Origin of the sequence: Streptomyces sp. NPDC059224, from assembly GCF_042754285.1 — a bacterium.
Lineage (GTDB): Bacteria > Actinomycetota > Actinomycetes > Streptomycetales > Streptomycetaceae > Streptomyces.
Genome location: NZ_JBHZAN010000013.1, coordinates 127,732 through 230,645 on the forward strand (window position 1 = coordinate 127,732; position 102,914 = coordinate 230,645).

The following is a 102,914-nucleotide window of genomic DNA, read 5'->3' on the forward strand; positions in this document are numbered from 1 at the left end:
TGCGTGCCCTGGGCACCCTGCGGACCCTGCGTACCGACGCCCGTATCGCCCTGCGAACCCTGCGGGCCCTGCACACCCTGCGTGCCCTGCGGACCCTGCGTACCGACACCCGCATCGCCCTGCGAACCCTGCGCACCCTGCGGACCCTGCGCGCCGACACCCGTATCGCCCTGCGCACCCTGCGCACCCTGCGGACCCTGCGCGCCGACACCCGTATCGCCCTGCGCACCCTGCGGGCCCTGCGCACCCTGGGCACCCTGCGGGCCCTGCGCACCCCACGGACCCTGCGGACCCTGCGGACCCCACGGACCCTGCGGACCCCTCTCTCCTCGCTCTCCCTTCGGCCCGCGGTGCTTGTCATTGTCCCGGTCACGGTCAGCGGAAACGGGCCCGTTGGGGCCAGGCGGTCGGACGCTGCGCTCGGTTCCAGTCTTGTAGATCGTGTCGGCGAGGGCCGCAGCGCTCGGGGCGACGTTGAGCACTACGGCAAGTGTGCTCGCCGACACCAAGGTGGAGGTTTTCAGCCAAGAAATGCGGATATTTTTGCGACCCACCAGGGGACCTTCCTCATCGAACTTGAAGTGCGCAAACCGCAATTACACGCAATCTCGTGGGTGTACTCAATTCGCACGCATCTCACATGACCCATTGGCGCGGGTAAAGCTATTCTTCTGCGTCGCCGAACCGGTGATCGCGACCCGTCCGTGTCGTAATCGAAGATCACCCAAACGGCAGTAGAGTCGCCTGCGTATCTGTCGTGATCCACCTGGTCAGATCAGATAGCAGTACGACTGCGACTGGACCCACTGCTTTGCCGCGGTTTCCTGACCACAGAAGCCGGGGACTGCGCATTACGAGTTGGCCGATCTTGGTCCGCGGCCGTCCATCAGTGTCAGCTGCGCGGCGTGGATGCGCCGGACAGAGCGCCTGCGAGGCCTCAACGAACGCGGACGAACCGCCCTGGACTGAGCGGCGATTGAGACCGCGACTCATTCGCCCCAAACGCGATCAGCTCCCGTGGCATTGGTGTCGGAGCGCAGGCCTGTCGATTTACATCCGTCGCCGCCCCCTGCAGTCGGGGCTGCCTCGTTGGGAACGCTACATTTGGCCTCTCCGGGGCCGGGTTCTGGCTGCCCTACCGCCCGTGGGGCTCTGAGGAGGAAAGGTCGGCGACGAGCACCATCACCCCGATGATGAGCAGGTACTGCGTACCCTTGGCGAGCGCACCGATGACGCCGAGTACCACCGCCACGATGAAGGCAGTGCCGCTCGTCGGGGTGGATACCCAGTGGTGGACAACGTCGAAGGGCCCCACCGTGAGGTGGGGCCCTTCGACGTATTGCCCGGTGAGAGCTATGACGGAGGATACGAGATTCGAACTCGTGAGGGGTTGCCCCCCAACACGCTTTCCAACTGTCCGCGTCCCCGTTCTATGGCGTTCGGAGGCGTTCGCGCGGCAACTCAGACGGGGTACGCGTACAACGGTGAACGCCAATGGCCATAGGCGCATCGGACAAAGACCAGGACAAAAGAAGGCCAACGCCTGGGGGCAGGCACTGAACCGCTGGCGGAGGCCGGATGGGTCACCGCCCCGGACAACCTCTCCCACATGACCCCGGACCTGTCCGACGCGATGTACTGCACTGTCACCGGCATCGAGAACGTCAAGCGCGCCCTGTTCACCGGCGGGGACGTCTACCGCGTCGGCTGCCCCGCCCCTGCTCCTCACCGGCATCGACGTCGGCGTCATCCGCCCCGACCTCGCCGAACGCCTCCTGCCACTGCGATTGGAGCGGCCCAAGGTCCGGCGCACCGAAGCGGAACTGTGGGCGGAGTACGCAGAGGCTCTGCCCGTCGTCCTCGGCTCGCTCCTGGACCTCGCGGTCAAGGTCCGCGCGGTCGCGGCGGAGACCCCCACAGACCTGCGATTGGCGGACTTCGCCCGCCTGTGCGCGCAACTCGACGCAGCGACCGGGCTCGGAACTCTCACGGCGTACCGGGCCAGTCTGGACGACCTGAACGACGACGTGATCGAGGGCGACCTCCTCGCCCAGACCGTCCTCAAGCACGCCGACACCATCGAACCCGGCAGCGCGCAGCGGATGACAGGTCCGGGGTCAGCGTCGCTGTTCTCCAGCGACGGGGAAGAGGCGAGGATGAACGCGCTGATCGAACAGGGGCTGCCAGAGCACGAGAGCGGCGCCGAGGGGCCGTGAATCCTGACCGCAGGTTGGCCGCAGGCGCTGGTCAGAGAGGGGAAACCAACGAATCAGGGTGAGACAGGGGCATGCGGAAGGGGTGCCGCTCCGGAGAGTGGCACCCCTTCTGACCTGCAAGCTTCTGACCTGCAACGCGGTGGGTGTGGGATTTGAACCCACGGTGGCTCGCGCCACGACGGTTTTCAAGACCGTTCCCTTAGGCCGCTCGGGCAACCCACCCCGCACCGACCGAGATCGGCGCGGGGAACAGAGTAACCGGTCAGCACGCGCGCGTGCGGGTCAGTTGTCGCCCACGCGGGAGCCCAGGGTCATTTCGACCGTGTGTTCCGAGCCGCCCCGCTTGTAGGTGACCTGGACCTTGTCGCCGGGCTTGTGGGTCCAGATCTCGCCGATCAGGGTGGGGCCGCTGTCGATCACCGAGTCGTCGAGCTTGGTGATGACGTCACCGGGCTTGAGGCCGGCCTTGTCGGCGGGGCCGCCCGACTCGACCGCGGCCGCGCCGCCCGAGCCGGAGTCGGTGATCTGCGCGCCGGCGCTGCTGTCCTCCAGGGACACCGACGCGCCGATCTTCGCGTAGACCGGCTTGCCGGTCCGGATCAGCTGCTGGGCCACGTACTTGGCCTGATTGATCGGGATGGCGAAGCCGAGGCCGATCGAGCCCGACTGCCCGGTGCTGCCCAGGCCGCCGCTGGAGGAGGACTGGATCGCGGAGTTGATGCCGATCACCGCGCCGGAGGCGTTCAGCAGCGGGCCGCCGGAGTTGCCCGGGTTGATGGAGGCGTCGGTCTGCAGGGCGCTCATGTAGGACGCCTTGCTGGTGGAACTGCCGTCGCTGGAGGCGACCGGACGGTTCTTGGCGCTGATGATGCCCGTGGTGACCGTGTTGGACAGGCCGAAGGGAGCGCCGATCGCGATCGTCTCGTCGCCGACCGCCACGTTGTCCGAGTTGCCGAGGGCGAGCGGCTTGAGGTCCGACGGCGGGTTCTTGAGCTTGATGACCGCGACGTCGTAGCCCTGTGCGTGGCCGACGACCTCGGCGTCGTACTTCTTGCCGTCCGGGAAGGTCGCGGTCAGCTTGCCGCCGTCCAGGGCGTCCGCGACCACGTGGTTGTTGGTGACGATGTGGCCCTGGGTGTCGAAGACGAACCCGGTGCCGGTGCCGCCCTCGCCGCTCGTGGACTCGGCCTCGATGGTGACCGTGCTGGGCAGCGCCTTGTTGGCGACCGCCGCGATGGTGCCGGCGGCCCGCTTGACCTGGGTGGCGCCGCCGTCCGTGGAGGCGGAGACGGTCGTGGAGCCCACGTCGTCGTTGTTCTTGGCCAGGGTGTAGCCGAGGCCGCCGCCGATGCCGCCCGCGACCAGCGCGGCCACCAGGACGGCGGCGATCAGGCCGCCGCGCCCGCCGCCCTTCTTCGGCGCGGCCTGCGGCTGCTGGAACGGCTGGTGCGGGTACTGCTGGTGCTGCTGGTCGTACGACGAGCCCCAGCCCGCGCCGACGCCGGCGGCCGCCCCGGTGCCCGCACCCGCGCCCGGGTCCGCGTAGGAAGGCGTCGCGGGGGGCGGGGGCGGCCAGGAACCCTCGGGGGCCCGCGGTGCGGCGTAGGGGTCACCCGCGGGCGCGCTCTGGGGCGCCGACGGGATCGGAGCGGTCGGCGCTTCCCCGCCGTCGGACGCGGCTGCGTGCGGCGAAGCAGCGGGAGACGTCGGCGGCACGGGAGGTGCGGACGGGGCCGGAGGTACCGGGTTTCCCTCGTTCTCGGTGCTCACAGCTTCTCTCCTCGGTCCACGGCTTTTCGTCTCGGTCGCACTCGGTCATGCTCTTTCACGCTTGCTGTCGGCCCGGCGCGATTCGGCTGAGCATGTGCTTTTGTATGCCGTCAGCTTTTCCCACCGGCCGTCAGGGCACCATAAGCGGTTGCTGTGGGTACACCGACAACCTTTATATAGGGCCTGTCCGACAAAAGTTCCCTTTGTCTGCATCCGGGATGCCCCCACGTACGCCCGCGCGGTGGCACCATGTCGCGGTGACCCACGCACCACAGCATCGCATTCAGGTCGTCGCCCACCGCGGGGCCTCCGAGGACGCCCCCGAGCACACCCTCGCCGCCTACAAGAAGGCCATCGAGGACGGCGCCGACGCTCTGGAGTGCGACGTACGGCTGACCGCGGACGGCCACCTGGTCTGCGTCCACGACCGCCGGGTCAACCGTACGTCCAACGGGCGCGGAGCGGTGTCGGCGCTGGAGCTCGCGGAGCTGGCCGCCCTGGACTTCGGCGCCTGGCGGAAGGGACCGGCCTGGCGGGGGCGGGACGAGGAGCCCGAATGGGAGATCCGGCCCGAGGACCGCGGGGACACCTCCGTACTCACGCTGGAGCGGTTGCTGGAGCTGGTCGCGGATGCCGGGCGGCGGGTGGAGCTGGCGATCGAGACCAAGCACCCCACGCGGTGGGCGGGACAGGTCGAGGAGCGGCTGATGGTCCTGCTGAAGCGGTTCGGCCTCGACGCTCCGGCCACGACGGCCGAGTCGCAGGTGCGGGTCATGAGCTTCTCCGCACGGTCGCTGCAACGGGTGCGGGCGGCCTCACCGACGCTGCCGACGGTCTACCTGCTGCAGTTCCTCTCGCCGCGGCTGCGCGACGGCCGGCTGCCGGCCGGGGTGCGGATCGCGGGCCCCTCGATCCGGATCGTGCGCAACCACCCCTCCTACATCGAGCGGCTGAAGCGGAACGGCCACCAGGTGCACGTCTGGACGGTGAACGAGCCGGAGGACGTGGATCTGTGCATGGAGCTCGGTATCGACGCGATCATCACCAACCGGCCAGGGGCGGTGCTGCGGCGGCAGGGCCGGTGAGCCGGGGGCGGGCTTTCTGACCGAGACTCAGATAAATAGTCACGTAAGGAATCCCGTTACCCCTTGACCCCACAGCCCACTCACACCATCCTCACGTATCGGCCACACCATCGAAATCAAGCCACACGTAGCCATACCTGGGGGACATGGCGACGAACCCGTCACAGGGAGTGCTCCGGCGCGTTCTGTCCGTATTCGCTCTTCGCGAGTGCGTCACCGGGCATTCATTGGCCGGTTTCCGGTTCAGGCCGATGGGGCATCCACACCGTGGCGTGGGGCAAAGGAGGTCTCGGGGGTGGCGTTGGTGGTGGCACAGGAAGTGCCCACGTCGTCGAGCATGGCCGTTCCCCATGGCCCTGCGGGCGTGGGGAAGGCGAGGCACCGTATGCGCGATCAGCTGCGCACCGGTGGCGTATCGGAATCGGTCATCGATGATGCCGTACTCATCCTTTCCGAACTTCTGAGCAATGCGTGCAAGCACGGGCGTCCGCTGGGTGACGCGCTGGCCGGGGACGGCGACGTCCGGGCCGCCTGGCAGGTGGACACGCTCGGCAGGCTGATCGTCGAGGTGACGGACGGCGGCGGACCGACCCGTCCCTCTCCCATGACCCCCTCGGTCACGGCGCACGGCGGCCGCGGGCTGAACATCATCACGGCCCTGGCGGACGACTGGGGGGTCCGGGACGACGCCCGCGGCGAGGTGACGGTCTGGGTCGTGGTCCACAAGGACGTGAGCGATCCGGACGTCGGGGTCCACCGCGACGCCTTCGCCGCGCGCGTCATGACGCCCGCGGCCCCGGAGCGGGCGGGCCTGGGCTTCGCCGAGGCGTTCGAGGACCTGGACTGACCGCACCGCACCGCACCGCACCGCACCGGCCCGGACGGGCGGACACGGGCGGACACGGACCTTCACGAACCCCGGCCTGGACCGGCCTGGACCGGCCCGTGCGTACGGGCCCGGAACCGGCCGTGCCGACCCGTCCGACGGCGCCCGCCCCGCGGCTCCGTCCACAGGTACCCGTGGCCCGGGGCGTGAACGGCTAGGCTCCCGCCAGTACGAGACGAGCCGTAACCGGGAGACACCCAGATGGCCAAGAAGCGACCCCAGACACAGCTCAGCGATGCAGCCCGGGCCGGAGGCGCTGATGGAGACTTTCCGGTGGTCGGTGCCCGCGAACCCTGCCCCTGCGGCAGTGGCCGGCGCTACAAGGCCTGCCACGGCCGCGCGGCCGCACACGCGGCGACCGAGCTGGTGCACCGCCCGTTCGAGGGGCTGGCCGGCGAGGGCGACTGGGTGGCACTGCGTGAGCTGGTCCCCGCCGCCACGGTCGAGCTGACCCTCAAGGAGGGCCTGCCCGAGGGCGTTCCCTCGGTCACGCTCGCGACGGTGCTGCCGATGGCGTGGCCCGCGCTGCGGCGCGAGGACGGCACCGTCCTCCTCGGCCTGCAGAACGACACGTCGTCCGGTGACATCAGCCGCGACCTCGCCGACACCCTCCAGCGCGCCCTCGCCGCCGAGCCGGGCACCCCGGTGCAGGGCCGCCGCGCCCCCGCCGACAGCCCCCGGCTGCAGGACCTGCTCGACCCCGAGGGCTCGTTCGTGCCGGTCGTGCACGAGGGCTTCGAGTTCTGGGTGCAGGACGCGGCGAACGCCACCCCCGAGGTGACCGCCTCCCTGGAGCGGGCCAACGCGGCCGCCATCCCGACGGTGAAGCTGACCGGCGTGGACTCCGCCTACTGGTGCGAGACGCCCGAGAAGAACCATCTGCGGTGGGTCATGCCGTATCCCGAGGAGCAGCTTCTGGACGCTCTCGCGCGGCTGCACGCGGCGGGCAGGTCCAACCTCGGCGAGGGGACCCGGCTGGTCGGTTCCTTCCGCGCCCACGGTCTCACCGTGCCGGTCTGGGACCTGCCGAGCGGGGTCGGCGCCGAGGACGTGGAGAAGCCGGCCGCCGAGTTCGCCGAGCGGCTCGCGACCGCTCTGGCCTCGGAGGCACCGCTCACGGCGGACGAGCGCCGGGCCCGTGGCGGACTGACCAACCGGCAGGTCACGCTCAGCTGACGATCAAGACCGGCGGAGGGACGCGGCTGACCGACCGGTCAGCCGCTCCGGGCCCGCCGACCCGGGTGACTCCCGTCACAACTTCCCTACATGGCAAGCAAATACGTGTCCGAATGACCGAGACCGAATTTGCGAACCGCCGATCTCTTGTTACCGTCTCAGTAGCCCGGTTGCTGGTGCATCCCCCGTCGCCAGCAACCGGGCCTTTTCATGCCCGAGCCCGGTGTACGGACCGTAGCGATACGTCAACTACCGTTTGAATCACCGAAGTTGCTCCCGCCCGAGCCGGCGTCCTCGTGTCCGGCGCCGCCCTCGGAGCCGGTCCCGGAGTCAGCCACGGAGCCGCTCACCGAGCCGTCCGCGGAGTCGTTCGCGGAGTTGCTGGCGCTGCGCAACAGCAGCGGTCCGTCGCCGTCGCGCGCCGCGAACTCCGCGACGGCCGTGTAGGCGTCCAGCGTGCCCCGCGTGCGCTCCCGGGGCGTCTCACAGGTGGCGGGCTCGTCGGCGGCGTCCGCGGCGCAGTGCGTCTGCACGGTGCGGCCGCGCGGGCCCATGAGGCTCAGCACGGACTCCAGGTCCGCCCCGGTGGCGTTGCGGTAGTAGGTGCGCGCCCAGGTGTCCGCGCCCTGGGCCATCACGCAGGTCTGCGCCTCCACTCCGCCGGGGGAGGTGAGTTCGGGACCGCAACGGGCGGCCGTGGCCAGGCCCAGGCCGAGCACCAGGGGGGAGCGGACGGGCGCCGGCAGCTTCTCGTCGTCGTTCCGGGCGGGGTGTCCGGTGGCGGCGTCGCCCACCTGTCCCGCGGACGCCACGGCCAGCGGGAGCGCGACCGCGCACACCATGATGCCCGCGAGGGCGACCAGACGTAGTCGGGGGTCTGGGGGTCGCCCCCCAGAATTACGCAGCATGTGCGGAAGATAACCAGCGAGGCGCGAGAAGCCGTGATCTCGCGCCCGACACCCTTACAACTCGGGTGCGTTCACACCCGTACGGGTGAGGGCGTCGATCACGGCGTCCACCACGGCCTCCACATCGGGCACCCAGGGCTTGGCCGAGCCGGGCAGCGGGGCCCGCTCCCAGCGGATGGCGCCCTGGCCGGTCTCCGAGGGCGGCAGGGCGAGATAGCCGCCCTCGCCGTGGAAGCGCAGCGAGCCGGGGACGAAGTCCTTGGCGTACAGCAACTCGCCCAGCTGCTCCATGGAGTACGGCTTGACGAGCAGCGCCCAGCGCGTGGGCGCCGCGACCACCGGGCCGAGACGCATGCCGCGACGGTCGAGAAGAGTGAGGGCGTGGGAGGCCGCGAGCGCGGGCAGACTGACCGCGCAGGGCGCCTTGCCGCCGGCGGCTCCGGTGGCGAGGACGATCGGGGCGGCCGGCCGGTTGCCCCACCACCAGCGCACCATGCGCTCGTCGGTGGTGGCCGCGAGCAGGCCGGGGTCGAAGGGGTGCGCACCGGGCACCGTGCACTCCGGGTCGGGGCAGGCACAGCGGGCCCGGCCCTGCGGGTCCGGAGCCACACCGGGGAGTACGGGCCACTGCCATTCCGTAGCGAAGGTCAGGGCCGCGCCGAGAAACTCAGACCCCTTGTCTTTCCGCCTGGACAGGAGCCTGCGTCGCCTTCCGAGGATCTCGCGCATGAGCGCTCGTTCCTTTCCGTTGCACCGCTGGCAACACCGTGGACCACATCACATCATGTGTCGATCACTTCACTGTGCGTACCTGTTGGCGCATCACACCCCTGCGCTGGCAAGGGGAACCCCGAGGGGCCGAGCCGGGGGCCGCGCCCGCATCCAATACTGCGTCTATCAAAAGCACGGCCACGGCGTGGGGGTGGCGAAGTCTGGCGTTTTGCCGTTCAGAGTGTTTCTCTCCGCCGCCGCCACGGGAGGATGGGGCACGGTCGTCGGTGGTTAAGACGCCCGGGTCCGTCGCCAGGTTCCGGGTGATCCCCAACCACCCCTGGCCTTCTCCGAGTACGTACCCATCACGACCGCTGTGACGCTCCGTGGAGCAAGGCCAGTCGACCGCAATGAACCGTTGCCCGAGTCAGTTTTAAGCCAACTTTGCTTTTGTGCAAGCCATCCGGGAGAAGTCACCGGAAGGCTCACGGACACCAGGAATCCCGGCAGGACAATGCTGGACATCTCCTTACGAGTGCGTGTACATGTGGAGACACTGCTAGCGGCGCAGGAAGACATGGGGGTTTGCGATGCTTTTGAGCAATACGCACGGGTCTGAAAGCCGGACACGATGAACGCCCCCCACCCTCCGAAAGTGGCTGGAATCGATTCAACGGTCCCCACGCCCGCACAGACTGTCGCCCCCGTTCCCCCCGCCCCGGGCGCACCTCCCGTCCCGAAGGCCCCCGCCGTACCGGCGCCCGGCACCCTCCTCCAGGACCGGCTGGCCGGGTGGGTCTCCGACCTCACCACGCTGCACGAACTGACCGAACGGCTCGCCCGCACCGACGGACTGGAGTCCGCTCTCCAGGAACTGCTGCGCGCCGGTGCCGGACTCGTGGGTGCCCGGCGCGGACTCGTGGCGCTGGAGCCCGCCGCCGGCCTCGGCCGGCACACCACGCTCGGCCTCGGGCTCGGCCGCGCGGACCTCGGGCACCTGGAGACCGTGCCGGCCGGCGCACTGCCGTACGACGCCGGCACCGCCGCCGAGATCGTCCACCCCGACCTGTTCGCCGAGGACGGCCTCGACCCCCGGCACCGCGAGGTCGCCGCCCGCCTCGGCTACGCCGCCAGCTACGCGCTCCCCCTGACCACCGACGCGGCCGCCCGTCTGGGCGCGGTCCTGTGGCTGTACGACGAGCCGGCCGAACCGAACGAGCGTCAGCGCCACCTCATCGGCCTCTACGTCCGCTTCGCCGCCGAACACCTGGCCCGGCTGCTGGAAGTCGAGCGCACGCGCGCGTGCATGGCGACCATCGCCGAGGAGCTGCTCCCCTCCCGGCTGCCCCGGGTGGCCGGCGTCCAGCTCGCCGCCCGGCACCGCACCGGCCCGCGCGGCGGCGGCGACTGGTACGACGCGCTGCCGCTGCCCGACGCCGCCCTCGGCCTCGCGGTCGGCTCGGTCACCGGGTCCGGGCCCAGCGCGGTGGCCGCCATGGGCCGGCTGCGGGCCTCCCTGCGGGCGTACGCGGTGATGGAGGGCGAGGACCCGGTCGCGGTCCTCTCCGACCTCGAACTGCTGCTGCGGCTGACCGAGCCGGCCCGCTCCGCCACCGCCCTGTTCGCCTACTGCGAGCCCGCCCTGCGCAAGGTGACCCTGGCCGGGGCCGGACACAGCCCGCCGCTACTGATCGGGGAGCACCGCACCGAGTTCGCCGAGACGTCGGTCTCGGCGCCGCTCGGGATGCTGGCCTGCTGGGAGGCGCCCAGCGTGGAGATCGAGGCCGAGGCCGGGGAGACCGTGCTCTTCTACACGGACGGGCTGCTGCACCGCACCGGCGACCCCATGGACCGCGCCTTCGCCCGGCTGCACACGGCGGCCGCGAGCATCCCGCGCGCGCTGCGCCACGACCCGGGCGTGATCGCCGACCACGTGCTGCGCACGGTGCTGCCGGGCGGGCTGGACTCGGCGGACAGCACTGAGGACGTGGTGCTGCTCGCGGCTCGTTTTGACTGACCGGTCAGCCGAAAGGCCAGGTCAAACGGGAGAGAACCGTCCGGCCCTGGGTCACCGTTCAGTACGACCGTACGATGGACGGGATTCAGTGCAGTGTCGAGGAGGATGACCGTGGCCGACGAGCTCAACCCGGCAGTACCAGATGTGGCCGCTGACGCGGCGGGCTCGGAAGCGGAGCCGGAAGAGCCGGTGAAGCAGCGCAAGAACGGCTTGTACCCGGGTGTCTCCGACGAACTCGCCGAGAGCATGAGGTCCGGCTGGGCCGACACGGAGCTGCGCGACCTCAAGCCCGTCGAACAGGCCGAGCACACCGCCCGCCGCCGCGCGGAGCTGTCCGCCCGCTTCCCGGGCGAGCGCCTGGTGATCCCGGCCGGCAACCTGAAGACCCGCTCCAACGACACGGACTACCCGTTCCGCGCGTCGGTCGAGTACGTCTACCTCACCGGCAACCAGACGGAGGACGGCGTACTCGTCCTGGAGCCGAAGGACGACGGCCACGTGGCCACCGTCTACCTGCTGCCCCGCTCCGACCGCGACAACGGTGAGTTCTGGCTCTCCGGGCAGGGTGAGCTGTGGGTGGGCCGCCGCCACTCCCTGACCGAGTCCGAGGCTCTCTACGGCATCCCCGCCGCCGACGTCCGTGAACTCGCCGACACCCTGCGCGAGGCCACCGGCCCGGTCCGGGTCGTGCGCGGGTACGACACCGGCATCGAGGCCGCACTGACCGACAAGGTCACCGCCGAGCGCGACGAGGAACTGCGCGTCTTCCTGTCCGAGGCCCGGCTGGTCAAGGACGACTGGGAGGTCGGCGAGCTGCAGAAGGCCGTCGACTCCACGGTCCGCGGCTTCGAGGACGTGGTGAAGGTCCTCGACAAGGCCGAGGCCACGTCCGAGCGCTACATCGAGGGCACGTTCTTCCTCCGCGCGCGCGTGGAGGGCAACGACATCGGCTACGGCTCCATCTGCGCCGCCGGCCCGCACGCCTGCACGCTGCACTGGGTCCGCAACGACGGTCCGGTGCGCTCGGGCGACCTGCTCCTGCTGGACGCCGGCGTGGAGACGCACAGCCTCTACACCGCCGACGTCACACGCACGCTGCCGATCAACGGCACGTACAGCGAGCTGCAGAAGAAGGTCTACGACGCGGTGTACGACGCCCAGGAGGCCGGCATCGCGGCGGTGAAGCCGGGCGCCAAGTACCGCGACTTCCACGACGCCGCACAGCGGGTGCTGGCCGAGCGGCTGGTCGAGTGGGGGCTCGTGGAGGGGCCGGTCGAGCGGGTGCTGGAGCTCGGGCTGCAGCGCCGGTGGACGCTGCACGGGACAGGCCACATGCTCGGCCTCGACGTCCACGACTGCGCCGCCGCGCGGACCGAGACGTACGTGGAGGGCGTCCTCGAAGCGGGCATGGTGCTGACCGTCGAGCCGGGGCTGTACTTCCAGGCCGACGACCTGACCGTGCCGGAGGAGTACCGCGGGGTCGGCGTCCGGATCGAGGACGACATCCTCGTGACGGCCGACGGGAACCGGAACCTGTCCGCGGGGCTACCTCGGCGGTCGGACGAGGTCGAGAGCTGGATGGCTTCGCTGAAGAGCTGACGGTGTGAGGTGACTGGCCGGGTACCGAAGCGTGTGCCCGGCCATCGTTGCGTTCCGTGGGTGAGCGGGGGTGGTCGCGCGGTTACCCGCGCCCCTGTCGGGGCGATGCAGACAGCGCGTCCAAGAAGAGCGCGCCCGCCGTCAGGCCCGCGCTGCCCCTCGGCCTCCAGCCGCGCTCGCGCAGGTCGGTGTCGAGGGCTGTGAGTGCCGTCGAGCCCGCCTCCGTCGCCGTGCCGCCCGCCTCCAGTCCCCTCCGGGGCGCCCGCCTGTACGCGGCGCAGGCCGAACGGGCCCGCGGCATGGAGGAGTTCCGTGTCCTGCAGGGTGGACATCACCGTCAGCAGGGCGTCGAGACGGGCCTGGTTCTCGGTGGCGCCCGCCGTACGTGGCGGAGACCGACGAACCCCGGGAGGGGCGCCTGGGAGCGCCCCTGTCGTCGAAGGCGGCGATCCTGCGGGCCGTGGCGGCGGTCTCGCGGACTTTGGCCCGGCGGTCCAGGGCGGCCGCGGCGCCCAGGAGGTCCAGGGCCCACAGGGCGCCCCGGTGACCGCCACCGGCCAGTGCGACCGAGTGCTCGGTGGACCGGCCGATCGCGCCCGGCTCCGCCCGCAGCACCGGTGAGGCTTCCGCGTCGGTGCCGGCCTCGGTCACATCGGCGAAGGCCGACTGGAGGCCGGCGACCGCGAGGCCGCCGGCCGCCACCGTGCCGCCGGAGACCACGAGGGCGCGGCGGCGGGTGATCGACGTGTCTTTGTGGTTTCCCGTCATGGCCGACGAAGCCAGGAAGGCGGTTTGTCAGGGGCGTGGGCAGGGGCCGGCAACCGGCTGTGAACGCCCAGGGAACTGAAGTCGGCGGAAAAGCACTGGTCCCAGAGGTCCGACACCGCTGTCGCAGAGGTCCGGCGACGTGGTCACAGGGCCGGATCGCGGTCGTGCAGGACCCGCTGGAACAGCCGGCTGTCCCGCCATTTTCCGTTGATGTGGAGATACTGCGGCGCATCGCCGATCGTCTCGAATCCGCATTTCTTCAGCACGCGTTGCGAGGTCGTGTTGTCGATCAGGGTGGACGCCTCGATACGGTGAAGTCCCAAGTCGTCCCGGGCGATCTCGCAGACCCGCTCCAGGGCCGCACTGGCCAGCCCGCGGCCCTGCTGGTCGCCTGCCACCCAATAGCCGACGTACGAACTGCAGAAAGGGCCCAGGGAAATTCCCGAAAGGGTGATCGCGCCGACGATCCCGCGGTCCCGCGCGGCCTCCATGACCCAGGGGACCATGATCCCGTCGGCAGCCTGTCTCAGCAGGCCGTCGATGCGTTCGGCCTGCCCCTCGACGGTGAAGAAGGACTCGGGTCTGACCGGCTCCCAGGGTTCGAGATGCTTTCGGTTGCGGACGTACGCGGCGGACAGCGGTTCCGCATCGCCGACGGCAATGGGACGCAATATCACGCCGGACAGGATTGCCTTTTCTTTGATCTTTTCGAGAATCATGCGCGCACCCTAGCGCGCAGGTTATGCAGGGGGGAGAGTCATGCCGAAAGCAGAGAAGGATCTTTGGTCCACTTGAGGATCTTGTCGAAGCTGACCACCGTGCCGTCGCGGCCCGGCTTGTTGCCGATGTGGACGTGATCGGCCAGTTCTCTGATCAGACAGAGCCCTCTGCCGTGCTCGGCGTCGGGTCGGGCGGGCCTGATCTCCTGGGTGCGGGTGAATCCGGGGCCGAGCCCCGGGCCCGAGTCGGCCACTTCGATACGGCACTTCTCGCCGTCCAGATAGGCGGTGACCCGGTACGCCTCCGAGGGGCGGCCCGCCCCGCCGTGCTCCACCGCGTTCGCACAGGCCTCGCTGAGGGCCACGGAGAGGTCGTAGGAGATCTCGGGGTCGACGCCCGCCGTCTCCATCGTGCCGATCAGCAGCCGCCGGGCGAGCGGAACGCTCGCGGCCTCACGCCGCAGATGGAGTGACCACCAGATGCTCATGCTCCAGCCTCCTGGCCGCGGCTCGACATACCGATACCTATTGCCATCCGTGCGCGGGTGTAAGCACTCCGTTCATGTGAGAACGCCCATCCGGTGGATGCGCCCCGGGAGGTTTCGGTGTATGAGCGGGTGGTTCACGACAAGAGTGATCTTCCGGTTCTTTCTCCCCTTTCACATGTAAACGAATCTTGTGGACCTGCCGTATGGGGGGCACCGGCCCAGTGCGATGATGAGCGCGCCATGAACGCCCCCCACCCGCGCGCGGCGCGCACCGGAAGCGGACTGCGGCTCCTGCGGGCCGCGGTGTTCGCCGCGCTCTGTGTCGTGCTGGCCGCGGCGGGGCACACACTGGCGTCCTGCGCGACCGTCCCGCTGTGGACGCTCGGCGCCGGCTTCCTGGGCACCTTGGCACTCGTCGCCCCGCTCACCGGGCGGGCCCGCACGCTGCCGGGGATCGTGGCGCTCCTCGCGGTCGTTCAGACCACGCTGCACACGCTGTTCGGGCTCGGCCAGCACGGCGGCGCGGCGATGCCGGGCGGCTCGATGTCGATGTCGATGTCGTCGATGAACGCGATGAACTCGATGTCGTCGATGCCGGCCATGTCGGCGAGTGACGCCTCGCTGGTCGAGCGGGCCGCACGACTGGTGTGCGGGGCCGGCGCGGCGCAGCTCAGCCCCGCACACGCCTACAAGATCCTCTCCGACGCGCACCTCAGCACCGCCGTCCCGGCTCCGACCGCGGGCCTGAACGGCGCGGCCCGTGCGGCGGACGCCACCGGGGCCGCCGGCTCGTTGCTGCCCTCCGTGCCCATGCTGCTCGGACACCTCCTCGCCGCCGTCGTCGCCGGATGGCTGCTGCGCCGGGGCGACCTGGCGCTGCTGCGGCTGATCGACCTGTCGGCGCACGGAGTCGCCGAGGGGGCGCTCGTGCGTTCCCTGCGCGGGGCGCTCGCGCTGACGCGGGCTCTGCGCGCCGGGCTCGTGGCCGCACCCGAGGCGCCCGCCCGCAGCCGTCGCAGCACCCGGGACGAGCCGCCCGCGCCGCACACCGTCGCACTCCAGCACTCCGTGATCCGGCGCGGGCCGCCCCGGCCCGCCGCCGTACTCGTTCTCGCCGCCTGACGCGACGCGACCGGAGCACTCCCGGGATCTGTCCGGATCCGGAGGGGCCCGCCGCCGTCGCGCGGCACGCGCGCGTGCGCATCGGCTGCCCGCGCGCCCCCCTAGACGACAGAACTCACTCGGAGTGGAGTGCTCCCTGCCATGAAGGCTTTCCGTGTCATGAAGGCTTCTCGTTCCGCCGCGGCCGTCGCCGCCGTAGCGGGCACGGCCGTCCTGGCCGTCTCCTCGCCCGCGTTCGCCCACGTCAGCGTGCAGCCCGAGGGCACAGCCGCCAAGGGCGGTTACGCGGTCATCGACTTCAAGGTCCCCAACGAGCGCGACAACGCCTCGACGACCAAGGTCGAGGTCAACTTCCCCGCCGACCACCCGCTCGCCTCCGTCATGCCGCAGCCGATGGCCGGCTGGAAGATCGAGGTCACCAAGTCCAAGCTGGCCAAGCCGTTGGAGATGCACGGCGAGAAGATCTCCGAGGCGGTCACCAAGGTCACCTGGACCGCCGCGGACAAGGGCATCGAGCCCGGCTACTTCCAGAAGTTCCCGCTCTCCGTGGGCGCCCTGCCCGAGGACACCGACGAACTGGTCTTCAAGGCGATCCAGACGTACTCCAACAACGAGGTCGTCCGCTGGATCGAGGTCCAGCAGAAGGGCCAGGAGGAACCGGAGAACCCGGCCCCGGCCCTCGCGCTGTCCGCCGCCACCGACGACCACCACGGGACCACCACCGCCGAGGACACCGCGGCCAAGACCGAGACCACGGCCTCCGGCGACTCCGGCTCCTCCGGCGGCAGTGACACCACCGCCCGCGTCCTGGGCGTCGTCGGCATCGTGGTCGGCGCGGCCGGGGTCGCCTACGGCGTCCTCGCCGGCCGCCGCCGGTCCACCGGCTCCGAGGCCTGAGCTCCACGTCCGTCACGCGCACAGGGGGCCGTGCGAGGCTGTCGAGGCTCCGACAGCTCTCGTACGCCCCGGTAGCTCTCGTACGCCCCCGGTGCGCGCCGGATCTCTCACATCTGGGACATTTTCCTATGCGCAAGAAGACGTTCGCCGCGGCCGCCCTGCTCGCCGCCGCCACTCTGGCCCTCTCCGCCTGCGGCAGCGGCGACGACGCCAAGTCACCCGTCACCGTCGTCGCCGGGGACACCTCGAACAAGGCCGCGACCGTCCTGGACCAGCCGTTCGCGAAGCCCGATCTGGTGCTCACCGACACCCAGGGCAAGAAGTACGACCTGCGTGCCGAGACCAAGGGCCGGCCGACGCTCATCTACTTCGGCTACACGCACTGCCCCGACGTCTGCCCCCTGACCATGAACAACCTCGCGGTCGCCAAGAAGGCGCTGTCCAAGGCCGACCAGGCCGGACTGCGGGTCGTGTTCGTCACCACCGACCCCGGCCGCGACACCCCGGCCGAACTCGGCAAGTGGCTCAGGGGTATCGACCCTCAGTTCATCGGCCTGACCGGCGACTTCTCCACCATTCAGGCCGGCGCCCGCGCCATCGGCATCTCCATCGAGCCGACCCACAAGGACAAGAAGACCGGCAAGACCGTCTCGGTGCACGGCACTCAGGTCATGGCGTTCTCACCGAAGACCGACGGCGGATACGTCCTCTACGACGAGGACGCCACGGTCGACGACTACACCAAGGACCTCCCCAAGCTGATCAAGGGGGAGAACCCGTGAGGCGCCCGGCCCTGAAGCTCCCGGCGCCGACCGGGCGGCGGCTCGCCCTGACCGGCGTCGCCTCGGCCGGCATAGCCCTGACGGGCGCGCTGGTCCTCGCGGGCTGCGGCGGCTCGGACACCGCGGGCTCCTCGGGAACCGAACTCTCCGTCGGCGCCTCCTACATGCCCCAGCCGGTCTCCGCCGACATGGCCGCCGGATTCCTGACGATCACCAACAAGAGCGCCACCGACGACGAGCTGACGTCCGTCACCAGCGACTCCGCCGGTGAGGTCACCATGCACGAGACCAACGGCGGTGCGATGGAGGAGGTCGGCTCCTTCGAGGTGCCCGCCCACGGTCAACTCGTGTTCAAAAGCGGTGGCAACCACCTGATGTTCGAAAAGCTGAAGCGGCGGCCGAAACAGGGCGACACGATCACCCTGAGACTGAAGTTCGCCGAATCCGGTCCGCTCACCGTCGAGATGCCGGTGAAGTCCGCCACGTACAACCCGTCGACCGGACACTGAGGGAGGGACCGACCTTGACGCGGACCATCACCCCCCGCCTGCGCACGCTGGTACTGCTGTTCCTCGCCGTCACCGGCGCGCTGCTGGCCGGCGCCGGGCCGGCCTCCGCGCATGCCGCGCTGACCGGCAGCGACCCCGCCCAGGGGGTGGTGGTTCCGAAGGCACCCGACCAGGTCTCGCTCACGTTCTCCGAGAACGTGTCGCTGAACGACGACTCGATCCGGGTCCTCGACCCCAGGGGCAAGCGGGTCGACCTGGCCAAGCCGGACAGCCTGACCGGGACGACCTACGGCGTCCGGCTCAGGAGCGGACTGGGCAGGGGCACGTACACCGTCGCCTGGCAGGTCGTCTCGGCGGACAGCCATCCCGTCGCCGGCGCCTACACCTTCTCCGTCGGCGCACCCTCCGCGACCGTCGCCTCGGTCGGGGACCAGGGCGCGGGCGGCGGGGTCGTCGGCTGGCTCTACGGCTTCGGGCGGTACATGTCGTACGCCGGGTACATCGTGCTCGTCGGCGGCGCCGCCTTCGTCCTCGCCTGCTGGCAGCGCGGCGCCGGCGTACAGGCCATGCAACGGCTGGTCGTCGGCGGCTGGCTGACGCTCACCGCGGCCACCCTCTGGCTGCTGCTCCTGCGCGGCTCCTACACCACCTCCGGCAGCCTCGGCGACGTCGTCGACCTCAACCTGCTCGGCCAGGTCCTCCAGACCAAGCCCGGCGCGGCCCTGGTCTCCCGGCTGCTGCTGCTCGCGGCCGCCGCGCTGTTCATCGCCGTCCTCTTCGGGGCCTACGACAAGCGCGAGGAGGGCGCGGAGAAGCGCGACCTGACCTTCGGGCTCGCCATCGGCGGAACCGTCGTGGCCGCCGGGCTCGCGGCGAGCTGGGCGATGGCGGAACACGCCTCCACCGGGCTCCAGCCGGGCATCGCGATGCCGGTCGACGTCGTCCACCTGCTCGCCGTCGCCACCTGGCTGGGCGGTCTGACCGCCCTGCTGGTCGCCCTCTACCGGGCCCCGGCCGACAGCCCCGTCGGCTCCACCGCCGTACGGCGCTTCTCCGGCGTCGCCTTCGGCAGCGTGGTGACGCTGGTCGGCACCGGCGTCTACCAGTCCTGGCGCCAGCTCGGCTCCTGGTCGGCGTTCACCGACACGGCCTACGGACAGCTGCTGCTGGTCAAGATCGCCCTGGTGGCCCTCCTGGTCGGCATCGCGTCCATCTCCCGGCGGTGGACGGGACGGCTCGCGCACACGGCCGTGACGGACACCGAGACGGACACCGCGGCAGACACGGAGACGGAGACGGAGACGCCGGCGGAATCGGCCGAGGCGGAGGGGAAGCGGGAGACCGTCAAGGCGTCGTCAGCCACGAAGGAGGCTTCGGTCACGTCGGGCCCGACCGGTGTATCCGGCGCATCCGGCGTCAAGGCTTCCGTCAAGGACGCCTCCGCCGACGACACCTCCGCCGACGACACCTCCGCGGACCCCGACCGCGTCGCTCAGCTGGCCAGGCAGCACGCCGCCAGGGACGCCGCCCGGCGGAAGCGCGCCCGGGACGCCGATCCCAACCGGTTCGGACTGCGCCGCTCGGTGCTCGCCGAGGCCGGGGTCGCCGTCGCCCTGCTCGCCGTCACGACCGTGCTGACCCAGACCGAACCGGGCCGCACCGAGCAGGACGCCAAGGACGCCGCGGCGGCGTCCTCCTCCTCGTCCTCGGCGTCCACCTCGTCCTCGGGAGCGCTGACCCTCGACATGTCCTTCGACACGGGCGGCAAGGACGGCAAGGGTGTCGTCCGCGTCGACCTCGACCCGGCGACCGTGGGGCTCAACGAGATGCACGTCTACGTCCAGCGTCCCAACGGCCGGGCCTTCGACATCCCCGAGGTGAAGGTCGCCTTCACACTCGCCGCCAAGAAGATCGGGCCGCTCCCCGTGGCCCCCGACCACGTCACCACCGGTCACTGGGCCGCCGACGGCGTGCAGATCCCCATGGCCGGCGACTGGCAGGTCTCCGTGACCGTACGGACCTCCGACATCGACCAGGTGACCGTCTCCAAGAACGCGCAGATCGGCTGAACCGCACCATGGCTGAACCGTCCCAGTCCCTCCGTCCCCAGGTCACCGCGGAGAGCCCGTCGTCTCCCCCGGCCGCGGGCCTCAGCCGGCGCGCGCTGCTCGGCACCGCCGGGGCCACCGGACTCGTGCTCGGCGCGGCGGCGGGCGCGGGCGTCGGCTACGCGGCCGCCCCCGCCCAGGCCACCCCGCTCAGCTCGGTGGGCTCCGACCGGGCGATGTTTCACGGGAAACATCAGCCCGGCATCACCGAGGGTCTCCAGGCGCGCGGCCATCTCGTCGCCTTCGACCTGGCGGCCGGCGCGGGTCGGAAGGAGGCCGCCGCGCTGCTGCGCCGCTGGTCGACGACGGCCCAGCGGCTGATGGCGGGGGAGCCGATGACGCAGGACGACACGGATGTGGCCCGTGACGCCGGTCCCTCGTCGCTGACCGTCACCTTCGGCTTCGGCAACAGCTTCTTCGCCCGTACCGGCCTGGAGAAGCAGCGCCCGGCCGCCCTGGATCCGCTGCCCGACTTCTCCTCCGACCACCTCGACTCCTCGCGCAGCAACGGGGATCTGTGGGTGCAGATCGGCGCCGACGACGCCCTGGTCGCCTTCCACGCGCTGCGTGCCGTCCAGAAGGACGCGGGCAGCGCGGCCAGGGTCCGCTGGCAGATGAACGGCTTCAACCGCACTCCGGGCGCCACCGCCCACCCCATGACGGCCCGCAACCTCATGGGCCAGCTGGACGGCACGCGCAATCCGAAGCCGGCGGAGTCCGACTTCGACAGAAGGATCTTCGTGCCGGCCTCCGGTTCGAACGACCCGGCCTGGATGGCGAACGGCTCCTACGCCGTCGTACGCCGGATCCGCATGCTCCTCGACGACTGGGAGAAGCTGTCGCTCGCGGCCCAGGAGGACGTCATCGGGCGCAGGAAGTCGAACGGGGCACCGCTGTCCGGGGGCACCGAGACGACGGCGATGGACCTGGAGAAGGCCAGGGCCGACGGCGAGTACGTCGTCCCGATCAACGCCCACGCCCGGATCACCCGGCCCGACCAGAACGGGGGCGCGGCCATCCTGCGGCGCCCGTTCTCCTACCACGACGGCATCGACGCCGACGGAACGCCGGACGCGGGGCTCCTCTTCGTCTGCTGGCAGGCGGATCCGCTGCGCGGGTTCGTCCCGGTGCAGCGGAAACTGGACCGCGGGGACGCGCTCTCCCAGTACATCCGGCACGAGGCGAGCGGACTGTTCGCGGTGCCGGGCGGGGCGGCCGACGGGGAGTACGTGGGGCAGCGGCTGCTGGAGGGCTGAGCGACCGGACAGGTGCGTGTCCGGGTTTCAAACCACCCGGTCGAGTGGATCCGACGGGACGGGCGAGCCCCGCTCCCCTGCGCCCATTAGGGTGAGGGACATGCCAGCGAGCTATGCGTATCTCGGCCCCGAAGGCACCTTCACCGAGGTCGCCCTGCGCACGCTTCCGGAGTCGGCCACCCGGGAGCTGATCCCCTACGTCTCCGTGCAGTCCGCGCTGGACGCGGTGCGGGGCGGCGAGGCCGAGGCCGCGTTCGTCCCGATCGAGAACTCCGTCGAGGGCGGGGTCACCACCACCCTCGACGAGCTGGTCGCGGGCGAGCCGCTGACGATCTACCGCGAGGTGCTGCTGTCGATCACCTTCGCGCTGCTGGTCCGCCCGGGCACCAAGCTCTCCGACATCAAGACGGTGACCGCGCACCCGGTCGCCCAGCCGCAGGTCCGCAACTGGCTGCGGGCCCACCTGCCCAACGCCGTCTGGGAGTCCGCCGCCTCGAACGCGGACGGCGCCCGGCTGGTGCAGGAAGGCCGGTTCGACGCCGCGTTCGCCGGTGAGTTCGCCGCCGAGCGGTACGGCCTGGAGGCTCTGCAGACCGAGATCCACGACGCGGAGAACGCGCAGACCCGGTTCGTCCTGGTCGGCCGTCCGGCCCGGCCCGCCGCCCCGACCGGGGCGGACAAGACCTCGGTCGTGCTCTGGCAGAACGACGACCACCCCGGAGGGCTGCGCGACCTGCTCGGCGAGTTCGCCACCCGGGGCATCAACCTGATGCTGCTGCAGTCCCGGCCCACCGGAGCCGGCATCGGCAACTACTGCTTCTGCATCGACGCCGAGGGGCACATCTCCGACCGCCGGGTGGCGGAGGCCCTGATGGGGCTGAAGCGGATCTGCCGCCAGGTGCGGTTCCTCGGCTCGTACCCGCGTGCCGACGTCAGGCCGGGCGAGGCAGTGGGCCCGGCGCGACCGGGGACGTCCGACGAGGAGTTCATGGCGGCCTCGGACTGGGTGGCGCGCTGCCAGGACGGCCGTTTCTAACCGGCCACACGTTCATATCTTCGTTATCCACAGGAGTTATCCACAGGCGCTCAGCTCGACCTGGGGACAAGTCGACAGCAGCACCTGACCCTGTCGACAAATCGGCCCGGAGTGCACCGACGAGCCGGCGATCACTCGCATCACCCTTCGTCCACTCGTTTCCCATGGTTCATCTTTTGGAGCGATGCCTTTCCACTCGAAAGTGGGTGTTGTCCAGGTTTGGACGGGGAATCCCTCTCTTCACGCGCGAGTTACGGAGTGATCAATTCCGGAGTCCACACCTCGTCCACACACCCTGTGGATAACTCTCCGGAAGGCTTCGGCCCCTGTGGACAACCAGGCCCCCAAATCCCGTTCCCCACAAGGGAATCAAGTCAACCGCAGGCCGCCCGCGTGCTCCGTCTCGGGGAGTGAGACACTTTTTATTGACACGCTTGGCAATTCCCCCATAACGGAACGTAAGCCGCGATTCGGAACACGGGTCAATAGTGATTAGTGGGGGGCAACCCCACACCGGTAGCCTTGGCTCCGTGATTGACCTACGTCTGCTCCGTGAGGACCCCGACCGTGTGCGCGCGTCCCAGCGCGCCCGTGGAGAGGACGTCGCGCTCGTCGACGCCCTCCTCTCCGCCGACGAGCGGCGCAGGTCCTCCGGCGTCCGCTTCGACGAGCTGCGCAACGAGCAGAAGTCGCTCGGCAAGCTCATCCCCAAGGCCTCCGCCGACGAGAAGGCCGAGCTGCTGAAGCAGGCCGAGCAGCTGAAGGCCGACGTCAAGGCCGCCGACGCCGAGCGCGACGCCGCCGACGCCGAGACCCACGAGCTGCTGCTCAGGCTCGGCAACCTCGTCCACCCCGACGTGCCCGTCGGCGGCGAGGAGGACTTCGTCACCCTCGAGGAACACGGCACGATCCGCGACTTCGGTGCCGAGGGGTTCGAGCCCAAGGACCACCTGGAGCTGGGCCAGCTGCTGGGCGCGATCGACGTCGAGCGCGGCGCCAAGGTCTCCGGCTCCCGCTTCTACTTCCTGACCGGTGTCGGCGCCCTCCTGGAGCTGGCCCTGGTCAACGCGGCGATCGCGCAGGCCACCGAGGCCGGCTTCACTCCGATGCTGACCCCGGCGCTGGTCCGGCCGCAGTCCATGGCGGGCACCGGCTTCCTCGGCCAGGCGGCCCAGGACGTCTACCACCTCGACAAGGACGACCTTTACCTGGTCGGCACTTCCGAGGTGCCCCTCGCCGCATACCACATGGACGAGATCATCGACGCGGAGCGCCTCCCGCTGCGCTACGCCGGGTTCTCGCCCTGCTTCCGCCGCGAGGCGGGTTCGCACGGCAAGGACACCAAGGGCATCTTCCGCGTCCACCAGTTCGACAAGGTCGAGATGTTCTCCTACGTCGCCCCCGGCGACTCTGAGGCGGAGCACCAGCGCCTGCTGGCCTGGGAGAAGCAGTGGCTGAGCTCGCTGGAACTGCCGTTCCGCGTGATCGACGTGGCCACCGGTGACCTCGGCTCCTCCGCCGCCCGCAAGTTCGACTGCGAGGCGTGGATCCCGACGCAGGGCAAGTACCGCGAGCTGACGTCGACCTCGGACTGCACCGAGTTCCAGTCCCGCCGGCTGTCGATCCGGGTCCGTGACGGCAAGCAGGTCAAGCCGCTGGCCACGCTGAACGGCACGCTGTGCGCCGTACCGCGCACGATCGTGGCCATCCTGGAGAACCACCAGCTGGCCGACGGTTCGGTCCGGGTCCCCGAGGTACTGCGCCCCTACCTGGGCGGCCGGGAGGTCCTGGAGCCGGTGTCCCGGTGAGCTTCCCTTACGGGCTCATCGCCACCGACCTGGACGGAACGCTCCTCGGCGCCGACGAGTCGATCTCGCGGCGCACCCGTGACGCGCTCGCCGCGGCCACCGCGGCGGGCGCCGCGCACATCGTCGTCACCGGCCGCGCGGTCCCCTGGACCCGGCACATCCTCGACGACCTCGGCTACCACGGCCTCGCCGTGTGCGGTCAGGGCGCGCAGTTGTACGACGCCGGGTCGCACCGTCTGCTGACGTCCGTGACGCTGGACCGCCGGCTGGCCGGGGTCGCCCTGGCGAAGATCGAGGCGGAGGTCGGGCCGCTGTACCTCGCCGCGAGCCGCGACGGCCTCGAGGGCGAGGTGCTGGTGGGGCCGGGGTACGCGGTGACGGGTCACCTCCCGTCGACCCCCTTCATGGACGTGGCCGACCTCTGGGCGGCCCCGCTGAACAAGATCTACATACAGCACCCGACGCTGTCCGACGACGAGCTGGCGGAGGCCGCACGGCAGGGGGCCGGGGGCTTCGTCACGGTGGCGATGGCCGGCGAGGGGATCGTCGAGCTGCTGCCGCTGGGTCTGTCGAAGGCGACCGGCCTCTCCCTGGCCGCACGCCGGCTGGGCCTCAAGTCCGCCGACACGATCGCCTTCGGCGACATGCCGAACGACATCCCGATGTTCGCGTGGGCCTCGTACGGGGTGGCCATGGCCAATGCGCACGAGGAACTCAAGTCCGTGGCCCACGAGGTGACGTCCTCCAACGAGGAGGACGGAATCGCGGTGGTCGTGGAGCGTCTGCTGGGCTGAGGCGCGGAGGATGCACGAATCGAACGTGCGCGGGCTTTCCAGACCCGACCTTGACTTGCCCTGAATGAAGCACAGCGCAAGCCAGTGCCTTACCACTCGGCCAATCCTCCGGGTGGGCGGCCCACGCGAGAGCGACGTCGCGTGCTCGAAGCGGCCGCCCCGGGCAGCTACACGGCGATCCGCCGACGGCTGCCCTGACGGGAGCGGGACGTACTGTCGTGCATGGACATCGTCCGGCTCCTCTCCCGGCTCATGGGCTGACACAACAACTGTGCCCTTGGGCCGAGTTGGCCGCCACTGATTTAAAGGGCCCGCCGCAGCGCCCGTCAGGGGCGCGGGGCTGTGCCGATATACCGCCCCGCCGGGTGGGCACGACGGCCCACCGCCGGCTCGCGGCCGAGGAACTGCTTACCGGCGCCACCACTTGCGCCGGGCCTTGCTGAAGAACCACCCCGCCGGCGGCTCGTCCGACCGCCACGGCTGGGGTTCGGGCGACTCGGCACGCCACTTGGCCGCCAGCATCCGCGCCCGCGCGGACGGCTCCGACGACTCCGCGGAGCGTATGAAGTCCTCGTTCAGCACGACACCGTCCCAGTCGGCGTCCCCGGAACCGTCCGTCATCCCCGTTCCTCTCCGCCCGCCGTCCCCCTTGCCCAGTGTGCCAGGCAAGGGGTGAAGCCCTCGTCAATAAAGGGGGCGTCTACTCCTCGCCCGCCAGCGTCAGCGAGCGCAGCTTCTGGCCGGCGTACCAGGTGGCCAGGACCGTCACCGCGACCAGCAGCACGGTGGCCGTCGTCAGGGACACGTCGGACGTGACCAGTTCGCCGCCCGTCACCTTGTGGGCGACCGCCAGCGACCACTGCTGAACGCTCAGCGTGCGCGCGCCGGGGACGAGGGAGCCGAACAGCGCCTCCCAGACCAGCGCGTAGACGAGACCGAAGACCACCGCGTGCCGGGACACCGTGCCCAGCAGCAGGAAGAGCGCCGCGTAGGCGATCGACGCGACCAGCGCGGCGACCGTGTAGGCGACGGCGATCTGCTGGCCGTTGCCGTTGAGGACGAAGCCCGCGACCAGCGTCGGCAGGGCCGAGAACACCATCGTCACGGCGATCGCCACGATCAGCTTCGTCAGGATGATCGTCGGCCGTTTGATCGGCTTGGACAGCAGATACACCACCGAGCCGTCGTCGATCTCCGGGCCGATCGCCCCGGTGCCCGCGATGACGCCGATGATCGGCACCATGGTCGCGAGAGCGAGGCCGCCGAGCAGGTCGGAGGCCGTCTGGTCGTCGGCGCCGGCGAGGCCGCGGACGACGACGGAGATCACGATGAGCAGCAGGGGCAGCGCCCCCAGGATGAGGGCCCGGCGGCGGCCGAGCAGGGCTCGATAGGTGAGCCGGGCGACTGTGGGGTCATACATCTTCGGCCTCCTACGCCGCGACCAGATACGAGAACACGGATTCGAGGGACTCGTCGGACGGCGAGACCGTGAGCAGCCGGATGCCCTGGTCACGGGCGACCTTCGGCAGCAGGGCGGTGAAGCGGCCGAAGTCGACGGCCTGGATACGCAACGCGCCCTCGGTGAGGTCGACTTCGATGCCCGAGGTCGACGGGTCGGCGATCAGCGCGGCCGCGAGGGCGCGGTCGTCGCTGGAGCGGACCAGGTAGCGGTGCGGGCGGTCGGTCATCAGCCGGCGGATCTTGCGGAAGTCGCCGCTGGCCGCGTGCCGGCCGGCGACCACCACCTCGATGTGCCAGGCGAGCTGTTCGACCTCTTCGAGGATGTGCGAGGAGAACAGCACGGTGCGGCCTTCGTCGCCCATCCTCCGCAGCAGGTCCATCAACTGCATGCGCTGGCGCGGGTCCATGCCGTTGAAGGGCTCGTCGAGCAGCAGCAGCGAGGGGTCGTGGACGAGGGCGGACGCCATCTTCACGCGCTGGCGCATGCCCTTGGAGTACGTCGAGATCTTGCGGTCCTGCGCGTACTCCATCTCGACCGTGGCCAGCGCCTGCTGGGCGGCCTTGGCACCGAGGCCGTGCAACTCGGCGTTGGCGACGACGAACTCGCGGCCGGTGAGGAAGTCGTACATCGCCTCGCGCTCGGGGACGATGCCGATGTGCCGGTAGATCGCCTCGTTGCGCCAGACCGGCTGTCCGTCGAGGGTGACCGTACCGGTGGAGGGGGCGAGGAAACCGCCCATCATGTTGATGAGGGTGGACTTTCCGGCGCCGTTGGGGCCGAGCAGACCGGTGACGCCGGGGCCGATGGTCATGGTGATGTCGTTGACGGCGACCACGTTGCCGAACCAGCGGGAGACATGGTCGATGGAGAGCGTGGTCACAGTCCCACCTTCTTGTAGCGGCGCAGCAGCAGGCCGTAGCAGGCGGCGATGAGGCCGACGATGACGAGCAGGTACACCACGCCCTGGGCGTGGGAGGGCCCGTCGCCGCCCGGGAAGGTGTTGGTGCCGCCGAGCAGGGCGGTGCTCAGCCCGCCGACCAGGGTGACCGGCGAGAACAGGCCGATCCACGGGATGGCGCCGGTGCTGCCCTGGGAGTCGGCGATCGCCTGGAGGGTGGAGACCGCGCCGTAGGAGATGGTCAGAACGGCGATCACGGCGGCGATGCCGAAGCCGCGGCGCGGCGTGACCGACGCGATGACCAGGCCGATTCCTGCGAACAGGAGGGACAGCAGGGCCACCGAGAGCAGTCCCTGGCCGAACCCCTTGCTCTGGTGGGCGAAGTCCATCTTGGAGAGCAGGGCACCCGCGTACAGCACGACCAGCGGGGCGCCGGTGAGGACGAACAGCGCCGAGGCCAGGGCCGCGAACTTGGCCTGGACGTAGTCGGCGGTCTCGATGGGCCGCGAGAAGTACAGCGGGATGGTCTTGAAACGCAGGTCCCGGGAGACCGCCTGCGGTGCCTGCGAGGCGACGTACAGGCTGATGACGGCCTGCATGATGATCGCGTACCGTGTGTAGGACACCGGCAGGTCGTGCGCCTTGGTGGCGACGGCGACGGCGACCATGATGGCCGCCGGCACGCACATCACCGCGAACAGCAGCATCGGCAGCACCTTGGACTTCACCGAGCGGCCGAGGCCGTAGGAGCCGCGCAGGGTCTGCGAGTAGAGGGACAGGCGGGCGTAGGCACGGCCCAGGCGCGGGCCGTCGTAGCCGCGGTAGCCGATGTCGTGGATTCGGGACTGGTCACCCGCGGGGGTGGCCAGAGGCTGCTCAACCGCCATGGACGGCCGCCTCCTTCGGCTGCTCGTCGCTGCTGGTGAAGACCTCGGAGATGTGGTGCCGGCGCTGTTCCATGCGCACCAGGCCGAGGCCGAGGTCGGCGACGACGTCGCGGACCAGGTCGTACGTCTCCTCGCCCAGGGCGGTGAGCAGCAGGATGTGGCCGGCGCCGGGGAGGCCGCCGCCCTCGGCGTTCGTCTCCACCCCGCGCGCGTGCAGCGCGTCGCGCACCGCGCGGGTGCCGTCGGGGTGCTCGTCGCTGTCGGTGACCTCGATCGCGAGGGTGGTCGTGCTCTGCGTGAAGTCGGTGGTGGAACTGGAGCGCAGCAGCTTGCCGCCGTCGACGACGACCACGTGGTCGCAGGTGCGTTCCAGTTCGCCGAGCAGGTGCGAGGTGACCAGGACCGAGATACCGAAGTCGGTGTGGATACGGCGGATCAGGCCGAGCATCTCGTCGCGGCCCACCGGGTCGAGACCGTTGGTCGGCTCGTCCAGGAAGACCAGCTGCGGGTCGTGCACCAGCGCCTGGGCGAGCTTCACGCGCTGCTTCATGCCGGTCGAGTAGCCGCCGATGGGGCGGTACCGCTCCTCGTAGAGCCCGACATGGCGCAGGGTGTCGGCGGTGCGCTCGCGCGCGGCGGCGGGCGGCAGGCCGGACATGCGGGCCATGTGCACGACGAACTCGGTGGCCGAGACGTCGGGCGGCAGGCAGTCGTGCTCCGGCATGTAGCCCACCCGCTCGCGGATGGCGGCACCCTTGGTCGCCACGTCCAGGCCGAGCACCTCGGCTCGGCCCTCGCTGGCGGGGGACAGACCCAGCAGGATCTTGATCAGGGTGGACTTGCCGGCGCCGTTGGCTCCGACGAGTCCGGTCACACCGGGTCCGATGTCCACGGACAGCCGGTCGAGCGCGGTCACCCGGGGGAACCGCTTGCTCAGGCTTTCGGTCGCGATCACAGTCACGCCAACGAAGGTAGTGACCTCGACCACGGGCGGTCGTCAGACCCGAGAGCCGTCTTCACGTCCCTCTGGAGTAGTACGGGACCCTAGGGGATCCCCTGCCTGAGGGCTACGCGCACGTGTCCACAGGCCGTGCACCCCCTATTGACGTCGTCTCTAACAACTGTCACATTCACCAGTGTCAAGTTACGGACACGTACCGCAGTCGACGGGGACGGGGCGGATGACGACGACAGTGCAGGACGTACTCTCCGAACGTGCCACGGAGCTCCAGGGTTTCCGGCGGGTGCAGCGACTCGCCTACGAATGCGCGGAGGCGGTCGCGGCCCGGCTCGAACCCGGCGTCACCGAGCGCGAGGCGGCGCGGATGCTGCGCGAGTGGCTGCGCGCCCGTGGTGTCCGGGACTGGTTCCACCTCCCCTTCGCCTGGTTCGGGGATGCCACCGCGTTCACCGGCTTCCGCGTACCGCTGCAGTTCTTCCCGACCGACCGCCGGCTGGAGCCCGGGATGCCGTTCATCCTGGACCTGGCCCCGGTGCACGAGGGCTGCACGGCCGACATCGGCTGCTCCGGGTCGCTCGGCCCCAACCCCGTCCAGGACCGCCTGATGGCCGACCTGGAGGCACACCGGGACCTGATCCTGCGCGAGGTCCGCGAGCGGCGCCCGCTGCGCGAGATCTACGCGGACGTGGACCGCCTCATGGTCCGCCAGGGCTACGCCAACCGGCACCGCGCGTACCCGTTCGGCGTGATCGCCCACAAGGTGGACCGCGTGAAGCAGCGCCGCTGGTCGCCCCGTCTCTTCGGGTTCGGCACCCAGTCCCTGAAGGGCCTCGCCGCCGACGCCCTGCACGGCCACCGCGAGGGCTGGTCACCGCCGTGGTCGCCGTACCGCTTCTCCGACCACCCACCGCAGCCGGGCCTGTGGGCGGTCGAACCACACCTCGGCTTCCGGGGCACCGGCGCCAAGTTCGAGGAGATCCTCGTGGTCACCGACTCCCCGGACCCCGAGCGGAGCGCCTTCTGGCTGGACGACGATCTGCCATGGGGGTCCCCCCGCGCGAGGTCGTTCGAGCGTGGGGGAGTGCGGCGCTGGGCGGAGGACAAGTGACGGCACTGAAGGGCGCACGCGAGCGCATGGTGCACACCGGCGGCATCGGCCTGTGCGTGGCGGAACTGGGCGACCCCACGCAACCGACGGTCGTCCTCGTGCACGGCTACCCGGACAGCAAGGAGGTCTGGTCCGAGGTCGCACCCCGCCTGGCCGAGCGCTTCCACGTGGTGCTGTACGACGTCCGGGGACACGGCCGCTCGACCGCACCGCGGCCACTGCGCGGCGGCTTCACGCTGGCCAAGCTGACCGACGACTTCCTGGCGGTGATCGACACCGTCAGCCCGGACCGCCCGGTGCACCTGGTCGGCCACGACTGGGGCTCCGTGCAGTCCTGGGAGTTCGCCACCGTGGGACGCACCGAGGGCCGCATCGCCTCCTTCACGTCGATGTCCGGGCCATCCCTCGACCACTTCGGACACTGGATCAACGCGCGCCTCAAGCGCCCGACCCCCCGCCGGGTGGGACAGCTCCTCGGCCAGGGCGCCAAGTCCTGGTACGTGTACCTGCTGCACACCCCCGTCGTCCCCGAACTGGCCTGGCGCGGCCCGCTCGGCAGGGCCTGGCCGGGAATCCTGCGGCGGGCCGAGAATCTCCCCGCCGGGGACTACCCCACCGGCTCCCTCCGCTCCGACGCGGCACACGGAGCCTGGCTGTACCGCGACAACGTACGGCCCCGGCTGCGCCGCCCTCGCCAGGACGCCTACGCGCACGCGCCCGTGCAGCTCATCACGCCCCTGGGCGACGCGTTCCTCTCCGAGCGGCTGTACGACGACCTGGAGCGCTGGGCACCCCGGCTGACCCGCCGCACCCTGCCCGACAAGCACTGGATCCCGCGCACCCGGCCGGACCAGGTGGCGGCCTGGATCGAGGAGTTCGTCATCTCCGTCGAGGACGGCCGGGACACCGAACCGAAGCGTGCCGACCGCCACTCCCAGCGGTTCGGCGGCCAGCTGGTCCTGGTCACCGGCGCGGGCAGCGGCATCGGCCGGGCCACGGCGTTCGCGTTCGCAAAGGCAGGCGCCCGGGTGGTGGCCGTGGACCGGGACGCGGAGGCCGCCGCCCGCACCGCCGAGCTGTCCCGGCTGATCGGCGCGGCCGGCGCGTGGGCAGAGACGGCCGACGTCTCCGACGAACAGGCCATGGAGAAGCTCGCCGAGCGCGTCCACCGTTCGTACGGGGTCCTGGACGTACTGGTCAACAACGCGGGCATCGGCCTCTCCGGCTCGTTCCTCACGACGACCACGGAGGACTGGCGCAAGGCCCTGGACGTCAACCTCTGGGGAGTGATCCACGGCTGCCGCCTGTTCGGCGCGCGGATGGCGGACCGCGGCCAGGGCGGCCACATCGTGAACGTCGCCTCGGCGGCCGCCTACCTGCCGTCGCGGGCGTTGCCGGCCTACAGCACCTCCAAAGCGGCGGTCCTGATGCTGTCCGAGTGCCTGCGCGCCGAACTCGCCGGCCGCATCGGCGTGACCGCGATCTGCCCCGGCATCGTCAACACGAACATCACGTCGACCGCCCGTTTCACCGGGGTCGACGAGGAGGAACAACGGCGCAGGCGGCAGCGCTCGGCCCGCCTTTACGGGATGCGCAACTACCCGCCGGAGAAGGTCGCTTCGGCGATCCTGGAGGCCGTGGAGCACAACAGGGCGGTGGTCCCGGTGACCCCGGAGGCACGGGGAGCGCGGTTGCTGTCGCGGGTGGCGCCGGGGGTGCTGCGGAGGATCGCGCGGATGGAGCCCAGGCTGTGACGGCCGGTCCGCCGGCCGAAACGGCGTACCGCATCGAGGACTTGGCCCATCGGTCCGGGACCACCGTCCGTACGGTCCGCGCCTACCAGGACAAGGGTCTGCTCCCCCGCCCCGAGCGCCGGGGCCGGGCCAACGTGTACTCAGACGTCCACCTCACCCGCCTCCACCAGATCGCCGACCTGCTCGCCCGCGGCTACACCCTCGCGTCCATCAAGGAACTCCTCGACGCCTGGGACACCGGCCGCGGCCTGGCCGGTGTGCTGGGTCTCGTCACCGAGGCCGAGGGCCCCTGGACCGACGAGCAACCGGTCCGTCTCTCCCGGGCCGACCTTGACGCCCGCTTCGGCGGCAGCCCCGACGACACGGCCGTGGCAGAGGCGGTGGCACTCGGCGTCCTGGAACCGGTGGCGGGCGAACCCGACTCCTTCCTCGTGCCGAGCCCCCAGGAGCTGGCCGTGGCGGCCGAGTTGTACGCGGCCGGGGTCCCGCTCACCGCTGTCTCCGACCACCTGCGGGAGTTGAGGGTCCAGGTCGAGCACATAGCCGCCCGTTTCATGGAGTTCACCACCGAGCACGTCTTCGCCCGCTACCTCGACGACCCGCGCCACCGCACCGACGCGAAGGCGGCCGAGGCGGCCTCGCTGGTGCGGCGTCTGCGCCCGCTCGCCCAGCAGACCGTGGACGCCGAACTGGCGCGGGCCATGCGCCTGTTCGCGACCCGCGAGGTGCGCCGGCGGCTCGGCGCGGGGGAGCACCCGGAGAACCTGGAACAGACCCGGTCGGTGTCCCTTCCCGCCGACACGATCCGGGCCGTACAAAGGCTCGTTGGTCCGGAGCGGGTGGCCGAGTTCATCACGCTTGCCGCCGAACGGGAGTCACGGGCACGCCACTTGGACGCTCTGACCGCAGATCACCATCCCCCCGACGATCTTGACGAAACGCCGTGAATCGCCCGGCGGTTGTCCACAGCGTGGCCAACTCCCCCTGTGGATAACCTGACTTGCTTGTGGATCAAACCTGGGGCGAAAAATATCTGCGTGATCCGCGTCTCCCCCGGCACCCTGGAGGCGTGAATGACAAGAAGACCCACAGACCGAATGACGGAAAGAACGACAAGCCGAACATCGGACAGAACGACAGGACGTGGGACGAGCGGCGCACCGTGAAGGTGTCGAAGTACCTGTCGAAGCACCTGCGCCACCAGCCTGAGCGCATCGGCCTCACGCTCGACGAGGCGGGCTGGGTGGAGATCGACACGCTGCTCGCGGCGGCAGCGGCGCACGGCTTCCCGGTCACCCGTGAGGAACTCGACCACGTCGTCGCCGCCAACGACAAGCAGCGTTTCGCGATCGAAGGCGCCCGGATCCGCGCCAGCCAGGGCCACAGCGTCGACGTCGAACTCGGGCTGCCCCCGGCGGTCCCGCCGCCGTACCTCTACCACGGGACCGTGGCCCGATATCTGGACGCGATCCGGACCGCGGGCCTGCGCCCGATGAGCAGGCACGACGTACACCTGTCGGCCGACCGCGAAACCGCGACCCGGGTCGGCGCGCGGCGCGGGCGCCCGGTCGTGCTCTCCGTGGACGCGGGCGCGATGCACCGGGCCGGCCATGTCTTCCACATCAGCGCGAACGGCGTGTGGCTGACGAGGGCCGTACCGCCGCAGTACCTGCGTTTTCCCGACCCGCACTGACCCTGCATGATGACTGGTATGGACCAGGGCGACCGCAAGGACCACCTCCCCACGACCGAGGCGGCCGTGACCGCCCTTCGCGCGATCGCCGCGGAGAGCGGCCGGGAGATCGAGGTGACCCACGACATCGGCGCGGACCAGACCTCCCGGCGCAGCGCGGCGGGCTTCGGCGTCACCGCGGATCCGGACGGTTCACTGCCGCACGAGGCGTACGCAGAGTTCGGCGGGCTGCCCCGGGTGAGCGTGCGGCTCTACCCCGACGACGACGCGCTGATCACGGTGGAGGGCATCGCGTTCCACGACGTCCCGCGCGACGACGTGCCCGCGTTCCTGCGCTCCGTCCTCGGCGGGCTGGCCCATGTCCGCTCCCGCCGCTTCCCGCCGGCGGCCTGGCTGGTCGTACCGCTGCCCGGGGACCGCACGTACAAGGAGTACCTCACCGTCGCCTCCCTCACGCCGTGGCTGAGCGGCCGCACACGGTGACCGTTTCGTCCGCCGTCGGTGGCGCCCCTTAGTCTCGAACGCATGAGTCTGCGTCTGAGCACCGTGATCCTGCCGTACCGCCGCTGGAACGAGGGCGGCCGTACCGCCTGGACACGGGCCGAGGAACTGGGCTTCCACACCGCCTACACCTACGACCACCTGTCCTGGCGCAGCTTCCGGGACGGCCCGTGGTTCGGCGCGATTCCGACGCTCACCGCGGCAGCGTCCGTCACCGACCGGCTCCGTCTGGGCACGCTCGTCACCTCGCCCAACTTCCGGCACCCGGTGACGCTGGCCAAGGAGCTGATCTCCCTCGACGACATCTCCGGCGGCCGGGTGACGCTCGGCATCGGCGCCGGCGGCACCGGCTTCGACGCCACCGCGCTGGGCCAGGAGCCGTGGACCGCGCGGGAGCGCGCCGACCGGTTCGCCGAGTTCGTCCCGCTGCTCGACCGGCTGCTCACCGAGGACTCCGTGACGCACGAGGGCGAGTTCTACTCGGCCCACGAGGCGCGCGACATCCCGGGCTGCGTGCAGCGGCCCCGGCTGCCCTTCGCGGTCGCCGCCACCGGCCCGCGCGGGCTGAAGCTCGCCGCGTGGCACGGACAGGCCTGGGTGACCACCGGTGACCCGAAGCTGTACGAGAGCGGCACACCCGAGCAGTCCGTCGAGGCACTGCGCGGTCAGACGGCGAAACTCGGCGACGCCTGCGCCGCGATCGGGCGGGACGCGTCGACGCTGGAGAAGGTCCTGCTCACCGGCTTCACCCCGGACCGGGCCCGTCCGCTGGCGTCCCTGGACGCCTTCGTGGACTTCGCCGGCCGCCACCAGGAGCTGGGCTTCACCGAACTGGTGATCCACTGGCCCATCGCGGACTCGGACTTCGCGGCCGACGAGAAGGTCTTCGAGCAGATCGCCATGGAGGCCCCGGCCCAGCTGGCCTGACACCCCGGGAGTCGTCTGTGTCTCATCTGCGCGCAGCACCGCACTGGCGTGCGGGCATATGCGCGAGAATGACCCGGTGACCTCAGCGACCCGACAGCCCGAGACCCCCGACTTCGCCACCCCGCCCCGGCTGATCGCCACCGATCTCGACGGCACCCTGCTGCGCGACGACAAGTCGGTCTCCCCGAGGACCGTCGCCGCGCTGGCCGCAGCCGAGGAGGCGGGTGTCGAGGTCTTCTTCGTCACCGGCCGCCCGGCCCGCTGGATGGACGTCGTCAGCGAACACGTCCACGGCCATGGCCTGGCGATCTGCGGGAACGGCGCGGCCGTGGTCGACCTGCACGGCGGCCCCGGCGCCCACCGCTTCGTGAAGGTACGCGAACTGGCCAGGGAGAACGCGCTGGACGCGGTGCGCCTGCTGCGCGACGCCGCGCGCGGCACGGTGTACGCGGTCGAGCAGACGTACGGCTTCCACCAGGAACCCGCCTATCCCAAGCTGCACCTGGAGACACCGGACCAGCTGCTGCCCGCCGAGGAGATCCTCGCGGCCGACGGTCCGGGCGCCGGCGAGCCCGTGCTCAAGATCCTCGCCTACCACCCCGACCTCGACCCCGACGCCTTCCTGACCCTCGCCCGCCTGGCCGTCGGCGACCGTGCCAACGTCACCCGGTCCAGCCCCAGTGCCCTGCTGGAGATCAGCGGTCCGGGGGTCTCCAAGGCCAGCACGCTGGCCCTGGAGTGCGCCGAGCGCGGCATCTCGCACGGGGAGGTCGTGGCCTTCGGCGACATGCCCAACGACGTCGAGATGCTGACCTGGGCCGGACGGTCGTACGCGATGGGCAACGCCCACCCCGACGTGATCGCCGCCGCCTCCGGCCGCACGGTCGCCAACAACGAGGACGGCGTCGCGGTCGTGATCGAACAGCTGCTGGCCGCACGCGGCTGACCCACGGAGCCGACGGACACGGAGTGCCGTACGGCGGGGGTACCCCCGCCGTGCGGCACTCCCGCTCGGCCCTACGCCGCTCCCACCAGGCCCTCGGCTGCCTCCACCGGCGATCGCGTCGCCGCTTCCCGCTCCGCCATGGCCCGCAACGGCCCGGCCACCGCGGTCAGTTCGGCGTACGGTCCGCGCTGCACCACCCGGCCCTCGTCGAGCACGATCACCTCGTCCACGGCCTCCAGACCGGCCAGCCGATGGGTGATGAGTACGCTCGTACGGCCCTCGGTGGCGGCCAGGAGATCCGCGGTGAGCGCGTCCGCCGTGGGCAGGTCGAGATGCTCGGCGGGCTCGTCGAGGACAAGCACCGGGAAGTCCGCGAGCAGTGCCCGGGCGAGCGCCAGCCGCTGCCGCTGCCCGCCGGACAGCCGGGCCCCGTGCTCGCCGACAAGGGCATCGAGGCCGTCGGGCAGCCCGTCCGCCCAGTCCAGCAGCCGGGCCCGGGCCAGCGCGTCCCGCAGCTCCTCCTCGGTGGCGTCCTTGCGGGCGAGCAGCAGGTTCTCGCGTACGGAACTGTCGAAGAGGTGCGCGTCCTGGGCACACAGCCCGACGAGCCGGCGTACGTCGTCGCTGTCCACGGCGTGCGCGTCCACGCCGCCGAACGTGTAGGAACCCGCGTCCGGGTCGAGGAAGCGCAGCAGGACCTGGGCGAGGGTCGTCTTGCCGGAGCCGGAGGGACCGACCACGGCGATCCGGCGCCCCTCGTCAAGGGTGAGGTCGAGCCCGGTGAGCGCGTCCCTGCGCTGGCCGTCATGGCGGGCGGACAGGCCCTTGAGGACGACGGGGAAGGGCGTCGCGGGCGCCTGGCGTGGACGCCCGGGCTCGCGCACGGGCTCGGGCGCGTCCAGTACCTCGTAGATGCGCTCCGCGCTCCTGCGCACCCGCTGCCGCTGCCGCACGGCGAGCGGGAGCCCCAGTACGGCCTCGAAGGCGGCCAGCGGAGTGAGCACGACCACCGCCATCGCCACCCCGCTCAGCCGGCCGTCGGCGACCCCCTGGGCACCCACCAGCGCCGTGGCGGCGACGGTCAGGCCCGTCAGCAGCGCGGTCAGTCCGTCGCCGAGCGCGGTGGCCGTCGCCGCCCGCGAGGCGATCCGGGTGAGCGTGCCGTCGGCTTGTCTGACCTCGTCGGTGCGGGCGGGCAGCGCCCCGGCGACGGTCAGTTCGGCGGTGCCGCTGAGCAGGCCGGTCACCCGGGTCGCGAGCAGGCCGCGGGCGGGCGCCAGCCGCTGTTCGGCGCGACGGGCCACGGCGGAGGTCACCAGCGGGACACCGGCGCCGGCCGCCAGCAGCCCCACGGCCAGAGCGGCCCCTGCCTCGGGCAGCAGCCAGGCGGTGAACCCCACGGCCCCGGCGGACACGGCCACCGCGGCCCCGGCGGGCAACAGCCACCGCAGCCAGTAGTCCTGCAGCGTGTCCACGTCGGCGACCAGCCGGCTGAGCAGGTCCCCGCGCCTGGTCGTCCGGAGCCCGGCAGGTGCGAGCCGCTCAAGGCGCCGGTACACGGCGACCCGGGTGTCGGCCAGCATCCGCAGCACGGCGTCGTGCGACACGAGCCGCTCGCCGTACCGGAACACGGCCCGCCCGATCCCGAAGGCACGGGTAGCCGTCACCGCGACCATCAGATAGAGCACCGGCGGCTGCTGCGAGGCCCGCGAGATCAACCACCCGGAGGTCGCCATCAGCCCCACGGCGCTGCCGAGCGCGAGCGCCCCCAGCAGCAGAGCGAGCGCCAACCGTCCCTGCCGCGCACCCGAGTCCGCGCGCACCCGCCGCAGAACGCCCTCTCCGTGCAAGGCCCCGCGGACGCGGCGGCCTTGCACGGAGGGAGCAGCCTGCTCCGCGGGGTCGCTCTCCAGCAGAGCCGTCCGTCCGCCCGCCCTGCCGTCGGCCGGCTCAAGGCGCCGCAGATCCACGGGGCGGGGTCCCCCGGTGGCCTCGCCGCCGGAGAGCCTCACCACCCGGTCCGCCGCCGAGAGCAGCGCCGGCCGGTGCACCACCAGCAACACCGTCCGCCCGGCGGCCAGCCGTCGTACCGCGGCCACGACCTCCGCCTCGGTCGCCCCGTCCAAGGCGGCCGTCGGCTCATCCAGCAACAGCACGGGCCGGTCCGCCAGGAACGCCCGCGCCAGCGCCAGTCGCTGCCGCTGCCCGGCGGACAGCCCGGCACCGTCCTCGCCGAGCACGGTGCCCGTGCCGTCCGGCAAGGCATCCACGAACTCCAGCGCGCCCGCGTCCCGCAAGGCCCGCCGTACCGCTTCGTCGTCCGCGTCGGGGCGGGCGAGCCGTACGTTCTCGGCGATCGTCCCGGCGTACAGATGCGGCCGCTGCGGAACCCATGCGATCCGTGACCGCCATGCCTCCAGGTCCAGCGCGCCGAGTTCGGCTCCCCCGATCCGCACCCGGCCCGCTGCCGGCCGCACGAACCCCAGCAGCACGTTCAGCAGCGTCGACTTGCCCACTCCGCTCGGGCCGACCAGTGCGACGGTCTCTCCGGGTGCCACGGTGAACGACATGTCGCTCAGCGCGTCCGTCGAACGCCCCGGGTAGCGGACCGTCACTCCTTCGAAGACCAGGGCGGCCTCGGCAGGCACCTCGCCCGCGCCGGACACCGGAACCGGCGTCTCCAGCACCGCGAATATCTCCTCCGCCGCCGCGAGCCCTTCCGCCGCCGCGTGGAACTGGGCACCCACCTGCCGCAGCGGGAGGTAGGCCTCCGGTGCCAGCACCAGGATGACCAGCCCGATGTACAGGTCCATGTCGCCGTGCACCAGCCGCATACCGATGGTCACCGCGACCAGCGCCACCGACAGCGTGGCGAGCAGTTCCAGCGCGAAGGACGAGAGAAAGGCGATCCGGAGGGTCCGCATTGTCGCCTGCCGGTACTCCCCGGTGATCCGGCGGATGGAGTCGGCCTGCGCCTTGGCCCGCCCGAACACCTTCAGCGTGGGCAGCCCGGCGACCACGTCCAGGAAGTGACCGGACAGCCGGGACAGCAGTTGCCACTGCCGGTCCGTACGGGACTGGGTGGCCCAGCCGATCAAGACCATGAACAGCGGGATGAGCGGCAGCGTACCCACGATGATGGCCGCGGAGACCCAGTCCTCGGTGACGATCCGGGCCAGTACCGCGACCGGAACGACCACCGCGAGCCCCAACTGGGGGAGGTAACGCGAGAAGTAGTCGTCAAGGGCGTCGACGCCCCTCGTGGCGAGGGTGACCAGCGACCCGGTCCGCTGACCGCTCAGCCAGCCGGGGCCCAGCGCCACCGCCCGGTCCAGGAGCCGTCCCCGCAGTTCGGACTTGACCGCCGCGCTCGCCCGGTGCGCGGCAAGCTCGGTGAGCCAGGAGATCAGCGCCCTGCCGATGGCGACGGCCACCAACAGCAACAGGGGGGTGCGGAGTTCGGATACGGAGTGGCCGTACTGGAAGGCCCCGACCACCACTTCGGCGATGAGCATCGCCTGGGCGATGACCAGCCCGGCACCGACCGCGCCGAGACCGACGACCGCGATCAGGAAGAGACGAGTGGCCCGGGCGTAGCGCAACAGGCGCGGATCGATTGGTTTCACGTGAAACATGCCCTTCGGCCCGGAGTGGGTGTTTCACGTGAAACACCCACTCCTTGGTCTCTTGCGGACTCAGTGCGCGGCTTCGGCTGCGATGTGCTGCGTGCCGATCCGCTTGCGGAACACCCAGTACGTCCACCCCTGGTAGAGCATGACGAGCGGTGTCGCGATCGCCGCCAGCCACGTCATGATCTTCAGGGTGTAGGGACTCGACGAGGCGTTGGTGACCGTGAGGTTCCAGTCGGCGTTGAGCGACGAGGGCATGACGTTCGGGAACAGCGCCAGGAAGAGCATCGCCACGGCGGCCACGATGGTGACGCCGGACAGGGCGAACGCCCATCCCTCCCGGCCCCGAAGGTTGGCCCCCAGGGCGGCGACCAGCGCGACGACCGCCACGACCAGAGCCACCAGGCTCTTGCCGTCCCCGCTGTCAGCCTGGGTCCACAGCAGGAAGGCCACCGCCAGCGCGGCGGCGAGCAGCCCGACCCTGGTCGCCAGCGTCCGCGCCCGTACCCGGATGTCACCGACGGTCTTGAGTGCGGTGAACACCGTCCCGTGGAAGGTGAACAGGGTCAGCGTGACGAGCCCGCCCAGCAGGGCATGCGGGTTGAGCAGATCCCAGACGGTACCGACGTACTCGAAGTGCTGGTCGATCTTCACTCCCCGCACGATGTTCCCGAAGGCCACGCCCCACAGGAACGCCGGGATCAGCGAGGTCCAGAAGATCGCGGTCTCCCAGGTGCGCTGCCAGTTCTCCTCGGGCCGCTTCGCCCGGTACTCGAAGGCGACACCCCGGACGATCAGACAGACCAGGATGACCAGCAGGGGCAGATAGAAGCCGGAGAACAGCGTGGCGTACCACTCGGGGAAGGCGGCGAAGGTCGCGCCGCCCGCGGTGAGCAGCCACACCTCGTTGCCGTCCCAGACCGGGCCGATCGTGTTGATCAGCACCCGCTTCTCCGTCCGGTCACGGGCGAGCAGCTTGGTGAGGATGCCGACTCCGAAGTCGAAGCCCTCCAGGAAGAAGTAGCCGGTCCACAGGACGGCGATCAGGACGAACCAGACGTCGTGAAGTTCCATGACTGCGTCTCCCTCGGCCTAGTACGAGAAGGCCATCGGCTTGTCGGCGTCACGCGCCTCGCCGCCGATCTTCGTGGGCGGGTTGAGGTCGTCCTCGGTGAGCTCGGGCGGGCCGGCCTTGATGTACTTCACGAGCAGCTTGACCTCGACGACGGCGAGGACGGCGTACAGCGCGGTGAAGGTGATCATCGAGATGAGGATCTCGGCCTGGGACACACCGGGGGAGACCGCGTCGCGGGTCTGCAGGACGCCGTAGACGACCCAGGGCTGACGGCCCATCTCGGTGAATATCCAGCCCCAGGAGTTGGCGATCAGCGGGAAACCCAGCGTCCAGATCGCCACCAGCCAGTACAGCCTGCCGAGCTTCGGGCTGAGGGCCTTGTTCTTGAAGAGGACCAGATGCGGCACCTCGTCCTCCCCGACCCGCAGATGCTCGGCCAGCATGAACTTCTTGCGGGTCAGCCAGAGTCCGGCCACGCCGACGGCGAAGGACGCCATACCGAAGCCGATCATCCAGCGGAAGGCCCAGAAGGTGACGGGGATGATCGGGCGGTAGTCGCCGGGGCCGTACTTCTGCTGTTCGGCCTTGTTGGTGTCGTTGATACCGGGGACGTACGAGTTGAAGTCGTCGTCGGCGAGGAACGACAGCACGCCGGGAACCGAGAACTCGACGGTGTTGTGGCCCTTGCTCACGTCGCCGTAGGCGAAGACCGAGAACGGTGCCGAGTTCTGGCCGTCCCACAGGGCCTCGGCGGCGGCCATCTTCATCGGCTGCTGCTTGAACATGACCTTGCCGAGGGTGTCGCCGCTGATCGAGGTGAGCAGGCCGGCGATGACGACGGTGACCAGGCCCAGCCGCAGCGAGGTCTTCATGACGGTGATGTGCTTCTTGCGGAACAGGTGGAAGGCGGCGATGCCGACCATGAAGGCGCCACCGGTCAGGAAGGACGCGGCCAGCGTGTGGAAGGCCTGGGCCAGCGCGGTGTTCTGGGTCAGAACGGCCCAGAAGTCGGTCAGCTCGGCCCGCCCCTTCGCCTTGTCGATCTTGTAGCCGACAGGGTGCTGCATCCACGAGTTGGCCGCGAGGATGAAGTACGCGGACAGGATCGTGCCGATGGAGACCATCCATATGCAGGCCAGATGGATCTTCTTGGGCAGCTTGTCCCAGCCGAAGATCCACAGCCCGATGAAGGTGGACTCGAAGAAGAACGCGATCAGCGCCTCGAAGGCGAGCGGGGCGCCGAAGATGTCACCGACGAACCGCGAGTAGTCCGACCAGTTCATGCCGAACTGGAACTCCTGCACGATGCCGGTGACCACACCCATCGCGATGTTGATCAGGAAGAGCTTGCCCCAGAACTTGGTCGCCCTGAGGTACTTCTCCTTCTCCGTGCGCACCCATGCGGTCTGCAGGCCGGCCGTGAGCGCGGCCAGGGAGATCGTCAGCGGGACGAACAGGAAGTGGTAGACGGTGGTGATGCCGAACTGCCAACGCGCCAGCGTCTCCGGCGCCAGAGCCAGGTCCACGTCGTCAGTCTCCTTACGTCGCCGGGACACAGCGGCAATTGCCCCCTTTGCGGCGCACAGAGCGGGGCAAAGAGGACGAGCTTGTGAATGCATTCACATTCACAAGCCATTATGACGCACCGATTTTCGAAGAACCCCGGGGGGGCATGTCTTCTGCGTCACGTCGCCGTGCAGTCCCGGGTTCCACGTGAAACCCCAACGCAACGGGGCCGCCTCAAGGGCGGCCCCGTAGGTGTGGGACTGACCGACTGCCGGAGCTCCTCGGGCTAGAGCTCCTTGCGGAAGTTCTCCGCGGCCTTCAGGAAGATGTCGTTCGCCTCGGTCTCCCCGATCGTCACCCGGACGCCCTCGCCCGGGAACGGCCGGACGACCGCCCCGTGCTCCTCGCAGAGGCGCGCGAAGGCCGTCGTAGGCTCTCCCAGCCGCAGCCACACGAAGTTGGCCTGGGTCTCGGGCACCGTCCAGCCCTGGGCACGGAGGGCCCCGACCACCCGCTGCCGCTCGCACACCAGCGAGCCGACCCGGCCGAGCAGTTCGTCCTCCGCCCGCAGCGAGGCGATCGCCGCCTCCTGGGCGAGCTGGCTCACGCCGAACGGCACCGCCGTCTTGCGCAGCGCCGCCGCCACCGGCTCGTGCGCGATGGCGAAGCCGACGCGCAGCCCGGCGAGGCCGTACGCCTTGGAGAAGGTCCGCAGCACACAGACGTTCGGCCGTTCGCGGTAGATCTCGACGCCGTCGGGCACCTCTGGGTCGCGGATGAACTCGCGGTAGGCCTCGTCCAGGACCACCAGCACATCGCTCGGCACCCGGTCCAGGAAGCGCTCCAGCTCGGCCCGCTTCACGACCGTGCCGGTCGGGTTGTTCGGATTGCAGACGAAGATCAGGCGGGTCCGGCCGGTGATCGCGGCCGCCATCGCGTCGAGGTCGTGCACCTCACCGGACGTGAGCGGCACCTGGACCGAACGGGCGCCGCTGATCTGCGTGATGATCGGGTACGCCTCGAAGGACCGCCAGGCGTAGATCACCTCGTCGCCGGGGCCGCTGGTGGCCTGGATCAGCTGCTGGGCGACACCGACCGAACCGGTGCCGGTGGCCAGATGGCCGAGCGGGACACCGAAGCGGTCCGCCAGCTCGTTCATCAGGGCCGTGCACGCCATGTCCGGGTAGCGGTTGAAGCTGGCCGCGGCGGCGGTCACGGACTCCATCACGCCGGGCAGCGGCGGGTAGGGGTTCTCGTTGGAGGAGAGCTTGTAGGCGACCGGGCCGTCGGCCGCGGCAGGCTTGCCCGGCTTGTAGGTGGGGATACCCTCCAGCTCGGCGCGCAGCTTGGGGCTCGTCTCGCTCACCGCAGTCCTCCTCGCGACCACCGGCGGACCGTCCGCGCCGCCGGCATCCAATACTGCTCACCTTATGAGGATTCGGCGCCGCTGCGTACAGGAGCGGAGCGACCCGGTAGACGCGGACCTGACCTCATCCGTCCCACCGGCATCACGGGCATCACCACACGAAGGCGCATTTTTCGGGGGCGCGCCCTACATATATCTACGCGCCGGTGGCTCACGCCGTAGCGCGCATCACCCGTGAAGGTGAGTTGAGACCTCTTCGAAACATCGAGCACTTGGCAGGCCCATGCGTGCCGACAAGTCACGTCTCGCCATTGGATCGTTCAACTGACTTTCTTTCTAAGGTAGTTGACCCGCTTTGACCTTGCAGAAACGTGCCTGTCAACGCGTGCATATGCGTCCGCACTACCCCACCGCATGAGCCCTACTATCGGCTCGCCATGACAGCAGCAGGGAAGCACCAGGTGAGCCGCACGGAAACCTCTCGGCGAGGCAGCCGGCCGGGCCGGGCGGGCATCAGAGACGTGGCCGCCGCCGCCGGAGTCTCCATCACGACCGTCTCCGACGCCCTGAACGGCAAGGGCCGGCTTCCGGATGCCACCCGGCGCCACGTCCGCGAGGTCGCCGACCGGCTGGGGTACCGCCCCTCGGCCGCCGCCCGAACCCTCCGTACCGGCAAGTCGGGACTCATCGGCCTGACCGTGACGACATACGGGGATGAACCTTTCACCTTCACCGAATTCGCGTACTTCGCCGAGATGGCGCGGGCCGCCACCTCGGCCGCGCTCGCCCGCGGCTACGCCCTGGTGATCCTCCCCGCGACCTCACGCCACGACGTGTGGTCGAACGTCGCCCTGGACGGCACGGTCGTCATCGACCCGTCCGACCAGGACCCGGTGGTCAGCGAGCTGGTCCGGCAGGGGCTGCCGGTGGTCTCCGACGGCCGTCCGGCCGGTTCGCTGCCGGTCACCGCCTGGGTGGACAACGATCACGAGGCCGCCGTACTCGGCATCCTCGACCATCTCGCCGCCGCGGGCGCCCGCCGGATCGGCCTGCTCACGGGCACCACGACGGACACGTACACCCACCTGTCCACCACCGCCTACCTGCGCTGGTGCGAACGGGTCGGCCAGGACCCGGTCTACGAGGCCTACCCGGCGCACGACCCCTGCGCGGGTGCCGTCGCCGCCGACCGGCTGCTGGCCCGCCCGGACCGTCCCGACGCCGTCTACGGCCTCTTCGACCCCAACGGCACCGACCTGCTCGCCGCCGCCCGCCGCTACGGGCTGCGTGTCCCCGACGACCTGCTGCTGGTGTGCTGCAGCGAGTCGACCGTGTACGCCAACACCGAGCCGCCCATCACCACGCTCTCCCTGAAGCCGCGCCGTATCGGGACGGCGGTGGTGCAGCTGCTGATCGACGCGATCGAGGGAGTGGAATCGGACCAGCCTGTCGAGCAGGTGATACCGACCGAACTGATCGTGCGTACCTCCTCCCAGCGACGCCCGCCGCGCACCACGGTCAGCCCCCCACGGGCACCGGAGGAGGAGTAGAACGAACGGCCCGCACTCCCGGACGGACGCCCGGCACCCTCGTACGGCCGGTCCGCACCCACCCGCGGACGCTCCGTGCGCCCATCCGGGCCGTCCCCGCGCGCACGGAGGCCGCCGACGCGCCTGCCGGGCGTCGGCGAAAGACGGCCGGGAGGTGGGCGGCGGACCGCCGAACCCCTGCCCAACCGGGGCGAAAGCCGCGCTGAACCGGAGTCCTGTTCCGATTCACCACCCCTGGGTCATCACACGGCGCGACGGGCGTTCCTATGATGGGCGCACGACACCGCGGGCCGCTGCGACCAGGCAGTCCGAAGCGGTGCAGATGCGGCGCGATGGTGGAGGGGTCTGATGACTCAGGGGGCCGGTCAGGGACCCGAGGCGGAACGGACGGCGACGTTGCGGGACTTCCGGGTGCCCGCGTACGTCAACGAGACCGGTCCGTACGCCCAGGACACCCGCCCCGCCGACGCCGCCCCGCCGCTCGACGAGCCGTACCCCGACGGATATCCCGACGGGTACACGCCCACCCAGCGCGATCTGCCCGTCATCAACCGCGGCGACACGATCCAGCTGCCGGTCGACCCGGCCGCCGAACCGGCCGCCCGGACGGCGGCCGGTCCTGGCCCGCTGTTCGTCGTCGGCGACGTGCACGGCTACTTGGACGAACTGATCGGCGCACTGCGCGAGCAGGGGCTGATCGACGCGGAGGGGCAGTGGTGCGCGGGCACCGCCCGGCTCTGGTTCCTCGGCGACTTCACCGACCGGGGTCCGGACGGCATCGGCGTCATCGACCTGGTGATGCGGCTGTCCGCCGAGGCGGCCGCGGCCGGCGGCTACTGCAAGGCCCTCATGGGCAACCACGAGCTGCTGCTGCTCGGCGCGAAGCGGTTCGGCGACACCCCCGTCAACTCCGGCGCGGGCACCGCGACCTTCCAGGCGGCCTGGCTGCTCAACGGCGGCCAGAAGACCGACATGGACCGGCTCCAGGACCACCACCTCCAGTGGATGGCCCGCCTGGACGCGGTCGAGGAGGTCGACGGCTACCTGCTGGTCCACTCCGACACCACCGCGTACCTCGACTACGGCGACTCGATCGAAGCGGTCAACGACATGATCCGCGAGACCATCACCCGTAATGACGCGGACGAGGTCTGGGACCTGTTCCGTAAGTTCACCAAGCGGTTCTCCTTCCGCGACGAAGGGGGTGCAGACGCCGTCCGTTCCCTCCTCGATACGTACGGCGGCACCCGCATCGTTCACGGACACAGCCCGATTCCCTATCTGCTGGGGGAAGTCGGCTCCGAGGACGGCGAGGAGAACAAGGGCCCCGTCGTGGAAGGACCGCACGTCTACGCGGACGGGCTCGCCATCGCCATGGACGGCGGAGTGACCATGGCCGGAAAGCTCCTGGTCAGGCAACTTCCGCTGGACGGCTGAGGGTTCGGCGCGCTGTCCTGTACCCCGATGTCACACGCGGGCCACCCCCAATTTCCGGCAACCCCCTGTCACCGCGTGCCTTAACGGCTCTACCATCGGTTTATCCGTAGCAGGCTCCCCTCCGTTTCTGCCCGACGGCTCGCCGGCGTGCGAGCCCCAAGCCCTACGGAGCATCGGGGGATGCACATGAACAGCGTTCCGCAGCACCTGCACAGCGAGGACCGCCAGGAATACGAGCGGATCCTCGATGAGGCGCTGCGCTCCGCCCCTTACCGTCCCGAACTGGCCGGCGCCGGCCGGCGTCTGAACACCGAACAGCTGCGCACCATGGCGCTCAACGCCACCGCACTGATAACGGCGGCCGCGGCGACCGAGTACCAGCACTATGTGAAGGTCCGCGAGGAACTGCGCAACCCTGCGCGGTCCACCCCGGCCACCGTCCACGAGTCCGGCTCCCAGGAGTCGGCCACGGGCGGTGCGATGGGGCTCGCCACCACCCTCGGCGAGGCGGCCGAGACCACGGGCGCCGGCGGCTTCGCCCTCGCCCTGGTCCTGGCACCCGTGCTCGCCGGTACCGCCGCCGCGATCTTCCTCCTCGTCGGCTACGTCCTGAGGATGCTGGACCCGGCTCCGGCGTTCGCCCAGACCATGCTCACAGCGGGCTGGGTCTTCGGCGTCGTGGCCGCGGCCGCCATCCTCATGGCCGGGGCGGGACTGCTGCTCACCGCACTGCGCAACAGCCCCTCACTGGAGGCCGGAGCCTACGGCGAACCCGGTGGGGAGGTGGCCAAGGCCCGGGACGCCTGGCGGGACGTCCTGCTGGAACGCGGCATCCTGCCCTTCCTGCGGGAAGCACTGGCCACCGAGCCCGGCACGGCCGAACTGCGCCGTACGACCCCCTCGGGTCCGGGGAGCCGGATGCCGCGCCTGGGCTACGACCGTCCCGGTTTCAGCACCGACGACGGCACAGCCCCAGCCTCCCGGCCGAGCTTCACCAGCCCGGACTACACCAGCCCGGACTTCGGAGGCCCGGAACACCAGCCGGAATAGCCCGGCTTGCGCCCCCCGGCCGGGGGCGCAGGCCGGATACCCGGTCACGCGCGCGGCGCGGATGTCCTCCCCGGTCGGTGATGCCCGAGGGCACCTACGGGCTGGGGTTGCGCAGGATGCCGCTCTCCTGCGGTGGTTTCATCTCCGCCCATGAGAGCGACGGGGCAGGCGTCAACACCCGCCCCGCGGTGAGCGCGGACGGCGGACGAGCGGTCACCATCTGCCTCATCGCCACCGCACCGCCCGACCTCGCCGCCCCGAACCGCGTGACAGGCGCCGTCGCCGACCATGCCCCGTGCGACAGGCCGCACGGGCCCGTCGGGACCCGGATCGCTCAGAGCAGCCGCAGGTCGGGCAGATAGCTGACCACGACCACGACACTCACCGGCTTTCCCGTGCTCGCACGTCCCAGCCACACGGGATACGTGCCGTCCCCGCCGGTGTAGAAGGACACGAGGTCACTGCCGGTTGCCTCGTCCGTGGTGCGCATGTACCCGTCGCTGACGGTCTCTCCGGCGTTGTCCTCCTGCTCCACGAGGTAGCGCCGGTACTTGTCCGCGAGTTCTTCCCACCCCGAGGCATCGGCGAAGGCTCCCGCAGCGCCGTCCGTGTCGAAGCCGAATATCTCGTCCTCACGCAACAGTCTGACGTCGTCCTCCTCCGCCAACGCCAGCTCCCACGAAGCGGCCGGCTCTTCCCCCAGCAGGAGACGGACGGCGACATCCTCCTTCACAGGGGTGCGCATGTCCTCGTACCTCCTTTCGTAGGCAACCACAGCAGCCTGCAGGAGGTACTCGTCCGGAGGGATCCGCTCGGACAGCTCGCGGCCGGCGCCGTGGCCCCCGGTGAGCGGATCCGCGACGACCAGCCTGCCGCTGGGCAGGCGAAGGGCCGCGATGTCCCGGATCGTGCTGACCGTCATCTCCGGCTCGAAGCTCGTCGCGATACGTGTACCCGGCTCGAACAACTCGTCGAGATGGGCTGGTCGGGCCGGACGCGGAGGCGACCAGGGGGAAGGACGGCCATCGACGACACGGTGTGCGCGCCAGGCGTCGGTCTCGCTCTCGGTAGCGTCCGAGAACTCCGGCTGCCGTCCCGACGGCAACGGCTGCGACAGGAGCAACTGCCTGACCCCGTATACACCGAACGCCTCTCTCGCACGCCATCGCTTCTCTTCGGGAATGTCCGCGAGCATGTGGCGTGACGGTCCTCTGTCCCCTTCCGGCTCGCTCACCCTGCGCCCCTTTCCGTTCGGAAAAAGATCCACATAGGTGCGCCCGGCTTCGGGAGCGAACTCGGCCTGCTCCTCGGTGTCATAGCGCCATCCCCCGAGGTGGCGCAGGAACAGGCGCCCGGGTTCCAGCAGGCGCCAGTCCCCCTCCATGGTCCGCCGATCCTGATCGTCGTAGGCCCATGCGCCCACGTGAGAATCGCCCCAGGCCACCAGGTGCACCTCGACCGGTGAGGCATGGCCCTCCAGCCAGTGCACCATCACATAGGGCTTCCCCGCACGGTCCCGTGTCCCGGCCTCGGAACGCGAGAGCGGGTGGACCACGGTCCGGGAGACAAGGTCCCATCCCTCCGCGAAGGACACGTTCACCGTCTGATCGACATCGCGCATCATGCCTCCCGAACTGCACCGATCATGCTCCCGCTGTTTCGAGGAACCATAGGCGTGGCATGTGACAGCGGCCGAGGGCGGTCGTGGATGAGCGGTGCGACAGGCGGTGCCCGGATCAGCCGACCGCGGGCACCGCCCGGAGGTCAGTCGGCGAGCGGCAGGTACACCCGGTTCCCGCCGGCCGCGAACTCCTTCGACTTCTGGAGCATCCCCTCCGCGACCTCCTCCGGTGACGCCCCCTCGGCCGCCGCACCACCGAACCGCTCTGTGATGCTTTGACTGATCTTCATCGAGCAGAACTTCGGCCCGCACATCGAGCAGAAGTGGGCCGTCTTCGCCGGCTCCGCCGGGAGCGTCTCGTCGTGGAACTCACGGGCGGTGTCCGGGTCCAGGGCGAGGTTGAACTGGTCCTCCCACCGGAACTCGAAGCGGGCATCGGACAGCGCGTCGTCCCATTCCTGCGCGCCGGGGTGCCCCTTGGCGAGGTCGGCCGCGTGGGCGGCGATCTTGTAGGTGATCACGCCGGTCTTGACGTCGTCCCGGTTGGGCAGGCCCAGGTGCTCCTTGGGCGTGACGTAGCACAGCATCGCCGTACCCCACCAGGCGATCATCGCGGCACCGATGCCGGAGGTGATGTGGTCGTACGCCGGCGCGACGTCCGTGGTCAGCGGACCGAGCGTATAGAACGGAGCTTCATCGCAGATCTCCTGCTGAAGGTCGATGTTCTCCTTGATCTTGTGCATCGGGACGTGGCCCGGGCCCTCGATCATCGTCTGTACGTGGAAACGCCTGGCGATGCGGTTGAGTTCCCCGAGCGTGCGCAACTCAGCGAACTGGGCCTCGTCATTGGCGTCCGCGATCGAGCCGGGGCGCAGGCCGTCGCCCAGCGAGTACGTGACGTCGTAGGCGGCGAGGATCTCGCAGAGTTCCTCGAAGTTCTCGTACAGGAACGATTCCTTGTGGTGCGCCAGACACCAGGCCGCCATGATCGAGCCGCCGCGCGAGACGATACCGGTCTTGCGGTTGGCGGTGAGCGGCACGTACGGCAGCCGCACACCCGCGTGGACGGTCATGTAGTCCACACCCTGCTCGGCCTGTTCGATCACCGTGTCCTTGTAGATCTCCCAGGTCAGCTCCTCGGCCCTGCCGTCGGCCTTCTCCAGAGCCTGGTAGAGCGGCACCGTGCCGATGGGGACGGGGGAGTTGCGCAGCACCCACTCGCGGGTGGTGTGGATGTTGCGCCCGGTGGACAGATCCATGACCGTGTCGGCGCCCCAGCGGGTCGCCCAGGTCATCTTCTCCACCTCCTCCTCGATCGAGGAGGTCACCGCCGAGTTGCCGATGTTGGCGTTGACCTTCACCAGGAACCGCTTGCCGATGATCATCGGCTCGATCTCCGGGTGGTTGACGTTGGCCGGCAGCACGGCCCGTCCCGCCGCGATCTCCTCACGGACGACCTCGGGGGAGACGTTCTCGCGGATGGCCACGTACTCCATCTCCGGGGTGACCTCGCCCCGGCGGGCGTACGCCAGTTGCGTGACCGCCTCGCCGTCCCGGCTGCGACGCGGCTGGCGGGGGCGGCCGGGGAAGACCGCGTCCAGGTTGCGCAGCCCGCCCCGCGGCGAGGTGTGCTTGATCCCGTCGTCCTCGGGGCGGACGGGGCGGCCCGCGTACTCCGCGGTGTCCCCCCGGCCGATGATCCAGTTCTCCCGCAGCGGCGACAGGCCCCTGCGGACGTCGGTCTCGACGGCCGGATCGGTGTACGGACCGGAGGTGTCGTAGAGCGTGACCGACTGCCCGTTGGTGAGATGCACCTGACGGACCGGCACCCGAAGGTCGGGGCGCGAGCCCTCGACATACCCCTTGTGCCAGCCGATGGACTTCCCGGCCTCCCTGGACGGTTCACCCGCAATGGGCTGTTCGTCCTGGCTGGAGGCAGGCGTGCGTACGTCCTTGTTGGTCATGAGACCTACTCCCTACGCCGGCATTACCCGGTAACAGGTTCGGCGGTCGACGCAGCGGCTTCCGTCGGGCGGCGTTTCCTGTGGAACATTGCTCGTTCCACGTGAAACATCGCGAATACGGAGGTCAGCGCCCTCTCAGCCCGGTGCTCCGAGCTCCCGCGTGTGCAAAGGTGCCTCCACGCTAGCGTCAATTCGGGCGCGGTGAACAGAGGGCCCCTGCCGTTCTTGCGATGATCTGGCGGTGACCACGACACAGCAGCACCCCTACCCGCCCCCCGACCCGAGGCGCGGCAACGGCGCCGCGCAGGGCGGCGGAACCGGCCACGGGGGCGACGGTGCCGGACACGACCACGGGCAGAGCCACCCGTACGGCCAGGGACACGCCCACGGTCACGAGGACGGCCATGCCCACGGCCACCCGCCCGGTGAGGGACCCGGCCAGGGACCCGGTCAGGGCGGCTCCGGGCCAGGCGGCGGACACGGGCACTCGCACAGCCACAGCCATGGGCCCGCCGCGCCCGTCTCCCAGCATCTGCGCAAGGTCATCGCGGCGATCCTGATCCCCTTCACCGCCGCGGTCGTGGTCGGCCTCGTGGTGCTGTGGCCCGGTGGCGCCCCGTCGCACGAACGCACCGGTGTCGGCTTCGACCGCCAGACACAGCAGGCCACCGTCACCGAGGTCGTCTCGGTCAGCTGCAAGTCGGTCAACGCCTCCGGGGGCGGCTCGACCGGCGACACCTCCGCCGAGGAGGGCAACTCGGGGAAGCAGGAGGAGGACGGCACCTGCAAGAAGGCCACGGTCCGAGTCGACACCGGCAAGGACAAGGGCCGTACGTTCACCGAGATCGTCCAGCCCGACCAGTCACGTCAGCTGGACGAGGGCGAGAGGGTCGTGGTCGCCTACGAGCCCTCGGCGCCCAAGGACCTGCAGTACTCGGTCACCGATGTGAACCGGAAGTTCCCGATGGCGCTGCTGGCCGGGATCTTCGCGCTCGCCGTCGTCGTGGTGGGCCGGCTGCGCGGTGTGATGGCGCTCGTCGCACTAGCCGTCAGCTTCATGGTGCTGACGCTCTTCATCCTGCCGGCCATCCTGCAGGGCTCGAATCCGCTGCTGGTGGCGGTGGTCGGGTCGAGTGCGATCATGCTGATCGCCCTGTACATGTGCCACGGCCTGTCGGCCCGGACCTCGGTGGCGGTGCTCGGCACGCTGATCTCACTGTGTCTGATCGGTGTCCTCGGTTCGGAGTTCATCGACTGGGCCGCGCTCACGGGCAACACCGACGACAACACCGGCCTGATCCACGGCCTGTACCCGTCGATCGACATGAGTGGTCTGCTGCTGGCCGGCGTCATCATCGGTTCCCTCGGTGTCCTGGACGACGTGACGGTGACCCAGACCTCGGCCGTCTGGGAGCTGCACGAGGCCAACCCGACGATGGGCTGGCGCGGGCTGTACCGGGCAGGCATCCGCATCGGCCGCGACCACATCGCCTCGGTCGTCAACACTCTCGTCCTGGCCTACGCGGGCGCCGCGCTGCCGCTGCTGCTGCTCTTCTCCATCGCGCAGAGCAGCGTGGCGACCGTCGCCAACAGTGAGCTGGTCGCCGAGGAGATCGTGCGCACGCTGGTCGGTTCGATCGGCCTGGTCGCCTCGGTGCCCGTCACCACGCTGCTGGCGGCCCTGGTGGTGTCGGCCGACCGGCCGGCCAAGGAGGCGGTCGCGCCGGTGCAGGCTCCGGCGCGCGGCGGGCGCGGGCGGCGCCGGAAGCACTGAGGGCTCCGAGTGGGCCGTGTGCGGTGCAGGGCGGTGCGCACGGACAGCAGCGTTCCGCCGCCCGCCCAAAGAATCGCAGAAGCGTTCCTGCGCATCCTCATGCGGTTCGGCGGAGCGGCTCGCGGCCGGTGCCGTCACGCTTCAGCCCGCGCTCTGCTCCTCTGCCAGGATGCGGTCCAGGGCCTCTTCGAGATGGGCGTCGAAGTCGGCGAGCGCCCCTTCCTGCCCCAACGGCACCAGCTTGTCGGTCCGGTCGAGAAATGCCACCAGTGGCGGTGCCGATGACCGGAACACCGCCTGGTCGCCACCGACCTGAAGCCTGATCAGCACCTCGCCCAGCACCTCGGCGTCGGCGGGGGCGATGTGCACATCACCCTCCCCGCACGGCCGGCCCACTCCGTCGATCAGCAGCTCGCGGCCGAAAGCCCAGGTCACCGGCGCGTCTCCGGGCAGGTGGAAAGTGAGCCGCACGGCATACGGATCACAGGTCTCGTAGCGCAACTCCACGGGGATGCGGAAGGAGAGCTCCTCCGAGACGAGAAAGCTCATCATGACTTCTGCTTGTACGGACTCGCGCATCGCCTACCCCGTCATATGACACCGACTGGCCGGGTTTTATCCCTTTGATGGTGGTCAAATCTTGCTGAACGTACACAGCAGATCACAAGGAGTGATTTTTCAGATACTGATAGCGATCGCCAGGGAGCCCAGGTGCCTCCCCACCTCCGCCTGCAGCTGCCGGGCGGCGGGAAGCAGCCGGTCGGCCTGGTGGAGGGGGAGGGAGATGGCCACCGTGGCCGCAGTGGTGCCGACGGTGATGGGGACCGCCGCGCACACCGTGCCCAGCGCGTACTCCTGGCGCTCCACCAACGGCACCATCCGCCGTGTCCGCTCCAGCCGCCTCAGCAGCGTGTGGCTGTCACGGACCGTGTACGGGGTGAGGGTCCCCAGGGGGTAGCGGTCGAGGTGATCGCGGCGGGCGTTCTCGTCCAGTTGGAAGAGCAGGCACTGGCCGATGGCATGGGCGTGGCCCGTCTCGCGGAAGTCGGCCCACTCCTCGACCGCCGGGGTGCCCGGGGAGTCGGAGACGCACACGACCTCGATCTCGCCGCCCCGGTACATCGCGTAGTACACCGGCGCACCGATCGCGTCCCGCCAGTGGGCGAGGGTGTCGACGACCGCGCTGCGACGTTTCTGCTGCGCCCCGCTGCTGCTCAGCCGCTCGGCGGCCTCACCGAGGAAGAAGAGCCCCTTGTCACGGCGCAGATAGCCCTCATGGACCAGGGTGCGCAGCAGGTGGTAGGCGGTGGGCAGCGCGAGGCCGGTCTCGCGCGCCAGTTGTTTGGCGGGGGCGCCGTGTTCGTGTCCGGCGACACTCTCCAGCAGTCGCATCGCACGCTGCACGGAGCCGATGAGGGTGGCCGAGTGCGACTGCGCGGGGTCGGACGGGGTGGCCGGCCGCTGCACGGGGGGTGTGCTGGACCGGCGTTGAGTGGGGGGTGATGGGTGTTCCGTGGGTGCGGAGGGGGCGTCAAGCGTGGCCAAGGGTCACTCCCGGAGCGCGAGGGGGTCAGCGACTCTAACCGTCCGCCGACGCTCCCGGTCGGCCCCTGCGGGAAACTTCCCTCCCCCGAGGGAACCGGTGATTCCTGTTACCGGTCACCGATTCCCAGGGTCCTCACCAATCGCTCTTCGACGAGGAGTTCGACATGAACTTCCGCACGACGTAGATCAGTCCGCCGACCAGTGCCACGAAGATCAGCAGCTTGAAGAGCAGGTAGGCCAGGAAGCCGACGATGGAGCCGATCAGACCGCCGAACACCACCAGCGCGATGACCGGCACCGCGATCCACTTCACCCACCACGGCAGACCCGTGAAGATCTCTCGCATTGCCCTGCCCTCTGCTTTCCCGTGCGCTTGCGCACGTGCGGTCGGTCTCGTGCGTGCCGCACGATGCGATGTCCTGCACTCGATGCTAGAGCCGCGAGGGGGGCGGGCGGGGGGCTGCGATCCCTTGTCCTCCCCTGACCTCTCCCCTAGGGAACCCTGAGGGAGGGGTCAGGCCTCGGGCGGAGAGAAGACGACCAGAACCCTCAGGTCCTCGCTGATGTGGTGGAACTTGTGGGCCACCCCGGCCGGCACGTACACCACGCTGCCCCGGGCCACCTGCGTGGTCTCCAGGCCGACGGTGATCGCCGCGCGGCCGCTGACGACGAAGTAGACCTCGTCCTGGTTGTGCGGCTTCTGCGGGTCCTGCTCACCCGCGTCCAGCGCGTAGAGGCCGACCGACATGTTCCGCTCCCGCAGAAACTGCAGGTAGGCCCCGTCGTTGGCGGCGCGTTCCGCCTCCAGTTCGTCCAGCCGGAATGCCTTCATCGCCGTCGTTCGCCCTCGCCTCACTGCTTGCATCCGATCTCGTCTGCCACGATCAGACACATGAAGAATTTCGTAGTCAAGACGATCGCCAACGCGGGCGCCCTCGCCGTCGCCGTGTGGCTGCTCGACAAGATCACTCTGACCGGGGACAGCACCACCAAGAAGGTCTGGACGCTGATCCTGGTCGCCCTCGTCTTCGGCCTGGTCAACTTCCTGGTCAAGCCGGTCGTGAAGATCCTCACCTTCCCGCTGTTCATCCTCACGCTCGGCCTGGTCACCCTGGTGGTCAACGCGCTGATGCTGCTGCTGACGTCATGGGTGTGCGACAAGCTCGACCTGAGTTTCCACGTGCAGGGGTTCTGGACGGCCGTCCTCGGCGGCCTGATCATCTCGATCGTGTCCTGGGCCCTGAACATGATCCTTCCCGACACGGACTGAGCCCCCTATGACCTACCGCGTCTGCTTCGTCTGCACCGGCAACATCTGCCGGTCCCCGATGGCCGAATCCGTCTTCCGGGCCCGCATAGCCGAGGCCGGGCTCGCCGACCGCGTCGAGGTCGACAGCGCCGGCACCGGCGGCTGGCACGAGGGCGACGGCGCCGACCCGCGCACGGTCCGCGTCCTCCAGGGGCACGGCTACGACGGCGACCACACCGCGCGTCAGTTCCAGGCGTCCTGGTTCGACCGCCTCGATCTCGTGATCGCTCTCGACGCCGGCCACCTCAAGGCCCTGCGCCGTCTCGCTCCCACCGAGGAGGACGCCCGCAAGGTGCGCCTGCTGCGCTCCTACGACCCCGATGCCGTCGGCGACCTCGACGTACCGGATCCCTACTACGGCGGTATGGACGGCTTCGAGGAGTGTCTTGAGATGGTGGAGGCGGCGGGCGAGGGCCTGCTCGCCGCGGTACGCGACGAAGTGGAGGGAACGCCGGCATGAGCGAAACGAGCTCGCACTCCGACTGTGGTCCCGTGACGGGTGAGGGCACGCGCGCGGTGCGCGCGGGACTGCCCGAGCCGGTCAGGAACGAGCCGACCCTGCCCGGGCCGGTGTTCGCCGCACACTTCCATCTGCCGGGCGAGGTCAGCGGACCGTACGCCTACGGACGGGACGAGAACCCGACCTGGACCCATCTGGAGCGCGCCATCGGCGAGCTGGAGGCGCCCGGCGAGGACGTCGGGACGCTGGTGTTCGCGTCCGGCGTGGCGGCCATCGCGGCCGTGCTCTTCTCGCAGCTGCGCGCGGGCGACGCGGTCGTGCTGCCGTCCGACGGCTACCAGGTGCTGCCCCTGATCCGCGCCCAGCTGGAGGCCTACGGCATCGAGGTACGCACCGCGCCGACCGCCGGCGACGCCCAGCTCGGCGTCCTGGACGGGGCGAAGCTGCTGCTGATCGAGTCGCCGTGCAACCCCGGGCTCGACGTGTGCGACATCCGGCGGCTCACCGAGGCGGCACACGCACGTGGGGCCCTCGTCGCCGTCGACAACACCCTCGCCACCCCGCTCGGCCAGCGGCCGCTGGCACTGGGCGCCGACTTCTCCGTCGCCAGCGGCACCAAGCAGCTCACCGGCCACGGGGACGTCCTGCTCGGGTACGTCACCGGGCGCGACACGGAGGCCATGGCCGCCGTACGCCGTTGGCGCAAGATCATCGGAGCGATCTCCGGGCCCATGGAGGCCTGGCTCGCCCATCGCTCCCTGGCCACCCTCCAGTTGCGGGTGGACCGGCAGAACGCCACCGCCCTGGTGCTCGCGGAGGCGCTCCGCGAACGGCTGGACGTGACCGGGCTGCGCTACCCGGGGCTGCCGGACGACCCTGCGCACAAGATCGCCTCGCAGCAGATGCGGCGCTACGGTTCGGTGATCTCCTTCACGCTGCCGACGCGCGCGCGTGCCGAGCGTTTCCTGGAAGCCCTGCGGCTGGTCGACGACGCGACGAGTTTCGGCGGGGTGCGTTCCACGGCCGAGCGGCGGCGGCGCTGGGGCGGGGACGACGTACCGGAGGGCTTCATCCGGCTCTCGGTCGGTGCCGAGGATCCCGAGGACCTGGTGGCCGATGTGCTCCGTGCCCTCGACGAGTCGGACCGGTGACCGGATTACGGACGCCCGCGCCCTTTCCGACCACGTATGACGGACGGTCCGAGCCTCCCCCCTCGTGGCTCGGACCGTCCCGGTTCCCGCGCGCCAAGAACCGCGCGACCAAGGCTAGTTGACTCTGCGTCAGTGTCCAATCACTGTAGGGACAGAGACCTATCGACTTATTTATAGTTGGGGACCTGCCCCGAGGGCCGGCACGGGGCAGGGCGAACGAAAGGGCGGACGATGGACCTGGCCTTGCTGCGGACCTTCGTGACCGTGCACCGGGCCGGCTCCTTCACCCGCGCCGCCGCCCTGCTCGGACTCTCGCAGCCGGCCGTGACCTCCCAGATCCGCACCCTGGAAAGACAGCTGGGGCGTCCCCTCTTCCTGCGGCAGGCCCGCGGGGTGACCCCGACGTCCATCGGAGACGAGCTCGCCCACAAAGCCGCCCCGCACCTCGACGCGCTGGTCGAGATAGCGGGACGCGGCCTCGACGACGAGTCCTCGGTACGTACCCTGCATCTCGCCGGCCCGCCCGAGTTCACCGCCGAGCGAGCGCTGCCCGCCCTCTCGGAGCTGGCCGGCGACGGCGGCCAGGGATTCGCGCTGCGCGCCTCGTTCGGCAATGCCGAGGAGGCCCTGGAAGGGCTGTCCGCCGGACATCACGACCTCGCCATCAGCACCGCCCGGCCACGTGGCGCCCTGCTCACCGCCACCGCCCTCTGCGACGAGGAGCACGTACTGGTCGCCGCTCCCCGCTGGGCCGAGGAGATCGGCACCGAGACGGTCCGCGACAAGGGAGCACCGGTCCTGGACAGCCTGCCCGTCGTCGAGGTCCACGAGTCGCTGCCCTTCGTCTCGCGCTACTGGGGTTCCGTCTTCGACGCCCGGCCGGCCGCATCCGGCACCGTCGTCGTACCCGATCTGCGTGCGGTCCTCGCCTGCGCGGTCGCAGGTGCCGGCCTCGCCGTGCTGCCCCGCTATCTGTGCGCGGCCGCCCTGGACCGCGGCCAGGTCATGGCGCTGCACGAGCCCGCGATCCCCCCGCTGCGGACCTACTTCCTGGTCGTACGGACGGGCACGCTCGCCATGCCGCATGTGGCGCGGGCACACGAGTGGCTCCACCACGCCGCTGCGGACTGGGGCTGAGCGCATCAGGCGGTATTGACGCGATGCAGCCGTACGGTGGCGCTTCGCGATGTTTCACGTGGAACCAGGTGGGCCACATTTCTCCCATGACCGTCCGACCCGTGGTCAAGCGCACCGCACGTGCCGTTCTCCTGGACGGCGACGACCTGATTCTGATCAAGCGCACCAAGCCAGGTGTCGATCCCTACTGGGTCACTCCCGGTGGCGGGGTCGAGCAGGAGGACACCACTGTCGTCGACGCCCTGCACCGCGAGGTGCACGAGGAGCTCGGCGCCAAGATCACCGACGTGGTGCCCTGCTTCGTGGACACCGTGGAACACATCGGCGACAGCGGCAGCACCACCGGCGTGAAGGTGCAGCACTTCTTCGTCTGCCGGCTGGAGTCGATGGACCCGTCCCTGCGACACGGCCCCGAGATCGATGAGCCCGCCGGCGAGTACGAGATCGTGCGCGTCCCCTTCACCCGCGTCGGGATCGCCTCCGTGCACCTCGTACCGCTCTCGCTGCGGCACTACCTCGACGGCAACATCGAGGGAGTACGGGCCATGCACGCCCCCGACCTCGGGTGACGGATCAGTCGCCGACGACGACCAGTTCCTCGACCGAGTCGTGCCGTATGCGGTGCGCCGGGATGCCGACGTCCCGCAGTGCGTGCACGCCGTTGCGAATCATGCCGGGCGGGCCCGAGAGGTAGGCGTCGTACTCGCTCCATGACCCGTAGGCGCGGATGGCGTCGGGGAGCTGGAGATGCGCCTGCTGATCGACGACCGCGCGGACCGAGAGCCAGGGGTGGCTCTGCTGGAGCCGGAGCAGGGTGTCGATGTCGTACAGGTCGTGGTCGGTGCGGGCGCCGTAGAACACCTCGACCGGGCGGCGAGCGCCGCGTTCGGCGATGTCCTCGACCAGCGCTTTGATGGGGGCGATGCCGGTGCCGCCGCCCAGGCAGAGCAGTCCGTTGTCCTTCGTGTGATCGACGGTCATCGAGCCGACGGGCGGGCCGAGGCGGATGACGTCGCCGGGGCGGGCGCGGTGCACCAGCGCGTTGGAGACCCACCCCGCCGGGACGGCCTTCACGTGGAACGTCAGGAGCCCGTCCGAGCGGGGCGCGGAGGCGAAGGAGTAGTGCCGCCAGACCCGCGGCCACCAAGGCGTCTCCATGCTCGTGTACTGGCCCGCGAGGAAGGGGTACGGCTGGTCCGGGCGGACCGTGAGCACCGCGACGTCCGCGGTCCTGAGGTCGTGGGCGACGACCTGTGCATGCCACCAGGGCGGTGCGCGCAGTTCGTCCGCCGACGCCGTGTCGATCATCACCTGGGACATCGTCGTGTAGGCCCGCACCCAGGCGGCCTCCGTCTCCCGGTCCCAGACGGCCGAGGCGTACCTGCTCAACGCGCCGATGAGGCATTCGCCGACCGCCGGGTAGTGCTCCGGGCGGGTTCCGTACTTGCGGTGGCCGCGGCCCAGGTTCTGCAGGTACTCGACCAGGACGGGGGTGTTGTCGATGTGCTCGGCCGCGGTGAGCAGCGCCTTCAGCAGCCGGTCCCGCTGGGTGTCCATGGCGGCCGGGAACAGTGCGCGCAGTTCGGGATGACGCACGAAGAGCAGGGCGTAGAAGTACGAGGTCACCTTGTCGGCCACCGGACCGACCTCGGCCATGGTGCCGCGGATGCGGACGGCGTCCGGGGAGGCGGCCGTGGCCTGCTCCGCGGGACGCTGCGGCGGGACACGCCGTCCGGCCGCCGGGGGTACCGGCCGTCCCGCCGTGGGTACGAAGGGGCCGGGGGCCGCGTGCTGCCCGGCGGGAGGGGCCTGGGCGGGGTCCTGGAGGCGGGACGCCTCCTCCGCCGGCCGTATTCGCTCCGAGGCCTCTCCGGACGCGGGAGGGTGGCCCTGTGGCGTCTCCCGTCGTCCGCCCGGTGCCACGACCGGATGTTCGGCGGCGGGCTCGACCGAGGTGTTACTGGGGGACGTGAACCAGCTGCTTCCGCCGGCCCCGTCGTTGCCCGCCGACGTGGTGGTCGGAGCATCCATGGTGTGCCTCGCCTCGAACATCTTTCGGTCGGTCTGCGCACTTCACTCGGAAGGTGCTTGTGTTCCCCCGTTGACGGCTGGCTCTTCCCGGTACGGCCTGCGGCCGACACGGCCACATTGAACCCGCGCTTCCTCCGCGTACGGACAAGTAAGGCGAAAGTGCGACATGGACCGCAGTCACTCCCACCGGGACGTCTCGTCCCGGCAGGAACCGGAGTCGACCCTACCGGCCGCCGCCCTGCACACAAGTCCCCCCTGTCTCCCCCACCAATCCGACAACGGGCGAACCACAAGGTCCCTCAATTACCGGGTGTCACGCGCCAATTCATAGGCATCCCACAGATCCCGGCCCGTGTACGAGTACGTCGCGAGACCGGCGAGATGTCCGTCCCGGTGACCGCCGCGGACACCGGGACCACCGCGAACAGTTCCCTGTCCGACATCGAATCCCCGTAGGCGACAAAGTCGACCCGGCCGACCCCGAACTCCGCGCACTGGCGGTCTGCGATGGTCACCTTGGCCGCAGGATCAAGGATGCCCGCCGGGTCCACCGGCTCGACGAACGGCACCGCCGGGAAACGCGATCCGAACGTCGCATGGACACCCCAGCCCCAGTAGCCGTTCCACGAAGAACGAGGGTGAGAGAGACCACCGCGCTATAGTCCCCTGCCACCCTTGGCTCGGCCCAGACATCCCGGATACGGGCCAGCCAAGGCGCTCCGTCGAACGCGACGGTCACCTGCGCGTCGGTCAGCTCCGCCCAGAGGGCGTAGACCCGTGCCGCATACTCCCGAGGCGCTATCCGTCCTGCCGCGATCGCCCGGTCAAGCTCCAGTGTCTCGGCTTCCAGACCGAGTTGACGGGAGATCTCGATGGGGCGGAGGTGCCGTGCAGCCGGGTGCCGTCGAGATCGAAGAGATGCAGTCTGGCCATGGGTCCCGAGGCTGGCGGGAAGGTGACACCCCTCCGGAAGGAGTTCTCGGGTGGCGACTCTGGAGCGATGTTTCACGTGAAACGTCTCCCGTCTGTCCAGAGGCTGTGCGCACGGCTACGGCATGGCCAAAAGCGCGTGCGTCTACCTCGAAACAGGTGGACGCCGTGGGTACCGGTCGGACAGCCTGACCTGCGTGCCCACTCCTGCCGCCTGCTCTCTGCCCATTCGCCGACTGACGCCGCACGATCTCACCGCCTGCGCCGACTTGTCCGAGGACCGGGGGTGGCCGCGCGAGGAACACAAGTGGCGCCTGCTCCTCACGGCCGGCACCGGCTACGGCATCGACGATCCCGGCGGAGGCCTGGTGGCCGCCTGCGTCGTCACGGAATACGGCTCGGGGGAACGCCCTGAACTCGGCGCGATCGGTATGGTCCTGGTCGCCGCTCGACATGCCCGTCAAGGAATCGGGCGCCGCCTGATGCGTCACATCGTCGCGGCGATGGGCACGACTCCTCTGACCCTGTACGCGACTCCGTACGGGCGTCCGCTCTACGAGGAACTGGGGTTCAAGACCACGGGACACTCGGAGATGCTGACCGGGCACTTCACCCCGGGCGGCGCGGAGCTCCAGGTGGCGACTCGGCCGGCCTCGGCCGAGGACCTCGGCCGCATCGTGCGGCTGGACGAGGAGGTGTTCGGCACCGACCGCACGCCTCTCATCGCCCGCCTGCCCGCGTTCTCGGACCAACTGCGTGTGGCCGTGGACGACGGCCAGGTCGTCGGCTTCGCGGCCGCCTGGCCCAACGTGGAGACCCATGTCGTCGGGCCGCTGATCGCACGCGACACGGAGACGGCCAAGTCGCTCATCGCCTCGCTCGCCGCCCACACCGACCGACCGCTCCGCACCGACATCGACGTCCGGCACGAGGAACTGCTGGCATGGTCGAAGGAGCGCGGGCTGGCCTCCGTCGCCGTGAACGCCGTCATGACCTACGGCATCACGGAACTGCCGGGAGACTGGACCCGGCGATTCGCTCCGCTGACCGTGGCGGCGGGCTGAGGCTCCGCCGGTACGGCGAACGCCGGCCCCCTGAGGGAGCCGGCGTTCCGCGCTGATCGATGCGCTCGGACGAGTGCCGCGGTCAGGCGAGGGCGCGTACGGCCTCCGTGGCGATGCCGTGGTCCTGGTCGGGAGCACCGCCGCCGACACCGACGGCTCCGATCAGCCTGCCGTCGCGGTGGACGGGGACACCGCCCGCGATGAAGAGCAGGGGCCGGTCGAGCGCTGTGGGCAGGGTGTGGAAGAGGCCGCCGGGCTGGACGGCGTCGACGAGGTCGGCGGTGGGACTGTCCAGCTGCAACGCCGTGTAGGCCTTGCGGGTGCTGGTCTCGCCAGAGATCAGCACGGCGCGGTCGTCCCGCCGGAAGGCGAGCAGATGACCTCCGGCGTCCAGGACGGTGACGCTGACGGTGACCCCGGCCGCCTCTGCGGCCCGCCGGGCCTCGCCGATCAGGAGTTCGGCGTCCTGGACGGTGAGGGGGGCGACGGTGGTGCTCATGTGGGTGGTTCTCCTTGGACGGTGCTGAAAAACGGATGGCGGGCCGGGAGGCACTCGGTGGCCCAGGGCTCGGCCGCTGCCGGACCCGCCCCTGTGACCTTGCGGTGGGCTCAGTGGTGGACCGGCTCCGGCTGCTCCGCCCGCCCACCGACGGGGGCCACGGCGCTCGGGGCGCTGTCGCGGCGCTCCAGCGCGGCCGACAGGAAGGCGAGGACCAGGGCGGCCGCGGCGAGTGCGGCACCGACCCAGTTGGGGGAGGTGTAGCCGAAGCCCGCGGCGATCACCATGCCGCCGAGCCAGGCGGACAGGGCGTTGCCGAGGTTGAAGGCGCCGATGTTCACCGCCGAGGCCAGGGTGGGGGCACCGTGCGCCTGGTCGAGGACCCGCTTCTGCAGTGGCGGCACGGTCGCGAAGCCCAGGGCACCGATCAGGGCGACGGTCACGGCGGCCGCGATCTTGTTGTGCGCGGTGACCGTGAAAAGGGCGAGGACGACGGCCAGGGCGCCCAGTGACACGTAGAGCATGGGCATCAGGGCACGGTCGGCGAACTTCCCGCCGACCAGGTTGCCGCCGACCATGCCGAGGCCGAACAGGACCAACAGCCAGGTGACGGAGCCATCGGCGAAGCCGGCGACATGGGTCATCATCGGCGCGATGTAGGTGATGGCCGCGAAGACCCCGCCGAAGCCGAGGACCGTCATCGCCATGGCGAGCAGGACCTGGGTGTTCTTGAACGCGGCCAGCTCGTGCCGCAGGTGCACGCCCTCCGGCCTGGGCAGCTCGGGCACCAGCCTGGCGATGCCGGCCAGGCCGATCACGCCCAGGGCGGCGACGATGCCGAAGGTGACGCGCCAGCCGACGTGCTGTCCCACCAGGGTGCCGAGCGGGACACCGACGACGTTGGCGACGGTGAGTCCGGTGAACATCATCGCGATGGCCCCGGCCTTCTTGCTCGGAGCGACCAGTTCGGCCGCCACGACCGACCCGATACCGAAGAAGGCGCCGTGGGCGAGGGAGGCGACGACACGGCCGATCAGCATCACGGCGAAGGTGGGGGCGACGGCGGACAGCAGATTGCCCGCGATGAACAACCCCATCAGCACCATCAGCATCCGCTTGCGCGGGACCTTGGTGCCCAGGACGGTCATCAACGGGGCGCCGATCACCACACCGAGCGCGTAGCCGGTCACCAGCAGGCCGGCGGTGGGGATCGAGACCCCGAAGTCGCTCGCGACCTCGGGCAGCAAACCCATGATCACGAATTCGGTCGTCCCGATTCCGAAGGCCCCGATCGCGAGGGCCAGAAGCGCGAGAGGCATGGGGGTATACCTTCCCAGACGATTGCAGGTGCGCTTAGCGTGCGTCCACATTAATTGCATGCGCGGGCTATATGCAACCGCAGGATATTGCGTACCTGCTCTATCCTGGTTTCAGCCGCTCCGGGACGGAGGAACACGTCAATGACAGCGACAGACCCCGCGCTCACCGCCCTTGCCCAGGGCTGGTGCGCCCTCTCCCTGCTCCACGGGAGGATCGAGGCACACATCGAGCGCGCCCTCCAGGGGAAGCACGACCTCAGCGTGCGCGAATACTCCCTGCTGGACGTCCTCAGCCGGCAGCACGACGACGAAGGGGGCCACCTGCAGATGAAGCAGGTCGCCGACGCGGTCGTCCTGAGCCAGAGCGCCACCACCCGACTGGTGACACGGCTCGAAGACCGGGGCCTCCTGGAGCGCTACCTCTGCCCGACCGACCGGCGCGGCATCTACACCAACGTCACGGAGACGGGGCTGCGGCTGCTCGAAGAGGCTCGCCCCACCAATGACTGCGCCCTGCGTGAAGCGCTCGACGAGGCGGCCAGAAACCCCGAGCTGGCTCCCCTGGTGCGGGTCGTGGAATCGCTGAACGTGCCCGCATAGGCTGGCAGGCATGGGAGATCTTGACATACGCGCCGCGGTCCCCGATGACGTCCCGGCCATCGTCGGCATGCTCGCCGACGACCCGCTGGGCGCCCGGCGGGAATCGCCGGACGACCTGGCCCCCTATCTCCGCGCCCTGGAGCGGCTCAGCGCCGACCCCAACCAGCAGGTGGTGGTCGCCGTACGCGAGGGCCGTGTCGTCGGCACGCTCCAGCTCACGATCATTCCCGGGCTGTCGAGGCGCGGCGCCACCCGGTCGATCATCGAGGCCGTACGCGTCCATGCGGACGAGCGCGGCGGCGGTCTGGGCACCCGGTTCATCGAGTGGGCGATAGAGGAATCCCGCCGTCGGGGCTGCCAGTTGGTGCAGCTGACCTCGGACGCGTCGCGCACCGACGCCCACCGCTTCTACGAGCGGCTCGGTTTCACCGGTTCACACCTCGGTTTCAAGCTTGAGATCTGACGGCCGGGAACCGACGGGCCACGCGTTCCGGGGGTGACGTTTCACGTGAAACGCCACCCCCGCCCCGTCTAGCCGATCCCCCGCCATCCCTCGGGGTCCACCCCGCCGGGCACAGGAGCCGTCTCCTCGTACGGCTGACGCGTGAACACGAACGAGCCCAGGTCCAGGTGGCTCACGGTGCCCTCCGCTCGCCGTACGGGCCGCAGAACCTCTCCGGCGTAGTAGCCCTCAAGGCCAATCCACGTGCCGTCGCCGTTGGCCCGGAAACGCGCGCGGCGGCCCACGCCCGACAGCGGCCCGAGCGAGACCAGCCCGTCGGCCGTCACCCGCAGGGCGAAGGGGTGCGTACCCCAGTACCACTGGCCCGCCAGTTCCAGCACCGACGGCTCGACCTGGGCCAGGGGCCGCCAAGGTTCGGGGATACGCGGTTCGGCCTCCGCGACGATACGGACGAGGTCGGCGCCGACAGCGGACAGCGCCGGCCCCGAGGTGCAGTTGGCGAGCACCACGGCCGCCACGTCGTCGTCCACGCTGATGGTGAGGTTGGCCAGAAAGCCGGGCAGAGACCCGGAGTGCCCGCACAGCAGCCGGCCGTCACGGCGCTGGACCTGGAGACCGAGGCCGTAGGTGGCACCGTCCAGCACATCGGCAGGCTCGGCAGGAGCCGCCGGAATACGCATCTCCCGCACGGACTCCACACTCAGAACACGGTCGTCACCGGCCGCCAGGAACACGGCGAACCGGGCCAGGTCATCGGTGGTCGACCAGAGCTGTCCTGCCGGCGCCATCCGGCCGAGATCTTCCAGCGGCTCCGGGAGCATCGCGTCGGCCCACGGATGCACCGCCCAGCCGCCCGCGTGCGGCGCCTGTGGCGCGGCGCTCGTACGGTCCAGACCCAGCGGTTCGAGCACCTCCCGCCGGAGCACCTCCTCCCAGGAGGCCCCGCGGACTTCCTCGACCAGGGCGCCGAGCAGGGTGTAGCCGGGGTTGGAGTAGTGGTGCCGACGGCCGACCGGGTGCAGGAGAGGCTGCTCACCGAGGACATCACCGAGCTCCGGCCGCAGCGAGCCCGGAGTGCGCTCCCACCAGGGCCCGGGCGACTCGGCCGCCAAACCGGCGGTGTGCGCGAGCAGTTCGACGATCGTCGCCTCCCCCGCGCCGGTGCCCGGCAGGTACTTCTCCAGTGGATCGCCGAGATCGAGCAGCCCTTCGTCGCGCAGCCGGAGCACCAGAACGGCCGTGAACGTCTTGGTGATCGAGCCGATCCGGTACTGCACGTTCCCGTCCGGCTCGTGCCCGGACACCGAGGTCCGCGCCCCGCGCCAGACCGCCCGCCCACCCCGCACGACCGCCGCCACCAGGGACGGCGCCCGCCCCTCGGCCTGGGCCACGGCGATCCGATGCAGCAGCGCCCGCCGGGTGGCGGGCAGCAGCTCTTCCTGAGATGTCGTCATGGGCCCAGTCCACCCGGTGGGCTGAGCTGCGTCGAGTTCATTTCGGTGGGGCTGTAGGTTCCCGACTTCGGTGTCACACGCCAGCGCTGCAGCCTGGGGCTTCGCGCATTCCGCGCATCGTGTCCCGCTGACCGTTCCGCGTTCGCGTGTCCCTTTCCCAGCGCATGGCCGGTGACATCGTCACTCGAGCTTGGAGCCGAGCAGTCCCCGGCCTACACATGGGGTCCGTGTCGTGGCGAGACGGACGACAAGTGCAGTCGCGTCTCCTACACCACCTCAGAGGTGGAATCCCCTGGTAAATGGCGAAGCGTCATCGCTACAGTCGGCCTGTGTGCAGATACGCCTTCGCCCACTACAAGCTGCACTACGCCTGCGTCTCGTGCCGAGTCAGCTTCAAGCGACATCCTCACGATGGTGGAACACTCGTGCCCGCGCTGCTCAGGCCCGTTGCTGTGCGCCGGCCACGACTTCGCGCCACCCCGCCGCAGTAATCGGAAAGCATGGTCGGTCGTCGCGGCAGTTCTCAACGCCGGGCTGCGCTACGACGGCTTCGAACCGTGTGGTTGCGGACGGGATCCGAAATTCCGCCCCCGGACCCGCGCCCAGCTCCGCGCTCGCCGCATCGTCGCTGCCCGGACTGGTACCCCACTCGTGGAGTTGCTCGGCCGGGCCGACCCCCTGGAAACCCTCTGAGCCAGGCAGTGCTGGGGTATCCAGCTTCCGAACGCGCGAGCTACGGGCACCTCAGTCGGTATCGGTCGCAGCCAGCACGAACAGTGGTCGACGGTCTGGAGTGAGCGGGTGGTGCGATGCTGGGTTAGGAGTAGAAACCCCGTCCGTAGTCCTCGGGTGACACCGTGAAGTCGTCCGGGCGATCCCGACGGAGCTCTTCGTAGCGCTCGGCGAAGACGTCCAGCGCCTCGTGGAGCGTGCAGGCGCGTGCCTCACGGATCGCCTTGATAGCGAAGATGATCCGGTGGTTCATGATGTCGCGATCGACACCCTCGGGCAGCTGTTCCATAAGCCCGACAGGGTAACTGCTGGGCCTCGGGGTCAGCGGGCTGCGATCTCCCGTCGAGCGGCATCCCACACCTGCTCGAATTCTTGCGAGGCCAGCTGATCGGCTTCGTATCCCTCCCACTGTGACACTGGGAGTTCCGCGGTGCGTCCGAATTCCCTCTCGTACTCACCCAGACCGCCTGCCTGCTGAGCGCGCTGCCACTCGTCCAAGGAGGCAGCTGCGATCGCGATCAGCTCAGAACCTTGGAGCTCGATCTGTCGGGTCACCCAGCCGTCGGCGTCGACCTCGAAGTAGAACCAGATGGCTTCCTCGTCCCAGTAGCAGCGCATCCACGTCGTCACTGGTCAGCCTGCCTCTGTGACAGGGCAATGCGGCGCCGCGGGACATCGACATCGATGATCTTCACCGTGAGCACGTCGCCGACCTCAATGACGTCCTCCGGCGATTGATCCAGCTCACTGGTGCGCACGAGGCCCTGAAAGCCGTCCTCTCGGTCTTCGATGCGGACGAAGACGCCGAACGGGAGGACTTTGGTGACCGGTCCGGTGACCACCTGTCCGAGCTGTTGCGCGACCTGCGGCCACGGGTCCTCCTGCACTGCTCGCAGCGACAGCGGCACCCGTTCCCAGACCATGTCGACGTCGAGGACTTCGGCTGTGATCTCCTGGCCGACGCTGACGATGTCGGACGGGTGATTGAAGGGACGCCAGGACAGCTCCGGAATGTTGATCATCGCGGTGAAGCCGCCGATGTCCACGAAGGTGACACCGAAGTCGGCAATGGATGTCACCGTGCCGGTGACGACTTGACCGCGCCGCAGGGTCTTCAGGAACGCCCAGTCCCGGTCGCTAGGCGTCGGTTCAGTCTGCCAGCGAGCGCGCAGAACACCGTCACTGTCCGGCAACACAGCGGTGAACAGCGGGAGATCTTCACCGGCATACATGGATACGACACCGGCAGCACGCGCGCTGCCGAGCTGGGAGGCCACTGCCTCGAACTGGGTCTCGTCCACGACCGTGCTCGTCATCTGACCGTCCTCGTTCTCCCAGACGACCTCCACCAGGCCCTCATCGGGTAGAGCGGCCACGGCCGTACCGACGTCGGTGAGCAGGTCCGGCCAGACCGCCAACTGGGATCGTGGGGCCAGCCGGGAGCGCACGGTCTCGATGCTGTCGCGGGTCAGGCGGTGCCACCGGGAGGCGTTGCCGGCAAAGACCTCCTCCAGGAACACGGCACGGTGAGCGCTGACGGTCCAGTGCAGGCGGGCCCAGAAGTCGGCGTCGGCCGGGCGCTGCACGTACTCAGGATCGTCGGGGGCGAAATCGTACGGCGATGCGTCCAGGCGTTCCGGGAACAGGCCGAGCGCACGGGTGCGGGTCAGCGCGCCTTCACAGGGCCGACTGCTGCCGATGTAAAGGTACTGGTCCCAGCCGACGTGCACCGTGAACTCTCCCTCCGTCTCCAAGCGGCACCAGGCACCGCTGTCGCGGAGCATGGCCCGTACAAGTTCCAGGCCGAGGGCAATCGACACCAGTGCACCGTCGTGGAAACCGGCGAGGCCAGCGGAAAAGAGGTCGGCCAGGCCGTAGCCGTCGACCGGTGGCTCCAGACCGAAGTGAGCGAAGCCTCCGAGCTGCGGCTCGCGGACTGCCAACTGGTCGACGCCGGTGTCCTCGGCGAAGGCGGCGACGGCCTGAAGATAGGTGGCTTCGATCGGCCCGTGGTCGCTCGTCGCGGGCTCAGTGCCGGCGTAATGCCCGTGCTGGTCGCGGTCGGCGGGGTTGTACTTCGTCACCTGGTAGACGTAAGGCAGCACGTCACTGCCCGCCGGACATCGACGACGTGGATGCGTACTGGCGGCATTCGAGGGCACGGTAGACAGTGGCACGGCTGGACAAGAAGAACTCAGTGGGGTCGGCGATGGTCACCTCGACATGATCGCCCAGTTGCTCGTGAGTCAGCTCGGACTTCCGGTATCCGGGCGCAGGGCTTCGCGGTGGCTGGCACCTCCGCGAGGGCGGAGCGGAATGCCGAGTTCGTGTGCCCAGCGGTTCATGCTGGCGGTACTTACCCCCATCTCATGTGCGAGCTCGGGAAGCGGCCGTCGGCACGTGACGTACTGATCGAAGAGCCACTCTCGGTCGACAGGGTGGTGGCTGCGGCGTCCTTGCTGCAGAGGGATCCCGTACTCCCGGGCGAGACGGGTGATGGTCTGCCGCGAGACGCCCAGGCCGTCAGCGATGGCCTTCGCGGACTGGCGCTCGTCGAGGTATCGGCGCCGCAGTTCCTCTTCGGGGAGGACGCCACGGATGGCGTGGCTGACTCGTCCCAGGGCACGGGCCTGAGACGGTGTGAGCGGTTGGGCTGGCGCGGGGTGCTCTTCCAGCGCGAGGCGCACGGCCTCGATGCTGACGCCCAGCGCCGCGGCTGCGGCACGAGCCGGGCAGTGGCGTCCTCGGACCAGGCCGTGCAGGCGCTGGATATCGATGCCGCTAGCGTCGTGTCCAGGCTGACAGGGCCTGCAGCGCTGCCATGGTCATGTCGGGCGGACGCTGAGGGTCCACAGCCTCAGCAAATGCTGCAAATCCCTCTCCGGCACCGACCTGCACGCGTCCGCGAACGTCATCCCGTCGCTCACTGCGGCCTCGACCCCGTCCACGATCTCCGGAGTGAACAACCACGCCCTACGATGCCTCGCCAAAATGCGGATGTTCGCCAGCCGCACGGAGTTGGGCTCGCTCCGCACGACGTATTCCCAGCCCCGCGACTCGATGACCTGCCGGCTCCAGGCGAAGGTGAACGCCACTTCCGGCTGCGACAACCGCTTCGCCGGCTTCACGTCCACCACCAGGGGACCCGAGCTGGTCATCAACAGGAAGTCGGGGATGTGCTTGCGCTCGGCACCGTCGATCCGAGCGGTCATCAGGAACGGCTGGGCGATGATCCTGGAAACCGACCGGTCGAAGTCCGCCTCCAGCAGCCAGGCCAGTTCCAGCAAGGACTCGTAGATCACCAGTGCGCCCTCGGTGGCCGACCAGAAGGACCCCGAGAAATGCTTCTGCCCCTTGTACCAACGCAAGGTGCGCCACGGCCCCGCCGCCAGGATCTTCGAGACCCACCGCGTCGAAAGGGCACTCCACCGCGATGTCCCCACCCAGTTCTCTGACGTGGATGTTCGCAGAAATTACATCTATGGACTCCGGCATAAGCGGTCCCACCCCCAACGCGGCTACGCCATCGGTGCATTCACGATGGCGAGCGTGCCCACACGCTGTCTCGACCCTCACCGCCCTTCACTCGATCGAGCGAACGCACTGATCTGCCGTTCCGTGAAATGTGTCCCAAGGGCCAATCAGGGGACACGGCGACGCGGAAAGGGTCACTCAGACGCGGAACCTACAGGGGCGGATCAGGTCTGTGCCATGTCCACGAAGCGGGAGTAGTGACCCTGGAAGGCCACGGTGATCGTCGCGGTCGGACCGTTTCGGTGCTTGCCGACGATGATGTCGGCCTCGCCCGCGCGCGGTGACTCCTTCTCGTAGGCGTCCTCGCGGTGAAGCAGGATGACCATGTCGGCGTCCTGCTCGATGGAGCCGGACTCACGGAGGTCGGACACCATCGGCTTCTTGTCCGTGCGCTGCTCGGGACCACGGTTGAGCTGTGACAGCGCGATCACCGGGACCTCCAGCTCCTTCGCCAGCAGCTTGAGGTTTCGCGACATGTCCGAGACCTCCTGCTGACGGCTCTCGGAGCGTTTGCCTCCGGACTGCATCAGCTGGAGATAGTCGATGATCACGAGCTTGATGTCGTTGCGCTGTTTGAGCCGTCGGCACTTGGCCCGGATCTCCATCATCGACAGGTTCGGGGAGTCGTCGATGTAGAGCGGCGCGGCCGATACGTCCGGCATCCGGCGGGCGAGCCGGGTCCAGTCGTCGTCGGTCATCGTGCCGGAGCGCATGTGGTGCAGCGCGACCCGGGCCTCCGCGGACAGCAGGCGCATCGCGATCTCGTTGCGGCCCATTTCGAGGGAGAAGATGACGCTGGGCAGGTTGTTCTTGATCGAAGCGGCTCGGGCGAAGTCCAGTGCGAGGGTGGACTTACCCATGGCGGGCCGGGCGGCGATGACGATCATCTGGCCCGGGTGCAGGCCGTTGGTGAGCGAGTCCAGGTCTGTGAAACCGGTGGGAACACCGGTCATCTCACCGGTGCGGGAGCCGATCGCCTCGATCTCGTCGAGAGCGCCTTCCATGATGTCGCCGAGCGGCAGATAGTCCTCACTGGTCCGCTGCTCGGTGACGGCGTAGATCTCGGCCTGGGCACTGTTGACGATCTCGTCGATGTCACCGTCGGCCGCGTATCCCATCTGCGTGATGCGTGTTCCGGCCTCGACCAGCCGGCGCAGCACAGCCCGCTCGTGGACGATCTCGGCGTAGTACTCGGCGTTCGCCGCCGTCGGCACCGTCTGGACGAGGGTGTGCAGATAGGAGGCCCCGCCGACCTTGTTGATCTCGCCGCGCTTGGTGAGCTCGGCGGCGATGGTGATCGGGTCGGCCGGCTCACCCTTGGCATAGATGTCGAGGATCGCCTGGTAGATCGTCTCGTGGGCGGGCTTGTAGAAGTCGTGGCCCTTGAGGATCTCGACGACGTCGGCGATGGCGTCCTTGGACAGCAGCATGCCGCCGAGCACGGACTGTTCGGCGTCGAGGTCCTGCGGGGGGACCCGCTCGAAGGGGGTCCCCCCGCCGTCCCAGTCACCGCTGTCCCGGCCGCGGTCGTGACGGTCGTCCCGTCCTCGGCCGCTCTCGCCGCGTCCGCGGGAGGCGGGCAGGCGATCGCTGGGACCGGCCTCGGCCCACGGATCGTCCAAGGGCTCGGAAATACTCACCGAGCCACCTCCTCCCGTCCGCCCGGCGGACCTCGCCGTGGCCTCATTTCTACGGCACGGCACTGACATACCTGGACGCCCCGTTCCGGTTCCGGGCGCGTCGGTTTTGTGAGGTTTCCGAGGCCATGAGGAGGAGTGGGCGCCGGACCACGGTAGGCCCGCGGGCACCGTCAGCCAATCTGGTTATCCACAGGCCATGTGGACGACGGCCCGTATGCTGTGGAGAACCCGCCGAAACCTGTGCACGACCCGGTGGACAGCCCTGTGAACAAGCCCTCGATCTTTCACCGTCAGCGGCCCTGACCTGCCCATTTCCCATCCACCGGCTGTGCAGAAGAAAAACTTTCCCAGTCGGATCAAGATCCCTTCGAACGCTCCGTGAAAGCATGGCGCACACAAGCTTCAGTAAGGGTCAGTATGTAATTGCATCTCTTACCTGTGGACGATTACATTAGTGCCCATGTCACAGGCTCCCGCGACCCCCGAGGCCACCCGGCGGCAGCACGACCGAGAGATCGTCGCACTGGCGGTCCCGGCCTTCGGCGCACTGGTCGCCGAGCCGCTTTTCGTCATGGCCGACAGCGCGATCGTCGGCCATCTCGGCACCGCACAGCTCGCCGGTCTCGGCGTCGCCTCCGCGCTCCTCACCACCGCCGTGAGTGTCTTCGTCTTCCTCGCCTACGCCACCACGGCGGCCGTCGCCCGACGGGTCGGAGCAGGCGATCTCCCGGCCGCCATCCGTCAGGGCATGGACGGCATCTGGCTGGCGCTGCTGCTCGGCGCCGGCGTCATCGCCGTCGCCCTGCCCCTGGCACCGGGCATCGTGGACATCTTCGGAGCTTCGGCCACCGCGGCTCCCTACGCGACGACCTACCTGAGGATCTCCTCACTGGGCATCCCGGCCATGTTGATGGTGCTCGCCGCCACCGGCGTTCTCCGTGGCCTCCAGGACACCCGGACCCCGCTGTACGTCGCCGTCGCCGGTTTCGTCGCCAACGCCGGTCTCAATGCCGGGCTGGTCTACGGTGCAGGGCTGGGCATCGCGGGCTCCGCCTGGGGCACCGTCATCGCCCAGTACGCGATGGCGGCGGTCTATCTGACCGTCGTCGTGCGGGGAGCCCGCAAGCACGGAGCATCCCTTCGCCCCGACGCCGCCGGGATACGGGCGTCAGCACAGGCCGGCGTCCCTCTGCTCGTCCGGACTCTCTCGCTGCGTGCCATCCTCATGATCGCTACGGCCGTGGCTGCCCGGCTGGGCGATGCCGACATCGCGGCCCACCAGATCGTGTTGTCGCTGTGGAGCCTGCTGGCCTTCGCCCTGGACGCGATAGCCATCGCCGGGCAGGCCATCATCGGCCGTCATCTCGGCGCGGGCGACACTGCCGGTGCCCGTGAGGCCTGCCGGCGCATGGTCCAGTGGGGCATCGCCGTCGGGGTGGTCCTGGGACTACTCGTGGTGGCCGCCCGACCGCTCTTCCTGCCACTGTTCACGAGCGATCCGACCGTGCAGGACATCGCGCTGCCCGCGCTGGTCATCGTGGCACTATCCCAGCCGATCTCCGGCGTGGTCTTCGTCCTCGACGGCGTTCTGATGGGTGCGGGAGACGGGCCGTACCTGGCCGGGGCCATGGTCGTGACACTCGCGGTCTTCACACCGGTGGCGCTCCTGGTCCCCGGGCTCGGCGGCGGGCTCACGGCGCTCTGGGGAGCCATGACCGTGATGATGGCCACCCGGATGCTGACCCTCTGGCTGCGTACCCGCTCGGGCCGCTGGATCGTGACCGGCGCAACGCGCTGACCCGTCCGGCCCACCGGGTGTTTCACGTGAAACGTGAAACACCACGAGCCGTCACGTTTCACGTGAAACACCCGCCGCGCCACCTCCTCGTCGGCAGACGAGAGGGGCCGCACCCTCACGGGTACGGCCCCTCTCAGCTACTGCTCGGTCCGAACACGGCCTCAGGCCGCGACGACCTCGATGTTGACCTTGGCGGCAACCTCGGGGTGCAGACGCACGAACGTCTCGTGGGCGCCCAGTGTCTTGATCGGCGAGCCCAGCTCAATGCGGCGCTTGTCGACCTCGGGGCCACCGGAAGCCTTGATCGCCGAAGCGACGTCGGCCGGGGTGACGGAACCGAAGAGACGACCGGCGTCGCCGGAGCGGACCGCCAGACGGACCTTGACACCCTCGAGCTGGGCCTTCACGGAGTTGGCCTGCTCGATGGTCTGGATCTCGTGGATCTTGCGAGCACGACGGATCTGCTCGACGTCCTTCTCGCCACCCTTGGTCCAGCGGATAGCGAACTTCCGCGGGATCAGGTAGTTGCGAGCGTATCCGTCCTTGACGTCGACGACGTCGCCGGCGGCACCGAGGCCAGAGACCTCATGGGTGAGGATGATCTTCATGTGTCGGTCACCCTTCCCTTATCGCGCGGTGGACGTGTAGGGCAGCAGCGCCATCTCACGGCTGTTCTTGACGGCCGTGGCGACGTCACGCTGGTGCTGCGTGCAGTTGCCGGTCACGCGGCGGGCACGGATCTTGCCGCGGTCGGAAATGAACTTCCGCAGCATGTTCGTGTCCTTGTAGTCCACGTACTGGACCTTGTCCTTGCAGAACGCGCAGACCTTCTTCTTAGGCTTGCGCACAGGCGGCTTCGCCATGGTGTTTCTCCTGTGTGATCAAGAAGTGGGGATGCGAGCCCGATGCCCTAGAAGGGGGGCTCGTCCGAGTAGCCGCCGCCACCGCCGCTGCCGCCGGAGGCACCGCCCCAACCGCCGCCACCCTGGTTGCCGCCGCCGGCGGGAGCGCCGGAGGCCCAGGGGTCGTCGCTGGGGGCGCCGCCCTGCTGGCCGCCACCGGAGCCGCCGCCCCAGCTGCCGCCACCCTGGCCGCCACCGCCGCCGAAGCCGCCGCCCTGGCCACCGCGGCCGCCACCACCGGCGGTCTTGGTGACCTTGGCCGTGGCGTTCCGCAGGCTGGCGCCGACTTCCTCGACGTCCAGCTCGTAGACCGTGCGCTTGACACCCTCACGGTCCTCGTAGGACCGCTGCTTCAGCCGGCCCTGCACGATGACGCGCATGCCTCGCTGGAGCGACTCGGCGACGTTCTCCGCCGCCTGACGCCAGACCGAGCAGGTCAGGAAGAGGCTTTCGCCGTCCTTCCACTCGTTCGTCTGGCGGTCGAAGGTGCGGGGAGTGGACGCGACGCGGAACTTCGCGACCGCCGCACCGGACGGGGTGAAGCGCAGCTCGGGGTCGTCGACAAGATTGCCGACGACCGTGATGACGGTCTCGCCTGCCATGGGGGAACCTCTCGGCGGGTTTGCTGCTGGCTGCTTGCTGCTACTCGAAACCCGAGATCAGCTGAGCTGGAAGCTCAGTGGGTCTCGGGACGGAGGACCTTGGTCCGGAGGACCGACTCGTTCAGGTTCATCTGGCGGTCGAGCTCCTTGACGACCGCAGGCTCGGCCTGCAGGTCGATGACCGAGTAGATGCCCTCGGGCTTCTTCTTGATCTCGTACGAGAGACGACGACGGCCCCAGGTGTCGACCTTCTCCACCTTGCCGTTGCCCTCACGGACGACGGAGAGGAAGTTCTCGATCAGAGGGGCGACAGCGCGCTCCTCCAGATCGGGGTCGAGGATGACCATCACCTCGTAGTGACGCATGTGGAACCCACCTCCTTTGGACTCAGCGGCCACGGTCGTTCCGTGGCAGGAGGGTTGTGATGCGTACGCAACGGTATCGGCCGCCACTGACATGCGGGGGGCTTCCCTCGGGATCCCCGGCCGCGGGCCTGGGCAGACACCGGTGCAGACGGTACACACTACCCGCACACCTGCTTCCGGTTGAAATCCGGCCGCCGCGGCCCTCAATCTGTACACATCGGGTGTGTACGGCGCTACGATGCGCCGCTTTCCGCAGGAGGTGCCCTATGGCACAGGCATTGCGACCCAACACCGCCGGATCCCTGTTCGCCACCGACGGCAAGACCCATCCGCTGCAGGACTCGCTGATGGCCGTGACGCTGGCGCTCGGGCTGATCGCCTTCATCACGTCGTTCTTCCACAGCCTGCACCTGCTCAGCTCGTGGGCAGGTCTGATCGGCATCTTCACCGGCCTGTACGGGCAGTGGGTCTCGATCACCACACGCGAGCGCTTCGGCACGATCCTGGGTCTCGGTGCCGCGGGCATCGGTTTCTTCATCGGCATGGCACACGGCGGCCTGTTCGGATAGGCCCCCGGCCCCTTCCGTACCACCGCGCCACGCCCCGGCCGCAACGGTGCCGGGGCGTAGGTGGTGTACGCCCAGTCGGGCCGCGGGCAAGGCGCAGTAGGCTTCGGCGCGAGAGCCGGAGCCCCTGTACCCATGGGGACACACCAGCCCGAGGAGCGCCCCGACATGAGCCTGACCCTGCGGACCATCAGCCGCGAACAGCATCTGGCATACATCCAGAGCCTGCCTGCGGCTAGCCACATGCAGGTCCCGGCCTGGGCGGATGTCAAGGCGGAGTGGCGTTCGGAGAACCTCGGCTGGTTCGACGAACGCACCGGCGAGATGGTCGGCGCGGGCCTGGTGCTGTACCGCCAGCTGCCCAAGATCAAGCGCTACCTGGCGTACCTTCCCGAGGGCCCGGTCATCAACTGGTACGCGCCCAATCTCGACGAGTGGATCCAGCCGATGCTGGCCCACCTCAAGCAACAGGGCGCGTTCTCCGTGAAGATGGGCCCGCCTGTGATCATCCGGCGCTGGGAGGCCAACTCCATCAAGGCCGGCATCCAGAACCCGGACGTGAAGCGCCTGCGCGACATCGAGGCCGACTTCATCGAGCCGCGTGCCTTCGAGGTGGCCGACAAGCTGCGCCGGATGGGCTGGCAGCAGGGCGAGGACGGCGGCGCCGGCTTCGGTGACGTGCAGCCGCGCTACGTCTACCAGGTGCCGCTGGCGAACCGTTCCCTGGAAGAGGTCCACCGGAACTTCAACCAGCTGTGGCGGCGCAACATCAAGAAGGCCGAGAAGGCTGGAGTCGAGGTCGTCCAGGGCGGCTACCAGGACCTCGCGGAGTGGCAGCGGCTGTACGAGATCACGGCCGTGCGCGACCACTTCCGGCCGCGACCGCTGTCGTACTTCCAGCGCATGTGGACGGCCCTCAACACCGAGGACCCCAACCGGATGCGGCTCTACTTCGCCCGGCACAACGGGGTCAACCTGTCCGCGGCGACCATGCTGATCGTGGGCGGCCACGTGTGGTACTCCTACGGGGCCTCCGACAACATCGGCCGCGAGGTGCGTCCGTCCAACGCCATGCAGTGGCGGATGCTGCGCGACGCCTACGCGCTCGGCGCCACCGTCTACGACCTGCGCGGCATCTCGGACTCGCTGGACGAGACCGATCACCTCTTCGGCCTCATCCAGTTCAAGGTGGGCACCGGTGGCCAGGCCGCCGAGTACCTCGGCGAATGGGACTTCCCGCTGAACAAGCTGCTCCACAAGGCGCTCGACATCTACATGTCGCGCCGCTGACGTCACGCTCCGTGCTTCTATAGCCCTTACACACCCCAGCCATCCAGAAAGGTCCCAGGTCCGGCCATGGCGCTCACCCTCTACGTCGACACCGCGCGCTGGCGGGCGCACCACAAGCACGTGCAGGAGCAGTTCCCGGGTCTCGTCCCGGTCTGCAAGGGCAACGGCTACGGCTTCGGGCACGAACGCCTGGCGGAGGAGGCCACGCGTCTCGGCTCGGACGTCCTCGCCGTCGGTACGACGTACGAGGCCGCGCGCATAAAGGACTGGTTCGGCGGCGACCTGCTGGTACTGACGCCGTACCGGCGCGGTGAGGAGCCCGTGCCGCTGCCCGACCGGGTCATCCGCTCGGTGTCGTCGATCGACGGCGTGTACGGCCTGGTCGGCGCACGTGTGGTCATCGAGGTGATGTCCACGATGAAGCGGCACGGCATCAGCGAGCAGGACCTGCCGCAGCTGCACACGGCCATAGAGAACGTCCGGCTGGAGGGCTTCGCCATCCATCTGCCGCTGGACCGCACCGACGGCTCGGACGCCGTCGAGGAGGTCATCGGCTGGATGGACCGGCTGCGCGCTGCCCGGCTGCCGCTGCACACGATGTTCGTCAGCCATCTCAAGGCCGACGAACTCGCCCGGCTGCAGCAGCAGTTCCCGCAGACCCGGTTCCGGGCCCGGATCGGCACCCGGCTGTGGCTGGGGGACCACGACGCCACCGAGTACCGCGGGGCGGTCCTGGACGTCACCCGCGTCGCCAAGGGCGACCGGTTCGGCTACCGGCAGCAGAAGGCGGCCTCGGACGGCTATCTGGTGGTCGTGGCGGGCGGTACGTCGCACGGGGTGGGCCTGGAGGCCCCGAAGGCCCTGCACGGCGTCATGCCGCGCGCCAAGGGCGTCGCACGGGCCGGCCTGGCCACGGTGAACCGGAACCTTGCGCCGTTCGTCTGGGGCGGCAAGCAGCGCTGGTTCGCGGAGCCGCCGCACATGCAGGTCTCGATTCTGTTTGTGCCGATCGATGCTCCTGAGCCGACGGTGGGCGAGGAGCTGGTGGCCCATCTGCGGCACACCACCACCCAGTTCGACCGCATCGTGGACCGCTGACGCGTCCTCAGGACGCCAGAAGGGCCGTACACGGAGTTCCGTGTACGGCCCTTTCCTTCACTCTCGGATGATCACTCACCGGCCCTGTTCGCTCAGAGCGAACTGTCCTCGGGGCCTCGGCTGCCCCACTCCACCTGCGGCCCCTCGAACGGGGCGGCATGGCGCGGCGGACGGCCAGCCGCGCCGAGCACGAAGACGTCCTCGGCGCCGTCCAGCACCCCGCCCGAGGGGTCGTCGTCACCGGAGCGGCGCACCACGTCCCGCTCGGGCATGAGGATGTCCCGTACGACCATCGCGCAGAGGTAGAGCGTGCCGAGCAGGTGCACCGCGATGGCCCAGTGGTAGCCGTGGGTCGGCAGGCCCTTGTGGGCGTCACCGCTGGTCGTGTACGCGAGGTACATCCAGATCCCCAGGAAGTACGCCACCTCGCACGCCTGCCAGATCAGGAAGTCCCGCCACTTGGGCCGGGCGAGCACGGCCAGCGGCACCAGCCACAGGACGTACTGCGGGGAGTAGACCTTGTTGGTGAGGATGAACGCCGCCACCACCAGGAAGGCCAGCTGGGCGAAGCGCGGTCGCCGCGGGGCGGTGAGGGCCAGGGCCGCGATGCCCAGGAAACAGAGCACCACCAGCGCCATCGCCGCGTTGTTCACGAAGCCGGTACTGGGCGGGGTGGTCGTGTTCTGCGCCCAGATCAGCCAGAAGGAACCGAAGTCGACGCCTCGTTCCTGGCTGAACGTGTAGAACTTCGACCAGCCGTCGAAGGCGAAGATCATCACGGGCAGGTTCACGACGAGCCAGGCGACGACCGCGCCCCCGGCAGCGGCGAAGAAGTCCCGCCATTTGCCCGCACGCCAGCACAGCAGGAACAGCGGCCCCAGCAGGAACACGGGATACAGCTTGGCGGCCGTAGCAAGCCCCAGGAGGACACCGAAGGCGAGAGGACGGCTCCGGGACCACATCAGCATCGCCGCGGCCGTCAGAGCGACCGCCAGGAGGTCCCAGTTGATGGTGGCGGTCAGGGCGAAGGCGGGTGCCAGGGCGACCAGCAGGCCGTCCCAGGGGCGCCGGCGGTGCGTACGGACCACGCACACCGCGATCACGGCGGCGCAGATCATCAGCATCCCGGCGTTGACGAACCAGTACACCTGCTCCTGGAGCTGGATGCTGCCGCTGCCCGGCGTGAGCCAGGCGGCCACCTCCATGAACACACCGGTGAGCACCGGGTACTCGAGGTAGTCCATGTCGCCGGGGAGCTTGTCGAAGTACGGCACCAGACCGTCGGCGAAGCCCCGCCCCTGGTAGAGGTGCGGGATGTCCGAATAGCAGGCGTGCGTGTACTGCGAACTCGCGCCGAAGAACCAGCCGCCGTTGTAGCACGGCGCCTTCTGGATCAGGCCCAGGGCGAACATGCCGATCGCCACGAGAACCACCACCCGCAGTGGCGTCCACCAGGACGTCCCGAGCAGCGCTCGCCGCCCGATGGGGCCACCGATCAGCTCACTGCCGGCCGCGGCGACCGGGTCTTCCCTGGTCGGCCGCACCGGCTCCGGCTCGCGCACGCCCGTGGGCGTCGTCTCTGCACTGGGCATGGGGCCCATCCTGCCGTACCTCTCTAGGAATACGCCGAGGGCCGCCGCACCTCGTCGGATGCGGCGGCCCCTGTTTCACGTGAAACACACGTCGGCGGGTGAAATGGTCACCTACCGGTCAGGTCGAGCGGCTAGCCGCTCGATCCGCCGAAGAGGCTCCCGTTGCCTCCACCGTTGCCTCCACCGTTCCCTCCACCGTTGGCGTTGCCTGTGCCGGTCGAATCCGTGGCCGACGGCGAGGACGTGGTTCCCGAGGTGCTGCCACCGGTGTTACCGCCGCCGGTCGAGCAGTTCCAGGCGAACCGGCAGGTCTCGCTCACGGTCGGCGAAGGTGAGGTGGCCGTCTCGCTGGGCGTGGCGCTCGGCGTCTCGCTGGGCGTCTCGCTGGGCGTGATGCTCGGGGACGGCGTCGGGGACGGCGCCCCCGCCTCGTTGGCGATCGCACCGATCTTGGTGGCGTCCGGGAAGCCCAGGTCGTTCTTGCCCTTGAGAGCGGCCTTCATGTACTCGGTCCACACCGAGGTCGGGATGTCACCACCATGGATGGACGCCACGCCGGCGGTGCCGTTCATGGAGAGCAGTTCCGCGTCCTTGGGGTTCTCACGGAACATCGCCACCGAGGTCGACAGTTGCTGGGTGTAGCCGACGAACCAGGCCGACTTGTTGCTGTCGGTGGTACCGGTCTTGCCCGCCGCCGTACGGCCCAGGGCCTTGGCGTTCGTACCCGTACCGTTCTGGATCACGTTCTGGAGGGTGTCCGTGACGTTGTTGGCCACGTTCTCGGGCATCGCCGAGGTCACCTTGGGCTTGGAGAAGCCGCTCAGCTCCTGACCGTCCTGCTTGACGGCGGTCACCGAGTAGGGGTCCGTGTGCTCGCCGGAGGCCGCGAAGGTCGCGTAGGCGTCGGCCATGCGGATCGCGCTGGGAGTGGAGGTACCGATGGCGAACGACGGGTTGAGGTCCTGCGACATGCTGTCCGGCAGAATGCCGGACGCCTGGGCCACGTCCCGGACCTTCGTCATGCCGACATCCACGCCGAGCTGCACGAACGGCGTGTTGATCGACTGCTCCATCGCCTTGCGCAGACTGATGTAGCCCCAGTGGTATTCGCTCTCGTTTCTCTGCCGGAAGATCGAGTTGTCCTTGTTCAGGTAGTACGTACCGTCCGGCCGCCGCACCTTGAGGTTGTCGTCACCGTTGTACTTGCTCAGCGGTGAGACCCCGACCCCCTCTGTCTTGTACGTGCCGTACTCCATGGCCGCGGCCAGGACGAACGGCTTCCACGTCGAACCGACGGGGACACCCGAGGTGTCGGCGTTGTTGGTGAAGTGGTTGTTCTCGTAGCCGGCGCCGCCGTACAGGGCGACGATCGCGCCGTCCTTCGGGACCACCGAGGCCGCACCGAACTGGACGTACTTGTCCTTCTCACGGTTCTTCGGATCCAGCCGGGCCTTCTGGACCTTCTGCACGGCCGCGGTCAGGGCGTTGACCTTGTCCTTCTGGAAGGTCGTGTAGATCTGGAAGCCGCCCTGGTCGAACTGCGCCTCGGTGATGTTGGAGTGCGAGAGAACGTACTTCTTGGCCGTGTCGGCGAGGTAGCTGATCTGCCCGGTCATGCCCTTGACGGCCTTGCGGCCCTGGGGCAGCGGGTACTTCTTGATGGCCGTCTGGTATTCGGCGTCGGTGAGATGCCGGTCCTTGTGCATCTCCTCGAGAATCCAGCCCCAGCGATCGTGCGACCGCTTGAGGTTGGCTTCCCTGGAGGCCGCGCGGTCGATGTCCGGGTTGCCCGCGGGGTCGTAATACGTCGCGCCCTTGAGCAGAGCCGCCAGGACCGCGCACTGGCTCGGCGTGAGGTTCTTGGCGTCCACGCCGTAGTAGGTCTGGGCGGCGGCCTGGATGCCGTACGCCCCCCGACCGAAGTACGAGGTGTTCAGGTAGCCCTGGAGGATCTCCGGCTTGGTGAACTTGGTGCCCACCTTGACGGAGATGAACATCTCCTTGAACTTACGGGTGACCGTCTGGTCCTGGCTGAGGTACGTGTTCTTCACGAACTGCTGGGTGATCGTCGAACCACCCTGCGTCTCGCCGCCCTGGGCCATGTTGACGAGGGCGCGGGCGATGCCCTTGAAGTCGACACCAGGGTCCGTGTAGAAGCTCTTGTTCTCCGCCGAGATCACCGCGTACTGCATCGCCTCGGGGATCTGGTCGATGGTGACGTTCTGCCGGTTGGCGCCGGTGCCCGTCGCGACCATCTGCTTGCCGTCGGCCCAGTAGTAGACGTTGTTCTGGGACTTGGCCGCGGTGTTCTCGTTCGGGACGCCCACCATGGCGTACCCGACGCCGACCAGCGCCACCAGGCTGCCGAAGAACGTGATGCACAGCCCGGAGACGAGCTTCCAGGACGGCACCCAGCGGTGCCAGCCGAACCTGTTCGCCCTCGGGTAGTCGACCAGGCGCTTCTTGCCGGGCGCCGTCGACGCCCGTCCTCTGCCACGCCCCGGCCCGGCAGGACCACCGGGACCACGGCTTCCGTTGTCGGGCGTTCTGCGGCGGCCTCCGGTGTTCTTCTGCGCCGCCCGGCGTGCCTCGGCTCGGCCGCCGTAGGGGCGCTCTTCACCCCCCGAGTCCTGGGGATCCGACCCGTAGGAACGGGACCCATAGGAGTCGGAAGGAGACCCGGTGGCGCCTCGCGGGGCCGCACGGCGGCCGGCGGACGGGTCGGACTGGCCGCGTCGGGCCGCGGCACGTCCGCCTCCCTGCGGCTGCTGCGGTTTGCGACGGTGCTCGCTCATCGAACGATTACTCCTCGGGCAGGCGCACCCGTGCGCGCCTGGAAACGGCGGCTGGTTTCCGGTCCCCCCGAAGTACGGATGTGGTCGGTCCTGCATTCACCCGTACTGCACCGGGGACAGGGACGCCCCCCAGGCGTCACTTGGTTCCCGGTGGTGTGCATGCCGCACAGACTACGCACCGCCAAAACCCGCCGAGCTCCGAAGTTCACCCCAAATCAGGCAAGTTGCCTCCTACGAATCGGTGATGTGATCCCGTTCACCGTCGTTCCTCTTGTCGCACCGGGATCGCCGATCTATCGTCGGGATGTATCGAGCCGATACATCAGAGCGAGATAAGCGCGTCAGAGACGAGAGGAGGCGACCATGAGCCGACGGTCCGGCATTCTTGAGTTCGCCGTACTCGGTCTGCTCCGCGAGTCCCCGATGCACGGCTATGAGCTGCGGAAACGACTCAACACCTCACTGGGTGTCTTCCGGGCGTTCAGCTACGGGACGCTCTACCCCTGCCTCAAGACGCTGCTCGCCAACGGCTGGTTGATCGAGGAACCGGGGAACACCAGTGAGGACGCCCTCGCCGCGCCGCTCTCCGGTCGCCGCGCCAAGATCGTCTACCGGTTGACGGCCGAAGGTAAGGAGCATTTCGAGGAGCTCCTCTCCCAGACCGGCCCCGACGCCTACGAGGACGAGCACTTCGCAGCACGGTTCGCCTTCTTCGGGCAGACCTCCCGCGACGTGCGGATGCGCGTGCTGGAGGGCCGGCGCAGCCGCTTGGAGGAGCGCCTGGAGAAGATGCGCGGCTCGCTGGCACGCACCAGGGAACGCCTCGACGACTACACGCTTGAGCTCCAGCGCCACGGAATGGAGTCCGTGGAGCGCGAAGTGCGCTGGCTGAACGAGCTCATCGAGAGCGAGCGGGCCGGACGGGACACGAAGAGTCCCGCCTCCGGCGAATCCGCTCAGCAGAACACCACCAATGGAGCGCCGGGCAACCTGCCCCGGTCCGGGGAGACCCGGCCGGATTTGTCCGACGACACCACCACGTGAGACCCGGTCAGGGCCTCACTCATACACACAGGGAGCAACCGGAATGGGTTCGGTTCGCGTAGCCATCGTCGGCGTGGGCAACTGTGCCGCATCGCTGGTGCAGGGCGTCGAGTTCTACAAGGACGCTGACCCGGAGACCAAGGTCCCCGGCCTCATGCACGTTCAGTTCGGCGACTACCACGTCGGTGACGTCGAGTTCGTCGCCGCGTTCGACGTCGACGCGAAGAAGGTCGGCCTCGACCTCGCGGACGCCATCGGCGCCTCCGAGAACAACACCATCAAGATCTGCGACGTCCCGAACACGGGCGTCCAGGTCCAGCGTGGCCACACGCTCGACGGCCTGGGCAAGTACTACCGCGAGACGATCGAGGAGTCCGCCGAGGCCCCGGTCGACGTCGTCCAGATCCTCAAGGACAGGCAGGTCGACGTTCTCGTCTGCTACCTGCCCGTCGGTTCCGAGGACGCGGCGAAGTTCTACGCCCAGTGCGCCATCGACGCCAAGGTCGCCTTCGTCAACGCCCTTCCGGTCTTCATCGCCGGCACCAAGGAGTGGGCGGACAAGTTCACCGAGGCGGGCGTCCCGATCGTCGGCGACGACATCAAGTCGCAGGTCGGCGCGACCATCACGCACCGCGTGATGGCCAAGCTGTTCGAGGACCGCGGTGTCCGTCTTGAGCGCACCATGCAGCTCAACGTCGGCGGCAACATGGACTTCAAGAACATGCTCGAGCGTGACCGCCTCGAGTCGAAGAAGATCTCGAAGACGCAGGCCGTCACCTCGCAGATCCGTGACCGTGAGCTGGGCGAGAAGAACGTCCACATCGGCCCGTCCGACTACGTCGCGTGGCTCGACGACCGCAAGTGGGCCTACGTCCGCCTCGAGGGTCGCGCCTTCGGCGAGGTCCCGCTGAACCTGGAGTACAAGCTCGAGGTCTGGGACTCCCCGAACTCCGCGGGTGTCATCATCGACGCCCTGCGCGCCGCGAAGATCGCAAAGGACCGTGGCATCGGCGGCCCGATCCTCTCCGCGTCCTCTTACTTCATGAAGTCCCCGCCGGTGCAGTACTTCGACGACGAGGCCTACGAGAACGTGGAGAAGTTCATCCGCGGCGACGTCGAGCGCTGACGTCCCCTCGCTCGTAAAAAACGCTCCTGCCAGGGCTGTGAGAGTCCCCGGGTCCCCCGACCCGGGGACTTTCCCCGTGTGTGAGGCTGTGCCCCATGCCCGTCGTCCGCGACCTGCCGGTCCTGCTGCACCTGCGGGACTTCCGCCACCTGCTCGCCGTCCGTCTGCTCTCCCAAGGGGCGGATGGCGTCTACCAGGTCGCGCTCGCCGCCTATGTCGTCTTCTCACCGGAGAAACAGACCTCCCCCGTCGCGATCGCCTCGGCCATGGCGGTCCTGCTTCTCCCGTACTCCCTCGTGGGTCCCTTCGCCGGCGTCCTGCTGGACCGCTGGCGCCGACGCCAGGTCCTCCTCTACGGCAATCTGCTGCGCGCGCTGCTGGCCGCGGTCACCGCCGTCCTGATCGCCTCCCATGTCCCCGACTGGCTCTTCTACGTCTCCGCCCTGTGCGTCACGGCCGTCAACCGCTTCGTTCTGTCAGGGCTGTCCGCCGCCCTTCCGCGTGTGGTCGACACCGAGCGTCTGGTACTGGCCAACTCCCTGTCCCCGACCGCAGGGACCCTCGCCGCGACGATCGGCGGCGGACTCGCCTTCGGTGTACGGCTGCTGGCCGCGGACTCCGATGCCGCGGTGGTGCTGCTGGGAGCCACGTTGTACCTGTGCGCGGCCCTCACTGCCTTGACCATGCCCCCCGGGCTCCTCGGTCCCGACCAGCACCCCGCACGGCCGAGCCTGGCAACGGCCGTCATCACCACCGCACGCGACCTCCTGGAGGCGCTACGGCACCTGGCCGCACCACCACGTCGCGAGGCGGTCCGGGCACTGCTCTCCATGACGGTGATGCGCTTCTGCTACGGCGCCCTGCTCGTCCTGGTGCTGATGCTGTGCCGCTACGCGCTCTCCTCGGACCCGGACGACGGGCTCGGGCTGCTCGGACTGGCCTTGGCGATCTCCGGCGCCGGTTTCTTCACGGCGGCCGTGGTCACACCGTGGGCCGCGGGACGGCTCGGTCCCGGACGCTGGATCGCGGTGTGCGCCGCGTCAGCCGCCGTACTGGAGCCCGCTCTGGGTCTTCCGTTCACGACGGTCCCCATGCTCGTCTCCGTGTTCGTCCTGGGACTGATCACCCAGGGCGCGAAGATCGCCACCGACACCATCGTCCAGTCGTCTGTCGACGACAGCTTCCGGGGCCGGATCTTCTCCGTGTATGACGTGCTCTTCAACGTGGCCTTCGTGGGAGCCGCCGGCGTCGCCGCCCTGATGCTCCCACCGGACGGCCGGTCCGTGACCCTCGTCATCACCGTCACCCTCATCTACGCAGGGGTCGCGAGTGTCATGACCCGCTTCGAGCGCCGCCGAGGCTCAGTCACACCGGCGGTGATGGAGCGAGGGTGATGTTTCACGTGAAACATCACCCCTCTCCACGTTCCGGCCGGGCCGTGTTTCACGTGAAACATGACCGGTCCCGCGCTCAGCCTTGCTCGGCCCACCACTCCTTGAGTGCTGTCACGGCAGCGTCATGCCCCATCGGGCCGTTCTCCAGCCGGAGCTCCAGCATGTGCTTGTAGGCCTTGCCGACCTCCGGACCGGGCCGGATTCCCAGGATCTCCATGATCTGGTTGCCATCGAGGTCCGGGCGGATGGCGTCGAGCTCCTCCCGTTCCTGCAGTTCGGCGATCCGCTCCTCCAGGCCGTCGTAGGCGCGGGAGAGCGCCACTGCCTTCCGTTTATTACGGGTGGTGCAGTCGGACCGTGTCAGCTTGTGGAGCCGTTCGAGCAGCGGACCGGCGTCACGGACGTAGCGACGCACCGCCGAGTCCGTCCACTCCCCGGCGCCGTAGCCATGGAAGCGCAGATGGAGCTCCACCAGGTGTGAGACGTCCTTCACCAGTTCGTTCGAGTACTTCAAGGCCGTCATGCGCTTCTTGGTCATCTTCGCGCCGACCACCTCGTGGTGATGGAACGAGACCCGGCCGTCCTTCTCGAAACGGCGAGTGCGCGGCTTGCCGATGTCATGGAACAGCGCGGCAAGGCGGAGGGTGAGGTCAGGACCGCTCTCCTCCAGCGCCATGGCCTGTTCCAGGACGATCAGCGTGTGGTCGTAGACGTCCTTGTGCCGGTGGTGCTCATCGCTCTCCAGGCGCAGGGCCGGGAGCTCGGGCAGGACGTGGTCGGCGAGGCCCGTGTCGACCAGCAGGGTCAGTCCCTTACGAGGATGAGCGGAGAGGATCAGCTTGTTCAGTTCGTCCCGGACCCGCTCGGCCGAGACGATCTCCAGACGCCCCGACATGTCCTTCATCGCGGCTACCACCTCGGGTGCCACCTCGAAGTCCAGCTGGGCCGCGAACCGGGCGGCGCGCATCATCCGCAGCGGATCGTCCGAGAAGGACTCCTCAGGCGTCCCCGGGGTGCGGAGCACACGAGCCGCCAGGTCGTCCAACCCGCCGTGCGGGTCGATGAACTCCTTCTCCGGCAACGCCACCGCCATGGCGTTGACCGTGAAGTCACGCCGGACGAGGTCCTCCTCGATCGAATCGCCGTAGGACACCTCGGGCTTGCGTGAAGTGCGGTCGTACGCCTCGGACCGGTACGTGGTGATCTCGATCTGAAAGGCCCTGACAACGCCTCCGACGCGGGCTTCCTTCTGCGCCCCGACCGTACCGAAGGCGATACCGACCTCCCAGAGGGCGTCCGCCCAGGGCCGGACGATCTTCAGTACGTCCTCGGGGCGGGCGTCGGTCGTGAAGTCCAGGTCGTTACCGAGCCGGCCCAGCAGCGCATCCCGGACCGAGCCGCCGACCAGGGCAAGCGAGAACCCGGCCTCCTGGAATCGGCGGGCGAGTTCGTCGGCGACAGGCGCCACCCGCAGCAGTTCGCTCACCGCGCGCTGCTGCGCCTGGCTCAGGGCAGAGGAAGGAGTCTCTTCATTGGCGTTCGGCACAACAGAACAGGGTACGTGCCCCGAGCAGCCCGAGGCTCCTCCGTATTCCGGCAGCGCTCCACACGCGGTCTCCCCACAAGCGGCGTGGGACAGCTCACTCCATACCCGCACAAGGGCAGCGCTCGGCGCTTACATGAGCCTCCCGGCGATACTGGATATAGGGGACGGGCCGGGCTGCTCTCCCGATCTTGTAGAGCAGACCGCGGCACTTCCGCTCAGCGCACCTCGTTACCATGCGTGGACGCACATTCCGACGACCACTGACCATGACGAGGGACGGACGAGCGCGTGGCCGAGGCGGCAGACTTCCAGGGGACGCCCTCACCTGCCCGTCGCTGGCTGCGGCGCACCGGGGCACTGCTCGCGGGTGCGCCTCTGCTGGCCGCACTGGTGCAGCTGCCCGCCGCGGTGCCGGCGCAGGCGGCCGACTCGGACACGGTGTCCGTCGCCCTTGACTCGCTCAGCCCCAGTGCCCCCAGTGACGGGGACACGCTGACGGTCTCCGGCACCGTGACCAACAACGGCAAGCAGGCCGTCACGGACGCCCATGTGGACCTGCGGGTGGGATCCCAGCTCACCGCGCGCTCCGCGATCGGCTCCGCGGCCCGACATCCCGACGACCTCCAGTCGAGCCTCGGCACCGCGGTAGGCGGCAAGTACACCGAGGACTTCGACTCGCTCGCTCCGGGGGTCGCCGAGCACTTCACCATCTCCGTGCCGGTCGACAAGCTCGACCTCGGCCAGGACGGCGTGTACCCGTTCGGCGTCTCACTGTCCGGCCAGACCTCCGCGCAGCCGTGGGACCAGGTCCTGGGCATCCAGCGGACGTTCCTGCCGTGGCAGTCCTCCGACGCGGACACCCAGACCAGGACGACGTATCTGTGGCCGCTGATCTCCACCGTCCACGTGACGGCGAAGACGGGCGCGGGCGAGCTGCAGACGCCGGTCTTCCTCGATGACGACCTCGCCAAGGAGATCTCGCCCGGCGGCCGACTTGCGCAGATGCTGGCGCTGGGCAAGGACCTGGACGTCACCTGGGTGATCGACCCCGACCTGCTGGCCTCCGTGGACGCGATGACCCGCAGCTACCGGGTCCAGGGCGCCGGGGAGACCACCACGGCGGGCACCCACCAGGCGGTGGCCAAGCAGTTCCTGGCCGACCTGCAGAACGCGGTGGCGGACAAGGAGGTCGTGGCCCTTCCCTTCGCCGACCCGGACCTGGCCTCCCTCGCCCACAACGGCACCAGCGTGACCGGATCGCTGAGCCACCTCAAGGACGCCACCGACGTCGCCGCCACCACCGTGCAAACTGTGCTTCATGTCACACCGAGCACGGACTTCGCCTGGCCCGTGAACGGTGCCGTCGACCCGTCGATCATCAAGGTCGCCACCTCCGCCGGCGCCGACAAGGTGATCGCCCGCAGTGACAGCCTCCAGGAGACGGGCGGACTGCCCTACACGCCCTCGGCGGCGCGCCCGATCGGCGGCGGAACGACAGCGGTGGTCGCGGACGCACGCCTGTCCACGGCGTTCCAGGGCGATCTCACGAACGCCGACGCGGCCACCCTCGCGGTACAGCAGTTCCTGGCCCAGAGCCTGGCGCTGAACACTCAGACCGACAAGCAGCGCAGCATCGTCGTCGCCCCGCAGCGCATGCCGTCGGCCAGTCAGGCCCAGGCGATGGCGACGGCGATCACGGCGTTGCAGGGCAGCAACTGGTCGCAGTCCCAGGACCTCGCCACGGCGGCCAAGGACAAGCCCGACCCCGGCGCGACGACGAAGATCCCCTCGTCGTCCGCCTACCCCTCCTCGCTGCGGAAGCAGCAGTTGCCCCGGACGGCCTTCGAGCAGATCGCCCGCACCCAGGACAAACTCGACAACTTCCAGGTTGTCCTCACCAACCAGTCCCGGGTGGTGACCCCCTTCGGGCGTGCCATAAACCGCGAGATGTCCACGTCGTGGCGGGGCCGCGGCACCGAGGCCGACAGCTTCCGCACGGGTGTGGAGTCCTGGCTCGACAGCCTCACCGGCCAGGTCAAGCTGATCGACAAGTCCGAGACGAAGCTCTCCGGCCGCAGCGCCACCATCCCGGTGACGGTGCAGAACAACCTGGTCCAGGGCGTCGGCCACCTCATGCTGCGGCTCACCTCGACGATGCCGACCCGGCTGGAGATCGGCGGCAAGGCCTACTACGAGCAGCCGGTCGAGGTCTCCGGGGGCCACACCCAGTCCGTGAAATTCTCCACGTCGGCCAACGCCAACGGCCGGGTGGAGGTCTTCGCCCAGCTCTACACCGAGGACGGCCAGGAGTACGGCGACCCGGTGCGGTTCGATGTGAAGGTCACCGAGGTCACACCCACCGTCATGCTGGTCATCGGCGGCGGCGTGCTGCTGCTGGTGCTCGCCGGGTTCCGGATGTACACCCAGCGCAAGCGGGCAGCCGCCCGCCGCGCCGAGGAGGGCGGCGGCCCCGACGAGGCGGGAGAGGACACCCCGCAGGGCCCGGACGCTCCGCAGACCCCTGAGACTCCCGAAGCCCCGGAGGACACAGGCCCCGAGGGCACCGGACGGCCGGGGAACCCCGATGCCGGTGAGGATCGTCTCCAGGATGAGTCCGCGGCCCGCTCCCGGGCAGAGGACCCTGAGCAGCCGAGTGACCCGACACCGGACACCGCACCGGAAAGCGCCGACCCGTCCGGAACGGGTGAGAGAGTGGACCGTTGAGCGATGTCGTGGCCGGTGTGGCCCGGGACGATGAGGTGGGGTAACCATGAACGCGCCGTACGACGGTGAACGCGGCCAGGGCGCGGCCGGTTCGGGCTACCCCGAGCCGCCGCCGGAGGCCGGCCAGGTCCCGCCGCAGCAAGCGGCTGACATGTACCTCCAGGACGCCTACGACCAGGATCCCTACCGAGCACAGGACCTCTCCGCCCAGGACCCGGTCGCCGAGGCGCTCTACGACCGTGCCGCGCACCCCCCGCCGCCGCCCGGCACGTACCCGCAGCAGCCGCTGTACGGCCGGCCCGCCCAGTCGCCGTACGCCCCCGACCCGCACGTGTGGGCCCAGACCCCGGCACCGGAGCCCGCTGGCCCGACCCAGTACCTGCCCTTCGGTGACAACCCGCGCACGACCCAGTTCGTCGGCGTGGACGATCTGGTCACGCACTCCGGTGAGGAGCACCACGAGCCGGACGCCTTCGCGCACCTGTTCCGGGACCAGCAGCAGGGCGGCGGCAATCCGCAGACGGACCCCCGGTCCGTTCCCGGTCCCGCCGGCCACCGCCCGCCCGCCGGCGGCCAGTACCCGCCGTCCCCCGGCCAGTACCCCCCGGGCCAGTACCCCCCGGCGCCGCAGGCCCCCGCCTCCCAGAACCAGTACGCGGCTCCCCAGTACGCGCCGCCCGGCATCCCGCGGACCCCGTCCGCGCCCGAGAACTCCGTCACCGAAACGGTGCCCGCCGCTTCGGCGGTCCCCACGGCGTCCTCGGCTCCCGCGGCCAAGAAGGGAGGGCGGGCCTCCGGGCTGATGAAGTCCAGTGCCGTGATGGCGGCGGGCACGATGGTCTCCCGCCTCACGGGTTTCGTCCGCTCCGCGCTGATCGTCTCCGCGCTGGGCGTGGGTCTGCTCGGTGACACGTTCCAGGTCGCCTACCAGCTGCCGACGATGATCTACATCCTGACCGTCGGCGGCGGCCTCAACTCCGTCTTCGTACCGCAGCTCGTGCGGGCCATGAAGGAGGACGACGACGGCGGCGAGGCGTTCGCCAACCGTCTGCTGACCCTCGTGATGGTCGCGCTGGGCCTGCTCACGGCGGCCACGATCGCGGCCGCGCCGCTGCTGATCCGCCTGCTGTCCGACCCGGTGGCCAGCGACCCGGCGGCCAACGACGTCGCCATCACCTTCGTCCGTTACTTCCTGCCCTCGATCTTCTTCATGGGCATCCACGTGGTGATGGGTCAGGTCCTCAACGCGCGCGGCAAGTTCGGCGCGATGATGTGGACCCCGGTCCTCAACAACATCGTCATCATCGTCACCCTCGGACTGTTCATCTGGGTGTACGGCACCGCCGCGCACTCCGGCATGAAGGTCACCACGATCCCGCCGGAGGGCCAGCGGCTGCTCGGCCTCGGCGTCCTGCTCGGCCTCGTGGTCCAGGCCCTGGCGATGATCCCCTACCTGCGCGAGACCGGCTTCCGGATGCGGCTGCGCTTCGACTGGCGCGGCCATGGACTCGGCAAGGCGGCGACGCTCGCCAAGTGGACCATCCTGTTCGTCCTCGCCAACCAGGCGGGCGCGATCGTCGTCTCCCAGCTGTCGACCTCGGCCGGCAAGAGCTCCCCGGTCGACGGCACCGGCTTCGCCGCCTACGCCAACGCCCAGCTGATCTGGGGCCTGCCGCAGGCCATCATCACCGTCTCCCTGATGGCGGCCCTGCTGCCGCGGATCTCCCGCTCGGCCGCCGAGGACGACACCGGCGCCGTCCGCGACGACATCTCCCAGGGCCTGCGGACCACCGCCGTGGCGATCGTGCCCATCGCCTTCGGCTTCGTGGCGCTGGGCATCCCGATGTGCACCCTGATCTTCGGCTCCTCGGGCACCAGCGAGGCCACCAACATGGGCTTCATGCTGATGGCCTTCGGTCTCGGCCTGATCCCGTACTCGGTGCAGTACGTGGTCCTGCGCGCCTTCTACGCCTACGAGGACACCCGCACGCCCTTCTACAACACGGTGATCGTCGCCGCGGTCAACGCGGGTGCCTCGGTCGCCTGTTACGTCCTGCTGCCGTCCCGCTGGGCGGTGGCCGGCATGGCCGCCTCCTACGGCCTCGCCTACGCGATCGGTGTGGGCGTCGCCTGGAAGCGGCTGCGCAAGCGCCTCGGCGGCGACCTGGACGGCTCCCGCGTCACCCGCACCTACGCGCGGCTGTGCATCGCGTCCGTGCCGGCCGCTCTGCTCAGTGGTGCGGCTTGTTTCGGCATCGGCCACACTCTGGGGCAGGGCGTGATCGGTTCCTTCGCCGCGTTGCTGGCCGGCGGGGCCGTTCTGCTCGGCGTCTTCTACGTAGCCGCGCGCCGCATGCGGATCGAGGAGCTCAACTCCCTCGTAGGTATGGTGCGCGGGCGTCTGGGGCGCTGAGGTAGGGGTAGGCGCACAACCATCGTCCGCCGCCGCGTGTCGTGCATAGCGGCAGACTGTGGGCACAATTGGTTTCGGCGTCGGACAGCGTGCAACGGATGGGGAGGCAGGGAACGACGGTGGCGGAACGGAGCACGGCTGCCGTCGACGTGGCAGACAACAGCGGTGACAAGCCGCTGACCGCCAAGGCGGTCCAGTCCACGGCCGACGGGGTGGCCCAGAACCCGGAGCGGGACACGGACAGCGAAGAGGCGCAGGGGAGCGGCACGGCCGCGGGTCCAGGACAGAAGGCCTCACCGCCTGAACTGCACAGCGGTCACAAACTCGCCAGACGTTACCGTCTTGAGGAGTGCGTCACCCGTCTGGACGGATTCAGCAGTTGGCGTGCGGTCGACGAGAAACTGCGGCGTGCCGTCGGCGTGCACATCCTGCCGGCCGACCATGTGCGGACCCGCGCCGTACTGGCCGCGGCCCGTTCCGCCGCGCTGCTCGGGGATCCCCGTTTCGTCCAGGTCCTGGACGCGGTCGAGGAGAACGACCTCGTCTACGTGGTGCACGAGTGGCTGCCCGATGCCACCGAGCTGACCGCGTTGCTCGCGGCCGGCCCGCTGGAGCCGCACGACGCCTACCAGATGGTCAGTCAGATCGCCTCCGCGATGGCGGCCGCGCACCGTGAGGGGCTGGCCCATCTCCGGCTCAATCCCAACGCTGTGCTGCGTACCTCCACCGGTCAGTGGCGCATCCGGGGCCTGGCGGTGAACGCGGCGCTGCGCGGTATCAGTTCCGACACCCCGCAGCGCACCGACACCGAGGCGATCGGCGCCCTGCTGTACGCGGCGCTCACCCAGCGCTGGCCGTACCAGAGCGACGCCTACGGTCTGCCGGGGCTGCCCAAGGACGTCGGCCTGATCGCCCCCGACCAGGTGCGGGCCGGTGTCCACCGCGGCCTGTCGGAGCTCGCCATGCGGGCCCTGGTCAACGACGGCGCCACCGCCTCCCGCCACGAGTCGGCGTGCACCACGCCGGAGGAGCTGGTGAAGGCGATCGGCGAGATGCCCCGCATCCGCCCGCCGGAGCCGTCGTTCACAGCGCCGCCCGAGTACCAGCGCACCACCTACCAGCAGGGCACCTACGGCCGCTCCGCGCCTCCTGGCGCGATCCAGGTCCTCCAGACCCCGCCGCCCCCGCTCCAGAGCCGTACCGGCAAGGCCCTCAAGTGGGCGGTCTCCGCCCTGCTGATCGCCGCGCTGGGACTGGGCAGCTGGCAGCTCGCGGACGCCCTGATGGACCAGGGCGACAAGTCCGGTGACACCACCAAGACCCAGACGACGGACGACGGCGACAAGAAGGCACCGACGACGGCCGGCAAGCCGATCGCCATCAGCGGTGCCCGGGACTTCGACCCGTTCGGGGACGGCTCCGAGAAGCCGTCCGACATAAGCAAGGTCTACGACAACAGTCCGGCGACCTACTGGCAGACCGACTACTACAAGGGCGCCACTTTCGGAAACCTGAAGCCCGGTCTCGGCGTCATCCTCGATCTCGGCAAGGTCCAGCAGATCGGGAAGGTGACCGTTACCTTCGTGGGAGACACGTCCGTGGAGTTGCGTGCCGCACCCAGCGGCGCCGACTCGGAGCCCACGTCCTTCGCCGGGTACACGAAGGTCGCCGACGGCTCGGGCACGAGCGTGACCCTGAAGCCGAGCAAGGCCCTCAAGTCCCGCTATCTGCTGGTCTGGCTGACCAAGCTGCCGCTGACGGACGAAGGTACCTATCGCGGACGGGTGGCAGACATCAAGGTGACCAGCTGACGGCAGGGCGGAGCGGGCAGATGGCGGAGGGGGCCGGATACGACGGAGTGAGCGATCAGGATCTGCTCACCCGCCATGTGGAAGGCGACCCCGACGCCTTCGGGGAGATCGTGCGCCGCCACCGGGACCGGCTCTGGGCGGTGGCGCTGCGGACCCTGGGGGACCGCGAGGAGGCCGCGGACGCCGTCCAGGACGCCCTCGTCTCCGCCTACCGGGCCGCCCACACCTTCCGGCGCCAGTCGGCCGTCACGACCTGGCTGCACCGGATCACGGTCAACGCCTGCCTCGACCGGGCCCGCAAGGCGGCCTCACGGAAGACGGCGCCCGTGGACGACACCGAGCGGCTGGAGCAGCTGCTGGAGCCGCATGAATCGGCGTCCGCCCCGGCCGAGCGCAACGATCTGCACCGCCAGCTCCTCAAGGCCCTCGGCACCCTCCCGCACGATCAGCGCGCCGCTCTCGTTCTGGTCGACATGCAGGGCTATCCGGTCGCGGAAGCGGCCCGGATCCTCGACGTGCCCACAGGCACGGTGAAGAGCCGCTGTGCCCGTGGCAGAGCGAGACTCCTGCCGCTGCTCACCCATCTACGGCCGGAAAGCCCCGCCGACCCGAACGAGCCGGACCCGGCACGGAACCGGGCGGAGGGGACATCCGTCCCACCGGCAGCGAACTCTCGGGACGGGGGCTCGCGGAAGTCCGGGCCGAGTGATTCAGCCGCAGTGAAGGGCGGAGGTGGGCGAGCGTGACCGCCACGACAGACACGACCGGGCACCCGGACGTCGCGGAGATCTCCGACCTCACCGAAGGCCTCCTCTCGGATGCCCGGACCACGGAAGTACAAGAGCACCTGGACAGGTGCGAACTCTGTAGCGACGTCCACGCTTCACTGACGGAGATCCGGGGCCTGCTGGGCACACTGCCGGGGCCGCCGCGTATGCCGGCGGACGTCGTGGGCCGGATCGACGCCGCTCTCGCCGCTGAGGCACTGCTCGACGCCACGGCACCCGAGACGCATGTTTCACGTGAAACATCGACTCCCTCATCCCCGGTGGACCGTCCCGCCGGACGGCCGACCGCTTCGACCGGTCCCGGCCGCAAGGACCGCGCACAGGGACGCGGACAGGGACCGGGCCGGCGCCGGCGGACCGTGGCGCTCGGAGCCGTTCTCACCGCGGCCGTCCTGGGTGCCGGTTCGTTCTTCCTCCACTCGCTCGGCGGCAATGGGCCGACCGCCGCCCAGGGCAACCCGACGAACTCCGCCGCGGGCTTCTCCAAGGGAACTCTCCAGACCGAGGTGGAGAACCTTCTCGACTCGAAGACGGACCTGCATGGCTCCAAGAAGCCGGAGATGGGGATCCAGGGCGAATCCACTTCGTCCGGCTCGACGGACTCTCCGTACACCACCCGGATCCAGCCCTCCGTGTCGGTACCGCAGTGCGTCCGGCAAGGCGTCAGCCCCGCCGATGAAGACGTCCTCGGTGCGAAGAAGGGGACGTACGAGGGGAAGGACGCCTTCCTCGTCGTGCTCCCCGATGTGTCCGACACCAGCCGTGTGACGGTCTTCATCATCGACGCCACCTGCGCGAGCCGGCCGTCCGCCGCGCCCGGCAAGGTTCTGCTGACGGAGTCACTGGCACGCCCCTGAGCGGCCCCTCGAGTGCCGCCGGAGCGGCCCTACGCGACGCGGGACGCATCGTCCGTCCTGGCGTGGAAATCCGTACGGTGGGGGATGCCCGTGTGCCCGGACACACCGGGAATGCGCGCCCCGTAGGATCCGTTGGGTGGGGTGAGAGCTTCAGAGAAGAACTCTCACCGGTCGAAATGACGTAGACCAGAGACGAGGAACCAAGCCGTGAGCGACGTCCGTAACGTGATCATCATCGGCTCCGGGCCCGCCGGTTACACGGCGGCGCTCTACACCGCACGCGCGTCGCTGAAGCCCCTCGTGTTCGAGGGCGCCGTCACCGCGGGCGGTGCGCTGATGAACACCACCGAGGTGGAGAACTTCCCGGGCTTCCGCGACGGCATCATGGGCCCCGACCTCATGGACAACATGCGCGCCCAGGCCGAGCGCTTCGGCGCCGAGCTGATCCCGGACGACATCGTCTCCGTCGATCTGACCGGCGAGGTCAAGACCGTCACGGACACCGCCGGCACCGTCCACCGGGCGAAGGCCGTCATCGTCACCACGGGCTCCCAGCACCGCAAGCTGGGCCTCCCGAACGAGGACGCCCTCTCCGGCCGCGGCGTCTCCTGGTGTGCCACCTGTGACGGGTTCTTCTTCAAGGAGCAGGACATCGCCGTGATCGGCGGCGGCGACACCGCGATGGAGGAGGCCACCTTCCTCTCCCGGTTCGCCAAGTCCGTGACGATCGTCCACCGCCGGGACACCCTGCGCGCCTCCAAGGCGATGCAGGAGCGCGCCTTCGCCGACCCGAAGATCAAGTTCGCCTGGGACAGCGAGATCGCCGAGGTCCAGGGCGAGCAGAAGCTGGCCGGTCTCAAGCTGCGCAACGTCAAGACCGGTGAGCTCTCGGACCTCCCGGTGACCGGCCTGTTCATCGCGATCGGCCATGACCCGCGCACCGAGCTCTTCAAGGGCCAGCTGGACCTGGACGAGGAGGGCTACCTGAAGGTCGCCTCGCCGACGACGCACACCAACCTGACGGGCGTGTTCGCCGCGGGTGACGTGGTGGACCACACCTACCGCCAGGCGATCACCGCGGCCGGCACCGGCTGCTCCGCTGCTCTCGACGCCGAGCGTTTCCTCGCCGCACTCGCGGACGAGGAGAAGGCCGAGCCCGAGAAGACCACCGTCTGATCATCCCCCTTCCGCCTCACCGCACGAACGAGTAAAGGAGCCCGCCGTGGCCGGCACTCTGAAGCATGTGACCGACGCCGACTTCGATGAGGTCGTCCTCAAGAGCGACAAGCCCGTCCTGGTGGACTTCTGGGCCGAGTGGTGCGGCCCGTGCCGCCAGATCGCCCCTTCTCTTGAGGCCATCGCCGCCGAGCACGGCGAGAAGATCGAGATCGTCAAGCTGAACATCGACGAGAACCCGTCGACCGCCGCCAAGTACGGCGTCATGTCGATCCCCACCCTGAACGTGTACCAGGGCGGCGAGGTCGCCAAGACGATCGTCGGTGCCAAGCCGAAGGCCGCGCTCCTGCGTGACCTCGACGACTTCATCGCCGAGTGACGTTTCACGTGAAACACGAATGGGCCAACCCCTCGGGGTTGGCCCATTCGCTTTGAGGGGCCCGGCGCGATCGGCCGGGCTGCGTCCTCACAGCGGCCGCAGCGCCGGTTCCTTCTGTACGGCCCCCAGAAGTCGGTCAAGCGCCATCTCCACGTCTTCCTTCCAGGAGAGCGTCGTACGCAGCTCCAGCCGCATCCGTGGACGCGTGGGATGCTGCCGGACCGTCTTGAAGCCCACGGCCAGCAGATGGTCGGCGGGCAGCAGACAGGCCGGCTCCTTGTAGCGGGCGTCACCGAACGCCTCGATGGCCTTGAAGCCCCGGCGCAGCAGATCCTTGGCGACCGTCTGGACCATCACGCGCCCGAGTCCCTGCCCCTGGTAGCCGGGCATGATGTAGCCGGTCATGAGCTGGACGGCGTCCGGTGAGACCGGGCTCGTCGGGAACGCGGTGGATCGCGGAACGTACGCAGGCGGCGCGTAGAGCACGAAGCCCACGGGCACGTCGTCGACGTAGACCACCCGGCCGCAGGATCCCCAGTCGAGCAGGACAGCCGAGATCCAGGCCTCCTTCTCCACCGCGGGCGTGCCCGCCTTTACCGCTGCTTCGCCGCTGACGGGGTCCAGTTCCCAGAAGACACACGAGCGGCAGCGCTTGGGAAGGTCCTGGAGGTTGTCGAGGGTGAGCGGTAGGAGTCGGCGCCCCATGAAGGCTGTTCCTCGCTTCCTTCGCCCGCAGCATCGCGAGCGGCTGTCAGAGCGCTGCGTTCTCTGAGCAGGCTGCCGACGAATCCGACGGTCGCGCCCAGTCCCAGGGCCGCGCTCACCAGTCCGGTGCGGCTCATCGATCGCATGGCTCCCGCCTCCCATTCAGAGGTGCTGCCAGCTGTCAGGTGGATCCCGCCGTACCCGAACGCATCGTATCCACACAGCGTTTCCATCGAAACCGCCTGAAAGCAAAGAGCGGACCGTGTTCCGGTACACACCGGACACGATCCGCTCTTCGGACGACAGGGTCAGTCCTCGGGATTCTCAGGGTCCGCGGAGTCGCCGTCGTGGATCCCCTGGTGGAGGACCGGACCCTCGCCCGGGGCGAGGGTGCCAAGAATTCGCTCAAGGTCGTCCATCGAGGCGAACTCGACGGTGATCTTGCCTTTCTTCTGGCCCAGATCGACCTTCACCCGAGTCTCGAACCGGTCCGAGAGCCGGGTCGCGAGGTCGGTCAGCGCCGGAGAGACACGGGCGCCCGCACGTGGCCCCTTGGCACGGGTCGTCGCCTGTGGCCGTGAACCCATGAGGGTCACGATCTCCTCGACAGCCCGCACCGAGAGACCCTCGGCCACGATCCGGTGGGCCAGCCGGTCCTGCTCCTCCGAGTCATCGACGGAGAGCAGCGCCCGGGCGTGCCCGGCCGACAGGACTCCGGCGGCGACCCGGCGCTGGACAGCCGGCGAGAGCTTCAGCAGCCGCAGGGTGTTGGAGACCTGAGGGCGGGAGCGCCCGATCCGGTCGGCCAGCTGGTCGTGCGTGCAGTTGAAGTCCTTCAGCAGCTGGTCGTAGGCGGCGGCCTCTTCCAGCGGGTTCAGCTGAGCGCGGTGGAGATTCTCCAGCAGCGCGTCCAGGAGGAGCTTCTCGTCGTCCGTCGCGCGGACGATCGCCGGAATCGCCTCCAGGCCCGCCTCACGGCAGGCCCGCCAGCGCCGCTCGCCCATGATGAGCTCGTAGCGCGAGGGAGCCAGCTGACGCACGACGACGGGCTGGAGGAGACCGACCTCCTGGATGGAGGTGACCAGCTCCTGCAGAGCGTCCTCGTCGAAGACCTCACGCGGCTGGCGCGGGTTCGGCGTGATGTCGTCGAGGGGGATCTCCGCGAAGTGGGCACCCATCGGAGACGCCGGGATCTCCGGAGCCACACCGAAGACCGACGGCTCCTCGGTGTCCTGCGAAACCGCCGGCAGCGTCGTCACCTTGGCAGCGGCGACCCCCCGGTCGGTCGTCAGCACCGGCCCCGCTGCGGGGGACAGAGATCCCGTGCCGCCCACTGCGGCCTGAGCCGGGTTCTTCTCGGTCGGGGCAGCCGGGATCAGCGCGCCGAGGCCACGCCCCAGCCCCCTCCGTCGCTCGCTCACTGAATGCCCTCCACCATGCTCGGGTTGCTCTGGGCGCCGATGTGGGCCTGCGTCGGGTCGTAACTGACACCGAGGCCCTTCAGCGCGATTTCTCGGGCCGCCTCAAGGTAGGAGAGGGCACCGCTCGATCCAGGATCGTAGGTCAAAACCGTCTGCCCGTAGCTCGGCGCCTCGGAGATACGGACCGAGCGAGGAATGCTCGTCCGCAGCACCTCGTCGCCGAAGTGGCTGCGCACCTCGTCCGCGACCTGGGAAGCAAGACGTGTCCGGCCGTCGTACATGGTGAGCAGGATGGTCGACACATGCAGGGAGGGGTTGAGGTGCCCCCGGACCAGGTCGACATTGCGCAGGAGCTGACCGAGGCCCTCCAGGGCGTAGTACTCGCACTGGATCGGGATGAGCACCTCGGCGCCCGCGACCAGCGCGTTGACCGTCAGCAGGCCGAGCGAGGGCGGGCAGTCGATGAGGATGTAGTCCAGCGGCTGCTCGTACGCCTGGATCGCCCGCTGCAGCCGGCTCTCCCGTGCCACCAGAGACACCAGCTCGATCTCCGCACCGGCGAGATCGATCGTGGCGGGGGCGCAGAAAAGGCCTTCGACATCCACCACCGGCTGGACAACCTCGGCCAGCGGCTTGCTCTCGACCAACACGTCGTAGATGGACGGAACTTCGGCGTGATGGTCAATACCCAACGCGGTGGAGGCATTGCCCTGCGGGTCGAGGTCGATCACCAGAACGCGGGCACCATGCAGGGCCAGCGATGCGGCAAGGTTGACGGTCGTCGTCGTCTTGCCCACACCGCCCTTCTGGTTGGCCACCACCATGACTCGGGTCTGCTCCGGACGTGGCAGACCTTCGCCGGCGCGGCCAAGAGCTTCTACCGCGAGTTGGGCAGCACGACCGATGGGAGTGTCGTCCATCGGAGGCGGTGTTTCACGTGAAACATCCGCCCCCATCGACTCGGTACGGGGACCGGGGACCGGATCGGTCATCGGTCCCGCGATGTTGGCGTCGGACCGCAAGGATTCACTCTCCTCGACTTCAGGCTCGCAATGAACAGAGCCTCCCATGCCTTCGGGGTCGTGAACCAGTGAGGCCTGGTGTTCTGTGGAGAAATCCACCTCTGTGGACAACTCCGTGCCCCGGACTGGGGACGGAGTGTCATCAGAGGCCCCGTTTCTGAGGGAACCGAGGGGCTTTCGGTCGCGCGGTTCGGCCGCGGCGCGGCCCCGGCCGATGATGCCGTGCAACAGGGAGCGACGTTTCACGTGAAACACGATGACAACAAATTGTCCTTAATGCCGGTGACACTCCGCCGTGCACCTTTCCGTCTCCCCCTCAGGGGTAAAGATCGTCTTTTGCTAAGATCAAAAACATACGGGACGGGGGACCCTCGCGTCGCATGACCAGCGACGTAGAGAACTTCCTTGGCCGGTACGCCGGGCGCAAGCCGTTCGGCGACCACATCGACCATCACAGGAAGCAACATCATGACTTCAAAGACCATCGGACGCTTTGTCGCGGCAGCCCTGGGTGTCGGCGTTCTGGCTACCGCCACGCCGGCCTTCGCCGACCAGGACATCAAGGTGATCTGGGGCCACGGCTACCGCGTCAGCAGCGACCACGGAGTGGCCGCCGTCAAGGACCTGGCCGACGACGGCAACGAGGTGTACGTGCAGTACACCCGGGCCGGCCACGGGGACGACATCTACACCCTGTGGAACAAGAAGGGCGACGGTACCACCACGTACAGCGGCCACGGCGGGACCGTGACCATCAAGAAGGTCTGCCGATCCATCTCGCTGCGTCCGGACGTCTGCTTCACGAAGACCCCGTAACCACGGCCCGAACGGCGCAGAGGCGCTCTCCCGATGAGGGATAGCGCCACTG

89 protein-coding genes, 2 tRNA genes, 3 pseudogenes and 1 riboswitch are annotated in these 102,914 nt (G+C 69.4%); of the genes and pseudogenes, 50 read left to right on the plus strand and 44 right to left on the minus strand.

The window, feature by feature from the left end; genetic code table 11:
- Positions 1-644: hypothetical protein (locus ACFXI4_RS16135; protein ID WP_384990929.1), on the plus strand; the 644-nt coding region annotated here is incomplete at its 5' end.
- 491 nt (positions 645-1,135) lie between these two features.
- Here ACFXI4_RS16135 and ACFXI4_RS16140 read toward each other — a convergent pair.
- Complete coding sequence (locus ACFXI4_RS16140) at positions 1,136-1,315, minus strand: hypothetical protein (RefSeq protein ID WP_384990932.1); 180 nt, start codon at positions 1,313-1,315, stop codon at positions 1,136-1,138.
- 258 nt (positions 1,316-1,573) lie between these two features.
- On the opposite strand from ACFXI4_RS16140, the pseudogene ACFXI4_RS16145 reads away from it, so the two are divergent.
- Positions 1,574-2,216 (plus strand): annotated as a pseudogene (locus ACFXI4_RS16145) (ATP-binding protein); the annotation flags it as partial.
- A gap of 137 nt (positions 2,217-2,353) precedes the next feature.
- Here the strand turns inward: ACFXI4_RS16145 and ACFXI4_RS16150 are convergent.
- Together ACFXI4_RS16150 and ACFXI4_RS16155 are read right to left on the minus strand one after the other, a co-directional pair.
- Positions 2,354-2,438, minus strand: a tRNA-Ser gene (locus tag ACFXI4_RS16150).
- Between the two features lie 60 nt (positions 2,439-2,498).
- Complete coding sequence (locus tag ACFXI4_RS16155; RefSeq protein WP_384990934.1) at positions 2,499-3,986, minus strand: S1C family serine protease; 1,488 nt, start codon at positions 3,984-3,986, stop codon at positions 2,499-2,501.
- A gap of 257 nt (positions 3,987-4,243) precedes the next feature.
- Between ACFXI4_RS16155 and ACFXI4_RS16160 the strand changes: the two genes are divergently transcribed.
- The 3 genes from ACFXI4_RS16160 to ACFXI4_RS16170 all read left to right on the plus strand — a co-directional run bounded on the left by ACFXI4_RS16160 (position 4,244) and on the right by ACFXI4_RS16170 (position 7,133).
- Positions 4,244-5,071 (plus strand): glycerophosphodiester phosphodiesterase, encoded by an 828-nt coding sequence (locus tag ACFXI4_RS16160; RefSeq protein WP_362722749.1) that lies wholly within the window; start codon positions 4,244-4,246, stop codon positions 5,069-5,071.
- 208 nt (positions 5,072-5,279) lie between these two features.
- On the plus strand, positions 5,280-5,918 hold the full coding sequence (locus ACFXI4_RS16165; RefSeq protein ID WP_384990937.1) for an ATP-binding protein: 639 nt from the start codon (positions 5,280-5,282) through the stop codon (positions 5,916-5,918).
- Positions 5,919-6,158: 240 nt separating this feature from the next.
- The gene (locus ACFXI4_RS16170) at positions 6,159-7,133 is read left to right on the plus strand and encodes a DUF5926 family protein (RefSeq protein ID WP_384990940.1); all 975 of its coding nucleotides are present in this window, start codon (positions 6,159-6,161) and stop codon (positions 7,131-7,133) included.
- Positions 7,134-7,378: 245 nt separating this feature from the next.
- On the opposite strand, the gene ACFXI4_RS16175 is transcribed toward ACFXI4_RS16170, so the two are convergent.
- Together ACFXI4_RS16175 and ACFXI4_RS16180 are read right to left on the minus strand one after the other, a co-directional pair.
- Complete coding sequence (locus tag ACFXI4_RS16175; protein WP_384990943.1) at positions 7,379-8,041, minus strand: hypothetical protein; 663 nt, start codon at positions 8,039-8,041, stop codon at positions 7,379-7,381.
- Between the two features lie 54 nt (positions 8,042-8,095).
- Complete coding sequence (locus ACFXI4_RS16180; protein WP_384990946.1) at positions 8,096-8,770, minus strand: bifunctional DNA primase/polymerase; 675 nt, start codon at positions 8,768-8,770, stop codon at positions 8,096-8,098.
- 613 nt (positions 8,771-9,383) lie between these two features.
- Here ACFXI4_RS16180 and ACFXI4_RS16185 point away from each other — a divergent pair.
- A complete protein-coding gene (locus ACFXI4_RS16185) occupies positions 9,384-10,769 on the plus strand; it encodes a PP2C family protein-serine/threonine phosphatase (protein WP_384990949.1) in 1,386 nt (461 codons plus the stop codon).
- Between the two features lie 105 nt (positions 10,770-10,874).
- Positions 10,875-12,368, plus strand: a complete 1,494-nt coding sequence (locus tag ACFXI4_RS16190) for an aminopeptidase P family protein (protein ID WP_384990951.1) — start codon at positions 10,875-10,877, stop codon at positions 12,366-12,368.
- 82 nt (positions 12,369-12,450) lie between these two features.
- Here the strand turns inward: ACFXI4_RS16190 and ACFXI4_RS16195 are convergent.
- The 3 genes and pseudogenes from ACFXI4_RS16195 to ACFXI4_RS16205 all read right to left on the minus strand — a co-directional run bounded on the left by ACFXI4_RS16195 (position 12,451) and on the right by ACFXI4_RS16205 (position 14,343).
- A pseudogene (locus tag ACFXI4_RS16195) lies at positions 12,451-13,136 on the minus strand (triphosphoribosyl-dephospho-CoA synthase).
- A 143-nt stretch (positions 13,137-13,279) separates the two neighbouring features.
- Positions 13,280-13,855: a GNAT family N-acetyltransferase gene (locus ACFXI4_RS16200; protein ID WP_384990954.1), complete on the minus strand. Its 576-nt coding sequence runs from the start codon at positions 13,853-13,855 to the stop codon at positions 13,280-13,282.
- 38 nt (positions 13,856-13,893) lie between these two features.
- Positions 13,894-14,343, minus strand: a complete 450-nt coding sequence (locus ACFXI4_RS16205) for an ATP-binding protein (RefSeq protein ID WP_362731667.1) — start codon at positions 14,341-14,343, stop codon at positions 13,894-13,896.
- Positions 14,344-14,583: 240 nt separating this feature from the next.
- Here ACFXI4_RS16205 and ACFXI4_RS16210 point away from each other — a divergent pair, with 240 nt between their 5' ends.
- From ACFXI4_RS16210 to ACFXI4_RS16250, 9 genes are all read left to right on the plus strand, one after another.
- Positions 14,584-15,465: a hypothetical protein gene (locus ACFXI4_RS16210; RefSeq protein ID WP_384990958.1), complete on the plus strand. Its 882-nt coding sequence runs from the start codon at positions 14,584-14,586 to the stop codon at positions 15,463-15,465.
- A 159-nt stretch (positions 15,466-15,624) separates the two neighbouring features.
- Positions 15,625-16,362: a YcnI family protein gene (locus ACFXI4_RS16215; protein ID WP_384990961.1), complete on the plus strand. Its 738-nt coding sequence runs from the start codon at positions 15,625-15,627 to the stop codon at positions 16,360-16,362.
- Between the two features lie 128 nt (positions 16,363-16,490).
- Positions 16,491-17,144 carry an SCO family protein gene (locus tag ACFXI4_RS16220; protein ID WP_362728325.1) on the plus strand — a complete coding sequence of 218 codons (654 nt, stop codon included), beginning with the start codon at positions 16,491-16,493 and terminating at the stop codon, positions 17,142-17,144.
- A complete protein-coding gene (locus ACFXI4_RS16225; protein WP_384990964.1) occupies positions 17,141-17,653 on the plus strand; it encodes a copper chaperone PCu(A)C in 513 nt (170 codons plus the stop codon). The genes ACFXI4_RS16220 and ACFXI4_RS16225 overlap by 4 nt, the downstream gene beginning before the upstream one ends.
- A gap of 14 nt (positions 17,654-17,667) precedes the next feature.
- A complete protein-coding gene (locus ACFXI4_RS16230; protein ID WP_384990967.1) occupies positions 17,668-19,722 on the plus strand; it encodes a copper resistance protein CopC in 2,055 nt (684 codons plus the stop codon).
- 8 nt (positions 19,723-19,730) lie between these two features.
- Positions 19,731-21,017 (plus strand): iron uptake transporter deferrochelatase/peroxidase subunit, encoded by a 1,287-nt coding sequence (gene efeB, locus ACFXI4_RS16235; protein ID WP_384990970.1) that lies wholly within the window; start codon positions 19,731-19,733, stop codon positions 21,015-21,017.
- Positions 21,018-21,117: 100 nt separating this feature from the next.
- Positions 21,118-22,053 (plus strand): prephenate dehydratase, encoded by a 936-nt coding sequence (gene pheA, locus ACFXI4_RS16240; protein WP_362718846.1) that lies wholly within the window; start codon positions 21,118-21,120, stop codon positions 22,051-22,053.
- 530 nt (positions 22,054-22,583) lie between these two features.
- Positions 22,584-23,861: a serine--tRNA ligase gene (serS, locus tag ACFXI4_RS16245; protein ID WP_362718843.1), complete on the plus strand. Its 1,278-nt coding sequence runs from the start codon at positions 22,584-22,586 to the stop codon at positions 23,859-23,861.
- Positions 23,858-24,655 (plus strand): HAD family hydrolase, encoded by a 798-nt coding sequence (locus tag ACFXI4_RS16250; RefSeq protein WP_384990974.1) that lies wholly within the window; start codon positions 23,858-23,860, stop codon positions 24,653-24,655. Before serS ends, ACFXI4_RS16250 begins: the two co-directional genes overlap by 4 nt.
- A gap of 4 nt (positions 24,656-24,659) precedes the next feature.
- On the opposite strand, the gene ACFXI4_RS16255 is transcribed toward ACFXI4_RS16250, so the two are convergent.
- The 6 genes from ACFXI4_RS16255 to ACFXI4_RS16280 all read right to left on the minus strand — a co-directional run bounded on the left by ACFXI4_RS16255 (position 24,660) and on the right by ACFXI4_RS16280 (position 28,857).
- A tRNA-OTHER gene (locus tag ACFXI4_RS16255) sits at positions 24,660-24,765 on the minus strand.
- A 298-nt stretch (positions 24,766-25,063) separates the two neighbouring features.
- Positions 25,064-25,276 (minus strand): hypothetical protein, encoded by a 213-nt coding sequence (locus ACFXI4_RS16260; protein ID WP_362718838.1) that lies wholly within the window; start codon positions 25,274-25,276, stop codon positions 25,064-25,066.
- A 79-nt stretch (positions 25,277-25,355) separates the two neighbouring features.
- On the minus strand, positions 25,356-26,075 hold the full coding sequence (locus ACFXI4_RS16265) for an ABC transporter permease subunit (protein ID WP_384990977.1): 720 nt from the start codon (positions 26,073-26,075) through the stop codon (positions 25,356-25,358).
- Between the two features lie 10 nt (positions 26,076-26,085).
- On the minus strand, positions 26,086-26,997 hold the full coding sequence (locus ACFXI4_RS16270) for an ABC transporter ATP-binding protein (protein ID WP_362718832.1): 912 nt from the start codon (positions 26,995-26,997) through the stop codon (positions 26,086-26,088).
- Positions 26,994-27,902: an ABC transporter permease gene (locus ACFXI4_RS16275; protein WP_362718829.1), complete on the minus strand. Its 909-nt coding sequence runs from the start codon at positions 27,900-27,902 to the stop codon at positions 26,994-26,996. The genes ACFXI4_RS16270 and ACFXI4_RS16275 overlap by 4 nt, the downstream gene beginning before the upstream one ends.
- A complete protein-coding gene (locus tag ACFXI4_RS16280; protein WP_384991111.1) occupies positions 27,892-28,857 on the minus strand; it encodes an ABC transporter ATP-binding protein in 966 nt (321 codons plus the stop codon). Before ACFXI4_RS16280 ends, ACFXI4_RS16275 begins: the two co-directional genes overlap by 11 nt.
- Positions 28,858-29,083: 226 nt before the next feature.
- On the opposite strand from ACFXI4_RS16280, the gene ACFXI4_RS16285 reads away from it, so the two are divergent.
- From ACFXI4_RS16285 to ACFXI4_RS16315, 7 genes are all read left to right on the plus strand, one after another.
- On the plus strand, positions 29,084-29,971 hold the full coding sequence (locus ACFXI4_RS16285; RefSeq protein WP_384990980.1) for a M24 family metallopeptidase: 888 nt from the start codon (positions 29,084-29,086) through the stop codon (positions 29,969-29,971).
- Positions 29,968-31,725 carry an SDR family oxidoreductase gene (locus ACFXI4_RS16290; protein ID WP_384990983.1) on the plus strand — a complete coding sequence of 586 codons (1,758 nt, stop codon included), beginning with the start codon at positions 29,968-29,970 and terminating at the stop codon, positions 31,723-31,725. The genes ACFXI4_RS16285 and ACFXI4_RS16290 overlap by 4 nt, the downstream gene beginning before the upstream one ends.
- Entirely contained in the window at positions 31,722-32,672 is a 951-nt protein-coding gene (locus tag ACFXI4_RS16295) for a MerR family transcriptional regulator (protein WP_384990985.1), read from the plus strand. The genes ACFXI4_RS16290 and ACFXI4_RS16295 overlap by 4 nt, the downstream gene beginning before the upstream one ends.
- 176 nt (positions 32,673-32,848) lie before the next feature.
- Complete coding sequence (locus tag ACFXI4_RS16300) at positions 32,849-33,418, plus strand: RNA 2'-phosphotransferase (protein WP_384991113.1); 570 nt, start codon at positions 32,849-32,851, stop codon at positions 33,416-33,418.
- Between the two features lie 18 nt (positions 33,419-33,436).
- Complete coding sequence (locus ACFXI4_RS16305) at positions 33,437-33,901, plus strand: hypothetical protein (RefSeq protein ID WP_384990987.1); 465 nt, start codon at positions 33,437-33,439, stop codon at positions 33,899-33,901.
- 42 nt (positions 33,902-33,943) lie between these two features.
- The gene (locus tag ACFXI4_RS16310) at positions 33,944-34,846 is read left to right on the plus strand and encodes an LLM class flavin-dependent oxidoreductase (protein WP_384990989.1); all 903 of its coding nucleotides are present in this window, start codon (positions 33,944-33,946) and stop codon (positions 34,844-34,846) included.
- Between the two features lie 58 nt (positions 34,847-34,904).
- A complete protein-coding gene (locus ACFXI4_RS16315) occupies positions 34,905-35,792 on the plus strand; it encodes an HAD-IIB family hydrolase (protein WP_384990992.1) in 888 nt (295 codons plus the stop codon).
- A 71-nt stretch (positions 35,793-35,863) separates the two neighbouring features.
- Here the strand turns inward: ACFXI4_RS16315 and cydD are convergent, their stop codons facing one another.
- The 4 genes from cydD to hisC form a co-directional block, all read right to left on the minus strand.
- Positions 35,864-39,418: a thiol reductant ABC exporter subunit CydD gene (gene cydD / locus ACFXI4_RS16320; RefSeq protein WP_384990995.1), complete on the minus strand. Its 3,555-nt coding sequence runs from the start codon at positions 39,416-39,418 to the stop codon at positions 35,864-35,866.
- 69 nt (positions 39,419-39,487) lie between these two features.
- Positions 39,488-40,495, minus strand: coding sequence for a cytochrome d ubiquinol oxidase subunit II (gene cydB, locus ACFXI4_RS16325; protein ID WP_384990998.1), 1,008 nt, complete (start codon positions 40,493-40,495; stop codon positions 39,488-39,490).
- An 18-nt stretch (positions 40,496-40,513) separates the two neighbouring features.
- A complete protein-coding gene (locus ACFXI4_RS16330) occupies positions 40,514-42,022 on the minus strand; it encodes a cytochrome ubiquinol oxidase subunit I (protein ID WP_362719440.1) in 1,509 nt (502 codons plus the stop codon).
- A gap of 266 nt (positions 42,023-42,288) precedes the next feature.
- Positions 42,289-43,368 (minus strand): histidinol-phosphate transaminase, encoded by a 1,080-nt coding sequence (gene hisC / locus ACFXI4_RS16335; protein WP_384991002.1) that lies wholly within the window; start codon positions 43,366-43,368, stop codon positions 42,289-42,291.
- Positions 43,369-43,805: 437 nt separating this feature from the next.
- Between hisC and ACFXI4_RS16340 the strand changes: the two genes are divergently transcribed.
- From ACFXI4_RS16340 to ACFXI4_RS16350, 3 genes are all read left to right on the plus strand, one after another.
- Positions 43,806-44,918 (plus strand): LacI family DNA-binding transcriptional regulator, encoded by a 1,113-nt coding sequence (locus ACFXI4_RS16340; protein ID WP_384991004.1) that lies wholly within the window; start codon positions 43,806-43,808, stop codon positions 44,916-44,918.
- A 348-nt stretch (positions 44,919-45,266) separates the two neighbouring features.
- A complete protein-coding gene (locus ACFXI4_RS16345; RefSeq protein ID WP_384991007.1) occupies positions 45,267-46,355 on the plus strand; it encodes a metallophosphoesterase in 1,089 nt (362 codons plus the stop codon).
- Between the two features lie 180 nt (positions 46,356-46,535).
- Complete coding sequence (locus ACFXI4_RS16350; RefSeq protein ID WP_384991010.1) at positions 46,536-47,405, plus strand: hypothetical protein; 870 nt, start codon at positions 46,536-46,538, stop codon at positions 47,403-47,405.
- 334 nt (positions 47,406-47,739) lie between these two features.
- Here the strand turns inward: ACFXI4_RS16350 and ACFXI4_RS16355 are convergent, their stop codons facing one another.
- Both ACFXI4_RS16355 and thiC read right to left on the minus strand, forming a co-directional pair.
- Complete coding sequence (locus ACFXI4_RS16355) at positions 47,740-48,897, minus strand: DUF4241 domain-containing protein (RefSeq protein ID WP_384991012.1); 1,158 nt, start codon at positions 48,895-48,897, stop codon at positions 47,740-47,742.
- A 272-nt stretch (positions 48,898-49,169) separates the two neighbouring features.
- Positions 49,170-50,990, minus strand: a complete 1,821-nt coding sequence (thiC, locus tag ACFXI4_RS16360) for a phosphomethylpyrimidine synthase ThiC (RefSeq protein WP_384991015.1) — start codon at positions 50,988-50,990, stop codon at positions 49,170-49,172.
- Positions 50,983-51,160: riboswitch (TPP riboswitch) on the minus strand. It overlaps the preceding gene by 8 nt.
- A 71-nt stretch (positions 51,161-51,231) precedes the next feature.
- Between thiC and ACFXI4_RS16365 the strand changes: the two genes are divergently transcribed.
- Positions 51,232-52,764: a YibE/F family protein gene (locus tag ACFXI4_RS16365; RefSeq protein WP_384991018.1), complete on the plus strand. Its 1,533-nt coding sequence runs from the start codon at positions 51,232-51,234 to the stop codon at positions 52,762-52,764.
- 141 nt (positions 52,765-52,905) lie between these two features.
- Here the strand turns inward: ACFXI4_RS16365 and ACFXI4_RS16370 are convergent, their stop codons facing one another.
- The 4 genes from ACFXI4_RS16370 to ACFXI4_RS16385 all read right to left on the minus strand — a co-directional run bounded on the left by ACFXI4_RS16370 (position 52,906) and on the right by ACFXI4_RS16385 (position 55,141).
- Positions 52,906-53,343 (minus strand): SsgA family sporulation/cell division regulator, encoded by a 438-nt coding sequence (locus ACFXI4_RS16370; protein ID WP_362717576.1) that lies wholly within the window; start codon positions 53,341-53,343, stop codon positions 52,906-52,908.
- A 99-nt stretch (positions 53,344-53,442) separates the two neighbouring features.
- Entirely contained in the window at positions 53,443-54,231 is a 789-nt protein-coding gene (locus ACFXI4_RS16375; RefSeq protein ID WP_362717574.1) for an IclR family transcriptional regulator C-terminal domain-containing protein, read from the minus strand.
- A gap of 211 nt (positions 54,232-54,442) precedes the next feature.
- Positions 54,443-54,655 carry a DUF5326 family protein gene (locus ACFXI4_RS16380; RefSeq protein ID WP_351748160.1) on the minus strand — a complete coding sequence of 71 codons (213 nt, stop codon included), beginning with the start codon at positions 54,653-54,655 and terminating at the stop codon, positions 54,443-54,445.
- A gap of 168 nt (positions 54,656-54,823) precedes the next feature.
- Positions 54,824-55,141, minus strand: a complete 318-nt coding sequence (locus ACFXI4_RS16385; protein WP_362559480.1) for a cupin domain-containing protein — start codon at positions 55,139-55,141, stop codon at positions 54,824-54,826.
- 60 nt (positions 55,142-55,201) lie between these two features.
- Between ACFXI4_RS16385 and ACFXI4_RS16390 the strand changes: the two genes are divergently transcribed.
- The 5 genes from ACFXI4_RS16390 (at position 55,202) to ACFXI4_RS16410 (ending at position 58,935) form a co-directional block, all read left to right on the plus strand.
- On the plus strand, positions 55,202-55,579 hold the full coding sequence (locus ACFXI4_RS16390) for a phage holin family protein (RefSeq protein ID WP_362717568.1): 378 nt from the start codon (positions 55,202-55,204) through the stop codon (positions 55,577-55,579).
- Between the two features lie 7 nt (positions 55,580-55,586).
- Positions 55,587-56,078, plus strand: coding sequence for a low molecular weight protein-tyrosine-phosphatase (locus ACFXI4_RS16395; RefSeq protein ID WP_384991023.1), 492 nt, complete (start codon positions 55,587-55,589; stop codon positions 56,076-56,078).
- A complete protein-coding gene (locus ACFXI4_RS16400) occupies positions 56,075-57,229 on the plus strand; it encodes a cystathionine gamma-lyase (RefSeq protein ID WP_384991026.1) in 1,155 nt (384 codons plus the stop codon). Before ACFXI4_RS16395 ends, ACFXI4_RS16400 begins: the two co-directional genes overlap by 4 nt.
- Before the next feature lie 231 nt (positions 57,230-57,460).
- On the plus strand, positions 57,461-58,366 hold the full coding sequence (locus tag ACFXI4_RS16405) for a LysR family transcriptional regulator (protein WP_384991028.1): 906 nt from the start codon (positions 57,461-57,463) through the stop codon (positions 58,364-58,366).
- Positions 58,367-58,452: 86 nt separating this feature from the next.
- Positions 58,453-58,935, plus strand: a complete 483-nt coding sequence (locus tag ACFXI4_RS16410) for an NUDIX domain-containing protein (protein ID WP_384991030.1) — start codon at positions 58,453-58,455, stop codon at positions 58,933-58,935.
- 4 nt (positions 58,936-58,939) lie between these two features.
- Here ACFXI4_RS16410 and ACFXI4_RS16415 read toward each other — a convergent pair whose 3' ends face one another.
- Both ACFXI4_RS16415 and ACFXI4_RS16420 read right to left on the minus strand, forming a co-directional pair.
- Entirely contained in the window at positions 58,940-60,418 is a 1,479-nt protein-coding gene (locus ACFXI4_RS16415) for a globin domain-containing protein (protein WP_384991033.1), read from the minus strand.
- A 282-nt stretch (positions 60,419-60,700) separates the two neighbouring features.
- A pseudogene (locus ACFXI4_RS16420) lies at positions 60,701-61,330 on the minus strand (haloacid dehalogenase-like hydrolase).
- Between the two features lie 194 nt (positions 61,331-61,524).
- Between ACFXI4_RS16420 and ACFXI4_RS16425 the strand changes: the two are divergent.
- A complete protein-coding gene (locus ACFXI4_RS16425) occupies positions 61,525-62,391 on the plus strand; it encodes a GNAT family N-acetyltransferase (protein ID WP_384991035.1) in 867 nt (288 codons plus the stop codon).
- Between the two features lie 82 nt (positions 62,392-62,473).
- On the opposite strand, the gene ACFXI4_RS16430 is transcribed toward ACFXI4_RS16425, so the two are convergent.
- Positions 62,474-62,890, minus strand: a complete 417-nt coding sequence (locus ACFXI4_RS16430) for a heme-binding protein (RefSeq protein ID WP_362726833.1) — start codon at positions 62,888-62,890, stop codon at positions 62,474-62,476.
- A 110-nt stretch (positions 62,891-63,000) separates the two neighbouring features.
- On the minus strand, positions 63,001-64,209 hold the full coding sequence (locus ACFXI4_RS16435) for an MFS transporter (protein ID WP_384991038.1): 1,209 nt from the start codon (positions 64,207-64,209) through the stop codon (positions 63,001-63,003).
- A gap of 141 nt (positions 64,210-64,350) precedes the next feature.
- Between ACFXI4_RS16435 and ACFXI4_RS16440 the strand changes: the two genes are divergently transcribed.
- Positions 64,351-64,809: a MarR family winged helix-turn-helix transcriptional regulator gene (locus tag ACFXI4_RS16440; protein ID WP_384991040.1), complete on the plus strand. Its 459-nt coding sequence runs from the start codon at positions 64,351-64,353 to the stop codon at positions 64,807-64,809.
- A 10-nt stretch (positions 64,810-64,819) separates the two neighbouring features.
- Entirely contained in the window at positions 64,820-65,272 is a 453-nt protein-coding gene (locus tag ACFXI4_RS16445) for a GNAT family N-acetyltransferase (RefSeq protein WP_384991043.1), read from the plus strand.
- Positions 65,273-65,340: 68 nt separating this feature from the next.
- Here the strand turns inward: ACFXI4_RS16445 and ACFXI4_RS16450 are convergent, their stop codons facing one another.
- The 6 genes from ACFXI4_RS16450 to dnaB all read right to left on the minus strand — a co-directional run bounded on the left by ACFXI4_RS16450 (position 65,341) and on the right by dnaB (position 72,632).
- On the minus strand, positions 65,341-66,726 hold the full coding sequence (locus tag ACFXI4_RS16450; protein WP_384991046.1) for a serine hydrolase domain-containing protein: 1,386 nt from the start codon (positions 66,724-66,726) through the stop codon (positions 65,341-65,343).
- A gap of 817 nt (positions 66,727-67,543) precedes the next feature.
- Entirely contained in the window at positions 67,544-67,747 is a 204-nt protein-coding gene (locus ACFXI4_RS16455; RefSeq protein ID WP_384991048.1) for a hypothetical protein, read from the minus strand.
- Positions 67,748-67,779: 32 nt separating this feature from the next.
- A complete protein-coding gene (locus ACFXI4_RS16460; protein ID WP_384991050.1) occupies positions 67,780-68,088 on the minus strand; it encodes a hypothetical protein in 309 nt (102 codons plus the stop codon).
- Positions 68,085-69,542, minus strand: coding sequence for a S1 RNA-binding domain-containing protein (locus tag ACFXI4_RS16465; RefSeq protein WP_384991053.1), 1,458 nt, complete (start codon positions 69,540-69,542; stop codon positions 68,085-68,087). Before ACFXI4_RS16465 ends, ACFXI4_RS16460 begins: the two co-directional genes overlap by 4 nt.
- Before the next feature lie 741 nt (positions 69,543-70,283).
- The gene (locus ACFXI4_RS16470; RefSeq protein ID WP_384991056.1) at positions 70,284-70,901 is read right to left on the minus strand and encodes a TnsA-like heteromeric transposase endonuclease subunit; all 618 of its coding nucleotides are present in this window, start codon (positions 70,899-70,901) and stop codon (positions 70,284-70,286) included.
- 255 nt (positions 70,902-71,156) lie between these two features.
- A complete protein-coding gene (dnaB, locus tag ACFXI4_RS16475; RefSeq protein ID WP_384991059.1) occupies positions 71,157-72,632 on the minus strand; it encodes a replicative DNA helicase in 1,476 nt (491 codons plus the stop codon).
- A 460-nt stretch (positions 72,633-73,092) separates the two neighbouring features.
- Here dnaB and ACFXI4_RS16480 point away from each other — a divergent pair, with 460 nt between their 5' ends.
- Entirely contained in the window at positions 73,093-74,430 is a 1,338-nt protein-coding gene (locus tag ACFXI4_RS16480; protein WP_384991060.1) for an MATE family efflux transporter, read from the plus strand.
- A gap of 161 nt (positions 74,431-74,591) precedes the next feature.
- On the opposite strand, the gene rplI is transcribed toward ACFXI4_RS16480, so the two are convergent.
- From rplI to rpsF, 4 genes are all read right to left on the minus strand, one after another.
- Positions 74,592-75,038, minus strand: coding sequence for a 50S ribosomal protein L9 (gene rplI, locus ACFXI4_RS16485; RefSeq protein WP_351934107.1), 447 nt, complete (start codon positions 75,036-75,038; stop codon positions 74,592-74,594).
- An 18-nt stretch (positions 75,039-75,056) separates the two neighbouring features.
- A complete protein-coding gene (gene rpsR / locus ACFXI4_RS16490) occupies positions 75,057-75,293 on the minus strand; it encodes a 30S ribosomal protein S18 (protein ID WP_006381652.1) in 237 nt (78 codons plus the stop codon).
- Positions 75,294-75,340: 47 nt separating this feature from the next.
- Positions 75,341-75,934, minus strand: coding sequence for a single-stranded DNA-binding protein (locus ACFXI4_RS16495; protein ID WP_362716882.1), 594 nt, complete (start codon positions 75,932-75,934; stop codon positions 75,341-75,343).
- Between the two features lie 74 nt (positions 75,935-76,008).
- Positions 76,009-76,299 (minus strand): 30S ribosomal protein S6, encoded by a 291-nt coding sequence (rpsF, locus tag ACFXI4_RS16500; protein WP_005482942.1) that lies wholly within the window; start codon positions 76,297-76,299, stop codon positions 76,009-76,011.
- 266 nt (positions 76,300-76,565) lie between these two features.
- On the opposite strand from rpsF, the gene ACFXI4_RS16505 reads away from it, so the two are divergent.
- The 3 genes from ACFXI4_RS16505 to ACFXI4_RS16515 all read left to right on the plus strand — a co-directional run bounded on the left by ACFXI4_RS16505 (position 76,566) and on the right by ACFXI4_RS16515 (position 79,253).
- On the plus strand, positions 76,566-76,868 hold the full coding sequence (locus tag ACFXI4_RS16505; protein ID WP_362716879.1) for a hypothetical protein: 303 nt from the start codon (positions 76,566-76,568) through the stop codon (positions 76,866-76,868).
- Between the two features lie 165 nt (positions 76,869-77,033).
- A complete protein-coding gene (femX, locus tag ACFXI4_RS16510) occupies positions 77,034-78,155 on the plus strand; it encodes a peptidoglycan bridge formation glycyltransferase FemX (protein WP_362716876.1) in 1,122 nt (373 codons plus the stop codon).
- 66 nt (positions 78,156-78,221) lie between these two features.
- Complete coding sequence (locus tag ACFXI4_RS16515) at positions 78,222-79,253, plus strand: alanine racemase (RefSeq protein WP_384991066.1); 1,032 nt, start codon at positions 78,222-78,224, stop codon at positions 79,251-79,253.
- Positions 79,254-79,345: 92 nt separating this feature from the next.
- Here the strand turns inward: ACFXI4_RS16515 and ACFXI4_RS16520 are convergent, their stop codons facing one another.
- Positions 79,346-80,845: a glycosyltransferase family 87 protein gene (locus ACFXI4_RS16520; RefSeq protein ID WP_384991069.1), complete on the minus strand. Its 1,500-nt coding sequence runs from the start codon at positions 80,843-80,845 to the stop codon at positions 79,346-79,348.
- A gap of 131 nt (positions 80,846-80,976) precedes the next feature.
- Entirely contained in the window at positions 80,977-83,640 is a 2,664-nt protein-coding gene (locus tag ACFXI4_RS16525) for a transglycosylase domain-containing protein (protein ID WP_384991072.1), read from the minus strand.
- Between the two features lie 363 nt (positions 83,641-84,003).
- Here ACFXI4_RS16525 and ACFXI4_RS16530 point away from each other — a divergent pair, with 363 nt between their 5' ends.
- From ACFXI4_RS16530 to ACFXI4_RS16540, 3 genes are all read left to right on the plus strand, one after another.
- Positions 84,004-84,684, plus strand: coding sequence for a PadR family transcriptional regulator (locus ACFXI4_RS16530; protein ID WP_384991075.1), 681 nt, complete (start codon positions 84,004-84,006; stop codon positions 84,682-84,684).
- 43 nt (positions 84,685-84,727) lie between these two features.
- Positions 84,728-85,810 (plus strand): inositol-3-phosphate synthase, encoded by a 1,083-nt coding sequence (locus ACFXI4_RS16535; RefSeq protein ID WP_362716862.1) that lies wholly within the window; start codon positions 84,728-84,730, stop codon positions 85,808-85,810.
- A gap of 95 nt (positions 85,811-85,905) precedes the next feature.
- Entirely contained in the window at positions 85,906-87,204 is a 1,299-nt protein-coding gene (locus tag ACFXI4_RS16540) for an MFS transporter (RefSeq protein ID WP_384991078.1), read from the plus strand.
- Between the two features lie 76 nt (positions 87,205-87,280).
- Here the strand turns inward: ACFXI4_RS16540 and ACFXI4_RS16545 are convergent, their stop codons facing one another.
- On the minus strand, positions 87,281-88,750 hold the full coding sequence (locus ACFXI4_RS16545) for a CCA tRNA nucleotidyltransferase (RefSeq protein ID WP_384991081.1): 1,470 nt from the start codon (positions 88,748-88,750) through the stop codon (positions 87,281-87,283).
- A 288-nt stretch (positions 88,751-89,038) separates the two neighbouring features.
- On the opposite strand from ACFXI4_RS16545, the gene ACFXI4_RS16550 reads away from it, so the two are divergent.
- The 7 genes from ACFXI4_RS16550 to trxA all read left to right on the plus strand — a co-directional run bounded on the left by ACFXI4_RS16550 (position 89,039) and on the right by trxA (position 98,898).
- Positions 89,039-91,474, plus strand: a complete 2,436-nt coding sequence (locus ACFXI4_RS16550) for a DUF6049 family protein (RefSeq protein WP_384991084.1) — start codon at positions 89,039-89,041, stop codon at positions 91,472-91,474.
- A 46-nt stretch (positions 91,475-91,520) separates the two neighbouring features.
- A complete protein-coding gene (murJ, locus tag ACFXI4_RS16555; RefSeq protein WP_384991086.1) occupies positions 91,521-93,887 on the plus strand; it encodes a murein biosynthesis integral membrane protein MurJ in 2,367 nt (788 codons plus the stop codon).
- A gap of 119 nt (positions 93,888-94,006) precedes the next feature.
- Positions 94,007-95,698 (plus strand): protein kinase family protein, encoded by a 1,692-nt coding sequence (locus ACFXI4_RS16560; RefSeq protein WP_384991089.1) that lies wholly within the window; start codon positions 94,007-94,009, stop codon positions 95,696-95,698.
- Between the two features lie 20 nt (positions 95,699-95,718).
- Complete coding sequence (gene sigM, locus ACFXI4_RS16565; RefSeq protein WP_384991092.1) at positions 95,719-96,444, plus strand: RNA polymerase sigma factor SigM; 726 nt, start codon at positions 95,719-95,721, stop codon at positions 96,442-96,444.
- Entirely contained in the window at positions 96,441-97,343 is a 903-nt protein-coding gene (locus tag ACFXI4_RS16570; RefSeq protein ID WP_384991094.1) for an anti-sigma factor family protein, read from the plus strand. Before sigM ends, ACFXI4_RS16570 begins: the two co-directional genes overlap by 4 nt.
- A 207-nt stretch (positions 97,344-97,550) precedes the next feature.
- Entirely contained in the window at positions 97,551-98,519 is a 969-nt protein-coding gene (gene trxB, locus ACFXI4_RS16575) for a thioredoxin-disulfide reductase (RefSeq protein WP_362716837.1), read from the plus strand.
- A 46-nt stretch (positions 98,520-98,565) separates the two neighbouring features.
- Positions 98,566-98,898, plus strand: coding sequence for a thioredoxin (trxA, locus tag ACFXI4_RS16580; protein ID WP_384991097.1), 333 nt, complete (start codon positions 98,566-98,568; stop codon positions 98,896-98,898).
- 87 nt (positions 98,899-98,985) lie between these two features.
- On the opposite strand, the gene ACFXI4_RS16585 is transcribed toward trxA, so the two are convergent.
- The 3 genes from ACFXI4_RS16585 to ACFXI4_RS16595 form a co-directional block, all read right to left on the minus strand.
- The gene (locus tag ACFXI4_RS16585) at positions 98,986-99,603 is read right to left on the minus strand and encodes a GNAT family N-acetyltransferase (protein WP_384991099.1); all 618 of its coding nucleotides are present in this window, start codon (positions 99,601-99,603) and stop codon (positions 98,986-98,988) included.
- Positions 99,604-99,911: 308 nt separating this feature from the next.
- On the minus strand, positions 99,912-101,024 hold the full coding sequence (locus tag ACFXI4_RS16590) for a ParB/RepB/Spo0J family partition protein (protein ID WP_362716828.1): 1,113 nt from the start codon (positions 101,022-101,024) through the stop codon (positions 99,912-99,914).
- Positions 101,021-102,094: a ParA family protein gene (locus ACFXI4_RS16595; RefSeq protein WP_362716854.1), complete on the minus strand. Its 1,074-nt coding sequence runs from the start codon at positions 102,092-102,094 to the stop codon at positions 101,021-101,023. Before ACFXI4_RS16595 ends, ACFXI4_RS16590 begins: the two co-directional genes overlap by 4 nt.
- A 420-nt stretch (positions 102,095-102,514) precedes the next feature.
- Here ACFXI4_RS16595 and ACFXI4_RS16600 point away from each other — a divergent pair, with 420 nt between their 5' ends.
- Complete coding sequence (locus ACFXI4_RS16600) at positions 102,515-102,862, plus strand: hypothetical protein (protein ID WP_362716825.1); 348 nt, start codon at positions 102,515-102,517, stop codon at positions 102,860-102,862.
- Positions 102,863-102,914: the final 52 nt, after the last annotated feature.

Coding starts and splice junctions, on each gene's coding strand:
- ACFXI4_RS16170 (WP_384990940.1), top strand. CDS start 6,159: ATGGCCAAGAAGCGACCCCAGACACAGCTCAGCGATGCAGCCCGGGCC.
- ACFXI4_RS16175 (WP_384990943.1), bottom strand. CDS start 8,041: ATGCTGCGTAATTCTGGGGGGCGACCCCCAGACCCCCGACTACGTCTG.
- ACFXI4_RS16180 (WP_384990946.1), bottom strand. CDS start 8,770: ATGCGCGAGATCCTCGGAAGGCGACGCAGGCTCCTGTCCAGGCGGAAA.
- ACFXI4_RS16185 (WP_384990949.1), top strand. CDS start 9,384: ATGAACGCCCCCCACCCTCCGAAAGTGGCTGGAATCGATTCAACGGTC.
- ACFXI4_RS16190 (WP_384990951.1), top strand. CDS start 10,875: ATGACCGTGGCCGACGAGCTCAACCCGGCAGTACCAGATGTGGCCGCT.
- ACFXI4_RS16200 (WP_384990954.1), bottom strand. CDS start 13,855: ATGATTCTCGAAAAGATCAAAGAAAAGGCAATCCTGTCCGGCGTGATA.
- ACFXI4_RS16205 (WP_362731667.1), bottom strand. CDS start 14,343: ATGAGCATCTGGTGGTCACTCCATCTGCGGCGTGAGGCCGCGAGCGTT.
- ACFXI4_RS16210 (WP_384990958.1), top strand. CDS start 14,584: ATGAACGCCCCCCACCCGCGCGCGGCGCGCACCGGAAGCGGACTGCGG.
- ACFXI4_RS16215 (WP_384990961.1), top strand. CDS start 15,625: ATGAAGGCTTCTCGTTCCGCCGCGGCCGTCGCCGCCGTAGCGGGCACG.
- ACFXI4_RS16220 (WP_362728325.1), top strand. CDS start 16,491: ATGCGCAAGAAGACGTTCGCCGCGGCCGCCCTGCTCGCCGCCGCCACT.
- efeB (WP_384990970.1), top strand. CDS start 19,731: ATGGCTGAACCGTCCCAGTCCCTCCGTCCCCAGGTCACCGCGGAGAGC.
- pheA (WP_362718846.1), top strand. CDS start 21,118: ATGCCAGCGAGCTATGCGTATCTCGGCCCCGAAGGCACCTTCACCGAG.
- ACFXI4_RS16260 (WP_362718838.1), bottom strand. CDS start 25,276: ATGACGGACGGTTCCGGGGACGCCGACTGGGACGGTGTCGTGCTGAAC.
- ACFXI4_RS16265 (WP_384990977.1), bottom strand. CDS start 26,075: ATGTATGACCCCACAGTCGCCCGGCTCACCTATCGAGCCCTGCTCGGC.
- ACFXI4_RS16275 (WP_362718829.1), bottom strand. CDS start 27,902: ATGGCGGTTGAGCAGCCTCTGGCCACCCCCGCGGGTGACCAGTCCCGA.
- ACFXI4_RS16285 (WP_384990980.1), top strand. CDS start 29,084: ATGACGACGACAGTGCAGGACGTACTCTCCGAACGTGCCACGGAGCTC.
- ACFXI4_RS16305 (WP_384990987.1), top strand. CDS start 33,437: ATGGACCAGGGCGACCGCAAGGACCACCTCCCCACGACCGAGGCGGCC.
- ACFXI4_RS16310 (WP_384990989.1), top strand. CDS start 33,944: ATGAGTCTGCGTCTGAGCACCGTGATCCTGCCGTACCGCCGCTGGAAC.
- ACFXI4_RS16315 (WP_384990992.1), top strand. CDS start 34,905: ATGCGCGAGAATGACCCGGTGACCTCAGCGACCCGACAGCCCGAGACC.
- cydB (WP_384990998.1), bottom strand. CDS start 40,495: ATGGAACTTCACGACGTCTGGTTCGTCCTGATCGCCGTCCTGTGGACC.
- ACFXI4_RS16340 (WP_384991004.1), top strand. CDS start 43,806: ATGACAGCAGCAGGGAAGCACCAGGTGAGCCGCACGGAAACCTCTCGG.
- ACFXI4_RS16345 (WP_384991007.1), top strand. CDS start 45,267: ATGACTCAGGGGGCCGGTCAGGGACCCGAGGCGGAACGGACGGCGACG.
- ACFXI4_RS16350 (WP_384991010.1), top strand. CDS start 46,536: ATGCACATGAACAGCGTTCCGCAGCACCTGCACAGCGAGGACCGCCAG.
- ACFXI4_RS16355 (WP_384991012.1), bottom strand. CDS start 48,897: ATGGTGCACTGGCTGGAGGGCCATGCCTCACCGGTCGAGGTGCACCTG.
- thiC (WP_384991015.1), bottom strand. CDS start 50,990: ATGACCAACAAGGACGTACGCACGCCTGCCTCCAGCCAGGACGAACAG.
- ACFXI4_RS16370 (WP_362717576.1), bottom strand. CDS start 53,343: ATGCGCGAGTCCGTACAAGCAGAAGTCATGATGAGCTTTCTCGTCTCG.
- ACFXI4_RS16380 (WP_351748160.1), bottom strand. CDS start 54,655: ATGCGAGAGATCTTCACGGGTCTGCCGTGGTGGGTGAAGTGGATCGCG.
- ACFXI4_RS16385 (WP_362559480.1), bottom strand. CDS start 55,141: ATGAAGGCATTCCGGCTGGACGAACTGGAGGCGGAACGCGCCGCCAAC.
- ACFXI4_RS16390 (WP_362717568.1), top strand. CDS start 55,202: ATGAAGAATTTCGTAGTCAAGACGATCGCCAACGCGGGCGCCCTCGCC.
- ACFXI4_RS16395 (WP_384991023.1), top strand. CDS start 55,587: ATGACCTACCGCGTCTGCTTCGTCTGCACCGGCAACATCTGCCGGTCC.
- ACFXI4_RS16400 (WP_384991026.1), top strand. CDS start 56,075: ATGAGCGAAACGAGCTCGCACTCCGACTGTGGTCCCGTGACGGGTGAG.
- ACFXI4_RS16405 (WP_384991028.1), top strand. CDS start 57,461: ATGGACCTGGCCTTGCTGCGGACCTTCGTGACCGTGCACCGGGCCGGC.
- ACFXI4_RS16410 (WP_384991030.1), top strand. CDS start 58,453: ATGACCGTCCGACCCGTGGTCAAGCGCACCGCACGTGCCGTTCTCCTG.
- ACFXI4_RS16415 (WP_384991033.1), bottom strand. CDS start 60,418: ATGTTCGAGGCGAGGCACACCATGGATGCTCCGACCACCACGTCGGCG.
- ACFXI4_RS16430 (WP_362726833.1), bottom strand. CDS start 62,890: ATGAGCACCACCGTCGCCCCCCTCACCGTCCAGGACGCCGAACTCCTG.
- ACFXI4_RS16435 (WP_384991038.1), bottom strand. CDS start 64,209: ATGCCTCTCGCGCTTCTGGCCCTCGCGATCGGGGCCTTCGGAATCGGG.
- ACFXI4_RS16440 (WP_384991040.1), top strand. CDS start 64,351: ATGACAGCGACAGACCCCGCGCTCACCGCCCTTGCCCAGGGCTGGTGC.
- ACFXI4_RS16445 (WP_384991043.1), top strand. CDS start 64,820: ATGGGAGATCTTGACATACGCGCCGCGGTCCCCGATGACGTCCCGGCC.
- ACFXI4_RS16450 (WP_384991046.1), bottom strand. CDS start 66,726: ATGACGACATCTCAGGAAGAGCTGCTGCCCGCCACCCGGCGGGCGCTG.
- ACFXI4_RS16455 (WP_384991048.1), bottom strand. CDS start 67,747: ATGGAACAGCTGCCCGAGGGTGTCGATCGCGACATCATGAACCACCGG.
- ACFXI4_RS16480 (WP_384991060.1), top strand. CDS start 73,093: ATGTCACAGGCTCCCGCGACCCCCGAGGCCACCCGGCGGCAGCACGAC.
- rplI (WP_351934107.1), bottom strand. CDS start 75,038: ATGAAGATCATCCTCACCCATGAGGTCTCTGGCCTCGGTGCCGCCGGC.
- rpsR (WP_006381652.1), bottom strand. CDS start 75,293: ATGGCGAAGCCGCCTGTGCGCAAGCCTAAGAAGAAGGTCTGCGCGTTC.
- ACFXI4_RS16495 (WP_362716882.1), bottom strand. CDS start 75,934: ATGGCAGGCGAGACCGTCATCACGGTCGTCGGCAATCTTGTCGACGAC.
- rpsF (WP_005482942.1), bottom strand. CDS start 76,299: ATGCGTCACTACGAGGTGATGGTCATCCTCGACCCCGATCTGGAGGAG.
- ACFXI4_RS16505 (WP_362716879.1), top strand. CDS start 76,566: ATGGCACAGGCATTGCGACCCAACACCGCCGGATCCCTGTTCGCCACC.
- femX (WP_362716876.1), top strand. CDS start 77,034: ATGAGCCTGACCCTGCGGACCATCAGCCGCGAACAGCATCTGGCATAC.
- ACFXI4_RS16515 (WP_384991066.1), top strand. CDS start 78,222: ATGGCGCTCACCCTCTACGTCGACACCGCGCGCTGGCGGGCGCACCAC.
- ACFXI4_RS16520 (WP_384991069.1), bottom strand. CDS start 80,845: ATGCCCAGTGCAGAGACGACGCCCACGGGCGTGCGCGAGCCGGAGCCG.
- ACFXI4_RS16525 (WP_384991072.1), bottom strand. CDS start 83,640: ATGAGCGAGCACCGTCGCAAACCGCAGCAGCCGCAGGGAGGCGGACGT.
- ACFXI4_RS16530 (WP_384991075.1), top strand. CDS start 84,004: ATGAGCCGACGGTCCGGCATTCTTGAGTTCGCCGTACTCGGTCTGCTC.
- ACFXI4_RS16535 (WP_362716862.1), top strand. CDS start 84,728: ATGGGTTCGGTTCGCGTAGCCATCGTCGGCGTGGGCAACTGTGCCGCA.
- ACFXI4_RS16540 (WP_384991078.1), top strand. CDS start 85,906: ATGCCCGTCGTCCGCGACCTGCCGGTCCTGCTGCACCTGCGGGACTTC.
- murJ (WP_384991086.1), top strand. CDS start 91,521: ATGAACGCGCCGTACGACGGTGAACGCGGCCAGGGCGCGGCCGGTTCG.
- sigM (WP_384991092.1), top strand. CDS start 95,719: ATGGCGGAGGGGGCCGGATACGACGGAGTGAGCGATCAGGATCTGCTC.
- ACFXI4_RS16585 (WP_384991099.1), bottom strand. CDS start 99,603: ATGGGGCGCCGACTCCTACCGCTCACCCTCGACAACCTCCAGGACCTT.
- ACFXI4_RS16595 (WP_362716854.1), bottom strand. CDS start 102,094: ATGGGAGGCTCTGTTCATTGCGAGCCTGAAGTCGAGGAGAGTGAATCC.
- ACFXI4_RS16600 (WP_362716825.1), top strand. CDS start 102,515: ATGACTTCAAAGACCATCGGACGCTTTGTCGCGGCAGCCCTGGGTGTC.